This window comes from Streptosporangium sp. NBC_01755 (assembly GCF_035917995.1).
Classification (GTDB): Bacteria; Actinomycetota; Actinomycetes; order Streptosporangiales; family Streptosporangiaceae; genus Streptosporangium.
Genome location: NZ_CP109131.1, coordinates 7,240,626 through 7,355,968, shown reverse-complemented (window position 1 = coordinate 7,355,968; position 115,343 = coordinate 7,240,626). Strand labels below are relative to the sequence as shown.

Annotated in this window: 89 protein-coding genes and 3 pseudogenes (2 of these 92 cut by a window edge); 46 read left to right on the top strand and 46 right to left on the bottom strand. The window is 70.4% G+C overall.

Annotated features, from left to right (window positions below):
• From OG884_RS33895 to OG884_RS33875, 5 genes are all read left to right on the top strand, one after another.
• Window positions 1–9,124, top strand: the 3' portion of a protein-coding gene (locus OG884_RS33895) for a DUF6603 domain-containing protein (protein WP_326639692.1). The gene continues 605 nt to the left of window position 1, outside the view; 9,124 of the gene's 9,729 nt are visible here — the last part of the coding sequence; the start codon falls outside the window, past its left edge; its stop codon occupies window positions 9,122–9,124.
• Complete coding sequence (locus tag OG884_RS33890; protein ID WP_326639690.1) at window positions 9,121–10,650, top strand: hypothetical protein; 1,530 nt, start codon at window positions 9,121–9,123, stop codon at window positions 10,648–10,650. Before OG884_RS33895 ends, OG884_RS33890 begins: the two co-directional genes overlap by 4 nt.
• 151 nt (window positions 10,651–10,801) lie before the next feature.
• Window positions 10,802–11,653 carry a hypothetical protein gene (locus OG884_RS33885; RefSeq protein WP_326639689.1) on the top strand — a complete coding sequence of 284 codons (852 nt, stop codon included), beginning with the start codon at window positions 10,802–10,804 and terminating at the stop codon, window positions 11,651–11,653.
• The gene (locus OG884_RS33880) at window positions 11,650–15,156 is read left to right on the top strand and encodes a hypothetical protein (protein ID WP_326639687.1); all 3,507 of its coding nucleotides are present in this window, start codon (window positions 11,650–11,652) and stop codon (window positions 15,154–15,156) included. The genes OG884_RS33885 and OG884_RS33880 overlap by 4 nt, the downstream gene beginning before the upstream one ends.
• Window positions 15,157–15,232: 76 nt before the next feature.
• Window positions 15,233–17,383, top strand: a complete 2,151-nt coding sequence (locus OG884_RS33875) for a hypothetical protein (RefSeq protein ID WP_326639685.1) — start codon at window positions 15,233–15,235, stop codon at window positions 17,381–17,383.
• Window positions 17,384–17,440: 57 nt separating this feature from the next.
• On the opposite strand, the gene OG884_RS33870 is transcribed toward OG884_RS33875, so the two are convergent.
• Window positions 17,441–18,172, bottom strand: a complete 732-nt coding sequence (locus OG884_RS33870) for an SDR family NAD(P)-dependent oxidoreductase (RefSeq protein WP_326639683.1) — start codon at window positions 18,170–18,172, stop codon at window positions 17,441–17,443.
• Window positions 18,173–18,241: 69 nt separating this feature from the next.
• Here OG884_RS33870 and OG884_RS33865 point away from each other — a divergent pair, with 69 nt between their 5' ends.
• Both OG884_RS33865 and OG884_RS33860 read left to right on the top strand, forming a co-directional pair.
• On the top strand, window positions 18,242–18,841 hold the full coding sequence (locus OG884_RS33865; protein WP_326639681.1) for a TetR/AcrR family transcriptional regulator: 600 nt from the start codon (window positions 18,242–18,244) through the stop codon (window positions 18,839–18,841).
• A gap of 106 nt (window positions 18,842–18,947) precedes the next feature.
• A complete protein-coding gene (locus tag OG884_RS33860; protein WP_326639679.1) occupies window positions 18,948–19,679 on the top strand; it encodes a Mut7-C RNAse domain-containing protein in 732 nt (243 codons plus the stop codon).
• On the opposite strand, the gene OG884_RS33855 is transcribed toward OG884_RS33860, so the two are convergent.
• From OG884_RS33855 to OG884_RS33840, 4 genes are all read right to left on the bottom strand, one after another.
• Window positions 19,676–19,855, bottom strand: a complete 180-nt coding sequence (locus OG884_RS33855) for a hypothetical protein (protein ID WP_326639677.1) — start codon at window positions 19,853–19,855, stop codon at window positions 19,676–19,678. The two genes, OG884_RS33860 and OG884_RS33855, sit on opposite strands and share 4 nt — an antisense overlap.
• Window positions 19,856–20,084: 229 nt before the next feature.
• A complete protein-coding gene (locus OG884_RS33850) occupies window positions 20,085–20,744 on the bottom strand; it encodes a C39 family peptidase (protein ID WP_326639676.1) in 660 nt (219 codons plus the stop codon).
• 78 nt (window positions 20,745–20,822) lie between these two features.
• Window positions 20,823–21,449, bottom strand: coding sequence for a D-alanine--D-alanine ligase family protein (locus OG884_RS33845; protein WP_326639675.1), 627 nt, complete (start codon window positions 21,447–21,449; stop codon window positions 20,823–20,825).
• 700 nt (window positions 21,450–22,149) lie between these two features.
• Window positions 22,150–23,556, bottom strand: a complete 1,407-nt coding sequence (locus OG884_RS33840; RefSeq protein ID WP_326639673.1) for an IS1380 family transposase — start codon at window positions 23,554–23,556, stop codon at window positions 22,150–22,152.
• 775 nt (window positions 23,557–24,331) lie between these two features.
• Here OG884_RS33840 and OG884_RS33835 point away from each other — a divergent pair.
• The 6 genes from OG884_RS33835 (at window position 24,332) to OG884_RS33810 (ending at window position 28,579) form a co-directional block, all read left to right on the top strand.
• Window positions 24,332–24,679 carry a hypothetical protein gene (locus OG884_RS33835; protein WP_326639671.1) on the top strand — a complete coding sequence of 116 codons (348 nt, stop codon included), beginning with the start codon at window positions 24,332–24,334 and terminating at the stop codon, window positions 24,677–24,679.
• Window positions 24,680–24,852: 173 nt separating this feature from the next.
• Window positions 24,853–25,158 carry a hypothetical protein gene (locus OG884_RS33830; RefSeq protein ID WP_326639669.1) on the top strand — a complete coding sequence of 102 codons (306 nt, stop codon included), beginning with the start codon at window positions 24,853–24,855 and terminating at the stop codon, window positions 25,156–25,158.
• Entirely contained in the window at window positions 25,125–25,436 is a 312-nt protein-coding gene (locus OG884_RS33825) for an FAD-dependent monooxygenase (RefSeq protein ID WP_326639667.1), read from the top strand. The genes OG884_RS33830 and OG884_RS33825 overlap by 34 nt, the downstream gene beginning before the upstream one ends.
• A 103-nt stretch (window positions 25,437–25,539) precedes the next feature.
• Window positions 25,540–26,424: an ABC transporter ATP-binding protein gene (locus OG884_RS33820; RefSeq protein ID WP_326639666.1), complete on the top strand. Its 885-nt coding sequence runs from the start codon at window positions 25,540–25,542 to the stop codon at window positions 26,422–26,424.
• Window positions 26,421–28,010, top strand: coding sequence for an ABC transporter permease (locus OG884_RS33815; protein ID WP_326639665.1), 1,590 nt, complete (start codon window positions 26,421–26,423; stop codon window positions 28,008–28,010). The genes OG884_RS33820 and OG884_RS33815 overlap by 4 nt, the downstream gene beginning before the upstream one ends.
• A 65-nt stretch (window positions 28,011–28,075) precedes the next feature.
• Window positions 28,076–28,579: an aminopeptidase gene (locus OG884_RS33810; RefSeq protein ID WP_326639663.1), complete on the top strand. Its 504-nt coding sequence runs from the start codon at window positions 28,076–28,078 to the stop codon at window positions 28,577–28,579.
• Window positions 28,580–28,765: 186 nt separating this feature from the next.
• Here the strand turns inward: OG884_RS33810 and OG884_RS33805 are convergent, their stop codons facing one another.
• Together OG884_RS33805 and OG884_RS33800 are read right to left on the bottom strand one after the other, a co-directional pair.
• Entirely contained in the window at window positions 28,766–29,197 is a 432-nt protein-coding gene (locus OG884_RS33805) for a DUF397 domain-containing protein (protein WP_326639660.1), read from the bottom strand.
• Window positions 29,194–30,036, bottom strand: coding sequence for a helix-turn-helix domain-containing protein (locus OG884_RS33800; RefSeq protein ID WP_326639657.1), 843 nt, complete (start codon window positions 30,034–30,036; stop codon window positions 29,194–29,196). The genes OG884_RS33805 and OG884_RS33800 overlap by 4 nt, the downstream gene beginning before the upstream one ends.
• Window positions 30,037–30,209: 173 nt before the next feature.
• Between OG884_RS33800 and OG884_RS33795 the strand changes: the two genes are divergently transcribed.
• Complete coding sequence (locus OG884_RS33795; RefSeq protein WP_326639656.1) at window positions 30,210–30,524, top strand: hypothetical protein; 315 nt, start codon at window positions 30,210–30,212, stop codon at window positions 30,522–30,524.
• A 528-nt stretch (window positions 30,525–31,052) separates the two neighbouring features.
• On the opposite strand, the gene OG884_RS33790 is transcribed toward OG884_RS33795, so the two are convergent.
• Window positions 31,053–31,142 (bottom strand): hypothetical protein, encoded by a 90-nt coding sequence (locus OG884_RS33790; protein ID WP_326639655.1) that lies wholly within the window; start codon window positions 31,140–31,142, stop codon window positions 31,053–31,055.
• Window positions 31,143–31,661: 519 nt separating this feature from the next.
• On the opposite strand from OG884_RS33790, the gene OG884_RS33785 reads away from it, so the two are divergent.
• Window positions 31,662–32,900, top strand: a complete 1,239-nt coding sequence (locus OG884_RS33785; RefSeq protein WP_326639653.1) for a DNRLRE domain-containing protein — start codon at window positions 31,662–31,664, stop codon at window positions 32,898–32,900.
• Window positions 32,901–32,903: 3 nt separating this feature from the next.
• Here OG884_RS33785 and OG884_RS33780 read toward each other — a convergent pair whose 3' ends face one another.
• The 3 genes from OG884_RS33780 to OG884_RS33770 form a co-directional block, all read right to left on the bottom strand.
• Window positions 32,904–33,929, bottom strand: a complete 1,026-nt coding sequence (locus tag OG884_RS33780) for an IS3 family transposase (protein ID WP_326639651.1) — start codon at window positions 33,927–33,929, stop codon at window positions 32,904–32,906.
• Between the two features lie 111 nt (window positions 33,930–34,040).
• Window positions 34,041–35,309 (bottom strand): group II intron reverse transcriptase/maturase, encoded by a 1,269-nt coding sequence (gene ltrA, locus OG884_RS33775; protein ID WP_326639650.1) that lies wholly within the window; start codon window positions 35,307–35,309, stop codon window positions 34,041–34,043.
• A gap of 550 nt (window positions 35,310–35,859) precedes the next feature.
• Window positions 35,860–36,177, bottom strand: a complete 318-nt coding sequence (locus OG884_RS33770; protein WP_326639649.1) for a hypothetical protein — start codon at window positions 36,175–36,177, stop codon at window positions 35,860–35,862.
• A 205-nt stretch (window positions 36,178–36,382) separates the two neighbouring features.
• Between OG884_RS33770 and OG884_RS33765 the strand changes: the two genes are divergently transcribed.
• Window positions 36,383–37,396 carry an IS630 family transposase gene (locus OG884_RS33765; RefSeq protein ID WP_326635026.1) on the top strand — a complete coding sequence of 338 codons (1,014 nt, stop codon included), beginning with the start codon at window positions 36,383–36,385 and terminating at the stop codon, window positions 37,394–37,396.
• Window positions 37,397–37,584: 188 nt separating this feature from the next.
• Here the strand turns inward: OG884_RS33765 and ltrA (OG884_RS33760) are convergent, their stop codons facing one another.
• Entirely contained in the window at window positions 37,585–38,964 is a 1,380-nt protein-coding gene (gene ltrA / locus OG884_RS33760; protein WP_326636118.1) for a group II intron reverse transcriptase/maturase, read from the bottom strand.
• A 626-nt stretch (window positions 38,965–39,590) separates the two neighbouring features.
• Here ltrA (OG884_RS33760) and OG884_RS33755 point away from each other — a divergent pair.
• The 4 genes from OG884_RS33755 (at window position 39,591) to OG884_RS33740 (ending at window position 42,677) form a co-directional block, all read left to right on the top strand.
• Window positions 39,591–39,743 (top strand): hypothetical protein, encoded by a 153-nt coding sequence (locus OG884_RS33755; RefSeq protein ID WP_326639648.1) that lies wholly within the window; start codon window positions 39,591–39,593, stop codon window positions 39,741–39,743.
• Window positions 39,744–40,325: 582 nt separating this feature from the next.
• A complete protein-coding gene (locus tag OG884_RS33750; RefSeq protein ID WP_326639647.1) occupies window positions 40,326–40,643 on the top strand; it encodes a DUF1963 domain-containing protein in 318 nt (105 codons plus the stop codon).
• Entirely contained in the window at window positions 40,644–42,065 is a 1,422-nt protein-coding gene (locus OG884_RS33745) for an MFS transporter (protein ID WP_326647086.1), read from the top strand.
• Window positions 42,066–42,677 (top strand): TetR/AcrR family transcriptional regulator, encoded by a 612-nt coding sequence (locus tag OG884_RS33740; RefSeq protein WP_326639646.1) that lies wholly within the window; start codon window positions 42,066–42,068, stop codon window positions 42,675–42,677.
• A 60-nt stretch (window positions 42,678–42,737) separates the two neighbouring features.
• Here the strand turns inward: OG884_RS33740 and efeB are convergent, their stop codons facing one another.
• The 6 genes from efeB to OG884_RS33710 form a co-directional block, all read right to left on the bottom strand.
• Window positions 42,738–44,000 (bottom strand): iron uptake transporter deferrochelatase/peroxidase subunit, encoded by a 1,263-nt coding sequence (gene efeB / locus OG884_RS33735; RefSeq protein WP_326639644.1) that lies wholly within the window; start codon window positions 43,998–44,000, stop codon window positions 42,738–42,740.
• Window positions 44,001–44,028: 28 nt separating this feature from the next.
• Window positions 44,029–45,183, bottom strand: coding sequence for an iron uptake system protein EfeO (gene efeO / locus OG884_RS33730; protein ID WP_326639642.1), 1,155 nt, complete (start codon window positions 45,181–45,183; stop codon window positions 44,029–44,031).
• A 21-nt stretch (window positions 45,184–45,204) separates the two neighbouring features.
• On the bottom strand, window positions 45,205–46,056 hold the full coding sequence (efeU, locus tag OG884_RS33725) for an iron uptake transporter permease EfeU (protein ID WP_326639640.1): 852 nt from the start codon (window positions 46,054–46,056) through the stop codon (window positions 45,205–45,207).
• Window positions 46,057–46,238: 182 nt separating this feature from the next.
• The gene (locus OG884_RS33720) at window positions 46,239–46,892 is read right to left on the bottom strand and encodes a TetR/AcrR family transcriptional regulator (RefSeq protein WP_326639639.1); all 654 of its coding nucleotides are present in this window, start codon (window positions 46,890–46,892) and stop codon (window positions 46,239–46,241) included.
• Entirely contained in the window at window positions 46,882–47,667 is a 786-nt protein-coding gene (locus OG884_RS33715; protein ID WP_326639638.1) for an SDR family NAD(P)-dependent oxidoreductase, read from the bottom strand. The genes OG884_RS33720 and OG884_RS33715 overlap by 11 nt, the downstream gene beginning before the upstream one ends.
• A gap of 156 nt (window positions 47,668–47,823) precedes the next feature.
• A complete protein-coding gene (locus OG884_RS33710; RefSeq protein ID WP_326639637.1) occupies window positions 47,824–48,978 on the bottom strand; it encodes an alkaline phosphatase PhoX in 1,155 nt (384 codons plus the stop codon).
• 382 nt (window positions 48,979–49,360) lie between these two features.
• Here OG884_RS33710 and OG884_RS33705 point away from each other — a divergent pair, with 382 nt between their 5' ends.
• Window positions 49,361–49,627, top strand: a complete 267-nt coding sequence (locus tag OG884_RS33705) for an RNA polymerase sigma factor (protein WP_326639636.1) — start codon at window positions 49,361–49,363, stop codon at window positions 49,625–49,627.
• 352 nt (window positions 49,628–49,979) lie between these two features.
• Here OG884_RS33705 and OG884_RS33700 read toward each other — a convergent pair whose 3' ends face one another.
• On the bottom strand, window positions 49,980–50,723 hold the full coding sequence (locus tag OG884_RS33700) for an SDR family NAD(P)-dependent oxidoreductase (protein ID WP_326639635.1): 744 nt from the start codon (window positions 50,721–50,723) through the stop codon (window positions 49,980–49,982).
• A gap of 240 nt (window positions 50,724–50,963) precedes the next feature.
• On the opposite strand from OG884_RS33700, the gene OG884_RS33695 reads away from it, so the two are divergent.
• Window positions 50,964–51,791: an NAD-dependent epimerase/dehydratase family protein gene (locus OG884_RS33695; RefSeq protein WP_326639633.1), complete on the top strand. Its 828-nt coding sequence runs from the start codon at window positions 50,964–50,966 to the stop codon at window positions 51,789–51,791.
• The gene (locus OG884_RS33690) at window positions 51,788–52,711 is read left to right on the top strand and encodes an RNA polymerase sigma-70 factor (protein ID WP_326639632.1); all 924 of its coding nucleotides are present in this window, start codon (window positions 51,788–51,790) and stop codon (window positions 52,709–52,711) included. Before OG884_RS33695 ends, OG884_RS33690 begins: the two co-directional genes overlap by 4 nt.
• Before the next feature lie 160 nt (window positions 52,712–52,871).
• Here OG884_RS33690 and OG884_RS33685 read toward each other — a convergent pair whose 3' ends face one another.
• Together OG884_RS33685 and OG884_RS33680 are read right to left on the bottom strand one after the other, a co-directional pair.
• Window positions 52,872–54,359 (bottom strand): RtcB family protein, encoded by a 1,488-nt coding sequence (locus tag OG884_RS33685; protein ID WP_326639631.1) that lies wholly within the window; start codon window positions 54,357–54,359, stop codon window positions 52,872–52,874.
• An 88-nt stretch (window positions 54,360–54,447) separates the two neighbouring features.
• Window positions 54,448–54,774 (bottom strand): hypothetical protein, encoded by a 327-nt coding sequence (locus OG884_RS33680; protein ID WP_326639629.1) that lies wholly within the window; start codon window positions 54,772–54,774, stop codon window positions 54,448–54,450.
• A gap of 241 nt (window positions 54,775–55,015) precedes the next feature.
• Between OG884_RS33680 and OG884_RS33675 the strand changes: the two genes are divergently transcribed.
• Window positions 55,016–57,121: a hypothetical protein gene (locus OG884_RS33675; protein WP_326647085.1), complete on the top strand. Its 2,106-nt coding sequence runs from the start codon at window positions 55,016–55,018 to the stop codon at window positions 57,119–57,121.
• 178 nt (window positions 57,122–57,299) lie between these two features.
• Here the strand turns inward: OG884_RS33675 and OG884_RS33670 are convergent, their stop codons facing one another.
• The 3 genes from OG884_RS33670 to OG884_RS33660 form a co-directional block, all read right to left on the bottom strand.
• The gene (locus tag OG884_RS33670; protein WP_326639627.1) at window positions 57,300–57,488 is read right to left on the bottom strand and encodes a hypothetical protein; all 189 of its coding nucleotides are present in this window, start codon (window positions 57,486–57,488) and stop codon (window positions 57,300–57,302) included.
• Window positions 57,489–57,580: 92 nt separating this feature from the next.
• Window positions 57,581–57,742, bottom strand: a complete 162-nt coding sequence (locus OG884_RS33665) for a hypothetical protein (RefSeq protein WP_326639625.1) — start codon at window positions 57,740–57,742, stop codon at window positions 57,581–57,583.
• A gap of 147 nt (window positions 57,743–57,889) precedes the next feature.
• Window positions 57,890–58,165, bottom strand: a complete 276-nt coding sequence (locus OG884_RS33660; RefSeq protein ID WP_326639623.1) for a hypothetical protein — start codon at window positions 58,163–58,165, stop codon at window positions 57,890–57,892.
• Between the two features lie 103 nt (window positions 58,166–58,268).
• Between OG884_RS33660 and OG884_RS33655 the strand changes: the two are divergent.
• Window positions 58,269–58,728 (top strand): annotated as a pseudogene (locus OG884_RS33655) (transposase family protein); the annotation flags it as partial.
• A gap of 16 nt (window positions 58,729–58,744) precedes the next feature.
• Here OG884_RS33655 and OG884_RS33650 read toward each other — a convergent pair.
• Entirely contained in the window at window positions 58,745–59,023 is a 279-nt protein-coding gene (locus tag OG884_RS33650) for a hypothetical protein (protein ID WP_326647119.1), read from the bottom strand.
• On the opposite strand from OG884_RS33650, the gene OG884_RS37725 reads away from it, so the two are divergent.
• Window positions 58,987–59,268 (top strand): DUF2000 family protein, encoded by a 282-nt coding sequence (locus tag OG884_RS37725; RefSeq protein WP_442811586.1) that lies wholly within the window; start codon window positions 58,987–58,989, stop codon window positions 59,266–59,268. The genes OG884_RS33650 and OG884_RS37725 overlap by 37 nt on opposite strands.
• Before the next feature lie 270 nt (window positions 59,269–59,538).
• On the opposite strand, the gene OG884_RS33640 is transcribed toward OG884_RS37725, so the two are convergent.
• From OG884_RS33640 to OG884_RS33625, 4 genes are all read right to left on the bottom strand, one after another.
• Window positions 59,539–59,844: a hypothetical protein gene (locus OG884_RS33640; protein ID WP_326639621.1), complete on the bottom strand. Its 306-nt coding sequence runs from the start codon at window positions 59,842–59,844 to the stop codon at window positions 59,539–59,541.
• Between the two features lie 144 nt (window positions 59,845–59,988).
• Window positions 59,989–61,263: a lysine N(6)-hydroxylase/L-ornithine N(5)-oxygenase family protein gene (locus tag OG884_RS33635; RefSeq protein WP_326639620.1), complete on the bottom strand. Its 1,275-nt coding sequence runs from the start codon at window positions 61,261–61,263 to the stop codon at window positions 59,989–59,991.
• A 75-nt stretch (window positions 61,264–61,338) separates the two neighbouring features.
• Window positions 61,339–62,358, bottom strand: coding sequence for an iron-siderophore ABC transporter substrate-binding protein (locus OG884_RS33630; RefSeq protein ID WP_326639616.1), 1,020 nt, complete (start codon window positions 62,356–62,358; stop codon window positions 61,339–61,341).
• A gap of 147 nt (window positions 62,359–62,505) precedes the next feature.
• The gene (locus tag OG884_RS33625) at window positions 62,506–74,682 is read right to left on the bottom strand and encodes a non-ribosomal peptide synthetase (protein WP_326639614.1); all 12,177 of its coding nucleotides are present in this window, start codon (window positions 74,680–74,682) and stop codon (window positions 62,506–62,508) included.
• A 139-nt stretch (window positions 74,683–74,821) separates the two neighbouring features.
• On the opposite strand from OG884_RS33625, the gene OG884_RS33620 reads away from it, so the two are divergent.
• Entirely contained in the window at window positions 74,822–76,132 is a 1,311-nt protein-coding gene (locus OG884_RS33620; protein ID WP_326639613.1) for a salicylate synthase, read from the top strand.
• A 144-nt stretch (window positions 76,133–76,276) separates the two neighbouring features.
• Here OG884_RS33620 and panD read toward each other — a convergent pair whose 3' ends face one another.
• Window positions 76,277–76,684 (bottom strand): aspartate 1-decarboxylase, encoded by a 408-nt coding sequence (gene panD / locus OG884_RS33615; RefSeq protein WP_326639612.1) that lies wholly within the window; start codon window positions 76,682–76,684, stop codon window positions 76,277–76,279.
• 79 nt (window positions 76,685–76,763) lie between these two features.
• Between panD and entS the strand changes: the two genes are divergently transcribed.
• Window positions 76,764–78,005, top strand: coding sequence for an enterobactin transporter EntS (gene entS / locus OG884_RS33610; protein WP_326639609.1), 1,242 nt, complete (start codon window positions 76,764–76,766; stop codon window positions 78,003–78,005).
• Between the two features lie 152 nt (window positions 78,006–78,157).
• Here the strand turns inward: entS and OG884_RS33605 are convergent, their stop codons facing one another.
• The 5 genes from OG884_RS33605 to OG884_RS33585 form a co-directional block, all read right to left on the bottom strand.
• Window positions 78,158–79,165: a FecCD family ABC transporter permease gene (locus OG884_RS33605; RefSeq protein ID WP_326647084.1), complete on the bottom strand. Its 1,008-nt coding sequence runs from the start codon at window positions 79,163–79,165 to the stop codon at window positions 78,158–78,160.
• Window positions 79,166–79,167: 2 nt separating this feature from the next.
• The gene (locus OG884_RS33600) at window positions 79,168–80,184 is read right to left on the bottom strand and encodes a FecCD family ABC transporter permease (protein WP_326639607.1); all 1,017 of its coding nucleotides are present in this window, start codon (window positions 80,182–80,184) and stop codon (window positions 79,168–79,170) included.
• 333 nt (window positions 80,185–80,517) lie between these two features.
• The gene (locus OG884_RS33595) at window positions 80,518–81,909 is read right to left on the bottom strand and encodes a helix-turn-helix transcriptional regulator (RefSeq protein ID WP_326639605.1); all 1,392 of its coding nucleotides are present in this window, start codon (window positions 81,907–81,909) and stop codon (window positions 80,518–80,520) included.
• Between the two features lie 281 nt (window positions 81,910–82,190).
• Complete coding sequence (locus OG884_RS33590) at window positions 82,191–83,996, bottom strand: hypothetical protein (protein ID WP_326639603.1); 1,806 nt, start codon at window positions 83,994–83,996, stop codon at window positions 82,191–82,193.
• 1,354 nt (window positions 83,997–85,350) lie between these two features.
• The gene (locus OG884_RS33585; protein ID WP_326639601.1) at window positions 85,351–86,211 is read right to left on the bottom strand and encodes a DUF4132 domain-containing protein; all 861 of its coding nucleotides are present in this window, start codon (window positions 86,209–86,211) and stop codon (window positions 85,351–85,353) included.
• Window positions 86,212–86,406: 195 nt separating this feature from the next.
• Here OG884_RS33585 and OG884_RS33580 point away from each other — a divergent pair, with 195 nt between their 5' ends.
• Both OG884_RS33580 and OG884_RS33575 read left to right on the top strand, forming a co-directional pair.
• Complete coding sequence (locus OG884_RS33580; RefSeq protein ID WP_326639599.1) at window positions 86,407–86,964, top strand: hypothetical protein; 558 nt, start codon at window positions 86,407–86,409, stop codon at window positions 86,962–86,964.
• A gap of 269 nt (window positions 86,965–87,233) precedes the next feature.
• Complete coding sequence (locus OG884_RS33575; protein ID WP_326639598.1) at window positions 87,234–87,812, top strand: HAD-IA family hydrolase; 579 nt, start codon at window positions 87,234–87,236, stop codon at window positions 87,810–87,812.
• Window positions 87,813–87,835: 23 nt separating this feature from the next.
• On the opposite strand, the gene cydB is transcribed toward OG884_RS33575, so the two are convergent.
• Entirely contained in the window at window positions 87,836–88,831 is a 996-nt protein-coding gene (gene cydB, locus OG884_RS33570; RefSeq protein ID WP_326639596.1) for a cytochrome d ubiquinol oxidase subunit II, read from the bottom strand.
• Between the two features lie 21 nt (window positions 88,832–88,852).
• Window positions 88,853–90,238: a cytochrome ubiquinol oxidase subunit I gene (locus OG884_RS33565; protein WP_326639595.1), complete on the bottom strand. Its 1,386-nt coding sequence runs from the start codon at window positions 90,236–90,238 to the stop codon at window positions 88,853–88,855.
• Window positions 90,239–90,549: 311 nt separating this feature from the next.
• Here OG884_RS33565 and OG884_RS33560 point away from each other — a divergent pair, with 311 nt between their 5' ends.
• From OG884_RS33560 to OG884_RS33545, 4 genes and pseudogenes are all read left to right on the top strand, one after another.
• Complete coding sequence (locus tag OG884_RS33560; RefSeq protein ID WP_326639593.1) at window positions 90,550–91,224, top strand: pyridoxamine 5'-phosphate oxidase family protein; 675 nt, start codon at window positions 90,550–90,552, stop codon at window positions 91,222–91,224.
• A gap of 11 nt (window positions 91,225–91,235) precedes the next feature.
• On the top strand, window positions 91,236–92,243 hold the full coding sequence (locus OG884_RS33555; RefSeq protein WP_326639592.1) for a zinc-binding alcohol dehydrogenase family protein: 1,008 nt from the start codon (window positions 91,236–91,238) through the stop codon (window positions 92,241–92,243).
• A gap of 211 nt (window positions 92,244–92,454) precedes the next feature.
• Entirely contained in the window at window positions 92,455–93,018 is a 564-nt protein-coding gene (locus tag OG884_RS33550) for a hypothetical protein (RefSeq protein WP_326639591.1), read from the top strand.
• Between the two features lie 324 nt (window positions 93,019–93,342).
• Window positions 93,343–94,299, top strand: a pseudogene (locus OG884_RS33545) (RNA polymerase sigma factor); the annotation flags it as partial.
• Between the two features lie 120 nt (window positions 94,300–94,419).
• Here the strand turns inward: OG884_RS33545 and OG884_RS33540 are convergent.
• A complete protein-coding gene (locus tag OG884_RS33540; RefSeq protein ID WP_326639590.1) occupies window positions 94,420–95,592 on the bottom strand; it encodes a UDP-N-acetylglucosamine--N-acetylmuramyl-(pentapeptide) pyrophosphoryl-undecaprenol N-acetylglucosamine transferase in 1,173 nt (390 codons plus the stop codon).
• A 217-nt stretch (window positions 95,593–95,809) separates the two neighbouring features.
• Here OG884_RS33540 and OG884_RS33535 point away from each other — a divergent pair, with 217 nt between their 5' ends.
• The gene (locus tag OG884_RS33535) at window positions 95,810–97,024 is read left to right on the top strand and encodes a leucine-rich repeat domain-containing protein (RefSeq protein WP_326639587.1); all 1,215 of its coding nucleotides are present in this window, start codon (window positions 95,810–95,812) and stop codon (window positions 97,022–97,024) included.
• Between the two features lie 153 nt (window positions 97,025–97,177).
• Here OG884_RS33535 and OG884_RS33530 read toward each other — a convergent pair whose 3' ends face one another.
• Window positions 97,178–98,278, bottom strand: coding sequence for a winged helix DNA-binding domain-containing protein (locus OG884_RS33530; protein WP_326639585.1), 1,101 nt, complete (start codon window positions 98,276–98,278; stop codon window positions 97,178–97,180).
• A gap of 142 nt (window positions 98,279–98,420) precedes the next feature.
• Window positions 98,421–99,218 (bottom strand): GNAT family N-acetyltransferase, encoded by a 798-nt coding sequence (locus tag OG884_RS33525; protein ID WP_326639583.1) that lies wholly within the window; start codon window positions 99,216–99,218, stop codon window positions 98,421–98,423.
• A 187-nt stretch (window positions 99,219–99,405) separates the two neighbouring features.
• Between OG884_RS33525 and OG884_RS33520 the strand changes: the two genes are divergently transcribed.
• From OG884_RS33520 to OG884_RS33505, 4 genes are all read left to right on the top strand, one after another.
• Window positions 99,406–100,380, top strand: a complete 975-nt coding sequence (locus OG884_RS33520) for a tyrosine-type recombinase/integrase (protein WP_326639581.1) — start codon at window positions 99,406–99,408, stop codon at window positions 100,378–100,380.
• Between the two features lie 114 nt (window positions 100,381–100,494).
• Window positions 100,495–100,998, top strand: coding sequence for a hypothetical protein (locus OG884_RS33515; protein WP_326639579.1), 504 nt, complete (start codon window positions 100,495–100,497; stop codon window positions 100,996–100,998).
• Between the two features lie 634 nt (window positions 100,999–101,632).
• On the top strand, window positions 101,633–102,283 hold the full coding sequence (locus tag OG884_RS33510) for a lysophospholipid acyltransferase family protein (RefSeq protein WP_326639577.1): 651 nt from the start codon (window positions 101,633–101,635) through the stop codon (window positions 102,281–102,283).
• A 72-nt stretch (window positions 102,284–102,355) separates the two neighbouring features.
• A complete protein-coding gene (locus OG884_RS33505) occupies window positions 102,356–103,987 on the top strand; it encodes a penicillin-binding transpeptidase domain-containing protein (RefSeq protein WP_326639575.1) in 1,632 nt (543 codons plus the stop codon).
• A gap of 181 nt (window positions 103,988–104,168) precedes the next feature.
• On the opposite strand, the gene OG884_RS33500 is transcribed toward OG884_RS33505, so the two are convergent.
• Both OG884_RS33500 and OG884_RS33495 read right to left on the bottom strand, forming a co-directional pair.
• Entirely contained in the window at window positions 104,169–104,459 is a 291-nt protein-coding gene (locus OG884_RS33500) for a DUF3040 domain-containing protein (protein WP_326639573.1), read from the bottom strand.
• 320 nt (window positions 104,460–104,779) lie between these two features.
• On the bottom strand, window positions 104,780–104,926 hold the full coding sequence (locus OG884_RS33495; RefSeq protein WP_326639572.1) for a hypothetical protein: 147 nt from the start codon (window positions 104,924–104,926) through the stop codon (window positions 104,780–104,782).
• Window positions 104,927–105,038: 112 nt separating this feature from the next.
• On the opposite strand from OG884_RS33495, the gene OG884_RS33490 reads away from it, so the two are divergent.
• Window positions 105,039–105,218: a hypothetical protein gene (locus tag OG884_RS33490; RefSeq protein WP_326639571.1), complete on the top strand. Its 180-nt coding sequence runs from the start codon at window positions 105,039–105,041 to the stop codon at window positions 105,216–105,218.
• A gap of 70 nt (window positions 105,219–105,288) precedes the next feature.
• Window positions 105,289–108,513, top strand: coding sequence for a S41 family peptidase (locus OG884_RS33485; RefSeq protein ID WP_326639569.1), 3,225 nt, complete (start codon window positions 105,289–105,291; stop codon window positions 108,511–108,513).
• A 171-nt stretch (window positions 108,514–108,684) separates the two neighbouring features.
• Here the strand turns inward: OG884_RS33485 and OG884_RS33480 are convergent.
• From OG884_RS33480 to OG884_RS33470, 3 genes and pseudogenes are all read right to left on the bottom strand, one after another.
• Window positions 108,685–108,951: pseudogene (locus tag OG884_RS33480) on the bottom strand (VOC family protein); the annotation flags it as partial.
• A 19-nt stretch (window positions 108,952–108,970) separates the two neighbouring features.
• A complete protein-coding gene (locus tag OG884_RS33475) occupies window positions 108,971–109,108 on the bottom strand; it encodes a hypothetical protein (protein ID WP_326647118.1) in 138 nt (45 codons plus the stop codon).
• Between the two features lie 21 nt (window positions 109,109–109,129).
• Window positions 109,130–110,080, bottom strand: coding sequence for a helix-turn-helix transcriptional regulator (locus OG884_RS33470; protein ID WP_326639568.1), 951 nt, complete (start codon window positions 110,078–110,080; stop codon window positions 109,130–109,132).
• An 83-nt stretch (window positions 110,081–110,163) separates the two neighbouring features.
• Here OG884_RS33470 and OG884_RS33465 point away from each other — a divergent pair, with 83 nt between their 5' ends.
• The 5 genes from OG884_RS33465 to OG884_RS33445 all read left to right on the top strand — a co-directional run bounded on the left by OG884_RS33465 (window position 110,164) and on the right by OG884_RS33445 (window position 114,753).
• Window positions 110,164–110,910 carry an alpha/beta fold hydrolase gene (locus tag OG884_RS33465; RefSeq protein WP_326639566.1) on the top strand — a complete coding sequence of 249 codons (747 nt, stop codon included), beginning with the start codon at window positions 110,164–110,166 and terminating at the stop codon, window positions 110,908–110,910.
• 276 nt (window positions 110,911–111,186) lie between these two features.
• Window positions 111,187–112,074 carry an ABC transporter ATP-binding protein gene (locus OG884_RS33460; RefSeq protein WP_326639565.1) on the top strand — a complete coding sequence of 296 codons (888 nt, stop codon included), beginning with the start codon at window positions 111,187–111,189 and terminating at the stop codon, window positions 112,072–112,074.
• Window positions 112,074–112,799, top strand: coding sequence for an ABC transporter permease (locus tag OG884_RS33455; protein WP_326639563.1), 726 nt, complete (start codon window positions 112,074–112,076; stop codon window positions 112,797–112,799). Before OG884_RS33460 ends, OG884_RS33455 begins: the two co-directional genes overlap by 1 nt.
• 100 nt (window positions 112,800–112,899) lie before the next feature.
• Entirely contained in the window at window positions 112,900–113,982 is a 1,083-nt protein-coding gene (locus OG884_RS33450) for a sensor histidine kinase (protein WP_326639561.1), read from the top strand.
• Window positions 113,983–114,147: 165 nt separating this feature from the next.
• Complete coding sequence (locus OG884_RS33445) at window positions 114,148–114,753, top strand: response regulator transcription factor (RefSeq protein WP_326639559.1); 606 nt, start codon at window positions 114,148–114,150, stop codon at window positions 114,751–114,753.
• Between the two features lie 180 nt (window positions 114,754–114,933).
• On the opposite strand, the gene OG884_RS33440 is transcribed toward OG884_RS33445, so the two are convergent.
• On the bottom strand, window positions 114,934–115,343 hold the 3' end of the coding sequence (locus tag OG884_RS33440) for an SGNH/GDSL hydrolase family protein (protein WP_326639557.1). The gene runs 445 nt beyond the window's last position; only the last 410 of its 855 coding nucleotides appear in the window; the start codon falls outside the window, past its right edge; its stop codon occupies window positions 114,934–114,936.

Here is a 115,343-nt window from a genome sequence, read left to right as displayed (position 1 = left end):
CCTGGCCGACGAACTGCCTGAGCTGCTGTCGCTGCTGCTCGACCTGGCCTCGGCCGCCGCGGGGCTGGACCCGGCGACCGCCCGGCACCTGTCGCTGTTGCTCACCTTGATCGGGCTTGGCGACGAGGGCCGGGTGCCCCGCCTGCGGCTGGACGATGTCGCCGCCCGCGGTGGCGTGGCGCTGCGCGACTGGGCGCTGACCGTGCTGGCTGACAGCGCGACCCAGGGCGCCTGGCTCCTGGTTTTGGCCGAACTCGCCGGCGTGCCCGGCGAGGTGGCCGGTTCCGGGCCTGACGGGTTGCGCGTGCGGCTCACCGGGCCGGGCACGACCGTCGTCTACGCCACCTTGGCCGTCACGGCGGGCGAGATCGGGACGCGGGTCCTGTTCGGGATCGCGGCCGAGACCGAAGCGCCGCCACTGGGGGAGGTTCCGGTCACCGCCCGGCTGGGCTGCCAGTTGCTCCGCCTGGAGTTCACGCCGGGACCCGCCGCCCGCTGGCTGCCGTGGCTGCGAGCCGAGGTGGTCTGCGGCACACCGGGCAGGCCACTCTCCGCTCCGCTGGTGGGGGTGCTCCGGCTCGGCCTGAGCCTGACCGAGGCGCACGGACTCGTCCCGATCGCCGAGGCCGTGGACGTTCGGGTAGGCGACGGTGTCTACCCCGTGCTGGATCTCACCTCGGTCGACGCGGTCACCCAGATCGCGGGCGACGCGGCCGTGGCGGGCCTGGCCGGGCTGCTGGAACCACTGTTCGGGGACGAGGCCGCCGCCCGGGTTCGCGCCCTGATGGTGCTGCTCGGTCTGCGCGAACCCGGGGTGCGGCCGGAGGGCTGGCCGGAGTTGCCCGTGGCGGCGGCGTTCTTCGCCGACCCACTCGTCGCGGTGGCGTTCTACCACGCCGCCGCCTTGGGCGCCGGGGGCTACCGTGTCATGATCGACGCGGCGCGGACCCTGTTCGCGGTGTCCAGCGACCTCGCCGGTTCGGGGACATCCGCCGAACCCTGGGCCACCGCGTTCGGATCGCCGGTTCCCGACGCCCGCCTGGAGCTGCTGATCTGGGGGGACGGCGGGGCGGCCGCCCCCGTCCTCACGATCGCCGCGCGGGTCGTCCTCGGTCCTCGTGAACTCGTCGACGGAACCCTGGTCAGCGTGATCGGCCTGCACGAGCTGGCCCGAGTGGCGCTCCCGGTCGAACATGGACGCTCACCGGCGTTCGCCTTCTGCGAGCGGCATGAGATCAGCCTGGCGCTGGAAGCGGGCTACCCCATCGGCACCTTCCTCGATGAACCCGAACCCGACGAACCCGAATCCGAACCCGACGGACCCGAATCCGACGAACCCGAACCCGACGCGCCCGAGGAGATGGAGGAACCGGCAACGGGCGTGGAATCGCCGTTGGACGACCATCTGCCGCCGGCCAGGCTGGAGCTGCGCGCCGGACCGGTGACGGCGAGTTGCCGCTCGCTCCAGGGGCTGGTCTGGTGGCGGCGCGACACCGGTTGGGGCGGCAATGTCCACGTCCATGACGCCGCGCTGGACGTCGCGGGCGTCCACCTGGAACCGCCCACCCCCTTCAGCCTGGACTGGCCTGACGGCGACCTCGACCTGGAACTGGCCTGGCCGCTGATCCGGCCGCTGTTGGGCCTGCGGCTGGCGTTGCCCCGGCTGGACCTGCCGGAGCCACCGCACCTGTCACTGCCCGAACTGCTCGCGGCCATGCTGGGCTGGCTACCGACGCTCCGCCCGTTCGCGCTGCGCCTCCCCGAACTCGGCGACTCCGAGTTCGACTGGCCCCGGTTCGACCTGCCCGACTTCGGCGGCGACTGGCCCGTGCTGAGCCTGCCCAAACTGGTCGTGGACCCGCTCGGCGCCCTGCGCCTGTGGCTGGGCGACCTGTTCGGCGGCCCGCTCGCGCTGCCCGCCGTCAGCCTGACCGCTCTCCTCACCGGCCTACCGGAACTCACCGGATCCGGCCGGTACGACGACCCGTGGGCGATCAGGCTCGGCCCTGACGGCCCCGAGGCGCTGATCTGGCTGGACCCTGACGGCCCGACGCTCTCCGGCCTGGACGAGGTGTTCGCCGAACTCGTGCCCGCCGACCTGCGTACGGCCCACCTGGACCCGGCCGAACTGCTGGACGCCCTGGACGCGGTGTCGGGCCTGGACACCCACCTTGGTGACCTCCTCGCCGGGCGTGCGGACCTGGCCGCCTCCCTGGCCACGTTGACGGCCGCCTTCCAGGAGGGCGACGGCCTGCTCCCGGCGTCGGCGCAGGCCGGCCCGGCCGACCGCCGGTCCCCGATCACGGCCACACACCTCGACGCCCCCGCCAGGTTCCACCTGGGCGACCACAGCACCGCTCAGCAGGAGCGGACCGTCTACCTGTGCGCTCCGCTGCCCGGCGTCCGCCCTTGGCCCGGGCAGGAAGCGGGCACCATCATCGATCTGACCACCCCGACGGCCGTCGTGGCATCGGAGCGCGGGCCCTGGTTCGTCCTGATGCCGCCTCGTACGGCCGGAGGGCATGCCGAGGCGGTCGAGCGACTGCGCACCGTGATAGAGAGGGTGACCGTCGCGTCGGGCGGAGCGCCTGTCGTGGTGGCGCACTCGGTCACCGCGTACCCGGCCCGGGCGCTGCACCGCGAGCATCCGTTCGCCGAGCTGATCACCGTGTGCGGGCCGCATGCCTCGCCCCCCTTGACCGGCGGCGGGGACGCGGCCCGGTTCCTGGACGGCCTGGCCGCCCGGTTGCCGGTGATCCCCGATGCGCTGCGGCATATGCTCGCGACCCTGGACGACGGCCTCCCGCTCGCCGAGTTCACACCTCCGCCCACCGCACCCGACGGCGAACCCGCTGCACCCGACGGCGAACCTGCTGCGCCCGACGGCGAACCTGCTGCGCCCGACGGCGAACCTGCCGTGACCGCGGTCATCGCCACCCTCCCGGACGCCGGCCAGATCCTGGCGGACCTCGTCGCCGATGTCATCGCGGCCGGACCGCCGGGAGGCGCGAACCGCCGCCCGGTGACCCACCTCGGCCTCGGTCTCCGCGTGACGCTTCCCCAGGACGGGACGGTGCCGGGCGAGGTGGCCGTCACCACGTCGCTCCGCGCCGACCTGCACCAGATCCGGCTGCGGGACGGAGACGTCCGGCCCTGTCCCCGGCTGCGGACGCAAACCATCGTGGAACGCCCTGGCGGCTGGTTGCTGGAGGGCCCGGCCCGGTTCCGGCGCGCCGAGATCTGGCTGGACGCGGCCGGCCCGGCCGGAGCCGTGGAGGTGGTGCTGCATGACGCTGCCCTGCCGGGATCGCCGCTGGGCCGCCACCGCGTCACCCGCGAGACGCTCGACGCCGGTGGCCGTACCCTGCTGGGCGAGCTGGGCCGCGAACTGGCCGGGACGCCGCTGGCCGGGACGCTGCGCGCGCTCGGGCTGGCCCGCGCCGACCTGACCCTGGACGCCGACGCGATCGAGCGGCTCTTCTGGGACCCGCGCCGCTACCTGTCCGATCGGGTGGCCGATCAGATGCCGGCGGCCGATCTGGGGGGCGGGCTCCGCCTGGAGGCCGACTTCGGGGCCGGCACGGTCGTGCTGGTGATCGGCACGCCCGTCGTGCTGGCGGGTGTCGTCGGCCTGTCCGGAGCCGTCACCGTGACGCTGGCCGACCCGTCGGCGGCCACCGGCCGATTCACCCTGACCGCCGGCGACCTCGTGGTCACCTGTGACGAGGACGGCGTACGCGTCGGCGAAGCGGCGCTCCTGCCCAGCCCTGACGTGGCCGGGCTGACCGTCCAGGCGGCCGAACTCGCTCTCGGCCAGTTGCTGCGAATGCTGATACAGGCCGTCGTCGCGGAGGCGCCGCGGGTGAGCGCCGTGCTCAAGACCATCGGCCTGCTGGACGAGCACGGCGCGGCACGCGACCCCCTGGGCTTGCTCACCGCCCCCGGCCGCTGGTTCACCCGTCCGGAATCGCTGGGATCGGCCGACGGGCTCGGGGGGATCAGCCCGGCCAAGCTGACCACGCTGCTCACGGCGATCGCCGAACTGGTCACGGACGAGGATGCGGGAACCGGTCTGCCGCTGCCTATGGGTGGACGCGTGACCGCCACGGCAGACGGCGACGACGTGCTGCTGACCTTGGCGTTCCTGCGAGGTGTCGGCGCGACGATCCGGATCGGCCCCGCCCCGAAGGTCACCCTCAACGCGGTCGCCCGGGTCAGCGCTCCACCCGACCTGACCGGGATCAGCCTCGCAGCCGCCGAGGTGGAACTGAACGGCGAGCGCGTCACCCTGCGGTTGTGGCGCGACCCCGCCCTTCCGCCCACCGTCGTACGGCTGACACCCGACCCCAGCGGACTCGGCGAACTGGCCGCGCTGGCGGCCGAGGCCGCGACCGAGTACGTGCTGCCGTTGCTCCTGGACGAACTGGCCGATCTCGGCGGCGCGGCGGCCGCCCTCGGCGCGGCCATCACCGGCGTCGGCGGTGCGCTCGCCCTGGTCGACCAGGCGGGCAGGTTCGACATCGTCCAGCTCCGCACGCTGGCCGCCGATCCGGGGGCCGAGCTCGCCCGCCGGTTCCGCGCCGCGCCCGCCGCCGTCGTACGCGCGCTCGTCAACGCGGCCACGCCGGCCGGCCCGCCCGCCCCCGACGCCCCGCCCGACCAGCTCTGGGCGGGCGCGCACGTACGGCTGCTGCTGAACGCCGACCCCGACGGTGTCCCCGAACTGACAGTGGTGCTGGCCGGGATGCGCCCGTTGAACGGTGTCGCCCTGGACGGCCGGATCAGCGCGGGACCGGGCGGGCTCGGCCCTACCCGGCTGACGCTCACCGCGATCCCACCCGACCTCGCCGCCCCCGATCCGGTCGTCCTACTGCGTACCGCATGGCCGTACCTCGAACTGCGGGCCGGGGGCGACACGCCCGGCCTGCACTGCGGCCTGTGGCTGGACCGGCCCGGCACACCGGAGGCGGACGCGCTGACCGTCGTCGTGCCGCCGGGAGGCCCGCCGGGCCTGTGGCACCGGGGCGGCGAGACCTTCGACGGTGATCTCGCGGCGGCGTTCGCCGAATTCGTCCTCGACGTGATGGCGCCCCTGGTGCTCGATCCGGTCCTGGCCCTGGACGGCACGCGCGCCCTGCTGCGGGACACGACGATCGGCGGAACGGCCCTCGGCGAGATCCTCGTGAACGCGGGCCTGCTCACCCCGGCGGCGCCGGCCCACCAGCTCGACACCCGCGCGCTGGCCGACCCGCTGGACACGCTGATCCGCGCCGTGGTGGCGCTGCTGGACGTCGCGCTCGCCGAGGCGCCGACCAGCCCGCTGCGACTGCGGCTGATCGGCGAGCAGGCCGGCGACGGCCGTCGGTACCTGCTGGGCCTGGCCCTCCCCCAGCCGTTACCGCTGCCGGCGGCCGGACCTGTCACGTTCGCCCTGCGCGCGGGCGAGGAGGACGAACCCGTCATCCAGATCGGGCTGGTCGAGATCGGCACCGATGTGACGTTCACCCCGGGGTTGCGCGTACGCGGGCTCGGCTTCACCGCCACCGGCACCGACGGCCCGCTGGTGCCCGGCCCGGTCCGGGTCGAGGCCATCACCCTGTACGGCACCTACGAGCACGCCACGACCGGCTTCGTCGAAGGCGGCGCCCGCCTGGAGATCACCGGTCTGGAGCTGCCGATCGGTGAGTCGGCCGACGGCGACAACCCGGTGGCGGCGAAGGTGCTGCGGCCCGGCGAGGAGGGCGGCCCCGCTCCCGGGCTCAGCCCTTACGTGGAGATCCACAAGACCGGGGCGCAGAACGCGGAGTTCCGGCTCGGCGTGGCGGGCGACGGCTGGGTGCCGATCCGCCGCTCGTTCGGGCCCGTCTACATCGAGCAGATCGGCTACGACCTCACCGATCCGGCCGCGTTCGTCCTGCTCGTCGACGGCGGCGTGGAACTCGGCCCGCTGCACGCGCAGATCGACGAACTCGCAGTGATCATCCCGCTGGCGACCCCGGCCAACCCGCTGGCCTGGCGGCTCGACCTGGCCGGGCTGGCCGTCTCCTTCGACGGCGACGGAGTCTCGATCGCGGGCGGGCTGCGCCGGATGCGCCGTGACGGCGGCGTGGAGTACATCGGCATGCTGGAGGTGAAGGCCGGCGGCTACGGCCTGACCGCCATGGGCTCCTACGGCATGTTCCCCATCCCGAACCAGCCTGAGAAGTACGCCTCGCTGTTCGTCGTCGCGGCCCTCCTGGCACCGCTCGGCGGGCCTCCTGCCTTCTTCCTGCTCGGCCTGGGCGGCGGTATCGGCCTCAACCGGGAGCTCAGAGCACCGGACGACATGACGAAGGTCAAGGATTTCCCGCTGATCGCCGCGCTCCGTCCGGACAGCGCGCCGGCCCGTGATCCGATGGCGGTGCTGGGGCAGCTCGGCCAGACGTTCCCGCCCAGGCACGGCGCGTTCTGGCTGGCCGCCGGTGTCCGGTTCACCAGCTTCACGCTGGTCGAGTCCATCGCGGTGCTCACGGTCGCCATCGGGGACGGGCTGGAGATCATGGTGCTCGGGCTGGCCAGGGCCGGGCTGCCCAACCCCGACGCCCCGGCCGTCTATCTCGAACTCGCCCTGTGCGCGCGGTTCTCCACGTCCGAAGGCGTGTTGTCGGTGCAGGCCCAGCTCACGGACAACTCCTGGGTGATCAACCCGTCCTGCCGGGTCTTCGGCGGGTTCGCGTTCGTCATCTGGTTCAGGACGGGCGAGTTCCTGGTCTCCATCGGCGGCTATCACCCCCGGTTCAAGCGGGCGCCGCACCACCCGGCGGTTCCGCGCGTCGGGTTCGCGTGGTCGGTGTCCGAAGCGATCATGATCAAGGGCGAGGCGTACTTCACTCTCACGTCCACATGCGTCATGACCGGCGGGCGGCTGGAGGCCGCCGCCGACTTCGGCTTCGCGGGCGCGTGGTTCGCGGTGGGGCTCGACATTCTCATTTCCTGGGACCCGTTCTTCTACGACTTCTCGGTGTACGTGTCGGTCGGCGTGTGGATCCTCATCGAGGTGAAGATCTGGTTCATCCACATCTCCCTCAGGCTCAGCCTGTCGATCGGCGTCGAACTACTCATCACCGGCCCGGAGTTGCGCGGCCTCGCCAAGCTCGACCTGGGCGTCGCCGTCGTCACGGTGCCGTTCGGCGCCGCGGCCGACACCGCGCCCAAGGCGTGGCTGGGCTGGGCGGCCTTCCACGACAAGTACCTTGTGGCGGGCGACCCGTCGAAACGGCCCATGAGCATGGGCGTGACCCGGGGCGCGCACACCGACGACCCCGGAGCACCGCCGCCGGAGGCCGGTTCCCCGCCGGAAAGGACGCGCGTGCTGCCCGAGTTCTCGCTCCGGACGGCCGTACGGGCGGCGGGCGAGGTCAACGGGGCGCGGCTGCCGGGGCCCGCGCTCAGCGCCGCGCCGATGGGGCGGGCCACCGTCGTGGCGCGGCACCGCGTGACGATCCGGGACTCCGCGGGGAGTGTCACGCCGGGTACGTGGACACCCGTACGGGGTCAGGTGCCCGAGGCCGTCTGGGGCATGCCCCGGCCGAACGGCGCCGGGGGCATGCGCGAGGCGTACGTGGGCGCCGACTTCGTGGCGGACGTGACCATCACCGGCACGACACCGCAGATCTCCGTGCACCAGATCGAGGTGAGCGAACCCCTGCCGCTGCCGCTACCGCTGCCGCTGCTGGACGACCGGGATCCCGATGGCGAGCTGAGCGCGGCCGACGAAGCCGCCGCGGCCTGGGCGGCGTCAGTCGCGGGCGCGGACGCGTTCGAACTGGCCGGGTGGTTCATGGCGAACGCGACGCAGGCTCTCGCCCGCTGCCTCGGACCGCGTGCGGTGGCGGCCACCGCCGCCGGGCCGAGCGCCTTCGAGCGGGCGCTGCTCGGCGGGGAACGGTCGGCCGCGCCTCGCCCGGCCCGGATCACGGCGGGCGTGTTCACACCGGCCCGGCTGTACGAGCCCGCCGTGATCCGGGAGCTGCCGGTACGCCCGGAGCCGACGCCTCCCCCGGTGCCCGTGCCGGTGCTGCTGGCCGTGTTGCGGCCGGAGGCCCGGCCGGCGCGCCGGCAGCGACCCCGTACGAGTGTCGGCAAATGGGGCGACAGCTACCCACGTACGAGTCCGCCGACGGTGGCCTCCGTGTCGGCCCGCCACCCCGCCGTGGCGGCCGCGCTGATCACCACCGACCCCGTGGACACGAAGCTGCTCCCGCAAGGAGACCGGCGGACGCACGCCGCACCCGGCGGAGCGATCGAAGTGGTCCGCGGCCTGTTCAGCTACGAGCGGCTCGCGCACGATCCCTCCTTCGGCGTGCGGCTGCCGGCCGGGGACGTCCAGGTCTGGCACGTCCCCGGCGCCCACGACGACTGGGCGGACGCCCGTCCGTGGCTGGAGGTCGGCGGACGGCAGCTGGTCCGCGTGTGCGTGCTCGACCTGGCCGGGCGCGTGCTGGCGGACGTGACCATGAGTCACGGGACGATCCCGGTGCCGGTCGGCGCGCACCGCGTCGTGGTGGTGGGCAGCGGGTTCGAACACGACCTCGGCGGTCTGAGCGGCTGGCACAGCGGCGTCCCCGTGGCCCGCGTCGGCGAGCACGCCTGCGTGGTGGCGGGCGGAGTACTGCGCACGCCCGGGGCGACCACGCGCCGCGCCCGGCGCCCGACCGACATCGCACTGGCCGACCCGGCCGACATCGTGCGCGGTCAGGGCCTGTCCGAGACCACGCTGCCGCGCTCACGATCTGTCGTGATCACGCTGCGACCCCTCACCCCGCCCCCTGGGGAGCTCCTGATCGGCCTGGACGGCGCCAAGTGGACAGGCGCTCCCGACCGGCTGTTCACCTTCGGCGAGGAGATCGTCATGCTGCGCGAGGTCCTGCCGGGAAGCTCCGGCTGCACGGTGAGCGTCGCACACGACGGCTCCTTCGCACTCCGCGCCGTGCTGGGCAGCCCGGACCCCGCCGGCGTCCTGGCCGCCCGGCTGATGGCGGCCGAGGGAGACCCCGGGCTCGCCGGCCGGCTCCCCGGCCTGGTGACCGGCCCGGTCGCGGGCCCCGTCCAGAACTCGACGATCACCTGGAGGCCCGCCACGTGAGCGTTTCCCCCGGTCACATCCGGCTGCACAGCGCGGCCAGGCCCGCGCTCACGGCCGGCACGTACACCGTGCTCCTGGAGCACAGCATCGACGGCGACGCGGCCACCGCCGTGGCCGAGGAAATCGAGGTCCTCTCCCCCCGGTTCGCGATCGCCGGCACCGAGGTCGCCTCGGTCTTCCCGCCGCCGACCGCGCGTGGCGCGTTCGACACACGGCTGCCGGAGATCGTGCTGAAACGGCGCACGCTGCCGTGGGAGCGGCGGCTCGGCGAGGCGGTCGCGGACGCGCCCTGGCTGGCGCTGGTGCTGCTCACCGAGGACGAGGGCGAGTACCTGCCCTCCGTCCCGGTGACCGAGGTGATCCCGCCCGCCCTGCACGCGACGCTCAACGTCGGCCCTGGCTCCGGGTCGTGCGCCTGCTTGGCGACCACCGCCAACGTCGTGCACGCCGTCTTTCCCAGCGCCGCCGAACTGGGGCTGCTCTGCCACGTCCGCGAGGTCGCGCTCGACGACACCGAACTGGCCGGAGGCGATCTGGACGGCTTCTTCTCGGTGGTGCTGTCGGCCCGGCTGCCGCGGCCGGGCCTGGCGTACCAGGCCTGCCTGATCTCGCTGGAGGGACGCGCCGACGCGCTGCCGGGCCGCGCGGGCACCGCGCCGGAGCCCGGCCCGGCCGAGATCGTCCCGGCGGGGCCGCGCGACCGGCGTTTTCCCGTGCTGGCCCGGTGGACGTTCTCCGTGGCCGAGGGGGGCGACTTCCAGAGCCTCGCCGGGAACCTGGACAGCGGCTCGTTCGGGACGGCGACGGACGGCTGCCCCGGCGTGACCCCGACCGGCCATGTCGCCACCCGGCACCGTTCGCGGCGCGGCGAGGACCGCGCCGCCTGGTACCGGGGGCCGCTCGTCCCCCGCGAGACCGCGCGCCGCCCCCCGGCCCCGACCTTCGCTGCCGACCAGGCCCGCCGCATCGCCTCCGACGGCTTGGAGGACCTGTCGGAGGCGGCGGCCTTCGAGATCGGGCGGCTGCTCGCCCTGGCAGACCCCGAGTTCGTGGCCGCGCTGCGCGAATGGCGACGCGCCGACTTCGCGGCCGCCGCCACCGCTGAGACGACCCGGTTCGTGCCCGGATACACCGACCTCGGCCTCGGCGCCCCTGACTCCTACGCGCTCGGCGCCCTGCGGGACCTGAAGGACCGGCTCGGCCCGCCACGGCCCCGTGCGGAAGTGGTGATCACCGAGAAGGTGATCCAGGTCATCGCGGACGGGCTCGGCCTGGACGTCAAGGACATCCTGGTCGTCCTGGAGGGCGGGCCGCCGGCCCACCGCGAGCTGCCCGACCCGTCCGGCGCCGACCCGCTGGAGACGAGCTTCGACCGGCTGCGGGACGAGGCCCCCACGTTGCTGGCCCACCTGCGCCGGGCCCTGGCGACGCGCGTGGCGGCCACCCTCGACGAGGCCGGGGTGCGTCCCGCGGACGGCTACGATCCGGCCGCCCCGGCGGCGACCATAGACGAGGTGTTCTCATGAAAAGCCCGGAGTCAAGCCGCCTCACGGCCAGAGCCGCCTCCAGCAGGGCCGCCACGACCGGGCCGTCGCCGCGTTCGATGGCGACCTCGCATGTTCCGGCCTTGGCCAACGTGATCGGCGCCGACCCAATCGAAACGAGGATGGTGCACCGGTGAGCGACGCGGACCTGTTTCCCTCGGCCTCGGCCCTCGCGACGCTCCGCGACGCCGCCGCCCAGGTCCGGCCGGAACCGCCGCCTGGCCAGGTGGTCTCCTGGCTGGCCCGGCTGCGGCTGCTGATCGGCGTGCCATTCCCGTACCTGGTGGTGGACGACGCGCTGCTGCCGCCACCCGAGTCGATCCGGTTCTTCTTCCTGGACCGCAACTGGACCGACGCGGCCTGCGACGGCGCGCTCAGCGTCGCCGCCGACGCGCGGGAACGGGCGCACCTGCGGGGCCGGCACGCCGAGCTCCGCGACACCGTGGACCGCGCGGAACGCAACGACCGCCACAGTCGAGTCCGGCCGGGGCAGGTGCTCGACGGCGCGGCCGACATGCCGGTGACCGGCTTCCTGCTGCGCTCCCGGCTGGTGTCCGGCTGGCCGGGCCTGCAGGTCAGGGCCTCGCGCGACGGCTCGGCCGTGCCCACGGTCCGGCTGGAGCGGCTGGCGCCCGCCGTGCTGCTGGCCATGTTCGACGGGCTGCCCGACACGGTCACGCTGGAGGAACCCCACCAGGGTGTGCAGTTCGGCTTCAACGCCGCGGCCGGCGGCCGGTACGCCGTGCCCGGCCGTGACGGACAGCCCGCCGCCGGGCCCGTCCCGTTCCGTCCTGGCGGGGGCGGGGTCGTGGACATGGTGGCGCTCGCCGAGCTGCTGCACGCCACCGAGGCCGCGCCGCTGGCCCGCCGCCTCCTGCAGTTCCCGTTCCGCCAGGACTTCACCGGCCCGCCGGAACCCGGCACCGCCTTCCGGCCGTCGATCACCCTCGCCGACCTCGGCGCGGCCTTCGAGGAGGAGGCGTGACCGAGGACACCGTCTTCCATCCCGCGTACGCGCTTGGCGTCCGCGACGCCCTGGTCCGCGGCGTGGCACGCACCCGCGGCACCATCGCGCCGGCGCTCCGGCTGCTCGTCCCGGTCGACGTGCGGGCGCTCGTCGTACGGCCGGGGCACGCGGGCGGTGCCGCCGACCACGTCCCGATCGCCGATGTGACCACGCTCGCGCTGAACACGGACACGTTCAAGGGACCGGCGAGCACGCCGCCGTTCACCGATCTGGCCACCCCCCGGGCGCCGGGCGTGCACCTGCACTGGGCACTGCCTGACGGGCTCACGACGACCCGGGCCGACGGCACGTACCGGCCGCTGCCGGATCGCTGGCTGGTGACCCGGCTCAGCGAGCAGCCACCGCGCGCGGTTCGCTCCTGGGTCGTGGAGGCCGACCGGGCCAACGTCACCGACCTGGCCGCCTGGCGCGAGCCTGGACCAGGAAACCCGCCGTTCACGCACCCGCACATACCCGCCGGTCAGCTCACGGCCGTGGCGGGCGGCGAGCCCGGCTGGGCCGCCGTGTACGACAACGTGGCGAACCGGTTCGGCTTCCACGACCCCTGGCTCCCGGGGCAGACCCCGATGGGGCCGCTGACCTATGTGGTCACCGGCTGGTACTCCCAGCCCGGGCTCGACCCGCTGCGGGACGCCGAGGACCCCGAGACGTTGCTCGCGTGGTTCGGCTGGGCGCTGTCGCCGGAACGAATCGCCGCCGCCCGCGAGCGGGCCGCCCGCGCCGTGTCTGCCGCCGTACGGCTCGGCGTGCTGCCGGCGACGGCGGTCGAGCAGCACACGCCCGCCCGCCCCGACGGCCTGGCCGCCCCGGACGCGCCGATCGTCTCCGACCCGCGCCCCTGGTGGCCCCGCCAGTCGGTCTACCACGGCGTCGTCTACGGTGTGCCCCGTGACCCGGACACCACGAACCCGCTCCCCGACGACCGGCCGGACGCAGCGACCCTGGCCGTGAGCGTCGGCGCCACCTCGGTCGACGCGGCCGCCGCGCTCATCGCCGACCGCCTGGCCGACCCTGCGGCCGAGGTACGGTACGCCGCGTTCGCGTACGGCGTCACCGACGCCCTCATCGAGCCGACCGGGGTCACCCGCCTGGCCGAGGAACTGCACGCCCGGGCCTTCGACGCCGCGCCCGGCGGGGAACGCACCGAGAAGACGATCCTCGGCGACCCGTTCGAGGTCATGCGCGACCCGGAGCAGCCGACCCCGGCGACGGACGAGCTGCGCGCCAGGTTCCCGGCCGGGCAGGTGCGGCTGGCCTTCACCGGAACCGGCGCGCAGGCCGCCGACCTGCTGGCGGCGCGCACCCAGCCGGCCAGGATCAGCCCGCCGCCCGACCCTCGCCGCGTCGGCGACCGCACCATCCCGTTGCCCCGCCTGTACCAGCCGCAGGACCCGGTGGTGCTGGTGCGCGGCCTGCGCCGGTGCCTGCGGCACGGCCACGACGGCCGGTTCTCCCTCGACGACCGGCTGGCCTGCCGCCTCACCGGCGACACCGTACGCACGATCGCCGGCATCGACGGGCGGCGGCTGCTCACCGAGGTGCCCGCCCACGGGGAGATTCCCCGCGAAGCGGCCGACCTCGTCGTCGAGGCCGCGACCCAGGACCCGTTCACCTCCTTCGACGAACGCCTGCTCAACCGGATCGATGTCGACTTCGCGGCGGCGCGCACGGCGATGGAGACCCAGCACGCCCTGTTCCTCGCCTGGCTGGCCCGCCCGGCCGAAGCCGCGCCGCTCCTGCGCTACTCCCTGTACGACGGCGTCACCGGCTCCCCCGCCGGGATCACCATCTGGCAGCGGCAGCCCTGGGTCCCCCTCTACCTGGAATGGCAGGCGGAGACCACGCTCAGCCCCGAGCTGGGCGGCTGGACCCTGGACGAACTCGACTTCACCGGAGTCACCGGACCGGACGCCGTCCCCCAGGTTGTCACCAACCGGTCCCTGCTCACCCCGGCCACCGCCAGGTCCCTGGCTTCCGCCGTGTCCGCCTTCTGCGCGGCCGAGGACGTCCTGGACCGGGACGGCCAAGGCAGGCTCGGCGAACAGGACCAGGCAGCGCTGCGGCGGCTGGCCGCGGAAGCCGGGTACACCGACTTCCTGAGCGCCGCGCTCGGCGACCTGCGCGCAGCTCTGCTCGGCTACGCCGACACTGTCACCCGGGACGGGATCCCGCCGGAGCCGACCGGTCCCGCGCTGCTGCTGCGCGCCGGTCAGGCCCGCCTGCCGCGGTTGCGCGCCGTCGACGCGTTCGGCCGCTCCGTCGATCTGCTCGCCGCCGGCGCCCCCGTGACCGGCCGGGGCCTGCAAGGTCCCGGGAACGCGCTGACCCTGCGCCCGCGCCTCAACCCGCCGTCCCGGCTGATGGTGCGGCTGGTCGACGCGGCCGACGACAGCGTCGAGGCGAACACGGATCCCACCCTCGCCAAGCCACCGAATCCGGTCGCGGGCTGGCTGCTGGCCGACCACGCCGACGACGCGGTGGAGTTCTTCGACCCGGGCGGTGTCCCCCTCGGCCAGCTCCGGCACGACCCGATCGCCGACGCGGTCGTGTGGGAGGGCCCGCCGGGCGACCGGGGCCCCATCGGCCTGGCCCCCGGCTGGACGGAACCGGAACGGCGGCACCTGACGGCGCTCGCCCGCGGCCTGCTCGACGCCGACACCGCCGAACGCGCCGACGCCACGCCCCGCACCGACACCCCGCTGCGGGCGCTGCTACGGGTGATCGAGACCACCGGGCAGACCGTGGCCTGGCCGGGGCGCGGCGAGCACCTGGCCCAGCTCGTCGCCCGCCCGGTCGCGCTCGTCCGCGCCACGCTGCGGCTCGACATCGTGGGCGAATCCTTCCCCGCCATGCCCGAGGCCCGCCGCGCCGCCTGGCGCCGCCTCGCGGCGAGCACGTTCCCGGTACGGCTGGGCGCGCTCACCCGGATCGACGACGGCCTTTACGGATTCGTCGTCGACGACGACTACCGCCGGTTGTGGACACTCGACCCGTCGATCTCCGCGTCCGCCGTGGACAGCGGCGCCCGCCGCGGCGACCTGGCGGGAAAGCCCGCCGGAACCCGGCGCCTGGAGTCGCCGATGCTGCGATCCGGCACGATCTGGCTGCGCCCCGGCCAGACCGTACGGCTCACGCTGCTGCTGGACGCCGCCGCGAAAGTCCACGCCACCAGCGGGATCCTGCCGCGCAAGTCGATCGAGCTGCTCCGGGACTGGACGGCCCCCGCGCTGGCGCGGATCATGCCATCGTTCCGTGCCGGCCCCGTACTGGTGGACGCCGACCAGGTGCGCCTGCCGATCAGCTCGCTGCTCGGCGGGGCACAGAGCTGGGCACGGCGCGACGGCGAGACGTCCTGGCGCGACGACCCCATCGTCGCGGCCACCCAGCAGGCGCTGCTGCCGGTGGACGCGGCCGTGCTCGAAGAGGGCTACCTGCGCCTGCGCATGGAGGAACAGCCATGACAGGCCGTCACCCCGGCTCCCGCCGGGTTCCACCAACAAGCACCATATGGGGGCCTGTGAGAAGGATGGTGCCCTAGTGACCAGCACCGGCCTGAACCAGCTCACCGCCACCGTCCTGAGTAGACGCGGCACAAAGCCCAGACGAGCCCCCGTACGCCGTTTCGCCCGTTTCGTCATTGACACCCGGCTGGTGGACGGCGACCTGACCGTCACCGACGCGCCCTACTCCCCCACGCCCACCGTGTCCGCCCCGTACCCGCAGTCGCTGCTGCTGCGCGGGCGGGTGCGCGCCGGCGCAGGGCCGCTGCGGTGCCGGCCGCTGTTTCCCGGGCGGGTGCTCTTTCTGGCGGATCAGGGCGGGGTGGTGCCCACTCCCGGCCAGGTGACCCGGGAGGCGTACCCGAACTGGACCACGACCGGCCTGCTGCTGGTCGACTCCGGTGATCTCGCCGACCCCCGGCTCAAGCGGCAGATCAACGCGCTGACCGGCACGGACGATGAGGCCAGACCGAGCCGCATGTGGTATGGCACCGTCCGTATCCCCGCGGCGTTCCTGTTCGACGCGCTGCCGCTGCTCGCCCCGGACGAGGCGCCCCCCGGCCCCGGCTGCGCGCTCTCCGCGGAGCACCGGGCGCGGATCGTGGCGTTCCTCCGCGGCGAGTGGGGCCCGCGCCTGCGCGTGAACCGGCGTTCCCCGACGGCGTCCGGAGACGACGCGGCGGCCGGATGGATGCCGGAATTCGTCGTCGGCGCCGACAACAGGTTCCTCATCTCTGTGAGCGCGGCGGCCCTGGTCGCCCCGTACGACGGGAAGGACAGCGCGTTCGACCTGGCCGCGCCCGCCGGGGCCGGGAGGCTGCATCCGGCGCATCCGGCGAACGCCGCGATCCCCGCCCGCCGCGTCTACCAACTGGCCGGGCAGACCGGACACCTCGTCGACCCGCTCCCAGCACCCGTGACCTCCGGGCCGAGATATGGCCTGCTGAAGTTCACCCGGATCTGGCTGGCCCAGCCGGACTGCTCCATCCTCTTCCCTTTCCAGCAGGTACGGCTTCGCGACCGGGACGGCAACGTCCTCGGCCAGCGCCTGGCCGCCAACGGCCTGCTGTTCCACCCGCTGCCGCCGGGGGCACGGACCCGGTTCTCGGTGTCGCTGGCGCCGGGGGTGGCGAACGCTGTCGTCCGGGTGCGCTGGCTGTCCGGCGCGGCCGAAGAGGACGCGGAGGGAAGGAAGATCGAGTGCTGGCAGCGGCCGGGGACCGATGATCCGCTGGACGTCGATCTGGCGGGGGACCGCGTGCACATCGTCATCCGCCGCCTAATGAACCACATCATGACCGACGGGCCGTACCCGGTCACTCACGCGCTCAGGGGGGAGGGGAGGAACTGGCGATGCACCTTTGTGTCCATGCGCCGAGTGATCCGCGCTCTCGTCGACAACCGCATCGCGGGAGGCCGGCTCAACGACGTACGGTCAAATGAGATCACCGACGAGGACGAGCGGCTGCGCTTCGACGCGAGGATCCTCCAGATCGTCGACCTGGCGATGCAGCCCTACCGGAACCCCTTCGGAACGCACCTGAGGGATGCCGCCGGGTTCCTGCCGAAACCCAAGGGCGGGTGGAGCCCGGGAGCGCTTCTGATCGGCGGCCGGCCCGATCCCCAACTGCCCGGAAGCTACGCGAGGTGGTTCCTGCCTTTCCTGAACGCGTTCTTTCCCACGCTCATGCCGGCCACGAACGTGCGCGGATCCTCGTGCCATCGCACCCGGCTGTCGCTCGGCCACACCGCCTACCTCGTCTGGCAGTCCAGGGATTTCGCCAAGAACGACGTCACACGCAACTTCCCCGACCGGGTGCTGGGCCGGGGCGGGCCTGGCGCGCTCGTGCTCACCGGCCTGGCCGGCGACTTCCACCTGGACGCGAGTCCGCCACCCGGCGACGAGGCGCCCGACGACTACATCAACGCGTCCATAGCCCGATTGACCGACGGCGGGCTACTGCCCGGCGCCCTGCTGCAGTTCTGGGAGAACTCCAAGGATTTTCATCGGGTCATCAACCGGCGCGTGGCCCGCACGGCGAACGGTCACTCCCCCGTTTTCGCCGGGGTCATCGACGAGGAAAACGTAGGCATCATCGACCAGGGCGGCCGAAAGCATGCTGTTGTTTTGCCGACACCGAGCCTCAGCGGATACCGCATCCTCATCGCCGCCGACTGGATTGAATGACCACCCGAGGCAGGGGCGCAGGAAACCTGGTCTTCGAACAGGTCACGAAAGGCGGTGCTACCCGTCGCGCGTCACCCGGTAGCTCAGCCGCGGACTCACCCGGTGCAGCGCGTTGAGCAGCCTGATCCTGCCCACATAGACGTGGTCGCGATTTCGGTCGATGGCGCGGGCGATGGCCCGGGCGGCGTCCTGCGGGCTGATCTTTCCCCTGCCGCGGCCCGCGGTCATGTCGGTGTCGATGAGCGGCAGCATCGCCTCGGTGACCGCGACTCCCGATGCCGCGGCCTGTTCCTGGTAGCGCAGGCTCCGGGTGAAGGTGCGCAGGCCCGATTTCGTCGCACAGTACACCGCGGCACCGCGCTTGGGCGCGATGGCCAGCCCCGAGGTCACGTTGACGATCCGAGAGCCCGGCCGGGCCCGTAGCAACGGCAGGCAGTGCGCCGTCAACTGCAGGGGGCCGGTCAGGTTGATCGCGATCTCCCGGCTGATGCGATCGCAGCCCTGGTCCGGTGTCAGATCTCCGAGTTCGTAGACGTCCTGGACAGCGGCATTGTTGACCAGCAGCGACAGCTCGCCCAGGCGGGTCGCCGCCTCGGTGAGAAGACGCAGTTGCGTCACATCGGCGAGATCGCACGGGACTGCCGTGACCTGCGGCAGGGCGGCCGCGACACGGGCCAGGGCATCGGCGTCCCTGCCGCACAGCAGCAGCCGATATCCGCGCCGTGCCAGCTCGTGCGCCAGCGCGGCACCCACTCCGCGCGACCCTCCTGTGATCAACGCCAGGGGCATGACACGCTCCTCTCATCCCAATCCGTTACGTCTGCGTATCGTAACGTATCTAGGTGAGAAGATAAGCCCATGCGTGACATCGACCGGCCGCGCGGCGGCAGACCCCTCGACAGTGACGCCTCTCAGCGCATCCTGCGGGCCACGCTCGAAATCGTCGCGGAGAACGGGCTGGGCAAGACGACCATCGAGGCCATCGCGCGCCGCGCGGGCGTGGGCCGCCCCACCGTGTACCGACGCTGGCCCGACATCGCCCCGCTGATCTCCGACGCGGTGGACATGGCCTTCGCCCAGGTGAGCGAGACCACCGAGAAGACCGACGACGTCGCCGCCGCCCTGGAAACCCTGCTCCGCAAAAAGATCACCGTGCTGACGACCACTCTCGCCGGAGAGTTGATCAGACAACTCGCACCGCATTTCGCGGCCGACGACGCCCTGGGAAAGGCCCTGTCGCAAGCCCATCGGCACCAGCAGGCATCCTTGGCACCCATCATGGAAAGAGCCCAGCGAGAAGATCGGCTGAACCTGCCGAGCGTCGCACTGGCCACCGAGGCCGTACTGGGCATCATCTACCTGCGCCTGCTGACCGCGCTGCCCCCGCTCCACCCCGAACAGGCAGCGGAGCTGGCCGCACTGGCCATACACCCGCGTTCACCGTCGACACCGGCATAGATCACGCAAGCCTGGTCGCCACGTGAGACCCGCAGGCCCAGGTCCGGCCGTCACCCGTCCCGCACCACAGCCTCGAAGCGCCTGCGGAGGATGGCATGCTGACAGTGTGAGCGAATCTGACATCCGCCTGCGTATCGCCGCCGAGCTGCTACTGTTCCTGCCCGCGCGCCGGCGAGGCGAGTGGCAGCGGGTGGCGCCCGACGGGACATCGACGCTGGGACACGTCGTGGAGTCGCTTGGCATTCCGCTGCCGGAGGTGGGGCCCTTGACCGTCGAAGGCGCGGAGGTCGGCCCGTCCTACCAGCCCGCCGCCGGTGACGTGATCCATGTTCACGCCGTGCCCCGTCCCCAGCGAGTGCCACTCGAACCGGGACAGCACGCGCCCAGGTTCCTGCTCGACGTCCATCTGGGCACCCTCGCGCGACGGCTCCGGCTGCTGGGCGTGGACGCGACCTACCACAACGACATGGACGACCCCTCCCTGGTCGTCGAGGCGAACCGGGAACGCCGCGTGCTGCTGACCCAGGACCACGGCCTGCTCTGCCGCCGGGCGCTCTGGCTCGGCGCCTACGTACGAGGCATCAAGGCGAATGATCAGCTCCGCGACCTGCTGGAGCGATTCGCGCCACCGCTGCGGCCGTGGACCCGCTGCACGGCCTGCAACGGGGAGTTGATACCCGTCGAAAAACACGAGATCGACCGCCTGCTGGAGCCCGGGACCAAGCGTTCCTACGACGTCTACGGCCGATGCTCGGAATGCGGCCAGATCTACTGGCGCGGCGCGCACAGCGAACACCTGGAAGAGATCGTACAGTCGGCCATGCGCACGCCCTCTTAGCCGGACAGATCGGCGGCACGCAGCCGTACCTGTTCCCGCTCGGCCCGTTCTTCGGCGGTCGGTCCGCCGCCCTGGGCGCCCGAGCTTGAGGGACCGCTCCGCGTGTCGTCGCTGCAGACCGGCGTCTTCGCCGGGTCGGCGGGGAACAGGATCGGCCAGCATGGGCGCGGTTCCAAAGCCATCGTGCGTGAGGCCCAGCGCAACGTCCGGCTCTACACCTCGCAGTACGGGCTGATCGAAATGCGTGCCAGGGCGACCGACGATCCGAAATGCATGGTCGCGTTATGGATGATCGGCTATCAGGACGAGCCGGAGCGCTCCGCCGAGATATGCATATGTGAGATCTTCGGCCGTGACGCCGGATCGGACAGCGCGAAGATCGGGATGGGTGTTCACCCCGCAGCACTACCCCAGGACCAGGGTGATGCCTCGACCGCCGAAAAAGGAGCCGAACACCTCGGCGGGCAGCGTGGCCCGCCGGGCGTTCGGCGTGTGGCCGGACGGGTTGAGAAAGTGCACGGTGCCGTGGTCATAGCCGGTGACGAGCACCAGGTGCCCGCCCTGGCCGGGGGCGGGCCGGTCAGGGCGCCGGATTTCCTTGTGGACCGAGACCATCACCAGATTTCCGGCCACCAGCAGGTCGGGGACCTCCTGCATAGTCAGGTGCGGGTGAACGGTCGCGTCCAGGCCGTGCTCGGCGCGGGCGTAGTCGGCGAACGGCTGGTAGTACAGGCCCTTGATCGCGCCCTGACCGTCTTCGACGTAGCCGCCATAGGGCACACAGCCGCGTAGTAGCTCCAGCATCGGCGGCGCGTGACCATCACGGTGGTCGAGGACCATCTGGAGGCCGGCCATCCCGCAGCAGTGCCGGGCCCAGGTCCCGTACTCGGTGCGGGTGCTGGCTCCGGACTCGGCCCACCGGAGGTCGTCGGCCGGGTCAGCGCCCTGGTAGGCGATGGCCTCGATGAGGTCCGGGGTCATGTACTGGGTGTAGACGGCGACGCCGTCATGAAGCGTCTGCTCGCGACCTCCCGTCGTCGTCTGCTCGCACGCCAGGCAACCCATCGTCTCTCCTTATGTCGGTGCGGCCGATCAGCGTCCTGAACGTCGACCAGTCGACGTTCCCCCCGGACAAGACCACACCTAGATCAGTGCGCTCGTGCTCGCGGTCAGGTCCGCAGGGCAGTGGTTGGAGAACATCGCGGGGTTGTTCTTCGTCGGGTAGTCGTAGAACTCGCCGGTGGGCCGTGTCTCCAGGGCCGGTAGTGTCTGCAGGTCATCGCCGTCGGCCAGCACGCCCAGGGTGACCGAGCGGCCCGGACAGTACTGCTCGGCGAACAGGGCCTGCCCACTCGTTCGCAGCTCCTCGATCAGGCCGGTAAGATCGTGCTCGGTGTGACCCACGTGCATGTCGATGGAGCCGCCCTCCGACACCGGCTTGATCATGATCGGCAGGTTCAGGGAGTCCGCCAAAATCTTGGCAGTCAGCTCGGCGGGCTCCCTGTCGTCGATATCGCGCCCAGGCAGAACGTTCACGCCGTGAGCACTCACCGTTCTCTTAGCTGCGGTTTTGTGCATCGCCAGGGCGCTGGCCAGCACTCCGGACCCCGTGTAGGGGATGCCTCTGTGCTCCAGTAGTCCTTGGAGCTTGCCGTCTTCGGCGTACTGCCCGGCGATGGCCAGGAAGGCCACATCTACCTCGCGCAGACGGTCGAGGAAGTTGGGCACGGCCGTGTCGATCAGGACAGCGAAAAAGCCCTGCCGGGTCAACGACGCATGGGCGGCCTCCTGAAAGGAGCGACCGGGCGCGCTCGCGGGAGCTGCCGCCGGTCAGTACACCGATTCGGCCACTACCTGGAAGGTCGAGTAGGGCGGCGTCAATCGGAAACGGCACGGGAGCCTCCTGACCTGCTGTTGGGGCGCCGAATCGGCGGATGCGAAGAATGGGTACAGATCCTCGGATTTCCCTCGCTGTCCGTCCAAACGCTAGTTCCACCGCATTTGGGACATGCCGAAGACAACATGACCTCCTTCAAGTTGTCGCGCGTGAAGCCACGGCCTTCTCGCGTTTTGGTGTGGAGCCCCCGGTAGGGCAGGGTCAGGCAGGGGCTGACCGGCCGGGGAAGGCTGGCCCTACCGGGGGAGTTTCAGGGGTTACGCCGGCCCCAGCGCCATGGCCGCCAGCCGTTGCGCCAGGCCCTCATAAACGACTCGACGATGAAGGCCGCGATGGCGAGCCGGAGGGATACTGAGCCTGGATCCACGGCGTGAATTCTGGTGATCATTCTTCGGTTCGATTCCTTCACCAGGACCGTTTTGCCTGACGGGGGTCTGATTTGGGGTGTGGAGAACCCGCCGTGCGCGGGTCACGGATTGTCCAGGCGTTCACGGGCTCGGGGGCGGGGTTCGTGCGCGAGGGCGCGGGTGACCGTGGAGGTCGAGGGAAGAGTGGTGGCAGGGCGGGGACGGGTCAAGCCGCGCGGATCGGTGGCAGCCGGTGGACGGCTTGGAAGAGGTTCATCCATGCGTGCCGCCAGTGCCAATACCGGGGAAGATGCAGGGTGAGGTGGCCCCGGCCGTGCCGGGCGATGCGGGCGGGCACGCCGATGAGATGGCGGCGCAGGGTGGCGCCGCGCGCCTTGGCGTGAAAGGTTCCGGCCAGGCAGCCGGCCGCGCGCAGCAGGTTGTGGCAGATCGCCGCCAAGGTCAGCCAGGCGGCGTTGGCGGTGAACACGCCCGAGGGCAGGTGCGCTAATGGCCCGTCGATCAAGTCCGCGTTGACCTGCTCGATGACCGCGTGATCACGGTGTTGTTCCTCGGCCTGCCCGAGGGCGTACGGACTGTCGGTGAAGATCGCGTGATAGCGGTAGAGCGGGAACGGTTCCTCTGGCCGGAGCCCGGTCTGCGAGTTGAGCCGTTTGACCCGGCGCACGATCAGCCGGGCGGTGATGGCCTGGCCCTTCTTCGCGGCGAATGCCGTGTAGGCGACCTCCGCGATCTCGGCGTCGGAGATCCAGCCCCCTGCTTGTTCGTCGAAGATGGCGTTGGGGTATTTGATCGCTGTCCAGGCGGTTTCGTCGATCGCCGCGATCGCGGCTTTGATCTTGGGGTCCATTTTGGCGGTGACGGAGAAGCGCACGTCGTTCGTGTGGCAGGCGTTGATCACGCCTGCGGTGTAGAACGCCGAGTCCCCGCGCATCATCAGGGTGGCGCTCGCGCCCGCTGATCGTGCCGCGCCGATCGACTCACGCACGAACCAGGCCGCGCCGCGGGCGGAGTTCGCGCTTCCGCCGCGCAGCCGGGTGCCGGTCACCACCGGGGCGGCCAGCGGTGTGGACAGTGTGGAGGCCAGCACGTTCAGCTCGCGCACCAGCACGCCCTTGCCGCCGATCTTGGTGTGGCCGAACCCCGATCCTTGCTTCTTGTAGCCGTAGGTACGTCGTTGCATCGAGTCCACATCGAGGAAGGCGAGCACGTCCGCGCCGGGCAGCAACGGCGTATGGGCGGCCGGCCGGGCCGGCAGCAGGCGGGCCACTTTCTCGATCTGCCGGACGTTGCCCCAGGCCAGGCACCGCAGGAACGATCCCAGCGTGGACGGTGCGCGGATACCGGTAAACAACGTGTCCATGCCGCCGTGGCGCAGTGCGTCCAGATCATCGATGCTGTCGGCCCCGCAGGCCATCCCGGCTACGATCGAGCCGATCTTCGCCGCCGGGTTCACGCCGTCTCGGCCGGTGGGGGTGACGTGCTCGCCTGCCAGGTCGCTCAGGCCGCACCGCTCGGCCAGCCGCATCACCGGCCCCAGCCCGCCGTACGCGACTACACGCTCCTCATCGAAGATCGCATGGGTTTTGGCAGAGTCGTGGAACAATTGCACTTGAGAGGTGTCCTCTCGATCAAGGTGGCGGAAGCCTGAAGAACTCCCATCATCCCAGGTCGGAGGGCACCTCCTCTCATTTCAGGATCTTCAGTTCAGAATCGGCTCGGTGGATCCAGGCTCAGTCGGTCATGCCGAAAAACTCGATGAGGGCCTTCTGTTCGGCGTTCAGTTTCCTTTTCGCCGTGCTGACAAGTTCCCTCGTCGCGTCCCGTCCGGGCTGCTGATAGCGCAGCCACTCCGACGCTACATCAAGGGCTGAACACTGTGGACCGGCCCGCTCTTGGATCTGCCCAGTGAGCTGCGGCAGACCAAGAGCGGGGCCTTCCCCCCGAACTCGACGACATCCGCAAGGAAACCCGTGTCGAGATCGCCATTCTTGCCGCTGGCCACGGTTTCTGTCGCGCCTGCGGAGCCACGTCGGCGACGAAGCGGTCCACCCGGACCGAACCGAACGCTTAACCCACAGGATCTACTGCTGATATCGCGAGGACGCTCGGGTGGGACGACTCCAAGAGGTACCGGACCGGTACACCGCGCCCTGGGCGCGGACGAGGTGACCGTGGTCGGTCACGACTTGCGGCCCCGTGGCCCTCATTCTCACCGCGCAGCGCTCCTCCCGCGTCACCCGGCTCGCACTGCTGGCGACCAACACCTTCGTCGACACGCCGATACCGCCGCCGCTGTCCATGGTGACCTGGCCGCTACTCGGCCCCCTCTCGCCGCAGCGGTTTCGGCCCTGCGTAAACTGCCGAGTGGCCGTGGGACGTACCTGGTGCCGCTCACCGTCATCGCGCTGACTGCAGGAAGCCGCCGAGCCCACGTCCGTGGTGCGCTGCTCGGGGCGGCGACGGCCGCCAAGTTCCTGCCCGCGGCAACCGTACCGGGGGCGCTGTCCGGGATCCTGGCCAGGGAAGCGGTATCGGTGCGGCGCCGTGTCGGAGTCGTCGCCGTCGTCCTGCTGTCCGCCGGAGCGGTGGTGGGGCTCGCCTATCTTCCGTATTTGCTCACCTCCCGTGCCCCCGTCCTCGGTTATCTTTCCGATTACGTGGCCGAAGAGGGCTACGACGATGCCTCCGCGGCCAACCGTTATACGGTATTGCGCCTTTTCCTGCCAGAGTAACGTCAGACCATGATCGCCGATAGTCATCTTAACAATTCGCCGGAATTACATTCCGGGTACGCGGTATTCAGAGGAAATATCGTACGACTCAATGAGTTTTCCAGTGTTTTCCGTGGGAGCGGGAAAATCGCGTGATCGGCGCCTTCTATGAGGATTCTCTGAGAGGAGGAAGCGTGGACATCGAGTATGCCGACGGCCGCGTCCAGCCGCTCGCCTCTGAGCGCTGGCTGCGACCGATCGAGGGCGATGAGCACATCCTGGCCCGATGCGGCGGACCCACCCTTGATGTCGGTTCGGGACCCGGAAGGCTGACCGTGGCGCTCACCCGGATGGGGGTTCCCGTCCTGGGCATCGACGTCACTCCGCTGGCCGTCAACCTCCCGAGGCGGTCATCCATATCGACATCCACGACCTGGACCCGCTGCCCACCTACGTCCATGGCCGGGTGGCGCTGCTCGGCGACGCCGCCCACGCCATGAGCCCCGACCGCAGCCAGGGTGCCGGCCAGTCGATCGAAGACGCCGTAGTCCTGGCCGCAGCCCTGCGCCGCTACGACACCGAACGCCGCCCGCGTACCCAGGCCACCGTCCGCGGGGCCCGCAAGGACGGCGCCCGCGCCACCTCGCCTGCCGCCAACCGCCTCGTCGTGCCGATGCTCCGCTTGATGCTCGCCGCTCTCTGGCGCAAGGGCCTGTCGCCCAACGGCAACTCGATCTGGCGGTGGCAGCCGCCCCGGCTCCCTGTGCGAAAGCCGTAAGGGAGCCTCTGGTGCGCCGGATCCGGGGCTGTTAACGTCAGTGATGGAGCGCCGGGAAGCCTGGTCGGCAACGTCATATCGGATCGGCTTCAGGGAGGCGCCCATGCTGGGCAACCCTGCCGTGCTCGTCAGCGGCCTCACCAAATCCTTTGGCGCCGTCCGCGCCCTGGACGACCTCGACCTGGCCGTGGCCACCGGCGAGGTCCACGGCTTCCTCGGCCCCAACGGCGCGGGCAAGACCACCACCTTGCGCATCCTCCTCGGCCTGCTGCGTGCCGACTCCGGCCACGCCGAACTGCTTGGCGGCCACCCCTGGCACGACGCGGTCGAGCTGCACAAGCGGCTCGCCTACGTGCCCGGCGACGTCGTCCTGTGGCCGACCCTGTCCGGCGGCGAAGCCATCGACCTGCTCGGACGGCTGCGCGGCGGGCTCGACCGAGGGCGCAAACAGACTCTGCTGGAGCGCTTCGACCTGGACCCGACCAAGAAGGGCCGCGCCTACTCCAAGGGCAATCGGCAGAAGGTCGCCCTCATCGCCGCGCTCGCCTCCGACGTCGAACTGCTGCTCCTGGACGAGCCGACCGCCGGACTCGACCCACTCATGGAAGCCGCCTTCCGCGAGTGCATCACCGAGGAACGCGGCAACGGCCGCACGGTCCTGCTGTCCAGCCACATCCTGTCCGAGGTCGAAGCCCTCTGCGACCGGGTGAGCATCATCCGCGCCGGACACATCGTGGAAAGCGGCACCCTGGCCCAGCTGCGGCATCTCACCAGGACAACGGTGACCGCCGAGCTCGACCGCGTCCCAGAGTGCGTGCCCGGCGCGCACAACCTGGCCGTCGACGGCTCCCGGATCACCTTCGAGGTCGAGCCCGACCGGCTCCGCGAGGTGCTGCCACTGCTCACCGATGCGGGCGTGCGCGGCCTGACCTGCCGGCCGGCCACCCTGGAGGAGCTGTTCCTGCGGCACTACCAGGTCACCCCATGACCGGCACGCCGGCGCTGGTACGGCTGGCGCTGCGCCGTGACCGCCTCCTGCTCCCGGTGTGGATCCTCCTCATCGTCGGTGCCGTCGCGGGTACTGCCTCGGCCATCGCCGAGCTGTATCCCGGCATGGCGCAGCGGGTCGCCCTGGGCGTCACCATCGGCTCCACCCCCGCCCTGCAGGCGATCACCGGCCCGGTCTACGACTCGACCTCGGTCGGCGGGCTGACCGCCTGGCGAGCCACCACGATCACCACTGTCCTGACCGCGCTGATGAACCTGCTGCTGATCACCCGGCACACCCGCGCAGAAGAGGAGAGCGGCCGGGCCGAACTCATCGGCGCATGCGCCATCGGCCGGCACGCCCTTCCGGCCGCCGCTCTCGTCGTGGCCGCAGGCGCGAACCTGCTGATCGGCCTGCTGCTCACAGCCGCATTGGCCGGACAGGGCCTGCCCGTCTCAGGCGCGCTCGCCTTCGGGCTCGGCATCGCCTGCACCGGGTGGCTCTTCGCCGGCGTCGCCTCGGTCACGGCGCAACTGACCGAGCACGCCCGCACCGCCAACGGCCTCGCGGTCGCGGTGCTCGGTCTGGCCTTTCTGCTGCGTGCCGGGGGCGATGCCGCGCAGATCGACGCGCTGTCGTGGGCCTCGCCGCTCGGCTGGGCACAGCGGGTGCGGGCCTTCGCCGACGAGCGCTGGTGGGTACTCGGCCTCGCCACCCTCACCGGGCTGGCGCTGGTCGCCATCGCCGCGGCGCTGACCAGGCGTCGAGACCTGGGCGCCGGAGCGCTGCCACCCCGGCATGGGCCTGCCGACGCCCCGCCGTACCTGGAAAGCCCGCTAGGCCTGGCCTGGCGCCTGCACCGTGGTGGCGTGCTCGCCTGGACCGTCGGCTTCGCCGTCATGGGGACGCTGTTCGGGACACTGGCGCAAAGCGCAGGACAGATCCTGCGAGACAACCCACAGCTCGCCGCCATCCTGGACCAGCTGGGCGGGGAGGGCGCGCTGACCGACACCTTCCTGGCCACCGTGCTGGGGATGATGGGCCTGGTCGCAGGCGGCTTCGCCGTCCAGGCCATGCTGCGACTGCAGACCGAGGAGGCCGCACTGCGCACCGAGACGGTGCTTGCCACAGCCGTGTCGCGCACCCGCTGGACACTCGGCCACCTGATCATGGCCTTCGCCGGCGCTGCGGTGATCCTCACCGCCGGCGGGCTCGCCATCGGGCTGGCCCACGGGGCGCGCACCGGCGACGCGGGCGAGCAGATGCTCCGCCTGGCCGCAGCGGCGTGGGTGCAGCTGCCCGCGGTCTGGGTGGTGGCCGGACTGGCGATGCTGCTGTACGGCATGCTTCCCCGGCTGACCGCACTCGCCTGGGCGGCGCTGATCGCCTTCGCCCTGCTCGGACAGCTGGGCGAGGTCCTCCAGCTACCCGAGTGGATGCAGAGCCTGTCTCCTTACGCCCATCTGCCGCAGGCACCCCGCGAAGAGCTGGAAGCCACACCGCTGCTGTGGCTCGGCGCGCTCGCCGCAGCACTCGCCACAGCCGGGATGACCACTTTCCGCCGTCGCGACCTGATCGGAAACTGACCAGCTCCCTCTCAGCTCGTGTGCGGTCTCGGCCTGGTCGTCCCGCGCTCACCGTTGACCCCCTGATGCTCGGCCGAGCGGCTACGCGTCCGGCGCAGGGGCCTGCCAGCGGCGTAGCGGCAAAGATCGCCAACCGTCCCGATAACCCGAGTAGTGGATCTCCGGCCCGTCCCCGGCGGTCCAGCCGAGATCAGTGGCGATCAGCCGTACGCGCTGGTTCCGGTGCGGATGTGGTGCGCACCCATCAGGCCACCGACCCGGGCGCGGCCAGGCTGGGCGAGCCGGCGCTCGTGGACGGCTCCTCCCCCGTCGGGCAGTCGGGCGTCACCTACCTTGAGACGCTGCTTGACGAGAATGCCACCTGCCACCTGGCCTGGGGGGCGGGGCTGCCGCCCGGCGTGCCCGCACACCTGCGCACCCTGGACGCCGCGGCGCGCGCCGAGGCCGGGGTCAATGTCTCCAGCGTGCACGTCGACTTCATGGTGGGCGGCCCCGACGTCACCGTCACCGGGATCGGGCACGACGGCGGCACGATCGAGCTGCTGCGCGACGACGAGTGGCAGGTATGACGGCATGAAGCATGGCACGGGGACCGGCCCTCGGCGGCAGGTGTGGCTCGATCAAGGCTCACTCATCGTCGGTGAGGTCAACACGCGCCATACCCTGCGGACCGACAGGGCCGGAGGACACCACGCAGGAGAATCCGCAACCTCATGATCCGAATCCCGAACAGGCACTGGTCGTGTTCAGACAGTTCAGGTGAGGTGGTCGAATTCGCCGTCCCTGGCTCCGGACAACCACGCGTTCCACTCTCCGGGGGTGAACACGAGCGTCTCCGCCGTAGGGAGGAGACGCATCGCAATGTGATCGTCAACGAACGCGATCGACAGGCGGAGATCGCCCGGGTTGGGAGTGGGCAACCACTCGGCTGTGGCCAGGTCGAGGTCTCCGGCTACCGGTTTGGGCAGGTGAGCCCCTGTTTCGGGGAGGTGTCCGGGCAGGTCGTAGGAGCCGTTCCGTGCTTCGGTCACCAGGGATTTCCAGGCGTCGGGGGGGCACAGCAGCCTGGGACCATTCGGGTTCTTGGAGTCGCGGATGGCGATCCCGGACGAGGTTGATTTCATCTGGACGCACTGCTGACCGCTGCCGCTATAGCTGCTGGTGATCCAATCCTGCTCGTCGGTCATTGAATCGCCTTCCTCACGTCCTTGATCAGCGTCACCGACTCGTCGGGGGCGAGGGCTTTGCCGCGTGCGGTCTCGGCGGCCCGGTAATACCGGGCGACGTCATCGGGTGCTTCCACGAAGATATCTCCGCAAAAACCTTCCTGATAGGCCACGGGTGGGTCTTCTTTGTCGGGAAAGTCCAGGATGGTGAATTCACCGTCCAAGCCGGGGTGACCGCCTGCGGCGAGAGGGATGATCTGAAGGGTGACCGCCGGGTGCGCGGCGACGTCGATCAGGTGGTCGAGTTGGGTACGGGCGATCTGGGTGCCGCCGATCTGTCGCCACAGGATGGCTTCGTCGAGGATGGCGGTTATCTGAGGCGGTTCGGCACGGGTGAGAAGTCGGTGCCGGGTGATCCGCGCTTCGACTCGTCGGCGTATCTCCTGCTCGGAACCGTCCAGCAGGGTCGCTGCGATCAGGGCATGGGCGTAGTCGGGTGTTTGCAGCAGGCCAGGGATGTTGTGGACAACGAAGGTGATCACTGAGGCGTCGTCTTCCAGGACGAAGTACGACCCGCCCTTGTACATGTCGCTGTAGGCCAGCCACCAGCCGCGCTTCCATGCCTCCCGGCAGAGTTTTCCGAGCGCTTCGGCCTGTGGAGAGGGGACGCCGTAGACATTGAGAAGCAGTTCGAGATCTTCGAGGATGAGGCGGCTTTCCCCGTTTTCGACCCGGTAGATCTTCGAGCGGGACCAGCCGAGCCGCTTGGCCACCTGTTCAGGTGAAAGGCCGCATGACTCGCGAATGGCGCGTAGTTCTCGCAATAGTCGGCGGCCGCGGACCGACAGGCTGTACCGCATTTCGTCACCTCTATGTCCGTTATTGGGATGACTTCTCCAGAATTCTGGCCGACACCTCAGCCATGAATTTGGGATTTCTCATCAACGAGCGGTTACGGATTAAGGAAGTCTCGCATAACGATAGCCACACAGCACGCTCCGTAGCGATTGAGTCACGCTACGCCCCGGCAGGCTTGATCGCAGGACTGCCTCCGTTCCCACCCGTTAGGAGCAACGATGCTCATCGAGCACGTTCCCGTCCCGGACCCTACGAGCTCCGCCTCCTGCACGACCAGGGCCTGCCGGTCAGAACCGAGGTCGTCGACGCCGGAGCCGGAACCACCCTGATCGAACACCTCCTACACCGCCCCCCACCCATTCCCGAGCGCCTCGACGACCTCGAACTCGGCGGCCGGGGCCTGCGCATCGTCACCGAACTCACCCACGGCCACTGCGGCACCCAATGGACCCGGCTGTGCGGCACCGGCCAACTCGGCACCGCCGTCTGATTTGACCTGCCCGCCCGACCCCGACCTCCCCGACCTCCGGGCAGACGGGATCCCCCCGATCCCCGCTGACCCCGGAGCCGGTCCACGCCGACTCCCCCGCACCAGGCGCGGACCGTACAGGGGGCCGGCGTCCACGGACCTGATCCCATCCTCGTCCGGGACGCCGGCCTCCCCACCCCAACTACGACGGAAAGCGACGGTTCCCATGGTCACCCCGGCAAACGAGCCTCTCCGCCCCAGAGGCCGCCGCCGTCGCGGAGCGGCCCCCGTGCGTACCGCCCCCCCACGCCGCGAGCACGGACAGCGCCACCGACTTGGCCCGCGACCTGGAGGCCCGCTACCCCGGCTGGGTCATCCTCTGGCGCCGCTGGGCCCGCCGCTACTGGGCCTTCCCACTCTGGCTCGCCAGCGCCCCCTGCCCCATCGAAGCCAGAAACGCCCAGGACCTATTGGCCCAGATGAGCGAAGCCGAACTTCAGCTACCGACTGGCGGCGCAGACTCCTTCTCGCAGGCGCACCGCGAGAGCTTCACCGGCGTTGTTCAGGAAGCGAGCCGGTGCAGGTCTCGGGGAAAGAGGTGACCTCGCGGATGTTCGGCACGTTGAGCAGGCGTGCCATGAACCTCTCCAGCCTGAATGCGAAGCCACCGTGCGGCGGCAATCGCCGGGACTCTCAGTCCGTCCCAGTTCAACGTGATGACGCGGGCCCGCTGGATCCAGCTTCCGGGCACATGCCACGCCCCGACCAGCTTACGGATCTTCTTTTCCTCCGCCGCGTCCTCGGCTGGACAAGCACAAAGGATCTTCGGCACGGCAACTCGCCTCCGAGCGGTCGACAACATGGGTCACGCCCGCCCAGCTCAATCCAGGGCGATTCACAGCCGCGCTCAGCAAGCATCATGGAAAACTCACCGACCTCGGCCAGTAGCTGCTAGTAGCCACGTCGCCCCCTTACTCGCTCCACGCACCCGGTGCTCACGGAAACCACCTTTCACGTTACCGAAAAGGATCTTTACTTAGATCGTGACATATGTGATGATCACTTCGTTTTGCCACATATGTTCGAAAGACTGAAGTGAACGCATCACGAACAGCGTCGGGCTTATCCATCCGGACGCGCCGCCGCGCTGCCCTGCTCGTGGCTCTGACGCTGCCGATCTCGCTGATGAGCGTGCCCGCGATCGCCCAAGAGCCCACTCCCACCCCCACAACGCCGTCGAGCGCCCCTGCCGCACCCACCGGCAAAGCGCTGGCGCAGGCCAAGAAGGACAACCGGCGCGTCGAGATCAAGTCGATGCGCTCGGAACGCGCCACCTTCTACGCCAACCCGGACGGCAAGACGGTCCGGATGGAAATGCATACCCAGCCGATCCGCGTCAAGAACGCCGACGGTAAGGGCTTCACGCCGATCGACACCACCCTCGTCGAGGTGGACGGCGGCATGGACACCTGGATCAACCACGTCGACTACCAGGAAAGCTGGAACACCTTCAACCAGGACCAGATCGTGGTCGGCAAGTCGTACGCCAGCAACATCGCCAAGCGCTGGCGCGGCTATCTCCAGTTCCCGAACATCCCCGCCGAGTTCGCGGGCAGCACGGTGCAAAACGCCGACATGCACCTGTGGAACTACCAGTCCAACGAGTGCGGCATCTCGGTCGGCTCCGGCATCACGGCCCGGCGGATCACCTCGTTCTGGGATGACCTGGAGCTGACCTGGAACACCCAGCCGACGGTCTCCAACACGGGCGCGGACACCGAGTTCGGCGCCTACAGCGAAGACTGCACCGGCTCCATGAACTACGCCTGGGACTTGACCCACTCCCTCAATGGCATTGTTCAGGAGTGGGTCAACGGCGCCACCAACTACGGCATCCGGCTCACCGTCGGCAACGAGTCCGAGTTGCGTAACTGGCGGCGCTACCGCTCCGAGGACGCCGGCGGCTGCCGGACCACGCCGCTGGAGGAGTGCAAGGGGCAGACGCACCCGCCCATCCTCACCGTGGACTTCGAACTTCCCGAGCCACCGGTCGTCGACGGCTTCACCTTCATGTCACCCGACCCCATCACGAGCCTTCCGACGTACGAGGAAGCCCGCGCCAGGTCGATCTATGAGCCGACCGGCAGTGAGCGGACCACCATCGACAACACGTTCGCCGGTCAGATCGCTGGACAGCGCGAGGGGGAGGCATTTGAGGTAGCGGCGGATGAGCTTGATCTCGATCCCGAGGGCAGTGACGGCGACAATGGAACCGGCGAGGACACCGGCGCGCCTCAGGTGGTCAGCGTCGAGCCTGTGAACGGTGCCGTAGATGTCCCTTTGGATGCGAAGCTGAAGGCGGTATGTGTCAAGTCAAAGGGGACATCGATGCGGTAATCGCTAAGCTGCCGCCTCCCCGGTCTGGTCGTCCTGGTTTTCGTCAGGCTTGTTGATCCACGCGACGGCGGGGATCTTGGGCAGGGACGGCGTGCGGGTGAACCGATGAGGGTTGGCGGCCCGGAACCGCTCGATGGTCGTGGCGCGCTTGTCCTGGACGGCCTGAGCGGTGCCGATATGCACGCTGAACGGCGTGTGCAGGCCGATCCCGGAATGGTAGTGTTCGTGGTTGTAATACTCAAAGAAGCGTCGGCAGAAACTACGAGCGTCAGCGAATGACCCGAACCTCTCGGGAAACACCGGGCAGTAATTCATGGTCTTAAACTGCGCCTCGCTGTAGGGATTGTCGTTACTGACCTTCGGCCGGCTATGGGATTTGACGATGCCGAGGTCGGACAGCAGTTCGGTGACCGAGATCGAGGTCATCGCGGTGCCGCGATCGGAATGTATGGTGTTAGGCGCGATGCCGCCATTGGCGCGGATCGCGTTCTCGATGAACACCTGAGCCAGTTCACCGGATTCACGGGTGTGAAGCTCCCAGTGCACCACGCATCGCGAGTAAATGTCGATCATCACGTACAGGTCGAAGAACCGGCCGCGCACCGGTCCCTGGAGCTTCGTGATATCCCATGACCAGACTTCGTTGGGATTGCGGGCGATGAGCTGAGGCTTTTTCTTCGCCTCGTGACGGGCCTGGGCGCGCCGCTCCCGGACCTGCCCGCGGGTCCGCAGCTCCCGGTACATCGTGGAGGGCGACGCCAGGTAGACACCGCGGTCCAGCAGTGCCGCCCATACTTGTCGGGGCGACTTGTCCGCGAACTCCTCGCTATTGAGAACTCCGATCAGCTCATCGGCTTCTTCTTTGGACAGCGCGTTCGGTGGGGACGGCCTCACCATTTCCGATTTACCGTTCTTCGGCTCGCGCCGCCGATACAGCGTGGATCGGTTAACGCCGGTCAGCTTGCATGATCGCTGAATACCGACACGGGGTTCGAGTTGTTGCCGGGCTTCATCGCGAAGCTCGGTCACGAGTTCTCCGAGTCCGCGCTCTCGGACATCATCTCCAGTCGGGTCGCCGGGAGGAATCGCACCTCCCGGCTCCCACAGTTCCGTACGTGAGCCTCTCGGCTCATACGGCTCTTACCGTCCAGCGAACTCGATTCCTCTACCGGTGATCCAAGCCCAGTGCGCAAACAGCGTCGGCTCGTTTTCCACGAGCCTCGCCCACCACGCTTCGAGCTTCTTCCGGTTGCGGAGCCGCCGATACTTCTTACGGGCCCAGCGCATCAGGTAGGCATTGATGCGCCGCAGCAGGCCATACATATGGGACCGATGGAAATGGCCCCAGTACGTCATCCAGCCTCGAACGATCGGATTGATCGCTTCGGCGAGGCCGGCCAGATCGTGTCCGGTCCGTAGATGAAGACGCCAGGCCCGGACTTCTTCTCCCTTAGCGGTCAGCTTGTCCCGGCTGATCGCCGGGGCGAACGAGGTGAACACCACCCCGTTACGCGGGTTGATCGCCGCCCGAGGACGAAACCCGTATCCGAGGAAATCGAACGCGACGTCCGTATGACGGTTTCGCCGGTTGCTATCCGCGCAGTACACGATTTTCGTCTTGTCCGGGTGGAGTTTCAGCCCTACCTGCTCTATCCGTCTCCCGATCGCCTCTTTCACCTCAAGCGCCTGGCGCTCGCTGACGCAATGCACGACCACGTCATCCACATACCGTTCGAAGCGGACGGACGGGAACTCCCGCGCCATCCATGAATCGAACGCGTAGTGCAGGAAGAGGTTAGCCAGGCACGGAGAAACCGCAGACCCTTGCGGGGTTCCCCGGTTCCGCGCCTCCAAGGTTCCATCCCGGTGCTGCAACGGCGCGACCAGCCACCGTTTGACATACAGCACGATCCAGCGCTGATCGGTATTCGCTTCCACCGCTTTGACGATCAGGTCGTGCGGACAACTGTCGAAGAACTTCTGAATATCCAAATCGATTACCCAGTCATACTTCCAGCACCGCTCCCGGCATTTCCGTACCGCTTGAATCGCCGACCGTCTCACTCGATAGCCGTAGGAATCCTCATGGAAGATCTCTTCCATACGAGGTTCCAGCCGTCGGGCAACAACGGTCTGCGCAATCCGATCCGCGATCGTCGGAATTCCGAGAATCCTGACCCCGCCTTTCTTCGGTATCGGCACCGCCAGCACCGGAGGTGGAAAGTAAGTCCCCGAAGACATCCTGTTCCAGATCCGATACAGATTGTTCTTCAGATCCTTCTCGAACGCCTCCAGAGCCTGCCCGTCCACTCCGGGTGCCCCTTTATTGGCCGCGACTTTCTGGTACGCCTGCCACACCTCCCGCTTCGAAATCTCGAACGGTTTCTCATTCGGCATTGGCTTGCCCACTCGATCCCTCCCAGGTCTCCCCTGGTTGCCCGAACGAACTTCACCCGAACGGTCCGGCCCCTTCGCTCCACCCCCATTACAGGGATTTCATCACTACTATGAGCCGGTCCGACTGCACGCCCTGCAACGGTACTCAACGCCTCACGGTTTCTGCCGCTCGACGCTCTCCCTCTCGCTCCAACCATTCCGGAGCTGTTTCAGGGCCTGCCCTCTCACGTTCCGCATGGAAGCCGCAGATCGGACTCGTGCCACCTTCACACCGGACACCGCCTGGCCAGTAAACGGGTTTCCGCCAGGCTGATCCGAGGGCGCACTCTATACCCCCGTTTTGGTGCCAGCTTGTATTTCGATGCTTCAACAGTGGAGAGCTCAGCTCACCTTTCCGATCCCCAGCTGACGCATCGCGTGCGCCTTTTCCTCAACGCTCCCGACCGCAGTCTTCAGCTAAGGCCGCTTGAGGTGCTTTGAAGCCTCCCCCCGCAGGGCGGCTTCGGAGGGCCACAAAACCTCCATCTTCCATACGGTTACACGTCTCGCGAGCCCGCCCCACCTACCGGAACGACCCACTCAACGTTCGTGACACACAGAGCGCGTGCCATTTTCCCACGATCTCCAGGGCGGCCTCGGTTTGCGTGAGCTTCTTCTTCAGCCGGGCGTTCTCCCGTTCCAGCCTCTCCCTTTCGGCCTTCTCTTTCGCCCGCTGTCTCGCCGCTTCGTTCGACGCGACCTGCTTTTCTCCGGACACGCCCTTCAAAGCGCCTTCATCGCGCTGCTTACGCCACAGCTGGATGCTGGAGTCGTAGAGGCCCTCCCGCCGGAGAATAGCCCCCTTCTCGCCCGCCGGAGCCGCGTCGTACTCCGTGATCATTCGCAGTTTGTACTCCGCCGAGAAGTGCCGGCGCTTGGGTCGATCAGCCCGAGGCCCTCCGGCCTGCAGGTCACGCTTCGTCATTGTCACAGTCTGCTACACCACGTCTCGCCCTACTCGTGCCATGTTACTGAGCCGATCGTAAGTTTTGGTACGTGTTGGGTAGCGGTGGGAGATCGAGTTCCGGCAGGCGCATGCTGGGGGTATGGCGAGAAAAGGTCGCAGAGCGACGTTCGAGGAGAAGGTTTTCGCCCTCCGGTTGCTGGAGGAGGGCATGTCACCGGATCGGGTGGCCGAGGCGCTGGGGGTGGGCCGTGAGTCGGTGTTTCGGTGGAAACGCCAGGCCCGGGCAGGTGGTGACGAGGCGCTGCGGATCAAGAAGGCGCCGGGTCGGCCGCGGCGGCTGACGCCTGGGCAGGAGCAGAGCGTCAAGGCGGTGGTGCGTGATGTCACCCCCCGTCAGGTACTGGGGACGGCGGTGGCATTGTGGACGCGGGCGCTGGTGGCGTTGGTGATCGCGGCCTGGTTCGGGATCGGTTTGTCGGTGGCGGCGGCCGGGAGGTTGCTGCGCGGGCTGGGCCTGTCGCCGCAACGCCCGGCCTATCGGGCATGGCGGCGTGATCCGGCGGCCGTCACCCGGTGGACGACGGTGCTGTTGCCGCAGATCTGTCGCCTGGCCCGGGCACGGGGGGCGCTGGTGTTGTTCGCCGATGAGATGAGCATGCGCGTCGATCACCGCGCCGGGACCACCTGGGGACTGATCGGACAGACCCCGGTGGTGTGCGCCGGGGCGCAGCGCCGGTCGGTGAAGATGTTCTCGGCGGTCGCCGCGGACGGCACGCTGCGCTACCGGCTGTGGCACGGCTCGATGGACCGCTGGGCGTTTCTCGGGTTCTGCGCGCAGCTGCTGCGCACCGTCATCGGGCCGATCTTCCTGGTCGTCGACGGCTCCTCGATCCACACCGCCGCCGCGGTGCGTGATTTCATCGCACGTACCGGCGGCCGGTTGCGCTTGTTCTTCCTGCCCGCCTACGCCCCCGATCTCAACCCTGATGAGTGGGTCAACCAAAACATCAAGGCCCGGGTGGCTCGTGAGGCGGTCGCCGATGAACACGAACTGGCCGCGGCCATGCACAGCGGCATGCACCGGCTACAGAAACGCCCCGACATCGTCCGGGCCTTCTTCACCGACCCGCACCTGACCTACATCGGCGCATAACGCCGATAGTCCCAAAACTTGTAGGGTCGGGGGCTGGCGCGGTGGCTTCTCCTGGCGGGAGGGCCTGGGGCCTTCCTTCCGTCGGTTTCCCGGACGGGTGTGCCACCCCAGTGGCCGTGACCAGGTTCTTCGCTCCGTTTCCAACCCCCGCCACCTCGATCCGTGCATGCGGTTCTCCCGCACACGGCTCACCGACGTCGTTCACCGCCGGCATTCGGCCTTTCCCGCCAGGGCTTGCCCGCCCTGGGCGCGACGACGATTCCATACAGGCTGATCAAGCCGAGATCGCTGAGCGAGCGTTTCAGCACGCCCCGGCCGTAGCTCCGGCTGCGCCGGTGTTTTCGGCTGAGGAACAGCGCCAGGCGCATCCAGGCGAACTCTCTGATCTTGCTAAAGCGCCGGGCAGAATGCCCGTACCGGAAATAGCCAGCCCATCCCCGCAGGAACAGGTTGACCTCCTTGGTGATCGCTTCGGTGCGAAGCAGCAGCCTGCGGCCGTCCGTGAGGTCACGGATCCGGTCGCGGGCGTGTTGCATCGCCCTGTCTGAGGGCCAGCGAGCGAGGAAAACGAACGGCCGTTTCCCGTTGAACCCGCGTGAGCGCACCAGCCGGTGGTGAAAGCCCAGGAAGTCCAGGCCTTCCCCACCGACCTCCAGGTGCACGATGCGGGTCTTGGCGGCCTTCGGCTCCAAACCGAGTGCCGCCAGCAGCTCCGTCAGGCGGGCCAGGGCCCGCTCGGCTTGACCGCGGGACCAGCACATCACGATCGCGTCGTCGGCATAGCGGGCCAGCACGCCGTCCGCCTCGTCCCACGCCCGATCCAATCGGTGCAGGTAGACGTTACAGAGGACGGGTGAAACCACGCCGCCTTGTGGCGTGCCGGTGACCTCTCGCCGGATCTGTCCGTCCTCCATCACCCCGGCGCGCAGAATCACCCGCAGGAGCTTCAGGAGCGACTGATCGCAGACGCGTTCCTCGATCGCACGCATCAACTCATCGTGCGGAATCGCCGAAAAGCAGTTGGCGATGTCCGTCTCGACCACCCACCGGCGGCCCCGCGCCTGCTCCTCAATGAGCACTTGCAGAGCATCGTGTGCTGAGCGCTTCGGGCGAAACCCGAATGAGCAATCAGCCATGTCCGCCTCGAAGACCGGTTCGAACACGATCTTCACAGCGGCCTGCACGATCCGATCCCGAACAGCGGGAATCGACAACGGCCGGTACTCGTCCTTCAGCCCAGGCTTGGGGATCATCACCCGGCGCGCGGGCAATGGCCGATACCGGCCCTGCCGAAGTTCCGCGGCCAACTCCTCAAGAAGCCGGACGATCCCGTACTCCTCGATGTCGGCCAGCGTGGTCGCGTCGATGCCCGGTGCGCCGTTGTTGCTGCGCACCATGACCCACCCGCGCTCCAGAACGTCTCTGCGATAGACCTTGTCCATGAGCGCGTGGAACCGACGTCCGGGATCGGCCTTGGCCGCCCGGTAGAGCACATGCTGCAAGGCGCGGACCGGATCACGCGGAACACGCGGCCCCACGGCGGCGGGAATAGCCAAAACGGCACTCACCGAGCCCCTCCTCCACCTCAATATGCATCGACGAAGTAGCGGCCCTTCCCTCACCGCCGGTTATGTTGTCCGGTCGGCTCAAGCAGTACTACGGCCGCCTCCGACGCCCACCCGGCCAGCAATCCACTTCCCGGCGTTGACCGGTTATAGGACGCCACGCTCCGGTAACACCTTCCGCAGGTCACCGGGCCGGGGAGGGCCTCCCCAGTTCCCGCCGTCACTATCGATACGTTCCGCGCCCCATACGCCGGGGAGTTCTTCGCGGCTGCAATTTCCAGGCTCTTCGCCGCTTCCATGGCCTTCACCCCGATCACGAGGGGCTCGGCTCTCCCTTGTCCCGTCCGAAGACGGCTGAGTAACGACGCCGCAGGCTTCGCGTCATGCTACGGACCGCATCGTCGCTCCCCCTTAAGGGCTTTTGACGCTGGGCTTCGACCCCGCCCGTTTCCAGACGAAGCCGCCAGCCTGCTACCGGGCCTCCTGGCAGCTACCCGGACCGGACTTTCACCGGCAAGCGACGACGAGCTTACGAACATGCAGATCAGCCGCTATGTCACGGCTTCACCTCCAGTTCTACTGGGCGCACATGATCGGCTCAGTAGGAACTTCATCCCCGCGTGTCCCGCTTGAGCTTGGCACAGAGGGTACGGGGGAATGTCCGTTACGCCGGTAAGCGGGACAGCGACTTCTTCGCCTGGTTCGCCGACAACGTGGCGATGTGGCTACGGCTACGGCTACGGCTACGAGCGTTCACCGATTCCGATACCGAGGAATCATGAGCCATGACGCCGATCAGCACCTGATTAATTCGGGTAGGGCGGGTGAGGGCTTGGGACCGCTCATCAGCACCGGTCCGTGCACGACGGTGCGGTGGTGGCTGGTGTCAGGAGTGGACGTCGGGGATTCAGCGAGGGGTCGAAGCGGGGCATAGTGGGCGCTGAGTGGGGGCGCAGGGGTGGCGATCGGCGGTTTTCCTTGATCTGGGTGATACGGCACACCACCAGCGTGCCGTATCACCCAGATCAAGGAGGCTGTCGTTCCTGCCCCTCAGGTGAGTTGCTTTTCGTGGCGATAGGACCGATTTGTCCCCGCTCCCGATCGGAGATAACCCGTTACCGCACCGCCCTGTGGACCTCGGCAGCCGCCCACCCGGCAAGGGCCTCGCGCGGCCCGATACCGCTGAGCGGCCCCGAATCCCCCACTCGCCCTCGGCGTGCTTTTGACCTCCCGCCCCGCACGAGACCCGCACCAATGAGTGGCGCTAAGCGCTCTACTTGTCCGAGAAACTAGTTGGACGTCCGCCTCCACTACCACCTGCACCACCTTAACGAGTCCCTCTTTCCCACACGAGAATGATCGACATGCGGAACTGGTTGAGGGACTACGCGGAGCTCGTACGCGAGAAGCTCCCAGATCCCCTGCGCCGCGTGGGCGGCTACTCCGTCGCCTTCCAGAACCCGGTCGAAGCGGAGGCGGCCCACAACGCGGGCGCCGGCTGGTACGGCGACCCCACGTTCCACGCCGAGGCGAGCCAATGGGTCACCCTCCTGCAACTCGGCGAGGACACCGACGCCGACATGATCTGGGGCGACGTCGCCTTCGTGATCTGGGCCATCCGCACGGACGCACTGGCATCCCGCGACTTTACGAAGACCTACTTCTACGTACAGGGTCACTGACTGTTCGCCGCGGGCATCGCGGTCTTCCTGGTGGCAAGCCTGCTGGCGGCGATCGCGGGGAGCGGCGCGATACTGATCGGGGCCAGAGGGATCCAGGGAGTGGGCGCCGCGATGGCCATCCCCATGACGCTCGCGATCATCAACTCCACCTACTTCGGCAGGCAACGGGTGATCGGATTCGCGATCTGGGGCTCGATCGTCGGCGGCATGACCGCCATCGGGCCGCTGCTCGGTGGCTGGCTGGTCACCGACTACGGCTGGCGCGCGGCGTTCTGGATCAACCTGCCCATCGGCGCGCTGGTCCTGCTCGGCGCACTGCGCATCCCCGCCTCCCGCAAGGATCGGGCCACCGGTCACGACCCTCTGGGCATCGTGCTGATCGTGCTGGGCATGTTCTCCATCGTCTTCGGCCTCATCGAGGGTCAGAAGTACGGCTGGCTCACTCCCCTGCGGACCGCCGAACTCTTCGGACTGCGGTTCGAGGGGGTCTCCCCGGTGCCCTTCGCGTTCGGCATCGGCATCCTGGCCGTGGCCGCCTTCATTCTGCTGGAGCGGCGACGCGAGCGGGCCGGGCGCCCCGTGCTGATCGACCTGACGCTGTTCACGCTGCCCGGCTTCCGCTACGGCGCGATAGCCGCGATGATCGTGACACTGGGCGAGTTCGGCGTGATCCTGGTGCTGCCGCTGTTCCTGCAGTCGGCGCTCGGCCACAGCGCGTTCACGGCCGGCCTCATCATCGCCACCCTCGTCATCGGCGCCTTCCTGGCCGGCGGCGTGGTCCCCAGTCTGACCAAGAAGTCGAGCTCACGGACGGTCGTGCAGATCGGCCTCGCCCTGGAGGTCGTGGGCGCCATCGGCATCGGCCTCTCCCGCGAGGCCGGCATGAGCCTGTGGCGGCTCGTGCCCTGGATGCTCGTCTACGGCATAGGCATCGGCTTCGCCACGGCCCAGCTCACGAGTGTGCTGATGGCCGACGTGCCCGCCCGGCAGTCGGGTCAGGCCTCCGGGTTGCAGAGCGCGATCCGCCAGTTCGGTGCGGGGCTGGGAGTCGCCGTCCTGGGCGGGGTGCTGGTCACCGGACTCGGCTCGTCGGTCGAGAAGAACATGGCGGCCTACCCGGAGCAGGTCCGCACGAGCGTGGCGAACGCCGTGCAGGAGAGCGGTGGTGCGGCCATCCCGGGGCTGAGCGATCCAGCCGTCCACGCGGCGGCGGTCGCGGGCGCTGCGGAGGCGACCCGCAGGGTGCCGGTCATCACCGGGCTGCTCCTGCTGGCCGGGCTCGGCCTCACGTTCCTGCTCCCGCGCACTGCCGCTCCCACCCTGGACCGCGAGGACGGGGACGGGGACGGGGACGGGGACAATGACGGGGACGGAGCAGGGACGCCCGAGCCGGATACTGGAGGGCGCCACCAGGAGGTGTAGATGCCAAGGATCAGCGCGGCGACCGTCGCCGACCATCGGGCCAACCAGCATGCCGCCCTGCTGGAGGCGGCGCGCGAGATCTTGGCCGCGCAGGGTGTGCACGCGCTCACCCCGGCGGCGGTGGGCGCCAGGATCGGCCTGGCCCGATCGAGCGTCTACCGCTACTTCTCCTCCACCGCCGACATCCTCGCCCAGCTCACCGAGGAGGCCTTCCCACGCTGGGCCGGCCGCCTGCGCGCCACCGTGGCGGAGCCCACGTCCGACGGGCCCGCCATGTCGCTCGACGAGCGGGTCCGGGCGTACGGCAGGATCGCGCTGGAGTTCGTCGGCAGCCCCGACTACGCGCTGGTCCCGGCGACGCAGACGCTCGGACTGCCGCCCGAGTGCCAGGCCCGGCTGAACGAGCTGCACGAGTCGCTCATCGAGCCGCTCGGCGACGTGCTCCGCGAAGCGGGATGTGACCATCCCGCGCTGCGGGCCGAACTCGCGTGGGGCGTGCTCCGTGCGGGCACCCGGCGCCTCGTGTCGGAGTCCTCCGGCGGCCCCGGCGCGGAAGACACGACCGAGATCATCGAGATCACCCTCGACATGTTCTGCCGGACTCTGCGCTGACCTACCACCGGTCAAAATGACGGCACTTTCCGAGTCCCCGCCCCACCCCGGCCTCGGCGCTCAGGAGAACAGGGCTCGGCCCCAGTAGTCGCCCGCGTCGCGTACGCCGGGCGGGCAGGCGAACAGGGCGCTGGAGACGTGCTTGATGTACTCGTTGAGGGAGTCCTTGCCCGCCAGGGAGCGCTGCACGGTGACGAACTGGCGGTGGGGGTCTCGCTGGTAGGCCATGAAGAACAGCCCGGCGTCCAGCCGGCCCAGGCCGTCGGAGCCGTCCACGTAGTTGTAGCCGCGGCGCAGCAGGTGCGCGCCGCCGTTGTGGGACGGGTGGGCGAGCCGTACGTGCGCGTCGTCGAAGATCAGGGCCTGCCCGTCGGGGCCCTTGACCTCGAAGTCGATCGCCTCGAACTCGCCCTTCTTGCCCAGTGGCGCCCCCTCCCCCTTGTCCCGGCCGAAGATCTGCTCCTGCTCGGCCAGCGGCGCCCGGTCCCAGGTCTCGACCAGCATCCGGATCTTGCGGGTGACCAGGTAACTGCCGCCGGTCATCCAGTCGGGGCCGTCACCGGACCCCGCCCAGAGCTGCTCCTTCAGCAGCGCCACGTCCTCCAGCTTGAGGTTGGCCGTGCCGTCCTTGAACCCCATCAGGTTGCGCGGCGTCGCCTGCGCGCGCGAGGTCGACGAGGTGCGGCCGAAGCCGAGCTGGGACCAGCGCACCGAGACCCGGCCGAAGCCGATGCGCGCCAGGTTACGGATGGCGTGCACCGCCACCTGCGGGTCGTGCGCGCACGCCTGCACGCACAGGTCACCGCCGGAGATCTCCGGCAGCAGCGCGTCGCCGGGCAGGTGCGGCAGGTCGGCCAGCCCGGCCGGTCTGCGCGAGGCCAGCCCGAACCGGTCGTCGAACAGTGAGCCGCCGAAGCCGACGGTCAGCGTCAGCCCCGAGGCGGGCAGGCCGAGGGCCTCGCCGGTGTCGTCCGGCGGCGCCTCCGGCTGGCCGCCGACCGCGCCGAACGTGCCTGCCTCCTGGCCCTGCGTCATCCTGGCCGCGGCGGCGGTCCACTCCTGGAGCAGCTCGGCCAACTCCGCCTTCTTCTCGGTGATGACGTCAAAGGAGACGAAGTGCAGCCGGTCCTGCGCCGGGGTGACGATGCCCGCCTGATGCTCGCCGTAGAAGGGGATCGCGTCGGAGACGGAGGCGACCGTGGTGGGCGTCGGCTCGTCGCCGACCCCTCGCACCGCGATCACGCCCGCTCCGGCGACCGCCACGCCGGCCGCGCCGGCCGCGCCCATGCCGAACAGCTTCCTGCGGCTGATCCGCTCGCTCATCGCACCCCTCCCCTACCTGGGACGATCGTTACTTTGCCACCACCGCGGCGATCTTACTGATCGGCTCGGCGAGCGCGTTGATCGCATCTGACAGCTTCTTGAGGTCGTCCTTGGACAGCTCGGTGTGCAGCTTCCAGCCGTCGCCCTTCTGGTGCGCGCCGAGCGCGGCCTCGGCCCCGGCGAACTTCTCGTCCAGCGTCTTCACCAGTTCGGGGGCGCGCTCCTCAAGGACGGGCCGGAGCGACTGAACCGCGGCCTTGGACCCCTGCAGGTTGGCGTCGAAGTCCCACAGGTCGGTGTGCGAGTAGCGGTCCTCCTCACCGGTGATCTTCCCGGAGGCCACCTCGTCGAGCAGGCCCTTGGCACCGTTGGCCAGCAGCACCGGCGACAGCTCTGCGGAGTTGGACTGCTCCACGATGGTCTTGATGTCGGCCATCAGCTTGTCGGCGATCGGGCTGTCCTCGCTGACGTCCTTCTTGACCCAGAGGTCCTTCTCGATCCGGTGGAAACCGGTCCACTCCTCGCCCTCGGCCACGTCGTTCTCCCGGGCGTCGATGGCCGGGTCGAGGTCGCCGAAGATCTCCGCGACCGGCTCGATCCGCTCCCAGTAGGTGCGGGAGACCGGGAAGAGCGCCTTGGCCTTCTCGATGTCCTCGGCCTTGACCGCGTCGACGAACTCCTGCGCCTTGATCAGCAGCGTGTCGCTCTGCGACTTGATGTAGCGCTTGTAGCCGGCGGTCGCCTTGGCGAGCTGGGCGTCGTCGCTGAGCGGCTTGTGCTCGCCGGTGACCTTGAGCGGACCGCGGACGCCCTTGCCGACCATGCCGGGCTTGCAGGCGGTCTCGTAGGTGCCGGCCGGCAGTTCGACGATCACCTCGCGGGTCAGGCCCGGCACGATGTTCTCCACCTCGCCCATGACCCGGTCGCCGGGTGCGTAGACGTAGAACTCGGTCACCTTGGTTCCGCCGTTGGTGATCGCGAACGTCGAGGTGCCCGCGGCCACCTCGGTGACGGCGACCTTGCACTCGGTGTCGGTGGCGGCAACCGCGACGGGGCCGCCCTTGGCCGGGGCGGCGGAGGCTCCCGCACCCGCGGTCGCCGTGGTCGCGGTGGGCTCCGAGGAGCAGGCCACGAGGCCGGTGAAGGCGATTGCACCCGCGGCGATGGCAAGGGAAGTACGCATGATCGTCCTGTTCAGGCGGTTTCAGCCCGCGGGCTGCGGGTCGGTCGAAGAAGTGGCGGGTGAGGGGGTCGGGCGACTACGCCACGGCCGCAGGAAGAGAATAAGCGTGGGCACCGCGTATACGGCCCACGCCACCATCTCCAGCGCACTCGGCTGCGGGGTGATGTTGAACATTCCGGACAGCAGGGTGCCGTACCAGGAGTCGGCGGGTAGCACGCCGCTGATGTCGAAGGCGTAGGTGGACAGGCCCGGCAGGATGGCGGCCTCCTGCAGGTCGTGCACGCCGTACTTGAAGATTCCGGCGGCGACCAGGATCAGCAGGAGGCCGGTCCAGGTGAAGAACCTGGTCAGGTTGATCCGCATCGCGCTGCGGTAGATCGCCCAGCCCAGCAGGACCGCGGTGATCAGGCCCAGGCTGATTCCGATCAGCGGGACGGCGGTGGTGGTGGCGCCCTGCACCGAGGCGAAGAACAGCAGCGCGGTCTCCAGGCCCTCGCGCGCCACGGCGAGGAAGGCCATCACGACCACCGCGATCGCACCGACCTCCAGGGCCTCGCTCAGCTTGGCGCGCAGGTCGCCGGAGATCGTACGGGCGGCCCGCCGCATCCAGAAGATCATCCAGGTGACGAACACGGTGGCCAGCAGCGAGGTGACCGCCTCGAACAACTCCTGCTGCCGGTATTCCAGATGGGCGACGGTGAAGGTGAGCAGCGCGCCGAACGCGATCGACAGCACGAGAGCGGCACCGACCCCGGCCCAGACGAGGGGAAGCCGATCACGCCGATCGCTCTTGACGAGGAGGGCGACGAGCACGGAGACGACGAGCGCGGCCTCCAAGCCTTCGCGTAATCCGATGAGATAGCTGGCGAACACCGTCACTCCGTGAGTTGGAAAGCCTTACCTAAATTAGGGCAGGGCAACCTTACTCCCTATAAGGAGGTAATTCCCACAGAGGTACGAAAGATATGAACAGGGCGGCGATAATGCCGTATGCGTATGATCAAGCGATTCACGCCATCTTGGGGCGTTCCACGCTTGGCACCTCGTACCCTCTCCTACCTCGTCACCGACGCCTCGGCGGCCCGCAGGGATCGCCAGATCCTCTCGGGAAGCAGTCGGGACGCCTCGTCCAGGTCGATGCCGGGGGCCCCGGCCAGCCAGCGGCGGGCCGTCTCCGCGACCGGGCCGATGACCAGCATCTCGATCAGCTCGTCGGGCAGCTCCACGACCAGCCCCGCCTCGACGTACGGTCGCAGCCAGCCCAGGATCCCGGCCGGCCTGGGCTCTTTCTCCGCCGCGATCAGATCCGCGTGCGCGGCCAGGAAGTCGGCGTAGGCGGAGGCGTGGACGAAGCGCGCGGCGGCCCTGTGCTCGCGGGCGAAGCCGAGATATCCGGTGACCACGGCCCGGACACCGGCGGCGGCCCGCGCCTCCGTGACGTCGCGGGGACCTCCCTCCTCCCCCTGCGGCACCGCGTCGAGTGCGGCGATGACGGCGTCGAGCAGGTCGGACAGGCAGCGCGCGTAGAGGGCGGCCGCCAGCCCGTCGAAGCTGCCGAAGTGGTGGTAGAGGCTTCCGACGCTGACGCCGCTCGTAGCGGTCACCGCCGTCATGGTGAAGCCGTCGGCGCCCTTCTCCGCGTAGAGGTCCAGTGCCACCGCCAGCAGCCGCTCCCGGGTCTCCTCGCCACGCCGCTGTCTAGGCGACACCGGTCAGCTCCGCGGCCTGCGCCCACAGTTTCCCCGCCGGCTCGGGGTCGGCGGCCACGGAGGCGAGCGGCAGTTCACGGCCGACGTCGAAGTACCGTCCGGTACCGGTCTGGTCGAGCGCCAGCCGTACGACCGGAGCCGCGCCGTCGGCCGGCGCCTTCCACAGCAGCTTCGCGGTCTTCAGCAGCACCCCCACCGGGCCGCCCCGGTCGCCGAGCCCGGTCCTGATCACTCCGGGGTGGACGGCGTCGATCGTGATGCCCCGCGGCTTCCAGCGCGCGGCCCACAGCGGCATCAGCGCCAGGTTGCAGAGCTTGGTGTCGGCGTAGGTGCGCAGGGGAGAGAAGTCCGCGCCGGCCGGGGTGCGCACGAGGTCGGCACGCCCCTTGACGTACAGACCCGCGGTGACCTGGACGACCCTGGTCAGGCGATCCTCCAGCAGGTGATTGAGCAGGAAGGGCGCCAGGTGGTTGACGGCGAAGGACTCCTCGAAACCGTCCTCGGTGAGCCGCCGCGCCGATGGCCAGATCCCGGCGTTGTGGACCAGCACGTCGAGTCGCGGGCAGGTCCCGGCCAGCGCCTCGGCGACGGCCCGGATCCCCTTCAGGGTCGAAAGATCTCCGGTGACCAGTTCGGCGCCGAGCCGGGCGGCCTCACCCGCCGCGGCGGGATTCCTGGCCACGATCATCACTCGGTGATCGCGGCGGGCGAACTCCTCGGCCGTGGCCAGGCCGATCCCGCGGTTGCCCCCGGTGATGACGACAGTGGGTCTCATGTCGAAATCGTAGCCGATTCTAGAGAGACTCTCTAGAATCCGGAAGCCGTTGAGCAGCACCCCGGGCAAGAACCCGTCCCGGAGAAGGGACGGGTTCGATCAGAGGTATCCCCGGTCGGCGGACCATGCGATCGGCGCCGCACGGCCCGGCCGTCCTCAGGTACGGAACGGGCCGGTCACGCAGTAGGTGATGCCCCCGGATGAGGAACCTGACGTGCCGCGCTGGGAGGAGAAGTACAGGCGGTCGCCTGCGGGGGTGAAGGCCGGACCGGTGATCTCCGAGGACCCCTGGCCGTTGATGCGCAGGAACGGGGAGATGGTGTCGTTGGGGGTGATCAGGCAGATCTCCATGTTGCCACCGTCCTCGGCGACGTAGAGGTCGCCGAAGGTCGAGCCGGTGACGTTGTCCACGCCGGTCAGCGGCGCGGTGCCGGGGCTGACGAGGCTGTCGTCGTAGGCGAGCTCGTAGGTGCCGGCGGCGACGTTGACCTGCCAGACCCTGTTGTCGCCCTTGGTGGTGAACCACACGGTGTCGCTCGCGTAGTGACATCCCTCGCCGCCGTTGAAGGCCTTCGATCCGGAGACCTGGCTGCGGGTCGCGGTCGGGGAGCCATCGGGATCGGGAACGTTCGCCCAGGTGAAGGAGCCCGAGGTGGCCGAGCCCGCGCGCAGCACCTGCAGCGTTCCCGATGACAGGTCACCCCAGGTGGTGGGGATGAACCGGTAGAACCGCCCGTTGCTCTCGTCCTCGGTGAGGTAGATGACCTTGCGGACCGGGTCGGCGGCGGCCGCCTCGTGTTTGAAGCGACCCATGGCCGGGCGCTGTGTCGCCGCGCCGCCGAAGGGCCGGGTTTCGTAGACGTAGCCGCGGTTGACCTCCTCGCACGACAGCCAGGTGTTCCACGGTGTCGCGCCGCCCGCGCAGTTCTGCCGGGTGCCCGACAGGATCGAGGTGGCCGAGACGGCGTTGCCCGCGGAGTCGAAGCGGATCGCCGAGGCGCCGCCGCCGGGGTTGATCTCCGAGTTGGACACGTAGATCCAGCCGCCGCCGTCGGCGAAGCAGGCGCCGCCGTCGGGGGCGCTGTGCCAGGTGTAGGAGGTGCCGGGGACCACCTGGCCGGATTGGGCGATCACTTGGCTGGTGAATCCGGCGGGGAGTTGGATGCCGTTGGCGTCGGCGGCCAGCAGGGGGCCATAGGGACCTGCGGCGTTCTGGGCCGGAGCCGCGAGGGCGTCCTGCCAGAGGCTTCCGGTGAGGGCCAGGGTGCTCGTGCCGAGCACCGAAGCACGAAGGAATGTGCGGCGTTCCATCGACGAACCTCCAAAGCGAGGATCAGCAGAACCACTTCCCTGAGCAATCCCAACGGTAGGAGCGCCGGTGAACACCCGCTAGTTAATGCGGTTAACGGCATATGGACTGCATGTGCTGATTGGGCGGGAAATCGAGGGGCGGCGTCCCCCGCTCACCCTGCGACGCCCGGCCGGTCACCGAGGGTCACGCGGGGCGTCGCGCACGCCCTGACCACCTCGCGGCCCCCGGCCACCTCGGCGACACGGCCCGGGACGCCGCTCAAACCATCCGCTCAAACCATCCGCTCAAACCATCCGCTCAAAGCGCCCCCTCAAAGCGCCCCTTCAAACCGCTCGGGAAATTTTCCGGTCCGGGGTGAAACAATCCGCCGGATCCGGACACGTGCGGAGTGAAAGAGTCCCCGACAAGAAGGAGCAGCGTGGGCCCCCTGACCCCAGGCAGTGCTTCGAAGAGATCTACACCGCGCACTACCCCGACATCCTCGCCTACCTTCGGCGGCGTACCGAATCCTCCGACGACGCCGCGGACGCCCTCGCCGAGACCTTCACCATCGCCTGGCGCCGCGTGGAGGACATCCCCGGCGGCCATGCGGCCCGCCTGTGGCTGTACGGCGTGGCCCGTCGTGTCCTGGCCAACGGCCGTCGGTGAGGATGGCACGGCCCTCCTCATGCCCGGACACCACCACGCCTCGCCGCCGCTGACCAGGCGGACCTTGCTGATCGGCGCCTGCTCGCGCAGTCGCTCGTAGGCGGCAGGCGGAGCGAACGGGCAGCCACGCTCGACCGGCAGCTCCAGGCCGGCGAGTTCGCCGGCAACGCTCTTCGGCATGAATGACCTCCCAGTAATAGATCTGGCTGAGTTGTTCCGGCCGTTCAAGGTCGGCGTTCATCCGCGCGCCGCGCCGACCGCCGCCTACGTGGGGACAAAGATGGCTTCGAAACGTGTCACCTCGGCCCTTTGCGGGGTCGCCGGCAAGGTGCCGAGGGTGGTTGCGCGTCGGTCACCAGGCGATGGGGCCAAGGCGATCGATGAAGATCCCGGTCGGTCCGTCGGCGTCGATCGTCGCGAGTTTGACGATCGGGTCGGTGCCCTCGGTGACGGTCAGCTGGCCGGTGTGACGGTTCATGTCGGTGGCGGCGAACTTGCGATTGGCGACTTCTCCGGGAGTGATCATGTTGAATTTGATGTTCGGGAGCGCGTTGGCGTACCGGACGGTGATCATGTTCAGCGCCGTTTTCGACGAGCTGTAGGCGAGCTCGTGCATTTTCGAGGCGGGCTGGTCCGGATCGGTCACGACCGCGAAGGAGCCGACAGCGCTGGAGACCATCACCACCCGCGGATTGTCCGCCGCTTGCAGCAGGGGAAGGAACGCGTGCGTGACCCGGACCGGTCCGTACACATTGGTGTCGTAGACGGAATGGATCTCCTCCGCCGTCGCGTCCGCGGGCGCGACGGCCCGCCCTGACGCGCCGGCGTTGTTGATCAGCACATCGAGCTGGTCGGTGTGCTTGCGGACGAGCCGTACCGCGTCGGTCACCGACTCGTCCGAGGTCACGTCCAGCGGGACCATGACCACGTTCGCGCCGCCGTCGGTCAGCTTGTCGGCAGCCGCCTGTCCTCGCCCTTCGTCGCGCGAGCCGAGGAAGATCGTCCAGCCGAGTTCGCCGAGCCGCCGGGCCGTTTCAAGGCCGAGTCCTTTGTTGCCTCCGGTGATCAGTACCGAGGTCTGTTCCGAGTTCGTCATGCCCTCTAAGACGAGATACCCCGACCGGCTGTGACACGGCATGAGCGGCCTCACAGTCGAGACCTTCTGGGCTGGTACGACGAATGTCACTGGCGGGACCGCTGTCTCGTCTAGGAGGTGCAGGCAATTCTCGATCAAGGAGTAGCTGATGAACCTCGCGTTGTGGATCGCTGCCGGGCTGCTGGCCGCGGGGTTCTGGGGCAGCGGCTGGTGTCGCAGCTCGTGGCGCGAGGTCACCAGGTGACGGCCACGACCACGAGTGAGGCAAAGTTGGGGTTGCTGGCGGAGCTGGGCGCGGAGGGGGTGGTGATGGACAGCCTGGATGCGATGTCGGTCGGTGAGGTGGTGGCTGTGGCTCGGCCGGAGGCGATCGTGCATCAGATGACCGCGATTTCGATGGCGCACGCGGGTAAGCCCGATGTGAAGCGCCTCGACCGGTGGTTCGCCCAGACCAACCGGCTTCGCACGGAGGGGACGGACCACCTGCTGGCCGCTGCTGAGGCCACCGGGGTCTCCCACGTCGTCGCGCAGAGCAACGCCTCGTGGAACGGTATTCGGCCGGACGGATGGGTGACGGCCGAGGAAGGTATGGTGGCGCGCGCTGGGGCGGCGGCGATCAGCCATGTCGAGGGGGTGGTCGTCGCGGCCGGCGGTGCGGCCCTACGCTATGGCGGGCTGTACGGACCTGGCGCCACCGACGACCAGGTCGAGCTCATCCGCAGGCGGCAGTTCCCGCTGGTAGTGGGCGGTACCGGCTACTCTTCCTGGGTGCATCTGGACGACGCGGCGAGCGCCACAGTCCTGGCGGTGGAGCAGAAGGCCAAAGGGGTGTTCAACATCGTGGACGACGAACCGGCCACCGCCAGCGAATGGCTGCCGTATCTGGCGGAGTGCGCCGGAGCCAAGCGGCCGAAGCGGGTGCCCACATGGCTGGCCCGGCTGCTGGCCGGACAGGTGACGATGACGACCGAGGGGCGCGGCTTGTCCAACGCCAGGGCCAAGCGGGAGCTCGGCTGGCAGCTGCGCTACCCCTCGTGGAGGCAGGGCTTCAAGGAGGTGCACCAGTGAGCGGTGCTGAGGAGTTTCAGGAGCTTCGGCCGCTGTTGTTCTCGATCGCCTACCGGATTCTGGGCAGCGTGAGCGAGGCCGAAGACGTGGTCCAGGAGACCTGGCTGCGCTTCGAGGCCGCCCCGGCCCAGCCCCGGTCGGCCAAGGCGTTCCTGTCGGCGACGGTGACCCGGATCTCGATCGACGTGCTGCGCTCGGCCCGCGTCCGGCGAGAGCAGTACATCGGGCCGTGGCTCCCCGAGCCGCTGCTCGCCGACCCTTACCAGGACCCGGAGCGGTCAGCGGAGCTGGCTGACTCGTTGTCGATGGCGGCCCTGGTGTTGCTGGAACGGCTGTCCCCGCTCGAGAGGGCGGTCTTCGTCCTGCGCGAGGTGTTCGACTTCGACTTTCCCGAGGTCGCCTTGGCCGTGGCGCGCTCGGAGACGGCGTGCCGCCAACTGGCGGTGCGAGCGCGACGCCATATGGCCGCAGGCCGGCCCCGCTTCGAGGCGGACCGAAAAGAGCGGCAAGAACTGGCGTCGCGGTTCTTCGACGCCCTGCGTGAAGGCGACGTCGCCGCCCTGCAGAACCTGCTGGCTGCCGACGTATCGATGGTCGGCGACGGCGGCGGCAAGGCCCCGCAGCTGACCAACGCGGTGATCGGAGCGCAGAACGTGGCCCGGCTGCTCGCCTCCGTCTTCCCCCAGATGGCCCTGATCGGTGTGACAGGCGAGCCGCACGAGATCAACGGCCAACCGGGCGCGATCTTCCGCGACCGGGACGGCAAGGTGCTCCACACCCTGGCGCTCGATGTACTCGACGGGCAGATCCAGACGATCCGCGCGGTGATCAACCCTGACAAGCTCGGGCACGTGGGCTCAGTGGCAGACGCCTGGGCAATCGACCGCGAAGTGCGACAAGCACGCCGACCCACGCAATAACCGCAAGAGCCGACTGCGCCTCGGACTCCGGCTCCAAGGGCGTTCTCAAGTGGGCCTGAGTTGGAGGTGGGCCCTCCACGAGTACGGCTGAGCTGGATGGATACGCGGGGGCACATCGGCCACCGTAATGCCCGGCTGCTGTTCCCTCGCCCGCCCGAAGTCAGACGCTGCCCTCCGCTGGCGGCCGCCGCACGACGCCAGCCACATCACCTTCCTCGACGTTGCCGGGCGCCGATCCTGGCCGCATCCGAGGTCGACGGGTTGAGCACGTCGTAGAAATGCCAGCCTGCGACCAGCATGGCCTGCTCGATGTAGCCCGCCAGCCGTAAAGGTAGGAAGGCGCGCTGTCAAGTGACGGCATGCTCGTCTTCCACTCCACGGGCAGCCCGCTGATCACTTTCATGCCGTCGTAGGCCCGTGGCGGGTTGCCGACGCCCTCGAAGAGATGCAACAGGGCGAGATCCCTGTCGCCGCAGAAGATCGCACGGGACCTGTTGCGGGAGGTCACCGATCCATCGCCGAAAACGAAGCCCCTTGCGGCTCCATCGTTGCCCACGACCATCCCATCTGGCCTCTTGGCGAAGGTCCAAGCGAGACGGTTCCCCTGCTGCAGCTCGGCCGTGGTCACCTCGACAGGCCGCTTCTCCCAGTAGCGTGTGCCACCGCTGGAGTGCGTGCGTAGGAGCCAGCGGTGGCCAGGCGTCGCGTAGACGATCTTCTCGACACCGTTTCGGGACAGCCGCACACGCATGAGCTTCTGACGGCCGAACGACTGGACCGGGGCCTTGACCCATTCACCGTCCGTGGTGAGCAGCTCATGGACGCCCCCGGACAGCTCGGCGATGGGCCGTACACCTGAACTCGTCATCACTGGGGTCTCACCAGCGAAGCAATTGATCGTTCGAGTCCGATCGCCCTTGCCGACGACGCCGAACAGGGCTGCGCTGAGGACCCTGTCCATGCGGGCACGGGAGCCCATGGCGTACCGCTGCGACCACAGCATGTCGCGGATGTAGGCAGTGAACTGCGGGGTGCCCTGCACCAGGTAGGCAAGGTCCGGGTCATCCAGGGTGATGAAGTACTGCGCCATCAGCTTCTTCGCCTCGGCGATGTGCTTGGTGGCGAGCTGGTTGCCAATGCCGCGGGATCCGGAGTGCAGGACAGTCCACACGTGGTCACGCTCGTCGAGGCAGACCTCGACGAAGTGGTTGCCGGAGCCGAGGGTGCCGAACTGGGCGGCGACGGTCTCCTCCTGCTTCGCCGTGAGCTCAGTGTGCGGCTTGTTCAGCGCGGACAGTGCCTCATCGACGGCGGGGTCATCGTGTCCCTTGCCTACGCCGGCGGGGATCTGCTGCTCGACCAACGGCATGAGCTCGGACAGGTCGTCGGGCAGGTCGGAAGCGGTGAGGTTGGTTTCGGTTGCGATCATGCCGCAGCCGATGTCCACACCAACCGCGGACGGGATGATCGCGCCTCGGGTGGGGATGACGGAGCCGACCGTGGCACCCATGCCGACGTGGGCGTCGGGCATGAGGGCAACGTGTCCCTCGATGAACGGGAGGCGTGCGGTACGGGCGGCCTGCTTGATCGTCTCAGGCTCGATGTCACTCGCCCACGAGATGAGCCGGTTTGCTACCTGCTTCGGCATAGGGGTCTACGATCTGGAAAGGGTCGATACCGCGCCGTGCTGGCAGCGTAGGACGCTTCACGGCGCGGGTCGTACTGGTTTTCGCCGCTCAGGCGCGGCGAGCTTCGATGTCGTCGAAGGAGCCCGGTGCGGCGAGGCTGCGCCGGCGAACACCAGCTCGGCGGATCATGTCTCCGGTCGCGGCGACAAGGTCCCGGTACTCCTGCGCCGTGTACACGACACCGCACTGACGGCATTTCGCGCCGTCGAAGATGCCACGGCAGGAGTCGCAGTAGGCGCGCGGGGTGAAGGCGCCGCGGCGGACCGTCTTGCCGGCCACGACCTCGAGGCGGGCGTCGGAGCATCGTCCGGCGCGGGCGCACTCCCGCAGGCCGTCGTCGAGGTCGTCAGGTGCGGAGTGAATCCAGTAAGGCATCGTGGTCTCCCCGAGGTCGTACGCTTGCGGGAGACACGCGGGGGGTTGCGGGTCTGATGTGGCGAAAGTCTCGGGCGGTCTCCGTGGGTGCGGAGGCCGCCTTTCGCGTTTCAGCGTTCAGACACCAGAGATCATTCCAGGGATGCGTTATTAAATTGCCCCCTTTAAGCGAGATCGCGCAGGCCCAGAAAACCCACAGAACGCAGACATGTCCCGGCTATAAGGTGCATCCGTGGACACTATGGAAAGCCTCGTCATCGCCCGGCGGCTGCGCGTCCCCATCGGCGACACTCCCGCCGGCTCCCACCCGAGCTGGGGAGAGGTGGCCGCCCGCCAACTCGACGCCGCACTGCTGAGCGTCGGCTTCAAGTGCTCGGCGGCCCTGCTCGACCGCCTGGCGAGGCTGCGCGGCGAAACCGTGGTCGATCTCGGCGTGCGGGTCCTGGCCGCCGTCCGCCACCTGGTCGGCGACCACGTGCAGCACAACGCCTACTTCCTCAACTTCCCCAAGAACGTCCCCGACACCATCGAGTTCTGGGCCGGGCTCCTGCGGGAGGCGCTGCTCGACCCGGTCGCCGCCACGCGCGTCCAGCCGGCGACGCTCAACCTGCTCGTGCTGCCCGGCTACGGCCGTTACCAGCACACCTACGCCGACCTGCTGGCCGCGCACGCCGAGCTGATCCCGCTGGCCGGCGACCGGGTGACCATGCTGGAGCTGGGCGGAAGCCTGGAGTCGGAGGCGCGCGAGCTGTACTTCTCGCTGGCGGGCTCGGAAGTGCCGCTGTCCGCCGAAGACCTGGCGGCGCTCCGCATACTGGCCGCGTTCTGCGCCGACGAGCCCGAACGCATCCCGGTGCGCGAGAACCGCGCCGTCATCAACGAGGTGCGCCTGGCCGCCGGTCGCCCGCTGCTCGTGGACACGGTGACCGACGTGCTGCGTCTCGCCTGCGGCTGCTCCGGCGGAGACGTCACGCTGGCCACCCCCACCAGGTTCCGCTCGTTTCCTCGGGCTGAGCGCCGGACTCTCCTGCAGGCCCTGGACACGGTCGCCTCCCCGGCCAAGCTCGGCGACGTGCCGCGGTACCGGGAGCAGTGGAAGCGGCTCGGTGAACGGCTCCACCCCGGCGAGTATCCGAGCTTCCCGCGCGCCGCACACGTCTTCGAGGTCGCCAGAGGGGTACGCCAGGCGCGTGGTCTCGACAGCCGGGTGGAGGCGGCCCTGTCGGAGGGCCGCACCGACGACGCGGTCGACCTGCTGGAGAAGGCGCCCGGCGCGCTGCTGCGCCGTCTCGATCACCTGCTGCGGACCGGCATGTCGGCCTCGGCCGTGCTGGACGCCGCAGAGAAGGCCGCGGTGGGCGCCTCCTGCCGGGTCCTGCTGTCGTTGCGTGAGCACCTGCAGAACCGGCTCGTCCCCGTCGCAGGGCGTGTCTTCGCCAACCGGCACGGCAGAGCATGGACGGCAGCCGATGCACGCTCCCCGATCGAGGAGGATGTCGTGTCGCGGGCAGTGTCCATCTTGGACGAGGAGATCACCCGGAGGCTTCCCGACCCCGGCGAGCTGATCGTCGATCCCGACGCGCTCGACATCGCCCTGCCGCTGTCGGGCAAGGCCGTCGCGCCCGGACTTGGAATGCTGCCGCGCGGCTCGCTGTCGGCGGTGGACGGGGAGCTGCTGCGGTTCTTCGTCTACTGGCGGCAGGCCGAGCGGCGCACCGACTACGACCTGTCGGCCCTGATGCTGGACGCCTCCTACGGCAATCCCGAGCACATCTCGTGGACGAGCTACAGCAACGGCTTCGCTGAATACTCCGGTGACCTCACCGACGCCGCCGACGGCGCGACCGAGTTCGTCAACATCCGCCTCGCCCAGGCGACCAAGTCAATCATCATCCCTCAGGTCAACATCTACAGCGGCGAGGCGTTCGACGAAGCGGCTGAGGCGTTCTTCGGATACATGAGCAGGGACGCCGAGCAGGAGGGCATGCCGTTCGAGCCTCGCACCGTGCGGATGAAGTCCGACCTGCGCGGGTCAGGGCGGGTCGCCCTGCCGCTCGTCTTCCTGCGCGGCGACGACGGCGCCTGGCGGGTGAAGTGGCTGCACCTCTACCTGAAGGGGCACCCTGGCTTCAACCAGGTGGAAGGCAACCGCGTCACGGCCTCTCTCCTGGTGCGTTCGATCGTTGAACGTGACCACCTGCGCGTCCGGTACCTGGCCGACCTGCTGCGGCGGAAGGGCTCGCAGGGTGAGCACGCCACCTACATCGGCTTGCAGGCGCCGGCTGATCTACCGGAGGGTGCACGGGTGTACACGCCTGGGACGCTGCACGAGCTGATTCCCGCCTGATAGTGTGGAGATCGCGAGGCCATGGGAGGGCTTCCTTCTCACCTTCTTAAAAAAGTTCTAGCCTTCCCGCTTTCCTCGTTTTTCGGTCGTGAGGCCATTCGAGAGCTTCCTTCTATCCTGGTTCGATTCCAGGTAGACCCCAGTGGGTCTACTGGCATATCTAGCTCTCGGGCCTTCCTCACGACCGGTCGGATACACACTGCTTGCATGGCTTTTTGCCTGCTGCGCGGGCGTCCGCCTCGCTCATTTCCAGAATGTCGTGGAGCGTATATCCGGCCTGTTCGCTGCCGCGGCGACCTGCCTGGAACCCTGGACATTCGGTCAGGTGGTAGTAGTCGCTGGCTTTGGTTGTGATGAACAACGTCATTCCCGGATCCTAGAAAAGTTTGTCCGCTGCGGCGCGGGCTGTGGCGAGTCTCGCCTCCACCTCATGGCCGAGCCAGGACAGCATGTCGTCGGTCAACGGTCCTCCTGGGGGTCGGGCTTCCACCCTGCCGCCTCGCACGAATCGAGGATCGCGAGCGCCTTCTCGTATCGGTGGGCGAGGCTCTCGGCCTTCTTCGGCTCCAGCGCGGCGAGGCGCTCGGGATCGGAGTTGTGGCCGATGTCTGCCCGCTTCACGAGCCTGCCCGGTGTGGGCACGTTTGGCGAGCTTGTAGGCGTCGTCAAGAGTGAAAGGTCATTGGGTCTCCTCGGGGTTCTTCGGGATGCTTTTGATTTCCAGCGGGACGGCAGTGAAGGTGAAGCCGAACCGGGTCCATGTCAACGTCATAGCGTTAGTCCTCCGGGAGTGTCGATTGATCGCCTCCACGCGAGGTACTCGATTTCGCGTTCCTTGAGCTGGGCGAGGTCTTCATCGCTGATCAGCCCTGCTGGTATCGGCTCGTTGACGACGTTCCACCGGGTGTGGGCGTAAGCGGAACCGATGCGGGTGTGGAATGCACCTCCTTCGATCTCGTGCGTGATGATCGCCATGTGATCAAGGCCGATCAGGAGCGTGCCATCTGATTGCCGGCCGATGACGTGAGGTTCGAGCGTGGACATGCAGTGTCTCCGATCTTGTACGGGCTCACCGGGTGGGGGGAGTGTTTTTCGGCTCTGTCTCGTATCGGTGGTAGCTGTGCGTCACCTCGTGTCAGGGTGAGGGGTGCTGGAGGCTGACGTTCTTGCGAGCGTGGTGTTTGCCGGGCTGTCCGCGCTGATCATTGAGGGTGTGGCGGATGAGGGTGATCTCATCCGCGTGGTGGCACGGACGCGGGATGATCCGGTGCCGTGTCCAGGGTGTGCGACGCTGACGAAGCGGGTGCACGGCTGGTGTCGGCGGACGGTCACTGATGTGCCGATGGATGGTCGGCGGGTGGTCGTGGTGGTCAGGATACGGCGGATGGCCTGTCCGGTTTGGAGTTGCCCGCGGCGGACGTTCCGGGAGCAGGTTCCTGGGCTTCTGGAGCGTTGTCAACGGCGGACGAGGCGGCTCACCGATCAGCTGGGCGCGTTGGCCAGGGAGCCGGCGGGCCGGGCGGGCGCTCGTCTGTCTCGTGCTCTAGCTGTTGCTGGTATCGCATGCGACCGCGCTGCGAACGCCGGCACCAAGTCCACGACCTCCTGGACAAGGGCGTCGGCCTACTCGAATGCGCCCGTCGCCTCAACCTGGGCCTCAATCAGGAAGTCGGCGCTGTGGTCGGTCCGGTAGTCGTCCTCGAGCAGTTCCGCCACGCGCCCGGCGACGCCCGCCGTACCCCGGCTCCCCGCCCGGAACCGCGGGCCCCTCGCGACGGGACCACTGAGGGCCGCGCGGCGGACCAGGGCGGGGATGACCGCGTCCAGCAGCTCGTCGGCGATCAGGGCGGGGGCTCCGCCGAGGAGTGCGGCGTGCAGGCGGCCCAGCCCTCCGGCGAGCACCGGGTCGTGGACGACCGGCGCGGCGAACAGCGGCAGCCCGGCCGCGCGGCCCGCGAACCCGGCCAGCGCACGGGCTGGAGGTGGCCCTGTACACGGAGGAGCTGTTCAAGACCGACAACGACGAGGACAACCGGGCCGCGGTGCGCGCCGTGCCCTCCGATGAGCTTCGCCTGGTCGGGCTCGCGGTGCACGGGCCGCGCAACGGGGTCGACAAGGTGCTCAAGGGGCTCGCCCTCCACCCCTGAACCGGACGTCCCATCGCCCGAGCGGGGACGGAGCCGCTCGGCGGCGCGCCCTGGTGCTGTTTCTGCAACGTGCCTTAGCGTGGCCGGTTGGCGACGGTCTCGGCGCGGATGACGTCGACACGGCGGTGCGAGGTGCTGCGCTTCCCGTGGCCGCCCGAGCATCTGCCCGGACGGCCACCCGGCGCACCGCAGGAACCCTCGCGGTGCGCTTTCCCCAGCGTGGACGGCACGACCGCGCGTACCCGGTCCACGACCTCACGGCTCCGCCGGTCAGGGCCTGGTGATCTGGGCGGGAGGTGTCCCCTCGGGCTTGGGAACACGAACGGTCTCGGAAGGCTTCTCTCCCTTGTTACGCGCGGCCAGGGTTGGATAGCAGTCGTAGTAGCAGTAGTAACGGTCGCAGTACCGCAGGAAGCAGATCCAGCCGTCCGCGGCCGTGTGCGAGCAGGCAACCGCCGGTGCGGCCTGGGACGACTCGGCGTGGGCACCGGTCACGGGAAGTACGCCGAGCAGGCCGACGCCGGCCAGAACCGCCCCTGCCAGGCCGATGCGGGCACTGCGGATGAAGGTGTTCATGATCCTCCTCGGTTACCTACGGAATACAACGACACCAAAGGTAATCAAGTGAACACGTAGAGTCACGTAACCGATCGCTCCGTGTCGAGACGTCACGGGGCCGCGAGTGAGGACGGTCCGCGCCCGAGCGGGCCGAGGGTCCGGTTACGGCTCGGCCCCCTGGGGGACCCCCGCCGAGCGCCGGGCGATGGAGCGCACGATCTCTCCGGTGCGGACGGCGGTCATGGACAGCAGCGAGGAGGCGATCCCGTGGGTGTCCTCGGTGGCCCCCTGCAGGTAGACGCCCCACCTCTGCCCGGGATCGGTGACGACCCGATAGTCGCGCTCCACCAGCAGCTCGCCCATCTCACCCGTACGGCAGTGCTCGCGTGCCTCGCCGAGCAGGTCGCGCGGGTCGCGCTCGCGGTAGCCGGTCGCGCAGACGACCGCGTCGGCCTCGATCGTGCTCACCTCGCCCGTGGGCAGGAAGCACATCCGGACGCGGGCGCTGTCACCGTCGTCGTCCATGTCGAGCAGGCGGGAGACGTTCAGCATGCGCAGCCGCTCGACGCCCGCGACCTTCTCCGCGTAGGAACGCCGGTAGAGCTCGTCGATGAGGTCGAGGTCCACCACCGAGTAGTTGGTGTTTCTGGAGTAGGCGAGCAGCATGCGCTTCACCTCCCCGGGGGCGGCGAAGAAGTGGTCGACTGCCTGCGGGTCGAAGATACGGTTGGCGAACGGGCTGTCGTCGGCCGGTGAGTAGCCGTACCTGGTGAAGACGGCGCAGACCTCCGCGGACGGGTAGGTGCGGTGCAGGTGCTCGACCGCCTCGGCCGCGCTCTGCCCGGCGCCGACCACGACGAACCGTCCGGGGTCGCGCTCGCCGAGGGATTCGAGCCGGGCCAGCAGCTCCTCGGTGTGCCAGATCCGATCGCCCTGCCGCACGCCGTCGGGCAGCACGGGTTCGAGCCCGACCGCGATCACGAGGTTGCGCGTCAGGCAGGTGTGCAGCTCGTCACCGCGTTCCACGACGACTTCGAGGGTGTCGTCGTCGTACGGACGTACCGCGACGACCTCGGAGTCGTAGCGCACCAGGCCGGCGAAGGAGGAGGCGACCCATTCCAGGTAGTCGTGGAACTCCAGCCGGGTGGGGAACATGGTCTTGTGGTTGATGAAGTCGACCAGCCTCCCCCTGTCCTGGAGGTAGGACAGGAAGGAGTAGGAGCTTGCGGGATTGCGCAGAGTGACCAGGTCCTTGAGGAAGTGCACCTGCATCGTGGCGCCCTCGATGAGCATGTTGCGGTGCCAGCCGAAGGCGGGTTGCCTTTCGAAGAAGACCGCGTTCACACCGGAGCCGTACTCCTCTTCCAGGGCCACCGCGAGCGCGAGGTTGGAAGGACCAAAACCGATGCCCACGACGTCATAGACCGGGCTCGACATGTTCGCCTCTCACATGTTGAGGGGATGGTCCCCCCGCGACGGAGGCGGCGGGGGGAAGGGTGCGGGCGTGGTGTGTCAGGACGCGCCGACGGCCTTGGCCACCTCCGGCACGACCTGGTCGATCACGTAGGGGACCGCCAGCGGCGTCGGCGTGCGCAGCGGCCAGAACGCGGCGAGGTCCAGCGGCACGTAGGAGCCCCGCCTGACCACGTCGAGGCCGGCGAAGAGCTTGTTGGCCTCGATCTTCTTCTGGGTGGCGGCGTCGTCGTTGTAGTGGCTGAGCAGCAGGTCGACGTCGAGGACCTTGATCTTCTCCATGCTCAGCTCGGCCGCGAAGCCGTCACCGGGAAGCGTCCTGATCTCCTCGGGCAGTACCAGCCCGAACTGGTTGAAGAGCTGGACGCTGATGTCCGTGTCGGACTTCAGCACGCCGATGTTCCCCGAGGGGAAGACGCTGGTCAGCGCGAACTTCTTGCCGGCCAGCTCGGGGTAGGCGGTCTTGACCGAGTCGATCTTCGCTTCGACGTCGGTGACGAGCTTCTCGCCCTCGTCGGCCTTGCCGACCGCCTTGGCGACCTGGCGGGCCACCGTCTGCCACGAGTCCTCGGCGGGACCGGTCTCGTAGGCGGTGGTCGGTGCGAGCTGGGAGAGGTTGGCGTACTCCTTGTCGATGTAGTAGTCGCCGCCCGCGAGGATCAGGTCCGGCTTGAGTGCGGCGATCTGCTCCAGCGAGAAGCCCGACTCACCGGCCTTCAGCAGCGCCGGCTTGGCTCCGGAGATCCTGGGGGCGGTCCAGGGGGTGAGCCCGTCGGCCTGGATTCCGGTCAGCTCCGCCATGGCGACCGGCTGCACGCCCAGGGCGAGCAGGGTGTCCTGGTCGACCTCGCCGAGGGCGACGATGCGCTGAGGTGCGGATTCGATCGTGGTGGTGCCGAGTTTGTGCGTGATGGTGACCGGGAATCCGGAGGCGGCCTGGGTCGCCGAGGTGCTCGCGGCGGGTTGTTCGCCGTCACCGTCACCGGCGCACGCGCCCACCAGGCCGAGGCCCAGCAGCAGCGTTCCTGTCGCGGCCAGGCGGCGCATCGTGTCGCGCATAGATATGGATGTCCTCCCAGAGCCCCAAAGGGCACTAAATATTAGGTAAGCCTAACCTAACAATCTTTGCCGATTCTGTGAAGTCCCCCGTACGGGAATCCCGATCCGGGCGAGACCGGGTCCCCGGCTTCAGCCGTGGGGAGGAGGTCACTCCAGGCGGTTCACGAGTTCGGCGACGGTCTGGGCGGTCATGAGTGTCGCGATCCTCACTCCCGCACAGCCCGGTTCCCTCCGGATCCGGCGCACCAGCTCCATGGCGAGCAGCGAGTGGCCGCCCAGCTCGAAGAAGTTGTCGTGCGGCCCGACCGCGTCCACCTGGAGGACCTCGGCGAACGCCCGGCACAGCAGCGCCTCGCGATCGTCGTCGCGCCGGACGGCGTACCCGGTGCCGGCCTGAGTGACCGTACGGGCCTCAAGCGCCACCGGCAGGTCGCTCAGGCGCGTCTCCGGGTCGTCCGCGACGGTCTCCAGCACGTCCACGAGCGCGCGGAGCATCGTGTCGATCGTGGCCGGGTCGAACAGGTCCGCCGAGTAGTCGACGATGAGATGGAGCTCCTCAGCCCGCTCCCTGAAGATGAAGTCCAGGTCGAACTTCGCCGCGGGCGGGCTGAAGAGCGCCTCGCGCTGCCGCAGCCCGGGGAAGCGCACATCCCCCATGGCCTGGTTCTCGTAGCCGACCATCACCTGGAAGAGCGGGTTGCGGCCGGGCACCCGGGGTGGCCGCAGCGCCTCGACGAGCGCCTCGAACGGCAGGTCCTGGTTGGCCAGACCGGCCAGGTCGGTGTCGCGGACGCGGGCGAGCAGCTCGGCGAACGAAGGGTCACCCGAGGCGTCGGCGCGGAGCACGAGCGTGTTGACGAAGAAGCCGACCAGGTCACCGGCCGCCTCGTCGGTGCGGCCCGCGACGGGGCTGCCCAGCGGGATGTCCTCCCCCGCGCCCGCGCGGTGCAGCAGCGCGGCGACCGCGCTCTGGCAGACCATGAACATGCTCCCCTGGGCACCGCGCGCGAGCTCGCGGAGCCGTTCGGCCAGCGCCCCCGGCAGCTGCCTGGTCGCGGTCGCACCGCGCTGGCCGACGGTGGCCGGTCTGGGCCGGTCCACCGGCAGCGGGATCTCCGCCGGCATGCCCGACAGCGCCTTCGCCCAGTAGGCGAGCTGGCGGGCGTGCGGGCTGCCCGGGTCGGCGGGATCGCCGAGCAGCTCGCGCTGCCAGAGCGTGTAGTCGGCGTACTGCACCGCGGGGGGCTCGGTGGCCGGCGCCGCTCCCTCCAGCCGCGCGGCGTAGGCGCGCGCCACGTCCCTGGCGAACGGCCCGAAGGACCACTCGTCGAACGCGATGTGATGGAAGACCGCGAGCAGTAGGTGCTCGTTCTCCCCCTCGGGGATGAGCGCGACCCGCAGCGGGATCCGGGTGGCGAGGTCGAACGGGCGCGCGATCACCTCCTCGGGCGCGCAGGTCGCGATCTCCAGGACCGGGCGCGCCCGCTCCGGCGGCAGGACCCGCTGGTAGGGCACGCCCTCGTGCTCGGCGAAGACGGTCCGCAGGCTCTCGTGCCTGGCCGTCACGTCGCCGAGCGCGGCCTCCAGCGCGGCCAGGTCGATCTCACCGCTCAGGTGCACGGCCAGCGGCAGGTGGTACGCCTCGCGGGGGCCTTCGTCCTCGCGCAGGATCTGGTCGAGCAGCCAGAGCCGGCGCTGCGCGTACGACAGCGGGACGCGCTCGGGGCGCTGCCGGGGAGTCAGCGGGGGCCTGAGCGTGACACCGGCTCTGTCGTGCAGCCGGGTGGCGAGTTCGGCGACGTTCGGCGCCTCGAACAGGTCCCGGATCGCGAGCTCGACGCGCAGCACCGCGCGGACCCTGCCGACCAGCCGGGTCGCCAGCAGCGAGTGGCCGCCCAGCTCGAAGAAGTTGTCGTCGATGCCGACGCCGGCGATGTCGAGCACCTCGCCGAAGAGCGTGCACAGCAGCTGTTCCACGGCGGTCCTGGCGGCGCGGACACTGCCGCGCGGCCCCTGCCGGTCGGGGGCGGGCAGGGCCCGCCTGTCCAGCTTGCCGTTGACGGTCAGCGGGAGCGCGTCCAGCGTCATGACCGCGCTCGGCACCATGTAGCCGGGCAGCCGCCGCCTGAGCCCCTCGCGCACCCGGGCGGCGAGCACCCCGTGGTCGCGGGCGGCCGCCGGGTTGTTCGCGTACGACGCGGGCCCGCGGCCGGGGTCGGCCGGCAGGAAGGCTGCCCCGCCGCCGAATACGGCGTCGTAGTGGCCGATCTCGGCCGAGGGGGTGGTCACCACACCGGGGTCGAGCGCGTACAGCAGTTCGGGTTCGATGCCCTGCGGGGATGCCCGCAGCAGCTCGCGCGCCTCCCGCGCGGAGGCTCCGCCCTCGATCGCGCGCAGCGCGGCCAGCTCGGCCGAGAGCCTGGGGTCGGGGATGGCGCGCACCCTGAGCGGCCCGGGAAGGCGTCCGGCCAGGTCGTCGGGCCCGGCCCAGTCCACGATCGGGATCTCGGCGGCGAGCGATACGGCGGGCAGTGCTGCGAGCGATGCTGCGAGCGATACGGCGGGTGACTTCCGGAGCGTCACGTCGTAGCGGTGCCTGCTGAGCTCGTTGTGGTGGACGCCGCGCTTGGTACGGACCTCCACCCGTGCGTCCAGGTCGAGGGCGGCGAAGAACGCGGGGTCGAGGAGGAGCTCCTTCTCCATCCGCACCGCCCGGTCGATCGCCGCCGTACCGATGTCGCCGCCACCGGCGCCGCCGTCCCTGCCGAGCTGGATCGCCGTGTGCAGGCAGCGCACCGACCGCAGGTCGCGCACGTCGCCGACGAACAGCGCGCCGCCGGGGGCGAGCAGGTCCATCGCGGCGGCGATCACGCCGGCGAGGTATCCGGCACTCGGGAAGTACTGGATCACCGAGTTGATGACGACGGTGTCGAAGTAGCCGGCGGGCAGCCCGTCGGTATCGTGCGCGGGCCGGCAGCTCAGACGTACCGGCGAGTCGGGGCCGAGGTCGGCCTGGAGCTTGGCGATGACGGGGGCCGCGAAGTCGGTGCCCCAGTACTCCTCGCAACCGGGGGCCAGCCGCGACAGCAGCAGGCCGGTGCCGACGCCGATCTCCAGCACCCGCCGGGGGTTGAGGTCCCAGATCCGGGCCACCGTGGTGTCGCGCCACTCGCGCATGTGCTCCAGCGGGATGGGCAGCCCGTCGTAGCTGCTGTCCCAGCCCGCGAAGTCCTCGGTGTGGACCGCCGTGCCGATCTCGGTGTACTCGGCGTCGTAGATCTGCCGCCATTCGGCCAGGTGCTCGCGTTCGGCGTCGGGCCGCGCGGCGCCGTCGGGCACCACGTAGCCGATGAGACGCTTCACGCCGGGCACGTCGGTGCCGACCGCGATGACGGCCGCCTGCCCGACGCCGGGCTCGGCCGCCAGCGCGCTCTCGACCTCCTCCAGCTCGACCCGGTAGCCGCGGATCTTCACCTGCTCGTCGGTACGGCCCAGGAAGTCGATGTTGCCGTCCCGGCGGACCCGTACGAGGTCGCCGGTCCGGTACATCCGGCCGCCGCCGAACGGGTCGGCCACGAACCGTTCGGCGGTCAGGCCGGGCCGGTCGAGGTAGCCTCTGGCCAGGCCCGCGCCGGTGATGTAGAGCTCCCCCGGCGCGCCCGGCGGGACCGGCCGCAGCCAGCCGTCGAGCACGTAGCCCCGGGTGTTCCAGATCGGCCTGCCGACCGTGGGTGTGGCGCTGTCCTCGGTGCCGCCGCCCAGCGTGTTGATGGTGTACTCGGTCGGGCCGTAGAGGTTGTAGCCGAGCACCCCCTCGGCCTGCGCGAGCCGGTCCCAGACCGCCGCGGGGACGGCCTCGCCGCCCAGCAGCACGAGCGGCGGGCGGTGCTCCCCGTCGAGCAGCCCCTCCTCCAGGAGCTGCTGCGCGTACGTCGGCGTCACGTTGATCACGTCGATCCGGTGACGCCGCAGGTACTCGGTGAGCGCCTCGGCGTCGCGCCGCAGTTCCTCGTCGCAGACGTGCACCTCGTGGCCCTCGATGAGCCAGAGCAACTCCTCCCACGACATGTCGAAGGAGAACGACACGGTGTGCGCGATCCGCAGCCGGCGCCCGGCCGAGGCCACGACCGGGTCGAAGATGTTGGCCCGGTGGTTGAACTGCATGTTGGTCAGGCCCCGGTAGGGGGTGACCACGCCCTTGGGGCGCCCGGTGGAGCCGGAGGTGTAGATCACGTACGCCGGGTGGTCCAGCCGGCCCGGCACGTCCCTGCCGAAATCGGGCAGTTCCTCCCCCGCCAGTCCGGTGCCCGGCAGGGCTGCCAGCCTCTCCCGTACGGCCGGGTCGTCGAGCGGGATCGAGGCACCCGGGCAGGTCAGTCCGGCGGCGATGTCCCGGTGCGAGACGAGGCAGACGGGGGCGGCGTCGGCCAGCATGAAGTCGAGCCGCTCGGCCGGGTAGTCCAGCTCCAGGGGAAGGTAGGCGGCCCCCGTCTTGAGCACCGCGAACAGCGCGACGACCATCTCCGCCGACCGGGGCAATGCCAGGGCGACCACCCGCTCGGGGCCCGCTCCGTGTGCCCTGAGCAGCCTGGCCAGCCGGTTGGCCGCGGCGTCCAGCTCGGCGTAGCTGAGCCGCACGTCGGGCTGGGAGACCAGGGCGAGCTCGTGCGGAGTGCGCTCGGCCTGCTCGGCGAGCAGTTCGGCGATGGTGAGGCCGGGCACGGACCGTTCTGCCTCGGCCCAGTCGCGGCGCAGCCGGTCGTGCTCGTCCGGCAGGAGCAGGCCGAGCCGGTGGCAGGGGGTCTCGGGCACGGTGGCGAGGGTCTCCAGGACACGCACGTACCGGTCGGTGAGGCGTTCGGCCTCGGCCTCGGTGAAGGCGTCGCCCCGGTACATGACGCGCAGGCCCGCGCCGGGCTCGACGACCATGGTGATCGGGTAGTGGGTCGCGTCGCGGACCTGGCGGCCGAGCACCCGCACGTCGCCGGCGGGGCCGAAGCCTCGCTCGGTGGGCATGCCGGGGAAGTTCTGGAACACGAAGAGGGTGTCGAAGAGGGTCCCGAGGCCCGCCGCCCGCTGCACGTCGGCGAGCGCGACGTAGGAGTGGTCGAACAGCTCCGACTGGAAGGTCTGCGTCCGTTCCAGTACGGCGCGCAGCGGTTCTGCCGCACCGGCCCGCACCCGGACGGGGACCGTGTTGAACAGCAGCCCGACGACGGACTCGACGCCGTCGACGTCGGGGTGGCGGCCGGACACCGAGACGCCGAAGACCACGTCGTCGCGGCCGGTCAGGCCCGCCAGGAGCAGTCCCCAGGCGCTCTCGTACAGGGCGGCGAGGGTCAGGCCGGACTCCCGGGCGAGGGCGCCGAGCCGGTCGGCGAGGCCCTCGGGCAGCTCGCGGTGGATCTCCCCGGCACCGGCGAGGTCGGCGGGGCGGTCGGCCAGCTCGGGCCTGAGCAGGGTCGGCTCGTCGAGCCCGTCCAGAGCGCGGCCCCAGGACTTGATCGCGGCCTGCCGGTCCTGCCCGTTCACCCAGTCGAGGTAGGCGGGGAAACCGACCACGGGGCGGGCCCGCTCGGCGTCGGCGTCGGTGTAGAACTCCAGCAGCGAGGTGACCAGCAGGCCGCCCGACCAGCCGTCCAGCAGGATCAGCTCGGAGGTGAGCACCAGCCGGAAGTCGCCCTCGCCCACCCTGGCCAGCGCGAAGCGGATCAGCGGCGGGGAGTCGGGGACGAACGGCCGGGCGCGCTGGGCCTCGACGAACGCCTCCAGTGCCTCCGCCCCGCCGGTCTCGGCGTAGGTCCAGTCGACCTCGAACCGCTCCGGGACGAACTGCACGCTCCGGCCGGCGTCGGTGCGGAACCCGGCCCGCAGGTTGGGGAACTTCAGCAGCACCTGGCGCGCGGCCCCGGCGAGGCTGCCGGGGTCGACGGGCCCTGACAGGGTCACCACGGCCTGCTGGACGTAGACGTCCCGGTCCTCGCCGGCCAGCATCAGGTGGAAAAGCAGTCCTTCCTGCAGCGGCGAGAGCGGCAGCTCGGTCCGCGACTCGGATGCCCCGGCCGCCGCGACCTCGCCGGCCGGGCCGTCTGGACGGAGGCTCACGACCTCACCGGACAGCACGTCCGCGTGCTCGGCGGACAGCACGTCCGCGTGCTCGGCGGAGCCGGCCGTCTTGGCCTCGGCGGGCGGGGCCGCCGCGATCCGGGCCAGGGCCTCGACGGTACGTGACCGGAAGACGTCGCGGACCGTGAAGGAGAGGCCCGCGCGGCGGGCGCGTCCCACGAGCAGGGCCGCGCTGATGCTGTCGCCGCCGGTGCGGAAGAAGTCGTCGTCGGCGTTGACGCCGTCCCGCCCGAGGATCTCGGCGACGAGCCCGGCGAGGCCGCGCTCGGCGTCGGTCCGCGGCGCCCTGCCCTCGCGGGCGGCGGGCTCGGGCAGCGCCCTCCTGTCAAGCTTGCCGTTGGGAGTGAGCGGCAGCCGGTCGAGGCCGACCAGCACGGAGGGGACCAGATGGTCCGGCAGGATCTCGCCGAGCCGGTCGTGCAGCGCGTCGAGGTCGAGACCGATCTCACCCACGACGTAGCCGACGAGGCGCGGGCCCGAGCGAGCCGCCACGGCCGCCTGCCGCACGCCGGGCTGGGCGGCGAGCACCGCCTCGACCTCACCGGGTTCGACCCGGAAGCCACGGATCTTGATCTGGTCGTCGGCCCTGCCCAGGAAGTCCAGGGCGCCGTCGCGGCGGCGGCGCACCCGGTCGCCGGTGCGGTAGAGCCGCGATCCCGGCGGGCCGAAGGGGTTGGCGACGAACCGCTCGGCGGTGCGGCCCTGGTCGCCGAGATACCCGCGCGCCAGGCCGTCTCCGGCGAGGTAGAGCTCGCCGACCGGCACCTCGCGGAGCCCGGCGTCCAGGACGTACGCGGCGGTGTTGGCGATCGGGACCAGGCCGCCGCCCTCGGCGATCAGGCTGTCCCCGGCCGCCTCGGAGCAGCCGTACAGGTTGACCAGCCGGGCGGGTACCCGCTCGGCCAGGGCTGCGGGCAGGGCCTCGCCGCTGCTCACCCAGGTGGTCACCGAGCCGAGCTCCCCGGTCTCCAGGAGCGCGGCCAGCAGGCTCGGCACGACCGTCACCAGGTTCACCCCGTGGCCACGGATCAGCTCGGCCAGGGCGAGCGCGTCGGTGGCCGTGTCGTCGTCCGCGACGACGACGGTGTCACCGGCGATGAGACCGCCGAGCAGTTCGGTGCTGCCGTCGATGAAGGCCGGTGAGCTCTTGGCCACCCGCACGCCGACCGCGGCGAGCTCGGCACCCCAGGCGAGCCGGTTGGCCAGCGCCCGCTGGGTCCCGACGACGGCCTTGGGTGTCCCGGTGGACCCCGAGGTGAAGATCACGTACGCGGGGTGGTCGGGGTGGAGCCGGGGCCGGGCGCGGGGCGGCGCGTCCAGCGGCGGCTCGTCCACGCCGACGACCAGCAGGGGCCGGGCGACCTGCAGCATCATCTCGACGCGGGAGCGGGGGTAGGTCGTGTCGACGGGCAGGTAGGCCGCGCCGGTCTTGAGCACCGCGAGCAGGGCCACGACGAACTCGGCCGAGCGGGGCAACGCGATCGCGACGATTTTCTCGGGACCCGCTCCCGCCGCGGCGAGCCGGTCGGCGAGGGCCTCGGCGCGCTCGTCCAGTTCGGCGTAGCCGAGCGCGGTGCCGCCGCTGACGACGGCCGTGGCGTGCGGCGTGCGCGCCGCCTGTGCCTCGATGTGCTCGGCGACGGTGAGCGGGGGGAACTCGCGGGCGGTGTCGGGCCGCGCGACCGGGGCGCCGAGCGACGACAGACGCCGCGCAGGTTCCTCGGTGACCCGCTCCAGCAGCTCGCCCAGGTCGGCGAGCAGGCCGGTGACGGTTTCGGCGTCGAAGAGGTCGGTGGCGTAGGCGACGAACCCCTCGATGCGCTCCTCGCCCTCGGCGAAGTAGATGTCCAGGTCGAATTTGACGCCGCCGGTCTCGGGCAGGAACGGCTCGGCGCGCACGCCGGGCAGCCGCAGCCGCACGTCCTCCAGCCTCTGATGGACGATCATCACCTGGAACAGCGGGCTGCGGGCGAGCGAGCGCTCCGGCGCGAGCCGCTCCACGACCTGCTCGAACGGCACGTCGGAGTTGGAGAACGCGGCCAGGTCGGTGTGGCGGACCCGCTCAAGTAGTTCGGTGAAGGCCGGGTCTCCCGACAGGTCGGTGCGGAGCACGACGAGGTTGACGAACACCCCGACCAGGTCCGCGAGGTCTGCGTCCGCCCGGCCCGCGATGGGCGAGCCGAGCGCCACGTCGTCGCCCGCGCCCGCCCGGTGCAGGAGCGCGGCCACGGCGGCGTGCAGGACCATGAACACGCTGGTGCCGGTCTCCAGGGCCAGCCTGCGCGCGCCGGCCAGCGGCAGCTCGAACGACGCCGGCCCGCCCCGGTGACTCACCTCGGCGGGCCGGGGCCGGTCGGTCGGCGGCGTGCTCTCCTCGGGAAGCTTGCGGAGCGTCCGCTCCCAGAAGGCGAGCTGGTCGGCGAACTCGGCGGTCCGGCTCTGCCAGACGGCGTAGTCGGCGTACTGCACGGGCAGCGGGACCCAGTCGGGCGCGGTGCCCGCGCCGCGGGCGGTGTAGGCGCGAGACAGGTCGGCGAGCAGCGGCGTGAACGACCACTCGTCGGCGGCGGCGTGGTGCTGGAGCACGACCAGCACGGACTCCTCGGCGGAGACACGCAGCAGGGTCGCCCGGATCGGCAGGTCGGCGCCGAGGTCGAAGACGTGCGAGGCGGCCCGCGTCTCGGCGGCGCGCAGCCGCTCCCCGGTCCAGCCCCGCGCGTCCACCACGTCGAACGCGACCTCGCCAACCTCACCGACCTCCAGGACACGCTGGACCGGCAACCCGTCGGGACCCTCTACCAGCAGGGTGCGCAACGCCTCGTGCCGGGCGACGACGTCGCCGAACGCGGCGCGCAGCGCGTCGACGTCGACCGGGCCGCGCAGGCGCAGACCGAGCGGGAGCCCGTCGGCGGCCGAGGGGCCGCGCAGGCGCTCCTCGAACCAGAAGCCACGCTGGGCCGCCGAGGCGGGGACGATCTCGGGTCTGGTCACGTCGCGCACCCTCGGCCGGGTGCCCCGCACCAGCCTGGGCGCCAGCGCGGCGACGGTGGGTGCCTCGAAGACGTCGGCGATGGTGAGTTCGGCGTCGAGCGCGGCGCGTACCCGGCCGGCGAGGCGGGTGGCCAGCAGGGAGTGGCCGCCCAGCGCGAAGAAGTCGTCGTCGATTCCCACGTCGATTCCCAGCGTGTCCAGGCCGAGCGTCTCGGCGAAGACCGCGCAGAGCGCCGCCTCTCGGTCGTCGCGCGGCCCCCGGCTCGACACCTGGACCTCGGGGGCGGGCAGCGCGGCCCGGTCGAGCTTGCCGTTGACGGTCCGCGGCAGCTCCGCAAGGGTGACCATCGCGCCGGGCAGCATGTATTCGGGCAGTGCCCTGGCCGCGGCGGCCCGCAGGTCCGCCTCCAGGAAGCCGGGGCGCGGCACGACGTAGGCGACGAGTCTCCCCTCGCCCGGCGTGTCCTCGCGGACCACGACCGCGACCCGCGCGACACCGGGGTGGGCGGCGAGCACGGCCTGCACCTCATCGGGTTCGATCCGGAACCCGCGGATCTTCACCTGGTCGTCGCCGCGCCCCAGGTACTCCAGCGACCCGTCCCGACTCCAGCGGGCCAGGTCCCCGGTGCGGTACATGCGCTCGCCCGGCGTGCCGAAGGGGTCTGCGACGAAGCGTTCCGCGGTCAGACCCGGGCGGCCTGCGTAGCCTCGGGCCAGCTGCTCGCCCGCGAGATAGAGCTCCCCGGGGACGCCGATGGGCGCGAGGCGCAGTGCGGGATCCAGGACGTAGGCGCGGGTGTTGGGGAAGGGACGGCCGATCCCGGCCGCCGGCAGGTCCGCGGAGGTCGCCCAGATCGTCGCCTCGGTCGGCCCGTACACGTTGACCGCCGACGCCGCCACCGAGTGGAGGGTCTCGGCGAGTGCGGCCGGCAGGGCCTCGCCGCCGACGAGCACCCGCAGCCCGGCGAGCGCGGCCGGCTCCAGCGAACCCAGCAGCGACGGGGTGCCCTGCACGATGGTCGCGCCGCTGAGCAGCGCGCCCAGTGCCGCCGGTTCGCGTACGGTCTCGCGTCCGGCCAGCACGACGGTCGCGCCGCTGATCAGCGGTACGTACAGCTCCAGTGCCGCGATGTCGAAGGCGATCGTGGTCACCGCGACGAGCCGGTCATCGGCGCCCAGAGCGAGGCGCTCTCGCATGGTGAGGAGGAAGGCGGTGAGCGCGGTGTGCGGGATGGCCACGCCCTTGGGGCGGCCGGTCGAGCCCGAGGTGTAGATGACGTACGCCAGGTCACCGCCGCTCGCCGGGTGCGACGGCCCATGCTCGGGCAGCACCCCGGACGGCGCCCCGGGCAGCACCCCGGATGGTGCCAGCACCGCGGTGCCCTCGGGGAGGAGGGCCGCGGTCTCCGGGGTCGCGATCACGCAGAGCGGGTCCGCGTCCTGGATCATGTAGGCCAGCCGGTCGGCCGGGTGGTCTGTGTCCAGTGGCAGATAGGCGGCGCCGGACTTCAGCACGGCCAGCAGCGCGACCACCAGGTCCGGGGTACGGGGCAGGGCCAGCGCGACGAGCCGGTCGGGGCCCGCGCCGCGCTCGCGCAGCAGCCGGGCGAGATCCGAGGCCCGCCGGTCCAACTCTGCGTAGGTGAGCGTGCCGGACTCGCCGTCGACGGCGACCGCGTCCGGGGTGCGCGCGGCCTGCTCCTCGAACAGGGAGGTCACCGTCGTGTCCTGGCGGGGGCATGCGGTGTCGTTCCACTTGGCCAGCAGGGCCGGCTCGTCCGCGCCGAGCAACTCCAGGTCGGCGATCCGCAGGTCCGGGCGGCTCACCGCGCTGTCCAGCAGCGTCTCCAGATGGGCCAGCAGCGCGTCGATCCGCTCGTCGTCGAACAGCTCTCGCCGGAAGGTGGCCTCGACGGTCATGCCCCGCGGCCTGACGAACGCCTCAAGCGACAGGTCGAAGTGAGTGGTGCCGTTGTGGATGTGCGTCCAGCTCGTGGTGACGCCCGGCAGGTCCAGCTCACCGATCTCCTGGGTGAGGAAGAGCAGCATGGTGTCGAAGAACGGCGACCTGCCGCGCTGCCGGGCGGGCCGCAGCTCCCGAACGATCGTGTCGTAGGGCAGCGTCCGGTGCGCGAACCCCTCGGTGCAGGTGTCGCGGACCCGGTGCAGGACCTCGCGGAAGGTGGGCGCGCCGGACAGGTCGGTGCGGAGCACGAGGGTGTTGCCGAAGTTGCCGGCCAGCCGCTCGATCTCGGCGTGCTCGCGGTTCATGACCGCCGAGCCGACCGCGATGTCGGTGGCGCCGGTGTAGCGGTGCAGCAGCACCGCGTGGGCGGCGAGCATCACCATGTACGGGGTGACGTTCTCGGCGACGGCCAGTTCCCGCATCCCCTCGGTGACCGCGTCGTCGAAACGGCGTGCCCGGCGTCCGCCCCGCTCGGAGACGGTCGCGCCACGCGGACGGTCGGCGGGCAGGTCGAGGGGTGCGGGCGGCGGGTCGAGGCGCCGCCGCCAGTAGTCCATCTCCTCGGGAGAGTGCGGGCGGCCCTGCTCCCAGGCGGCGAAGTCCGGATACTGGACGGTCGGCGTGGGAAGGCCGTCGGGCTCGCCCAGGACGGAGGCCCGGTACAGCGCCGACAGGTCACGCGAGAGCGAACCCCAGGTCATGCCGTCCCAGGCGATGTGGTGCACGACCAGGACGAGGGCGTACCTCCGCGTGCCGAGCCGGAGCAGTTCCAGCCGGATCGGCCTCTCGGCGCGCAGGTCGAAGGGGAGCGCCGCGACGTACCCGGCGCGCGCCTCGGCGTCGGTGCAGTCGAGCACCGGCAGGTCGAGGGAGTCGTCGGCGGCGACGTGCTGCACCGGGCCGCCGTCGTCAGGGGCGTCGTCGTCAGGGCCGCCGCCGTCAGGGGCGTCGCCGTAGGTGGTGCGCAGCACCGCGTGGCGGCGGATGAGAGCCCGCAGCGCCTCGCGCAGCGCCTCCGGGTCGAGCTCACCCGACATGCGCACCAGCAGGCACACGTTGTAGGCCGGGCTGGTGGGAAACGTCCGGTGGTGCAGCCACATGCTCTGCTGCGCGTAGGACAGCGGGGCGGGGTCCCCGGATCCGCGTGGGGCGATCCGGTCCCTGCCGGGGCCGAGCCCCGCCTCGGCCATCATTCGCCGCATCAGTTCGCGCCGCCGTGTGACGTCCTGCTGTTCCCGCACGCTCAACTCTTTCTTCGTGGGTCCGGGGGCCAGGCAGTCGCCCGCCTAAAGGTTAGGTTAGCCTTGCCTATTAAATCAACACAAGGTTAGCCTTACCTAAATTGATCGGACTTTCCGGTCCCTCAGAGGGGTGGGTCTTGTGTCCTTTGGCATCAGCACAGATGAGATGCGCGCGGAGGTGGTCGTCGACAGCACGGTCGACCCGCTGCACCTGGTCGCCCGTCTGGCCGGCTCAGGACTGTTCGACGACTACACCGTGTACGAAAGACCGGGCCTGTGGACCTTCGCGGGCGGGGTGTCGGGCGAGGTGATCCTCGAATCCGGAGTCGTGCGCAGCCGCTGGCTGGACGGCCCCTCCGTGGACGAGGCGTGGTCGGGCCGGCCGGCCGCGGCGCTGAAGGCGGTGTTCGGCGCGGCCCCGTGGCCGGCCTGGAACGCCTACGGCTGGATCGCGTTCGAGTTCGCCGCGACCGGCCCCGCGGGCCGGCTCGCCCATCTGGTCGTGCCACGCACCGAGGTGCACATCGAGGCGGGACGCGCGCTGGTGGTGAGCGCCGACACCGGCGAGGCCGAGCGGGTCGCCGAACTGCTGGCCGCCCCCGGCGCGCCCCGAATCGCGGCACCGTCACCCGTCGACGTGCGCTCCGACGGCGACCACTACCGGTCGCGGGTCGCCCAGGCGATCTCCGAGATCACCGCCGGGCTCTACCAGAAGGTCATCGTCTCCCGCCGGCTGCCGATCCCGTTCCCCGTCGACGTCGTCGCGACGTACGTGTGCGGCCGGGCCGCCAACACCCCGGCCCGCTCGTTCCTCCTCGACCTGGACGGCTTCCAGGCCACCGGGTTCAGCCCCGAGGTGCTGGTGGGCGTCGACGGGCGCGGCACGGTCACGACCCAGCCGCTGGCCGGCACGCGAGCCTTCGGCCGAGGGGAGAGCACGGACTCACGGACCCGTCACGAACTGGAGAGCGACCCCAAGGAGATCTTCGAGCACGCGGTCTCGGTGCGCACCTCGCAGCAGGAGCTGTATCAGGTGTGCGCGCCCGACACGGTCAGGGTCACCGGCTTCATGGCGGTGAAGGAGCGCGGCAGCGTGCAGCACCTGGGCTCCAGCGTCAGCGGCGAACTGGCACCCGGCCGCACCTGCTGGGACGCGCTCGACGCGCTGTTTCCCGGCGTGACCGCCTCCGGCATCCCCAAGCCGGAGGCGATCGACGCGATCACCCGGCTTGAGGAGCGCCGCGGGCTCTACTCCGGAGCCGTCCTGACCGTCTCGCGGGACGGGGCGATGGACGCCGCCCTGGTTCTGCGCGCCCTCTACAGCGAGAACGGCCGGGCGTGGCTGCGGGCCGGCGCCGGCATCGTGTCCGCCTCGACGCCCGAGCGCGAGTACGAGGAGACCTGCGAGAAGCTCTCCAGCATCGCCCCGTATGTGGTCCAGCGCGCGTGAGAGGCGCGCTTGCCCTCACGCACGCCTTTCGCGCGCGTGAGGGCGCTCGGACCTAAAGCCGGGCGACCCGCTCACCCCCGAGCCGGACGAGCCGCTCGGACCTAAAGCCGGACGGCCCGCTCGACCCCGGAGTCCGTCCGCCGGTCACCTCCCCGCTGTCTGGGCCGCCGCACCGGCGACCGGCTCGGCCGGATCGGCGCCGAGCGCGACGACGCGGTTGCCGCCGTCCACGTGCACGACCTTGGGCCGGTGCGCCTCCGCCTCCGCGGCGTCGAACGCCCCGTAGGAGATGATGATGACCAGGTGCCCGGGGTGGATCAGGTGGGCCGCCGCGCCGTTGACACCGATGACCCCGCTGCCGGCCTCCCCCGTGATCGCGTAGGTGACGAGCCGGGCACCGTTGTCGATGTCGACGACGTGGACCTGCTCGCCCTCGACGATATCGGCGGCGGCCATCAGCTCGGCGTCGATCGTCAGGGAACCCACATAGTGCAGGTCCGCCTGGGTCACGGTGGCACGGTGGATTTTTCCATTCATAAGGACCCGCTGCACTGCTTCTATCCCCTTTCCTTAAGGTCAACTAAGGTTAGCCTCACCTTACTGATTCTGCCCGCTGAGGAGAACCCCGAAGATGTTGCGCCATCTGGCCATGGACATCAGCCCACTGAGAACCAGCAGGGCCTTTCGCGACGTGTTCATCGCACGTACCGTGTCGGTCTTCGGCATCGGCATGCTCCTGGTCGCGGTGCCCGTACAGGTCTACGCGATGACCGGATCGACGGTACACGTCGGCGCCGTCTCCTCCGCCGAGGGGTTCGCCCTGCTCGCCGGGTTCCTGTGGGGCGGGGTGCTGGCCGACCGGCAAGACCGGCGCCGGTTGATGCTCCTGGCACGCGGCGCGGCCGGCCTGGGCTTCGCACTGCTGGCGCTGAACGCCTTCCTGCCCTCCCCCTCGCTCGCGGCGATCTACGTGCTCGCGGCCTGGGACGGGCTGGCGACCGGGGTCAGCGTCACCGCGCTGCTGGCCGCGACTCCCGCCCTGGTCCCCCCGGACAAGCTCGTCGCGGCGGGCGCGATCAACGCGCTGACCGTACGGCTCGGCTCGATGATCTCTCCCGCGCTCGGTGGCCTGACCATCTCGGCGTTCGGCGTCGGCTGGAACTACACGGTCGCGGCCTTCGGCACCCTGGTCACCCTCGGCCTGCTGACCAGGCTCCCCACCCTGAGACCGGCCGTCGTGGCCACCGAGAACCCGTTGAGGGCGATCGGCTCGGGGCTGCGGTTCGTGGCCTCGCACCGCGTCATCGGCTCGCTCATGCTGCTCGGCCTGCTGTTCATGGTGGCGGGCGGCATCCCGGTGCTCATGCCCGCGTTCGCGACCCTGCAACTGGACGGCGGCCCGGCCACGATCGGCCTGCTCTACACCGCACCGGCCTGCGGCGCGGTGCTCGGCTCGCTCACCAGCGGATGGGTCGTGCACTCGCGCGCGCCGGGCAGGGCGCTGCTCGTCGCGTCGGTCTGCGGCTTCGTGCTCCTGGCCTGCCTGGGACTGGCCCGGCATCCCGCGCTCGCGGTCGCGATCCTCTTCGGGTACGGTCTCGTCGCGTCCATCGAGGAGATCCTCCGCTACGGCCTCATCCAGGCGCACACCCCCGACGGCTACCTCGGCCGGGTGAACGCCCTGTGGGCCGCCCAGGAGACCGGGGGCGAGGCCGTCGGCGCGCTCGGCGCGGGCGCGCTCGGCCGCTACCTGGCGCCCGGCGCCGCGATCGTCGTGTACGGAGCGGCCAGCGCCGCGCTGGCGCTGACCCTGGCCCTCACGCTCACCGGCCTGCGCGGCGCGGCCCTGGAGACCGAGCCTCAGGACGCCTAGCCGCGCCGCCACGCGGTGATGACCTGTCAGTCGCCCCCTCCCGCGGCCGGCAGCCGCGGTGGCTCCATCACGCCGGCGGCCACCATGTCGACGTCCAGGTGCGGCCGCTCGTCTCCCACCGGCCGCGCGCCCCGCTCACGCCCCCGCCCCCCTCATCTGTCACTCGACAGCAACCAGACCAGGTAGAGGCCGCCCAGCACGCCGGTGACCACGCCGACCGGCGGCGTGACCGGCAGATGCAGCGTCACCAGGTCACTGAAGACGAGCAGCGCCGCGCCCATCAGTGCGGCCGGCACGGGCTGCGTGCCCGGCCGGCGGGTGAGCCTCCGCACCAGCTGCGGCGCGGCCAGCGCGACGAACGGGACCGGTCCCACCGCCGCGGTCGCCACCGCCACCAGCCCCACGCCTGTCACCACGAGCGCGGCCCGCGTCCGCTGGACCGGCACACCGAGCGCCTGGGCCGCGTCGTCCCCGAGCTCACCCATCCGCAGCCGGCGCCCGAACGCCAGCGCGACCGGAACGAGCACGGCCATGGCGACGGCCAGCGGCCACGCGTGCTGCCAGCCCCTGCCGGTCAGGCTGCCGGTGAGCCAGAACGCCGCCTCGTACGCCTCGCGCAGCTCGGCCCGGGTGACGAGGTAGACGTTGAACGACTCGAGCATCGCGGCCGCGGCGACCCCGACCAGCACCAGCCGGTAGCCGTGCACCCCGCCGCGGTAGGCGACCAGGTAGACGGCGAGCGCGGTCAGCACCGCGCCGAGGACGGAACTGGCCGCGATGGCTGCGGTGCCGCCGCCGACGACCAGGATCTGCAGTAGCGCGCCGGTGGCCGAACCCGTGGTGAACCCGATGAGGTCGGGGCTGCCCAGCGGGTTGCGCGTGATGCTCTGGAAGATCGCACCGCTCAGGCCCAGTGCCGCTCCGGCGAGCAGGCCGGTGATGGCCCTGGGCAGGCGCAACGTGAGCACGATGAACTCCGTCGCGCGCTCCCCCCGCCCGGTCAGCGCTCCCACCACCTCGGTGACGGAGATGGGGAAGTCTCCACTGCCGACCACGAGCAGCGCCGCTCCCAGTGCGATGCCCGCCAGCGCGACGCACACCGCGACGGCCCGCGGCCGCCACCGCACCGACATGGCCCCGACGCGCAGCACACGATTCATGCTCACAGCTGAGGAACCCTTCCACGACGGACCATCAGTGCCAGGAGGGGAGCGCCCAGGAAGGCGGTGACGATGCCCGTCTCCAGCTCACCGGGCGCCGCGACCACGCGACCGACGATGTCCGCGCCGAGCAGCAGCACCGGCGCCAGCAGCAACGAGTACGGCAGCACCCAGCGCTGGTCCGGGCCGACCAGCACCCGGACCACGAAGGGCACCGCCAGCCCGATGAAGGCGATCGGCCCCACCGCCGCCGTCGCGGCACCACACAGCACCACGACCGCCAGCGCCCCGAGCGCGCGGGTCCGGCCCGCGCGTACGCCCAGCGCCTGCCCCGTGTCCTCTCCCAGGGCCAGCGCGTTGAGCGGGCGCGCCAGGCAGAGCGCCAGCACCGTCCCCACCAGCAGGAACGGGCCGAGCTGCGCGAAGACTCCGAGGTCGCGTCCGGACAGCGAGCCCACCTGCCAGAACCGGAAGCCGTTGAAGCCACGCGGGCTGAGCAGCATCACCCCCGCCGTCAGCGAGCTGAACACCGCGTTGATCCCGGCCCCGGCCAGGACCAGCCGCGCGGGGGTGGCACCGGAACGGCCGCGCGCCCCGATCGCGTAGACCAACAGCGCCGCCCCGGCGGCCCCGAGAAACGCCGCCCACACATAGACGAGAACCTCGTCCACCCGGAACAGACCGATCACCGTCACGACCGCCATCGCCGCGCCGCCGTTGACGCCGAGCAGGCCGGGCTCGGCCAGAGGATTACGGGTCAGCGCCTGCATGAGCGCGCCGGCCAGGCCCAGGGCCGCCCCGACGGCCACACCCAGCAGTGTGCGCGGCAGCCGCAACTCCTGAATGATCAGCGCGTTCTCCGAGCCGTCGGGGGTGAACACGCCCAAGAGGACCTGGTTCAACGGGATCTGCTTGGCACCGATCGCGATGCCTGCCAGCACGGTGAGCAGCAGCAGGCCGCCGAGCAGACAGAGACCGGCCAGCCGTCTTTGGACATGGCTCTTTGCGGGGGGAGGCACAGAGATTAAGTTAGCCTAACCTAACAATAATGGCGACGGGCGGCCCTGAGGGCACGCACGAATTCCACCGGCCGAATTCCGCCGCCTACATCGGCATCTTCAAAGTCGTTCAACAATCCGGCATGCCCACCGCAGGGTCTCACCGGCACCTTCGACTGTTCGCCCTCTGCCCGCCGGAGGCGCTCCAGCAGCGCCCCGACAGCGCCCCGACAGTGCTCCGACCAACCCGCCCGGTGTGGCGAATCTCGACACCGAGGGCCGGAACGGGCCGCCACGACCGGCTCCGTCCCCGCTCGTCGCGTCGAGTGGGGAGGGAGCCGGCCCCGCGGGCGATCAGCCGGCCGTCGACCTGTGCGCAGCGCCGAGGTGCGCAGGAATAGCGGGAGTCACCACCTCACGCCATGCCGAACCGGGTGGCGTTTCCATACGCGAGCAGATCCCCACGGTTTCGAGCGCCCTGCGATAGGCGTTCGTCTGCCTCTCCGGCGATCCGGCCCGCCCCCAGAGGTCACCGATCTCGCGCCAGAGCCTGGCCGACTGCCGGTCGGTGAAGGAGGCCGGCGTGGCGACCGGATCGGCGAGCGACTCCTGCGCCAGAGCCAGAGCCGGGCCGCCGTCTTTGGAGCGTGCCAAGGCGAGCTCGGCCAGGACCAGGTACGCCATGGCCGGCACCGTCCCGCGCGCACCGGCGAGCAGGCCAAGAGCGCGGTCCGACAGGTCGGCGGCGGCGTCCACGTCGCCGGAGCGCAGCCGCACGCGGGAGAGCACGATCAGGCTCCGGGCGTGCTCGACCGTCCCCGGTGACAGGCGCGTGAGGACCTCGGCCGCGGAGGCGGCGAACTCGCCCGCCCGGTCAAGGCCGGCGCCCTCGGGGCTCGCAGCGGTGATCCACGCCCAGCACATCGCGCTCCGGACGTAGTCGGAGGCCATCCGCGTGGGCCGACCGACGGCGATGGCGTCCTCCGCGAGCCGCAGGGCGAGCGCGGAGTCCTTCTCCGCCGCGGCCATACCGACCTGCCAGAGGCTGAGAACCTCCGGACCACGGTCGACGGCGTCGGGCATGCCGGACGCCGACAGCACCCGCTCGGCATATGCCAGGTCGATCTCCGTCTCGGCGAGCACCACGGCGAGGTCGAGGGCCAGAGCCCCCTGGTCGAGCCCGAGCCGGACGGCCTGGGCCAGAGCCTCCAACCCGAGATCCCGGGCGCGTAGCATGTCACCGGCTCGGTGATAGCAACGGCAGAGTGCCACGACGAGCGGTAGGTCCGCGAGACGCTCGGGATGCGCCGCGGCCTCGCGGCGAAGCCGCTCGTAGGCCTCGACCGCCTGAGCCGTGTGCCCCTGGGCCTCCAGCGTGCGAGCCTGGCCGAACCTCGCCTGCGCGGCCAGGGCGGCATTGTCGTCACCCGCGGCCCTGACCGCTTCCGCGAAACGATCGGCCGCCACGGCCGGGTCCCCGTGACACAACTCCAGCTCGGCGTGACGCAGGGCGAGCCCGATGTCGACGCGCTGGTGCGGCTCGATCCCGTGGAGCAGGAACTCGATGCCGCAGCCGAGCCGCTCGGCGAGCAGGCGTGTGACGTTCGGGGTGGGATTCCGCTTCCCTGACTCGATGAGCGAGACATAACTGTCGGACAGGTCGGGCCCGGCCAACTGCGCCTGGGACATGTGCCTGCTCAACCGCAATCCGCGGATGCGGTCACCGATGCTTGCTTGACCGGCCATCACCACACCCGTTCCACCGGCGGCACGATGAGATCCACGCCCCACTCCTTACGCACGGTTTATTGTCAATTACAGTAGATCGTACTGCCCTCTGTGGCCAGCATTGTCGCGCTCCAAATAAGATCACGAACAGTTCACGACCCCATCAGGCCCCGACGGTGAGATCGAAGCCGGGCACACGACCACGACGGCCGCGACCCGGCTCTGACAACGCCGTGAGGCCCCGGTACGGGCGAGCGGTCACGGCCACTCCTGACCACTTCCTGGCGCCACCATCGATGTCATCCGGCCGGCTCTCCAAAAGCGCGGCGGACCTGGCCGTCGTGCCAGGACGCCCGGACCAGTGCCCGTTCCGTGGCCGTGAGATGGACGGCGGCGGCGAGCCACGTCCAGGCGTACAGGTCGCCGCCGGGGTCGGCCAGGCGGCCGAACACGTCGCGGGTGCGGCGGTCGGCCTCCGCGGTGAGCACACCGACGAGGTCGGCGGCGGTCTCGAAGCCGGCGCGGCGGAGCCCGGCCCGCTGGGCGAGGGAGTCTCCGCGCGCGGACTCGGCGACCGCCCGCCGCCCGCCGGAGACGGCCAGCTCCACCAGGTGGCGCACCCGCCACAGGGGGGAGGCCGCCACCAGGTCCGTACCGGCCTCGGTCGCCTCCTCCCAGGGGCGGCACTCCTCGCGGGACGGGAGGTATGAGCCTCGCAGGCGGTCGTACCCGAGATCGGCCCGGTCCATCCACTCGGCGGGCAGGCGCAACGTCGGACCGGCTCCGGGAACCGGACCGATCGCGAGCGGGCGCAGGGTGGCGGCCCTGTCGGGGTCCAACCTGCCGACCGCCCGTACCCGCAGCCCCGGCCTGGACGCGAGCTGTCGCAGGTTGGCGACATGGGCCAGATCGGGATGGGAGTCGGCGGGCGCGAGCCGGATCAGCGGTCCCGCCTCCCCCGAGACCACCGGTCCCGGGAGAGGACACGCGGCGCCGGAAGGCCCGGCGGGCGCGGGGAACGATCCGGCTCCACCGTCCTGCTCCTCACGTGGCGGCAGCTCGCGGGCGAGCACCCGGTCTCCCTCGGCGCCGACGATCACCAGATCGCATCCGACCGGCTGTCCCGTTCCTCCGCCGTCCTGCGGATCCTCCCAGGGGTTCCCGGAGAACGTCACGTCGGCGGTCTCGGCGAGCGGCCTGGCGAACAGGGCCGCCAGCGGCGAGGCCGACCAGGACAGACCGGCGACGGGATTGGCCCGTACGCCGCGGCCCGCCCCGAGACGCCCTTCGGGGGAGATCGTCGCACCGGAGATCAGCAGCCCCCCTCTGGCCAGCCGGGCGTGGTCGAGAGCCGCGGCGCCGAGCGCGACCGTGGCGGTGGCGGCACCGCGGGCACGTGCCGATCCCCCGGGCCTGACGTCCGCGACGGAGAACCAGCGGCCGTCCTCGGCGACGAGGTGGGTGACCACCCCTCCATAGCCGGTGGCGCTGATCACCGGTTCCCGGCAGACCCCGTACACCCTCAGTCCCTCGCCCTGCCGGTAGGCACGGCGAGCGGTTCCCACCAGGGCTGGATCGGGGTCGGCCGCGGCGAGCCTGCCCGCGGTCAGCAGGAGCTCCCGGAGCGCGGAGACCAGGTCGGCGAGGCGGTGGCCGTCATGGCGTGCGCGGGCGGCACGCAGGCCCCGCACGACGCGCAGGGCGGCGGCGAGGAACCCGGGCATGCTCAGCCTGCCGTCCGCCATGCCGGACGGGTCGTGCTCGCGCCAGTGCTCGACGTCGCCGTCCCATGTCCAGAACGAGGTTCCGTCCCCGATCAGCCGGCGCCTGCGGGGCACCGCGGTGTCACCCGGGTACAGCACACCGGCGCCCGTGACCCTCCCGCCGCCGGGCAGGGGCAGGGTGACCGTGTCGGCGCCCAGCATCCACCTGTTGTCCGTCCCCTCCAGCATCAGGATCGTGCCCGCCGAGGAGTGCCAGTATCCGCGCAGCTCGTCGCCCGCGCCGTAGGTGTGCCAGTAGACGAGCAACTCGCCGTCGACGTGGTGGAAGCCGGGATCTCCCCAGGTGCCGTCCGGGGCGGGGCGCAGGTCGTGGGTAAGCACGGTCCCTTCCGGGCCGATCACCCTGGCCTGGGAGGGACCCGAGACGATCAGGTTCGGCCAGGCGCCGGCGACCTCGATCCGGTTCAGGTCGTTCGGACCGACGAGGGCGGCGACCGCCTCGTCCCAGGCGGGCCAGCCCAGCTCGTCGAGGAGCCCGCCGCGCAGCGTCCTGGCGAGCTCGGCCGTCGGCGGGACGCTCCTGCTTGGGCACCTCCTCGCCTCCCAGCAGGCCCCCGGTGGCGCCCGACGCCTCCAGCACCTCCAGCCAGAGGGCGGGCATCTCGTCGTCGCCGTTGGCGGGCATCATGGTCAGCAGCGTCCCGCGGATCGCGGGCTCCCTCCGCGCGAGGGCCACCAGGGCGGGGCGATGCGTCTTCCACCAGCCCGGCGGCGCCCCGGAGGTGGCGGGCAGGCCGAGCAGATCCGCCAGGTACGCCTGCTCCTCGGTGTCCGCGTCGCGCCCGGCGGCCCTGGCCAGGCGGCGTAGCTCGGCGGCCATCTGTGCGGACGGCGACAATCCGGCCGCCGTGCGGCGCACGCACAACCGGTGGACCCTGCGCAGGGCCTCGTCGGCCGGCACCCGGCCAGCCAGCTCCTTCGCGTACGCCGACAGGGCCTTGACCGGCAGGGCTCCCGCCAGCGCGAACTCCAGGAACACCGCGGCGAGGCGGTCCTCGTCGACGGGCAGGCCGTGCTCGGTCTCGGCCCTGCGCGCCTGGGTGAACAGCTGCGCCGCATAGGCGGTGTTCTCCACCGAGAGGAACACCCGGCCCGCCTGTTCGAGGAACGTCGGCAGGAAGTGCGGGACGGCCCCGGCCAGCTGCGTTGCGAGCCGCTGGTAGGCGTCGAGGGCGGCCTTCGGCTTGGACTTCGCCTGCCTGCCCGCGCGGTCCAGCTCCGGTACCAGGGCGAGTGCGTGGTGACCGTCCCGCGGGTGATGCACGAGCACCCACTCGGGGAACCCGAGCGAGCGCCGCAGGCCCAGCCCGACGACGACCGGCTCTCCGTCCGGCTCCAGCCCGAGGAAGCGCGCCGCGGCATCCTCCGCGGCGCCCAGTTCCTCGGCGACCAGGCGCACCACCACCCGGTCCTCCAGCCCGGGGTGCCGGTAGGCGCGCGCGGTCAGCGGCACCGCCCGCTCGCCGCCCCCGCTCGTGCCGGACGGCAGAACCGCCCCGGCCTCCAGCAGCTCCCGCGCGGCGGCCACGACTCCCACCCGCTCCGGCTCCCCGGCCCCGTTCTCCGGCCCCGTTCTCCGGCCCGGACGGCTCGAACGGTCCCGCTTCCCGCGGGTCGTGAACCTCGGAGGTACTCGCCGACGCCGCCGACGCCGACGCCGCCGACATGGTGTGACTCACGTGTTCGTTCCCTTCTCGACGTCCCGTCCGGCGTACAGCGCCGCGGCCATGCGCATTCCCTCCGACCAGGCCACCGGGCCGACCTCCCGCAGCGGCAGCCGCCTGCCCTCCCGGTCGTGCCAGGTCAGGTTGCCCGTCTTGGTCTCACCGTCCCAGTAGGGCTCTCCGATCCACACCGACGCCTCGGCGCTTCGCCCCGCGTCGCGCACCGCGCAGGTGGCGTAGCCGCCGGAAACGCGGTAGCCGAGCGAGGTCGCGCGGGCGGCGAGGCCGAACCGGGAGGCGAACCTCCCCCCGGCGAACTCCTTCACCTCGCCGGTCTTCTCCCCGGGATCGCCGGGCCTGGCCCAGGTCGCCCGGTGGATCTGCTCGACCCGCTGGATCACGCCCAGCTCCGCGGCGAACTCCCTCAGGTCCTCCAGGTCCGGCAGCAGCACCGGATGCGGCAGGGTCACCGTCTTTGAGGACAGCCGGACGGTCTCGCCGTCCAGATTCACCGACCGCAGCTCACCGGAGGCCGTGACGTCCCACAGGAAACCCACCTCGGCGTCGCCGACCACCACCAGATCGCGCAGCACCGACCGCCACGCCTCGTCCGGCCACAACCGGGCCACCAACTCGGTGGGGACCGGCAGGGATGACACCATCCAGGCGTCCACCCGTGCCACACAGGCGGCCTCGTGCCGGTCGAGCCACTCGGCCAGGCGGCGCAGCCGCTCGACCTCGGGATGCTCGCGCACCTGCTTGGGCAGCGACTTCAGCCGCCGTCCCGCCGCCCGGCCGGCGGTGGCCCTCGCCGCCACCCGGCCCTCCACAAGAGCGACCTCATACCCGTCGCCCGCCGCCAGCCAGCCCAAGGGATCCCGCCTCTCACCACGCACGGATTGCCGACGCCCGCGGGGATTTCCTCACCCGCGACCGTGATGCGCGGAACGTTGACGCCCCTGACCGACAAACCCGTACTCGGCGTCGAGTACGAGACCTGCCGGCCGCGGAGTCCAGCGGTGCGGCCGCGCGTTCCGCGGGCGGCACCCGCTCGATAGGTTGCCGAGATGGCGACGATCCCCGTGAACGGCCACGCGCCGCGGATAGCGGCTTGGCTGCGCGCCCGCCCCGCGCGGGCGGGGCGCACCCGCGTCCTGGCCGTCGAGGGGCGGTCGGGGTCGGGTAAGTCCACCCTCGCCACCGCCGTGGCCGCGGAACTGGCCGCTCCCGTCGTACGGATGGACGACCTCTACCCGGGGTGGGACGGCCTGCTGGGCGGGGTCGACGCGCTGGCCGAGTGGGTCCTGCGGCCGCTGAGCCTGGACCGGCCCGCGCGGTGGCGACGCTACGACTGGGGGGAGGGCGCCTACGCCGAGTGGCACGAGGTTCCGGGCACCGGGACCCTGGTCGTCGACGGCGCCGGCTCCGGCGCCCTCGCCGCCGCGCCGTACCTGAGCGGCCTGCTCTGGCTGGAGGCGGCGGACGAGGTGCGCAGGACCCGCGCGCTGGGGCGCGACGGCGATCTCTACGCCCCGCACTGGGAGCGCTGGGCGTCCCAGGAGGAGGATTTTCACGCCCGCGACGACGTCCGTGCCCGCGCCGATCTGACGATCGTCACCGGCTGAGGTGCCAGGCCGCCGAACGGCGGACGGGCGGGACGGTGGCGATGCCCTCGGTCTCGATGACAGGCCGGGACGGACGGTATGCACACTGATGTGATATTCCTCGGGGAAGGCCGCCCGGCAACCCCGGGCTCCAGGGCGCGCGTTCGCGACCACCCTTGAGGAGCCTGTCGAGAAATCCGATCCTGTCGGGCCTGGAGGGCCCCTCCAACCCGGCGCGGCGGGCAGGCTGTAGATGCGCGACCCATACCGCCCCATAGCAAGGAGAGCCTGTGACCACGTGGATGCTGCTTGACTACGGCGAGGTCATCTCCATGCCGCAGCCCGCCGAGGAGGTAGCGGTCATGGCGGAGCTCTCCGGCCAGGATCTCGCGACCTTCCGTGACCGCTACTGGCGCCACCGCGACGCCTACGACCTCGGCCAGGCCCCCCACTCGTACTGGAGCGAGGTCGTAGGCCGAAGGCTCGACGACGGCGATCCCCTCGTGGCCAGGCTCGACGCGGCCGACACCGCGAGCTGGTCCCACCTCGACCCCGAGACCCTGCGCGTGATCGAGGGGTTCGCCGGGAGCCACCGGCTCGCCCTGCTCTCCAACGCCCCCGAGTCGCTGGCGGCGGCCATCGACGACGCCCCGTGGTCCGCGGCGTTCGCCCATCGCTTCTACAGCTGCCGCCTGGCCCTGGCCAAGCCGGACGCCGCCATCTTCGAACGGGTCCTGCACCGGCTCGACGCCGCCCCCGGTGACGTCACCTTCCTCGACGACCGGGCGGTCAACGTCCGTGCCGCGGCGGCGCTCGGTATCAACGCCGTCCTTCACCCGGCTCGGCCGTCCTCCTGGCACGAGGGCTGACGGATCCGGGTTCGTCGCAGACGTCACGCCGCGCGGGCGTCTCCGTGGTCGGTGCGGGTCAGCCGGCGGCGGAACACCCAGTAGGTCCAGCCCTGGTAGGCGAGGACCAGCGGGGTGAAGACGACGGCGACCCACGTCATCACCGTGAGCGTGTACGGGGTGGAGGCGGCGTTGTCGACGTTCAGGCTGTTGGCCGGGTCCAGCGCGGGCATCACGTCGGGCCAGAGGTTACCGAAGAGGGTGACCGTGACGGCGATGACGGCGACCGCGTTGGCGGTGAAGGCCCAGCCGTCGCGGCCGCGCAGGGTGGCGAGCAGCGCGCCTGCGATCCCGGCGGCGGCCAGCGCCGCGCTCGCCCAGGTGGCGGGCCTGCCGTTCATGAGCTGGGTGGCGGTCAGGAAGGCTCCGCCCACGACCAGCGTGGCCACGGCGAGCCTCTTCGCCATGACGGCCGAGCGGGCGCGCAGGTCGCCATCGGTGCGCAGCGTCAGGAAGAGCGCGCCGTGCAGCACGAACAGCGAGAGCGTGGCCAGGCCGCCCAGCAGCGCGTACGGGTTGAGCAGGGTGAGCAGCGTCCCGGTGTACTCGTGGTCGGCGTCCAGCGGGACGCCCCGGACGATGTTGGCGAAGGCCACACCCCACAGGAAGGCGGGGAGCAGCGATCCGATGAACAGCGTACGGTCCCAGCCTCGGGAGCTGTCGCTCTTGTTGCGGTACTCGATGGCCACGCCGCGCAGGATGAGCGCGACGAGGATGAGGAACAGCGGCAGGTAGAAGCCGCTGAACAGGGTCGCGTACCACTCGGGGAAGGCGGCGAACGTCGCGCCTCCGGCGACCAGCAGCCAGACCTCGTTGCCGTCCCAGACCGGCCCGATGGTGGCCAGGACGGTCCTGCGGTCGGCCTCGTCCCTGCCCAGCAGCGGCAGCAGGACGCCGACCCCGAAGTCGAATCCCTCCAGGACGAAGTAGCCGGTCCACAACACGGCGATGAGCACGAACCAGACGGTGGTGAGTTCCATGGGGGTTCCTTGGTGGGTGCCTCAGTAGGAGAGCGCGGGGACGGCGTCGGCGGGTTTCTCGCCGGCTTCGTCCTCGGGACCGAGGCGGATGAACTTGAGGAGCAGCCGGACCTCGATCGCCGCGAGCACGGCGTACAGCAGGGTGAAACCGACCAGCGTGATCGCGACCTCGGTGATGTCGACGCCGGGTGAGACGGCGGCCGCGGTACGCATGAGCCCGAAGACGGTCCAGGGCTGGCGGCCCATCTCGGTGAAGATCCACCCCAGCGAGTTGGCCAGGAAGGGCAGGGCGATGCCGGCGATGGCGATCCGGTGGAACCACGGGCCGGCCGGGAGCCTGCGGCGCCGGGTGAGCCAGAGCCCGGCCAGGGCCGGCAGCGCGGCCAGCGCGCCGAAGCCGATCATCAGCCGGAAGGACCAGTAGGCGAGACCGACCACCGGCCGGTAGTCGCCGGGACCGTAGATGGCCTCGTAGCGGGCCTGGATGTCGTTGATCCCTTCCACCCGGCCGTCCAGCGTGTTGGTGGACAACAGGCTGAGCCCGTAGGGGACCTGTAGGTTGATGTGGTTTCGGCCGTTCTGGACGTCGCCGACGGCGAACAGCGAGAAGCCGGCGGAGGTCTCGTCCTCCCACAGCGCCTCGGCGGCGGCCATCTTCATCGGCTGCTGCTCGGTCATGATCTGCGCCTGCCAGTGCCCGGAGGCGGCCACCCCGACCGAGGCGACCAGGGTGACGGCCATGGCCACCCGCGCCGAGACGCGGAAGAGCTCCACGTGCCTCTTTCTGAGCAGCTGCCAGGCGCTCACCCCGGCGACGAACGTCCCGGCGGCGATGAACGCGCCGAACAGCACGTGCGGGAAGGTGACCAGGGTGGTGGAGTTGGTGAGCACCGCCCAGATATCGGTGAGCTCCGCGCGGCCGGTCTGCGGGTTGAGGCGGTAGCCGACCGGGTGCTGCATCCAGGAGTTGGCGGCGAGGATGAAGTAGGCCGACAGGTTGGTGCCGATCGCGGCGATCCAGATCGTGGCCAGGTGGACCCTGGGTGACAGCCTCTCCCAGCCGAAGATCCACAGTCCGAGGAAGGTGGACTCCAGGAAGAAGGCCATCAGTCCCTCCATCGCCAGCGGCGCGCCGAACACGTCACCGACGAAGCGAGAGTAGTCACTCCAGTTCATCCCGAACTGGAACTCCTGCACGATGCCGGTGACCACCCCCATCGCGAAGTTGATCAAGAATAGGCGTCCCCAGAACTTCGTCATCCGCAGGTAGGTGGGATTTCCCGTACGGTGCCAGGCGGTCTGGAATCCCGCAACGAGCACCGACAGGCCGATCGTCAGCGGCACGAACAGGAAGTGGTAGACCGTCGTAATCCCGAACTGCCAGCGCGACAGGTCCAAGACGTCCATTGATGCTCCGTCTCACGAGTGATATCTCGGCAAGAATCCCGATTCGGGAGGGTTACCGCGTAGGGCCGCCGGGCCCTGATCGCAAGGACCTTGGTCCCGTCGTCCCCGTACCGGTGACTTACGGCCCTCCCCGCGGAAGCTCACCGACGGCGGCGAGGTTTCCGCAGGTGATGACCACCGCTATGGCCTCGGGCCGCGACGGGTTAGGGGCGCGCGAGGGCGGGGAGGCCTCAGGTGATGCCGATCGGGGGCGCGGAGCCGGAGGAGCCCCGGACTCGCAGCGACATCGATCTTCTCAGTGGGAGAAACCCATGACCGGACGCATATCGGCGCCGGGCGACCTTGGCCGCCGGATCGCCAGACGACGCGAGGATCTCGGCCTCAGCCGGGAGGAGCTGGCGAGGCGGGCCGGAATCGATCCCGGTTATCTCGCCTACCTGGAGGAGTCCGTGGCCTCACCGAACACCGGCACTGTGAACCGCGTGGCCACCGCCCTGGACACCAGGCCCGAGGAACTGCTGGGCAGGTACACCGACCTGCCGCCCGGCCACGGCCGGGCGACAGGTCACACCGAGCTGGAGAAGCTCGACCGGGACGAGTGCCTGCGGCTCATCACCCCCGGCGGGGTGGGCAGGATCGCCTTCGAGGAGGCCGAGGGTCCGGTGATCCTGCCGGTCAACTACGCCCTGTACGGCAACTCGGTGATCTTCCGCACCGCCTTCGGCGGCCCGCTCGACGCCCCCCTGCGCACCGAGGTTCAGGGGGCCGAGTCCAAGGTCGCCTTCGAGGTCGACCGGATCGACGACGCCTGCCAGGAGGGCTGGAGCGTGCTGGTGCGCGGCGGGATCCACCGCGTCTCCTCCGAGGAGGACCGGGCCGCCCTGGCGGCGCTGGGCGTCCGGCCGTGGGCGGGAGGCGAACGGGAGCTGTACGTGCGGATCGCCGCCACCGAGGTCACCGGCCGACGCATCCGGCGCGGCGTGTGATCCCCGAGGAGATGGACGCCTGGGTCGTCGCCCACCCCGGGCCGATCCGCTCGCATCCCCTGCGGAGGGTCCGCGTTCCGGTTCCCGCCCCCGGGCCCGGTGAGGTGCTGGTCCGCGTCGAGGCCTGCGCGGTCTGCCGGACCGACCTGCACCTTGCCGAGGGCGATCTCCGGCCGCGCCGTCCGAGGATCACACCCGGTCACGAGGCTGTGGGCCGGGTGGTGGCCGCCGGCCCCGACGCCGGGCGGCTGTCGCCGGGCACCCGGGTGGGCGCGGCCTGGCTCCGCTCGACCTGCGGTCACTGCCGCTACTGCCTGCGGGGCTCGGAGAACCTCTGCCCCCACTCGGCCTACACCGGCTGGGACGCCGACGGCGGCTACGCCGAATACCTGACCGTCCCCGAGGACTTCGCCTACCCGCTTCCGCAGGAGACGCCGGCGGAGAAGCTGGCACCGCTGCTGTGCGCGGGGATCATCGGCTACCGCGCCCTGCTCCGCAGCGACCTTCCCTCCGGCGGGCGCCTGGGCATCTACGGCTTCGGCGCCTCCGCACACCTGACCGCGCAGATCGCCATCGCCCAGGGCGCGACGGTGCACGTGCTGACCCGCTCGGCCAGAGCCCGGGAACTGGCCATGACGCTTGGCGCGGCCTCGGCGGGCGACGCCGCGGACGCCCCGCCCGAGCCATTGGACTCGGCGATCCTGTTCGCCCCGGTGGGCGAGCTGGTACCGGTCGCACTGGCCGCGCTGGACCGGGGCGGAACCCTCGCGGTGGCGGGCATCCATCTCAGTGACATCCCGCCTCTGACCTACCGGCGCCACCTGTTCCAGGAGCGCACCCTGCGCAGCGTCACCGCCAACACCCGGGCCGACGGCCGGGCCTACCTGGAACTCACCGCGCTCCACCCGCCCCGGGTGACCACGCTGCCCTACCCTCTGGCCGAGGCCGACCGGGCCCTGGCCGATCTGGCCGCCGACCGCGTCGAAGGCGCCGCCGTCCTGACGCTCTCCTCCCCCTGACCGGATCCCGGCGAAGGTGAGGTCACGCCCGAATCCACCTGGAACGATCCAGGGTTTCACCTCCCCGTGACCACCGCCAGGGCATGCGGTACGGGCACCCCAAGCAGTCTCTTGCTCGCCAAAGGTTCCGACATCTTCGCAAAACCGGCGAAAAGACGCAGCAAATACGAATTATTTTGACCTGCCACCGAGGATTGGCCATATTTACGCAATGATCAATCTACGCCCCCTCGCCGGAGCGATCCTCACATCCGTTCTGCTGACCGGCTACGCCGCCGCCCCCGCGACCGCCTCGACCGCCTCGACCGCCTCGACCGCCTCGACCGCCTCGACCGCCTCGACCGCCTCGACCGCGAAGACCATCACGGTCTCCACCACTGAGGCGGCGGCACGACCGAGTAACGGAAAGATCCTCTACTCCCGCTACAGCCCCGGACAGGGCACCCTGAAGGTCAAGAACGGCAACCGGACGGATGCCGTCATCACCCTGGTCCGCGGCAGGTCCAAGGCGCTCAGCGTCTACGTCCGCGCACGGTCCACCGCCACCGTCAGGGTGGTCAGGGACGGCACCTACACCATCTTCTACACCTCCGGCTACAGGTTCAGCACCTCCAGCGGCAGGTTCACCCGCAACCCCTCCTACCAGCGCTTCGACAACCGGCTGAGGTTCGTCACGACCTCCAGCAGCTCGACCATCTGGACCCTCACCCTCACCCCCAGCAGGGGTGGCAACGCCCGCACCCGCGGCGTCTCCCCCGGCGACTTCCCGGCCTGATCCCGCGGGGCCTCGCCCCCCCGACCACCATCGCGACACCCGCAGCGTCACCGAAGGGCGGCCGGGGCGCCTTCCCACCCGGAAAGGCGGTCCGGCCGCCCACTCGGCGGCAGAACCCGACGACCGCCCCCATGAGAGCCCCGGCGGCGAAGGATCTCCGCTCCCGGCGAAGAACACGACGGCGAGCCAGGCGCCGCAGCACACCTTCGCGGGACGTACCTTGAACTGCACGGGTTGTTGTATCTGACCAGACCCGGGGAAGGTGTGAACGCCATGGAAGCCGCCACCGTGGAAGGCACCGTTGAGGAAGAAGACGAGATCGTCCTGACCGACGACGACGAGATGCCCGCAGCCCTGGAGGCGAGCGTCGGAGCGAGCACCGACCCGGTCAAGGACTATCTCAAACAGATCGGCAGGATTCCCCTGCTCAACGCCGAGCAGGAGGTCGAGCTCGCCAGGCGCATCGAGGCCGGCCTGTTCGCCACCGAACGGCTCAACGACAGCGACCGGCTCCAGCCCGACGTGCGCGCGGAGCTCGAATGGCTCGCCGAGGACGGCCACCGCGCCAAGAACCACCTTCTGGAGGCGAACCTGCGCCTGGTGGTGTCGCTGGCCAAGCGCCACACCGGCCGGGGCATGCTGTTCCTGGACCTGATCCAGGAGGGCAACCTGGGATTGATCCGCGCCGTGGAGAAGTTCGACTACACCAAGGGGTTCAAGTTCTCCACATACGCCACCTGGTGGATCAAGCAGGCGATCACCCGGGCACTCGCCGACCAGGCCCGCACCATCCGCATCCCCGTGCACATGGTCGAAGTGATCAACAAGCTGGCGCGCGTGCACCGGCAGATGACGACGGACCTGGGCCGCGAGCCCACCCCCGAGGAACTGGCCGTGGAGCTGGAGATGACCCCGGAGCGGGTCGTCGAGGTCCAGGGGTACGGTCGAGAGCCGATCTCCCTGCACAGCCCGCTGGGCACCGAGGGCGACAGCGAGTTCGGCGACCTCATCGAGGACTCCGAGGCGATCACCCCCGAGGACGCGGTGGCCGCCGCGCTGCTCCAGGAACAGCTGCACACGATCCTGGAGGCACTGTCGGAGCGTGAGGCCGGGGTGGTGGCGATGCGGTTCGGGCTCGGCGACGGACGGCCGAAGACCCTGGAGGAGATCGGCCGCGCCTACGGGGTCACCCGCGAGCGCATCCGGCAGATCGAGTCCAAGACCATGACGAAGCTGCGCCACCCCTCGCGTTCACGTGCCCTGCGCGACTACCTGACCTGACCGAACGAGCTCCACGGCCGCTCCCGCCCCTCCGAGGTCTTCGCCCGGCGCATCGCCGCTGACGGGGCCGCGCCGTGGACGGACTCGACGGGAATGTCCAGCGGCCGCGGCCCCGCCGGTTCAGCCGGCCCTGCCGTCCGCTCTCGCCTCCTCCAGAAGCACCAGGGCCAGGGCGTCGGCGGCGTCGACACGGCCGAGGGAGCCGGCGGCGCCGGCCATGGCGGCGCGGGCGCCCGGGTCCCGCAGGAGCGCGTCCAGCTCGGCCAGGAGCGCCTCGGCGGTGGGACCGTTCTCCAGGAGGGCCCGGGCGGCGCCCGCCTCGGCGAGGTAACGGGCGTTCTGACGCTGCTCGTCGGCCGCGGAGGGCACCAGAGGAATGAGGACGGACGCCTTGCCGACGGCGGTCAACTCGGCGACGGTGCCCGCGCCGCTGCGGGAGACCACGACGTCGGCGGCGGCGAACACGTCGGCCAGCTCCGCACCGACGTACGGCACGGGATGGTAACGATCGCGCAGCCGCTCGGGGAGCCCTGCGGCGGTACGGGTGAGCTGACCGATCCAGTCGGGGCCGCACTGGTGGAGCACCTGCGCCCGGGCGAGCAGCTCGGGCAGGATCGTCTCGACCATGGTGTTGATCTGGCGACTTCCCTGCGCGCCGCCGGTCACGTAGACCACGGGCAGGTCGGGTGAGAGCCCGAAGTGACGCCGCCCCGCGTCGACGTTGCCGCGCAACAGGTGGGGACGGACCGGGTTGCCGGTGACGACGGCCCGGTCGCGCACCCCGGGGGGCAGGTGCTCGATCGAGGAGGGGTGGGTCAGCGCGATCCGCCGGGCGAAGCGCGACAGGATGCGGTTGGCCAGCCCCAACGAGGTGATCTGCTCGTGCATGACCAGCGGGCGGCCGAGCACCCGGGAGGCGACGCCCAGCGGCACGCAGACGTACCCGCCGGTCGACAGCACCACGTCGGGGCGGTAGCGGGCGGCGATACCGAAGGCCTGGAGCACGCCGACGGGGATCCGGAACATGTCCGCGAGGTTGGTGGCCAGCTCACGCGGGTTGGGCGAGCGTCTGAGCTTCCCGGCCTTGATGGCCCGGAACGGGATGCCGTGCTCCGCCGCGATGCGGGCCTCCAGGCCGGTCGCCGTACCGACCCAGAGCACGTCCAGGTCGATCCCCCGCGCGCCGGCGTGGTCGCGCAGGGCCGCGACGGTGGTCAGCGCGGGGTAGGTGTGGCCACCGGTTCCGCCTCCGGTGACGAGCAACCGCAGGGTCCGGTGATTTCCGGCCTCCATATGTCTATCCATCCTTCCGATGTCACGATGATTCGTGTTCGCGAGGCGCACCGGAGTTCTCCGGGACCCCGGGCACGGTACCCGAGGTCCCGGCGAAGATCCATTTTGCCCTTCGCCGCCGGGTGGTCGCGCCCGGTGGTTTCTCCGACACGCCCGGCATCCGGGAGCGTCGCTCGAACGGCGCGCGGCATTCGTTGCGGTGAGTACCGTATGCGACATGGATTTGACGGAAGAGCATTTCTCCGAGGCGTCGGAGCGTCTTGGTGAGGCGCTGGCGGTGCTCCGACAGCGGGCCGGGGCCGGCTCGGAGGCGCTGGACTATTTCGGCGACGTCGCCGAAGAGCTGCATCCGATCGGATCCTGGCTACGGAGACCGGCCCAGGCCGGAGAGTGGCCGCACCACATCATGCCCCCCGTCTACGGCCTGCTGTTCGCTCAGGCGTGGTCGCTGACCTTTCCCGGCGAGGCACCTTCGGTCTTCCCCGACGGCACGGAGCGGACCGAGTCCGGGTGGACCGTGCACCGGGCCACCATCTGGTTCGGCGACACCTACGTTCCCGGGTGGCTGGATGTGAAGGCGCCGCTGATCGTGATCGGTTCACTGGTGGTGGAGGGACTCCTCGACGACGGCGACGTCTCGGAGAGCTACCTCGCGGTGACCGGCGACCTGCGGGCCCGCGCGATCCACAGCGCGGCGGACCACCTGGTACTCGGCACCGTCGCCGCGGGAGTGATCTTCTGTTCGGGCAACGACGGGTCCCTCGTCGCGGGCGGGGACATCGTGGCGGACCTGTTCGTGCCCGCCGAACACGCCTACGAGCACTACGGCCTGCTGCGGGCCGGGGTCGTCGGCGCCGGTGACCGCGCCGACATCGTGGCCGAGCGGCTGGCGCCGTGGCTGCCCTCGGGCTACGTCCGCCTCGGCGGGCCGGGCGAGCCGGTGGACCGCTGGCGTGTCCTGCAGGAGGCCGCCGCCGGGCGGTCACCGGTGCTCGCCCAGCCCCGGCCGGTGATACTCCCGCCTCCGGCGCTCCTGCTCTCGGCCCTCGCCGCACCGGCCGGGGTGACGGAGCTCGACCTGTCCGGCAACCGCCTGCACCGCGTCCCCGAGAACATCTCGGCCCTCACCTCGCTGACCCGCCTGGACCTGGAGCACACACCGCTGACCGGCCTGGACGGCATCGAGGGCCTGCGCACGCTGGAGCACCTGTCGATCAGGAACACACCCGTGCGATCGCTGGCCCCGCTCCAGGCGCTGAAGGGCCTCCGCCATCTCGACGTCTCCTATTGCGAGGACGTCCAGGACTGGGCCGTCCTCCTCGACCTGCCCTCGCTCGACACGCTCGTCGCACACGGCTGCGCCCTTCCCGCGCACGTACGCGCGCAGCTGGTCGCCAGGCTCGGCGACCGAATCATCGGCCAGGGGCTATGAGCTGCTGGTCGTCTCGTCAGCGTTCATCAGTTTTCCTGTGGATTCCTCTGCCCGGCGGGCTACGGCATGCCCCACAACCACTCAGAGGTTCCCCTGCCGTGCATGTCCGGGCTCCGCACCGGAGGGCGGCGAAACCTCACGGAAGCGGCGCGGTCAGGCTTCGCGAAAGCGGACGGCGCGAGATGACGCCTCAGGGGCGACGAAGTCGAGCAGGCGAGCTCCCTCCACCTCCAGCGCCGCCCGCTCCCCCTCACTCACCTGCGCGAACAGCTCCACCTCCAGGACCGCCCCGTCCCGCTTCCCCGTCACCTTCCAGATGCCCCGTACGAAGCCGTCGACCAGCACCGTCGCCTTGATGATGCCGTTGACCGTGAAGATCCGCCCCCGATACTCCTCCTCCGTGATCCGGGTCCTGGTCCGCGGGGCGAACGACAGCAGCATGTTGTCGAACTCCGACAGGTAGCGCACCGGGGCAGGGGTCTCGGCACCCGGACGCGGCGCCTCGGGCAGGTCGAACAGCTCCGCACCGTCCTCGGTCGCGAAGTTCCGCAGCCCCATCCCGCGGACGACCTCCCCCAGGCGGGTCATGCCCGACCACTGCTGGACGTCCATCACGGTGGCGGGACCGTAGGCGGCGAGGTAGCGGCGGATCACCTCCTCGGCGGAGGGCCGCTCGTCCTGAGGCCGGCCCAGCCATGCCTCCGCGGTGGTGTGGGTGGCCTGGCCGCCCACACCCCAGATGCCTCTCGGCGGGACCTGTACCAACGCCAGTGTGTTGCGCACCCCGGCGGCCAGAGCCTCGGCGGGGGAATCCGGCCACCGCTCCCGCAGCGCCGCCCCGAGCTCGCGGAAGGTCAGCGGACGTTCCTCCACCAGCTTGCGCCCGACGACGGCGAGCTCGTCCAGGTCCACACCGGCCAGACCCTTGCCGTGCGTACCCCGCAGACCCCGCGCCAGCAGCGGTCCCAGCATCGGGCGAAGCGCCAGGCAGTCGTCGGCGGTGACCAGATGGATGGTGGAGCGCATCAGCGCCAGCCTCACCACCAGGCGCTCGTTGATCAGCCGGGCGAGGTCGTCGTGGGTGAACCCGGCCAGGCGGGCCCAGAGCCCGATGTAGGGAGGGTTGGGGGCCTGTGCCTGCATGCCGTACAGGCGCCGGACCGCCTCCAGCGCGGGCAACTCGGCGCGGGCCAGCAGCAACTGCCGCCCCAGAGTGGCCCGGTTGAGCGCGCGCCGGCTGAGCACCTCGGGCATGCGTGTCCTCTCATCGCGAGTCGCGGCGTCACGGTCTCACCCTTGAGCCACGTCAAGTTACCAAAACGAAATAATTCATTCCATATTGCTCTCACTGGGAAAGACCGATGAGAGCACGGGACCGTCCGCGAGCGGTGCCAGGTCAAAGGGTCGGCGGTACCCACACGTACGGCGTCGTCGTCGTGATCGCCTCCAGGCCAAGCCTGGTCAGGATCGGGCGGCTGCCATCGGAGGCGTCCACCTGCAGCAGGCGGAAGCCCCGCGCCACCGCCAACCCCGCCCGGTACGACACCATCGCCCGGTAGACACCCCTGCCCCGCCACTCCTTCAGGGTCGAACCGCCCCACAGCGAGACGAAATCGGTGCCCTCGTGGAAACGCACCCACGCCGCGCACACCACCTGCCCGCACGCCTCGGCGATCACCACCGCGCACGGGTCCCCGGGACCGGCGAGCTCGCGCTCCAGCATGCCGGGCAGCCAGCCGTGGTCTGTGTCCCAGACCGTCTCCTCCAGCTCACGGATGCACTCCAGGTCATCCCGGCCCGCCACCTCGCGCAACCGCACCCCGGCGGGTGGCGCGTGGACACCGGCCAGCTCACCGGCCTCGCCGACGAGCACCGTCTCCCGCTCCCCCGCCTCGAACCCGGCCATCGCGAGCCGCTCGGGCAGGTCGGCGGGCAGGTCATAACCGTGGTACTTCCACTCGACCTCGCGTCCGACCCGGGTGAAGAAGTCCCGCTGGCGCACGATGAAGGCGTCCAGCTCGACTCCCTCCAAACCACCAAGGTCGCGATATGTCAGGAAACCCTGGCCATGGCCGTTCGACACGATCCTCAGCAGCGGACCGATCCTCTCGGCCGTGCGGCCCGGCATCGGCCGGGCCCGAAGCTGCTCGTCATATGCCCGAAGATAGGCGGAAGCCCGCGATGAGATGTCCATTGGAAACAGCCAACCACACACTTATCGCCTTCGGCACGGCGTTGTGGAGCCGGACACGGTCCAGGCGCCGTTGCGGGAGCGGTGGCCGCCCTTCTCTCCGGCGAGGTCGCCCTCCTTTTCGTCGGGGATGAAGCTCGCGCCCACGGCTTCACGATATAGATCCATGACACCCGATAGGGTCGGCACGGTGAGCGTGCCAGCCGTCCCCGCCTCGCCCGGCCCCTCCATCGAGCCCGCGCGAGACCCCTACCGGGTGTATCTCGACTCCCTGACCAGCGCCGAGTCCCGCCGCACCATGCGCGGCTGCCTCGACAGGCTAGCGGCGCTCGTCTCCGGCGACGAGGTCTCCAGCGGCGCGGGCCGGCCCTGGCACCTGCTGCGCTACGAGCACACGGTGCGCATCCGCGCCCTGATGACCGAGCGCGGCTGGTCCCCCTCGTACGTCAACAAGCACCTGGTCGCGCTGCGCAGGGTACTGCGCGAGGCCTGGCGGCTCGGCCTGATGACCGCCGAGGAGTACCAGCGCGCCGCCGACCTGCCGACGGTCGAGCACACCCGCCTGCCAACGGGCCAGCACGTCCCCCCGGAGGTGGTGGGTGCCGCGCTCGCCGCCTGCGACCGCGACGACTCCCCCGCGGGGGTCCGCGACGCCGCCCTGCTGGCGGCGCTCTACTCCACCGGCTGCCGCCGCGCCGAGATCGCCGGGCTCTCGCTGGGCGACTACGACCCCGGCTCCCGCTCGCTGCGGGTGCGCGGCAAGCGCGACAAGGAGCGGATGGTCTACCTCACCACCGCGGCCATGGCCAGAATGGAGCGCTGGCTGGCCGTACGGGGCCGCCCCGCAGGTGCCCTGTTCTGCCCCATCAGCAAGCTCGGCCGACTGCGGACCAGGGACGGCGGGCCCGCGCCCATGACGGGCCAGGCCGTCGCCGACATCCTGGCCAGACGCCTGGCCGAGGCCGGGGCCGGGGCACGCACCCCGCACGACTTCAGGCGCACCTTCATCGGCGAGCTGCTCGACGCCGGGGTGGACCTGGCCACCGCGCAGGCCCTCGTCGGCCACTCCTCCCCCGCGACCACGGCCCGCTACGACCGCCGCCCCGAACGACGCCGCCGCGAGGCCGTCGACAGGATCACCCTGCCCGCCCCCAGACCGCTCTGACCGCCGGCGCGGAACCGGCCACCGTCCGAGATCGATACCGGCGGCCCCCTGATCGAAGCCCGATCTCGCCACGATTCACCAGCCACACCGTAACTGTCGGTGGCGCCCCCTACTATGAGCCACCTCAAGGAGGGAGAACCGCTCATGGTCAACGCGCTGAGGGTTTCGCTGCTGGTCACGACCGACCTGCCACCGGATACCGACCTGACGGAGTTCGGGCGGTTGCTGGTTGATTCGGTGCGCACGCTCCAGCGGGACGAGGTGACATATCCCGGGTTCCTGCGTGGCGGGGTGTTCTGGCTGGACCGCCCTCTGCCGCCCTCCGACGACGGGATCGCCCGCGCGGCGGCCGAGGAGCTGCGGTTCGCGGCGCTGCTGGGCCATCTGTCGGCCGGTCATCCGCCGGGCTCCTCAAGGGAGACGGTCGCCGACGCGTGCCGGGCGATCACCGCTGCCGTCGCCGCCAGGTACGGCGACCTGGGCAGCCCACCCGCCGTGATGGCGATCCGCAGCGAGGACGTGCGCGAACGCACCCCCTCCTCGGCCGTCCTCGTCGGACCGGCCACGGCGGCGGAGCCGCTCCCCCGAGCGGTGCCGTCCCTGAGCGTTCCCGGCTGAGGCCCACGACGCCGTGGTTCTCACGGCGCTCATGCTCGCTCCCCCACCGGTCGCATGCCCTCTTTCCCGCCGATCACGAGCCCCTCCCTGTCGCCGCTGACATGACGCTCTCCTCTGTGGCCCGCTCGCGCGGGATCTCTGCCCCTGGCCCCTCGATCGTGATCCACGCCCACCGGGGGCAATCCCTTGGCAGTTCACCGAGACACTTCCGGAAGGCCGTGACCTGCGGTTCTCCTGGGTCGCGCAGCCACAGGGGACACGCCGGTGACCCCGAAGCGGAATAACCAATGACGGACGTCGGTTAGAGTGATCGTGCCGATGTGGTTTGTGTCCCCCGGGCCGCAAATTACCGCCTTCACGGAATACCGTTCGGCTGGAGCCGTGTTGTGCCTCTCGCCGAGGAGGCGACCGCCACATCGGCACCAAAACACCGCGTCCCGCGAGCCCCCCAGGCTCGCGGGACGCTTCTTTTTCGTCGGCCCCGGCCGGAGGATTTCGTCGGGCTCGCCCCGGAAAAGAGCCACGCTGTTGGAGGAGGGCTACAAACCCGGGAACTCCGCTTGTGCGGGTGCGTACAACCGTCGGCTGTCGGGCCACCACCTAGTGTGGTGAACCCGTCTCATGAGGAGAGTCCGTGCTCTATCGCCTGACCAAGACCGTCAGCGCTCCGCTCCTGCATCTGCTCTGGCCGACCACGGTCACCGGGCACGAGCACGTTCCCGTCACGGGTCCGGCCATCATGGCCTCCAACCATCTGTCGATCCTCGACTCGACCTTCCTGCCGCTGGTGCTCAAGCGTCAGGTGCGCTTCGTCGCCAAGGCCGAGTACTTCACCGGCAACCCCGTCACCGCGATGTGGATGCGCACCACCGGCCAGATCAGCATCGACCGGCAGAGCCCCACCTCGGCCCAGGACATGCTCGACGCGGCGGCGAAGGTGCTCGGAAACGGCGAGCTGTTCGGCATCTACCCCGAGGGCACCCGCTCTCCCGACGGCCGCCTCTACCGGGGCAAGGTCGGCGTCGCCTGGCTGGCCCTGGCCACCGGTGCGCCGGTGGTCCCGGTGGCGATGGCGGGCACCGACAAGGTGCTGCCGATCGGCGCCGCGAGGCCCAGACTGGGCCGGGTGAACGTCCGCATCGGCAAGCCGATGACCTTCACCGGCTCCGAGACGAGCGCGCGCGACCGACGTAGTGTGACCGACGAGATCATGGCCGCGATCCGGGAGCTGTCCGGGCAGGACTACGTGACGAGCTACGCGCCAAGCCGCACACAGGGCAAATGATCATTTATCGGGATATCTCGCGCAGGTCACGCTAGGCTGCGGCCCTGTGGCACCGAGAGCTGGGGGGATCACGTGGCACGGGGCAGAACGATCGCGATCACATCGGCCGCCGTCGTGCTGGTGGCGGGGGCCGCCGGCGGCGGCGCCTGGTGGTACCTGCACACCAGGGGCACGCCCCAGGAGACCGCACAGCGATTCGTCAGCGCCTGGCAGAGCGGCGACCTGGCGGGCATGCGCGCCGAGCTGGGAGCGCCGGACCCGGCGTTCGCCACGGTGTACGACAACATGCGCAAGGCCCTGGCCGTGGAGAACACCGTCGTACGGCTCGACGAGGTACGCGAGACCGGGGACGGCACCGGCCAGGCCTCCTACACCGCGACGCTGAGGCTGAAAGACGTCGGCGAGTGGAATTACTCCGGCAGCGTCGACCTCGCGGTCGTCGACCGGCACTGGCGGGTCAGGTGGTCGCCCGCTGCCGTCCACCCCGACCTGACCGCGACCACCGCCTTCGCACTGAGGACGAAGTGGCCGGAGCGTGCCGCGATCACCTCCGCCGACGGCGCCCGCATCGACGGCGCCGACGTGGGCGGCTCGGTGCAGCAGCTCGTCGGCTACCTGGAGAAGGCCACGGCGAAGAGCGTCGCGAAACTGGGGGTCCCCTACAAGGTGGGTGACGCGGTCGGCGCGAGCGGATTGCAGAGCACCTTCCAGAAGCGCCTGGCCGGCACCCCCGACACCGAGGTCGAACTCGTCGGCGGGGACAAGAAGACCGTCGAGACGCTCGGCAAGGTCGAGGGCGAGGCCGGCGAGAACCTGGAGACCAGCTTGGACATGCGGGTCCAGCGGGCCGCGGTCGAGGCGGTCCGCGACCTGAAGAAGACCACCGCACTGGTCGCGGTCAGGCCCTCGACGGGTGAGATCCTTTCGGTGGTGAACAACCAGGGCGGCTTCAACCGGGCGCTGGACGGCAACTACCCTCCCGGCTCGACCTTCAAGGCGGTCACCGCCATGGGCCTGCTGGCCGAGGGGATGAGGCCGGGCGATCGGGTCACCTGCCCCAAGGACGTCAAGGTCGGCGGCCTGCCGATCCGCAACTCCGACCACGCCGCCTACGGTTCGGTGTCGCTGTCCGACTCCTTCGCCCACTCCTGCAACACCACCTTCGCGCCCCTGGCCAAGGAACGGCTCGGCGCCGACAAGTTGCTGAGCACCGCGGAGCTGTTCGGCTTCAACAAGCCGCTCAGCATCGGTGTCCCGGCTGCCAAGGGCAGCTTCCCCAGGGCCGAGAGTGACGCCGAACTGGCCGCGGAGTCCTTCGGCCAAGGCCGGATCACCGCCAGCCCGCTGATGATGGCCTCGGTCGCCGCCGCGCTGGCCGACGGCACCTGGCGCCCGCCGACCCTGGTCCCCTCGATCAAGCAGAAGTCGGAGCCTCAGGCGCTCCCCGAGGCCGTCATGTCCGGCATGCACAAGATGATGTCCGCGGTGGTCACCAAGGGCACCGCCAAGGACGCGGGCCTGCCCCAGGGCACCCGGGGCAAGACGGGGACCGCCGAGTACGGCGCACAGGGCAACCTGCAGACCCACGCCTGGTTCATCGGCTTCCGCGGCGACCTGGCCTTCGCAGTGATCGTCGAGGAGGGCTCGGGCGGCGGGGCGGTCGCCGCCCCGGTGGCCGCCGACTTCCTGCGCGCCCTGGGCTGACCTCCGCGGCTCGGGGCATGAGCGCATGACCCTGCCCAGGCCATGAACGCACGACCCTGCGGCCCATGCCCACCTTCACCTCGACGGCCGCACCGACGGCAGTGGAGACGGCGGCGGTGGCAGCTGAGACGGCGGCGGCGGTCGCCGTCTCAGCCGGTGGCGACGGTGACGACGGTGACGATCACAGCGGGAACGCCGCGGCCGCCTCATGGCGCAGGACCAAGATGAGGAGCGTGGCGATCAGCGTCGCGATCAGCAACCAGCTGAACATGATGATGACCGTCGAACGTCGCAGGCGCCTGGAGGAACGCCCCCGCTCCCTCTTGGTGCCGCGTTTGCGGCCACCGCCACCCTCCTTGCGCTGGACACGCTCGTTGAACGACTCCAGCCGCGCTGCGAGCCGCGGATCCTCGTCGACGAGATGGCGCTCGATCTGCAGCAGCATGCGCTCCTCGTCTTGTGACCAGGCCATGCATCACCTCCCCGGAACGCAAGCCGTGTGCCGACGTTCTGCCCAATCGTGAAGATCATTATCCGTTCCGAGGGCTGCGATTTACCTCTTCTTTTCGTGAGCGCAATCCAAGCACGCGATCATGCCCTCGCACGGGGCCGGAAGGGCCGCGGCTCAAGTGTCGGGCGATTCCCAGCCTTCTCCGCGATCTCGACATTCCCGCACCCCGGGTCACTCCCGTCACCCGGCCCAGAAGGTTCGAGGGCGGCGCCCCCGACGGTGAGGACCGCACATGAGCGGGAGCATCCCGACCGCCGGACACCCATGGCGGAGAACGAGGCTCAGCGCCTGCTCGCCTCCATCGCTCCGGCGGGCAGCGAGGGGGCGCAGCAGCCGGAACCGCCCTCGATGACCGGCGTGCGGGGCTTCGAGATGCCGACCGGCGCCCGCTGGACCCGCCGCGCCGTGCGCCGCCACCCATTGATCACGCAACGCGTCCACATCTACACAGACTGTGGATGGTTGATGCTCGTAAAGGGTATTAAACCCCCCTGAGTGCCTAATCAAGGGCGTCGTCCATCAAGCACAACGAGGGAAACGATGACGGACACCAAGAACACCAAGGACAGTAAGAACAAGGCGGCGAAAAGCTCGGGTAAGAGCAAGAAGGCTGCCATAAAAGCGACACGCTCCGCCAAACAGGCGAAGAAACAGGCCGGACAGCCCGAGGTCAAGTTGCCCGAGACGGGGCCCGCCCACCCAGGTGGACGAGTCTCCTAGCCGGCGAGGGCGTGAAATCATGATCGGGTGACCGGCATGAAACCCGGTCGCCCGATCATGGAGTGACACGATGCCCGCCTACCTTCGATTTCCGACGATCTTCGGCAACATGGTGGTCTTCGCCGCCGAGGACGACCTGTGGATGGTCACCGCCGGCGGCGGGCGGGCCTTCCGGCTGACCGCCGGGGTGGCCGAGGCGGGATACCCGCGTTTCTCCCCCGATGGCGACCGGCTCGCCTTCGTCGGCCGCGAGGAGGGGCCCGAGGAGGTCTACGTGATGCCCGCCGACGGTGGCGCGGCCCGACGGGTGACCTACCACGGGGCCCGCTCCAGCGTCACCGGCTGGGATCCCGGCGGCGGCATCGTCTACGCCAGCGACCAGAGCCAGCCTTTCGACGGCCGCAGCCGGTTGCACCGGGTGGAACCTGATGGAATGCCCGAGCTTCTGCCGTACGGCCCGGCCAACACCATCTCCTACGGCCCGCGGATCGTGCTCGGCCGCAACACCGCCGACCCCGCCAGGTGGAAGCGCTACCGGGGCGGCACCGTGGGCGATCTGTGGATCGAGACCGGCGACGACGGGCGGTTCCGGCGGCTCACCGCGCTTCCCGGCAATCTCGCCTCACCCTGCTGGGTCGGGGACCGGGTCTACTTCATCTCCGACCACGAGGGCGTGGGCAACGTCTACTCCTGCGACGCGGACGGCGGCGACCTGCGCAGGCACTCCGACCACGCCGACTACTACGCCCGCAACCTGTCGGGCGACGGCCACAGGCTGGTCTACCACGCCGGGGCCGAGCTCTACCTGGTGGAGGACGGCGAGTCACGCCCCATCGAGGTGCGGCTACGTAGCTCGCGCACCCAGCTCAACCGCCGCTTCGCCTCGGCCGAGGACTTCCTGGACGGCGCCACGCTCAGCCCCGACGGCAGCGGCCTGGCCATCACCACCCGGGGCAAGGCGTTCTCCTTCGCCGCCTGGGAGGGTCCGGTACGCCAGCACGGGGCGCTGTACGGGGTGCGCTACCGGCTGCTGAACTGGCTCAACGACGGTGAGCGGCTCGTGGCGGCGGCCAGCGACGAGGCCGAGCGCGAGGTGCTGGTGGTGCTCACCGCCGACGGCTCCGCCGAACCCGTCAGGCTCGACCACCTCGAGGTCGGCCGCGCCACCGCGCTGGAGGTCTCCCCCACGGCCGATCTGGTCGCGGTGGCCAACCACCGCAACGAGCTGATCCTGGTCGACCTCACACCGGAGAAGTCCTCCAGAGCCTCCAGGCGGAAAAAGGGGCCGGCACGGGGCAGGACCGTCGACTCCAGCCGGTTCGGCGCGATCGAGGACCTGGCCTGGTCCCCCGACGGCCGCTGGCTCGCGTACGCCTGCCGTGACACCGCGCAGACGACGGCGGTGAAACTGTGCCGGGTCGAAACAGGCGAGACGTTCTTCGCCACCCGGCCGGTGCTGTGGGACGCCTGTCCCGCCTTCGACCCGGGCGGCGACTACCTCTACTTCATCGGCAGGCGCGTCTTCAATCCCGTCTACGACGAACTCCATTTCGATCTGGGCTTCCCGCTGGGCTCCCGCCCCTACGCGATCGCGCTCCGCGCCGACGTCGCGTCCCCCTTCGTCCCCAAGCCCCGGCCGCTCACGGACGACGACGATGACGGGGATGCCGACGACGAGAACGAGGGCGAGGAGGTGCCCGAGGTGCTCATCGATCTCGACGGCATCGAGGACCGGATCGTCGGCTTCCCCGTCCCCGAGGGCCGCTACGAGGGCATCGCCGGTATCAAGGGCAAGGCCGTCTACCTGAACTTCCCCGTCGAGGGCAGCCTCGGTGACGACTACGCCGACTCCTCCGAAGGCACCCTGCACGTCTACGACTTCGCCAAGCAGAAGCAGGAGACCCTGGTCGGGGACGTGTCGGAGTTCCGGCTGGGCCGGGACCGGAGCACGCTGCTCTACCAGGCGGGCAGGCGACTGCGGGTGGTCAAGGCGGGCGAGGAGCCCGAGAGCGACGAGACCCCGGGCCGGACGAGCGGATGGGTGGACCTGTCCCGGGTCAAGGTGTCCATCCGCCCCGAGGCCGAGTGGCGGCAGATGTTCAGGGAGGCCTGGCGGCTGCAGCGGGAGAACTTCTGGACCGAGGACATGGCCGGGCTCGACTGGGACGGCGTCTACCTGCGCTACCTGCCGCTGGTCGACCGGGTCACCACCCGAGGGGAGTTCTCCGACCTGTTGTGGGAGCTCCTCGGTGAGCTGGGCACCTCGCACGCCTACGAGAGCGGCGGCGCCTACCGGCCCCGGCCGCACTACCGGCAGGGCAAGCTGGGCGTCGACTGGGCCTTCGAGGAGGGCGTCCACCGGATCGCGAAGATCGTCGGTGGTGACCGGTGGGACCCCGAGGCGACCTCGCCGCTCAACCGCCTCGGGGTGGACGTACGGCCGGGTGACGTGGTGCTGGCCGTCAACGGCCAGCCCGTCGGCGCGGAGGTGAGCCCCGACGAGCTGCTGGTCAACCAGGCCGACCAGGAGGTGCAGCTCACCATCCAGCGCGGGGACGAAAGGCGGACCGTCACCGTCAAGGCCATCGACGACGAGCAGCCGGGCCGCTACCGCGACTGGGTGGAGGCCAACCGGGCCCGTTGCCACGAGCTCAGCGGCGGCCGGATCGGCTACCTGCACATCCCCGACATGGGCCCGGAGGGCTACGCCGAGTTCCACCGCGGCTTCCTGACCGAGTACGACCGGGAGGCCCTCGTGGTGGACGTCCGCTTCAACGGCGGCGGTCACGTGTCGTCGCTGCTGCTTGAGAAGCTGGCCCGGCGCCGCCTGGGCTACAACTTCCCCCGCTGGGGCGTGCCCGAGCCCTACCCCGAGGAGTCGCCGCGCGGCCCGATGGTGGCGATCACCAACGAGTGGGCGGGCTCCGACGGCGACATCTTCAGCCACACCTTCAAGCTGCTGGGCCTGGGCCCGCTGATCGGCAAGCGCACCTGGGGCGGGGTGATCGGCATCTGGCCCCGGCACCACCTGGCCGACGGGACGGTCACCACCCAGCCGGAGTTCTCCTTCGCCTTCGACGACGTGGGCTGGCGGGTGGAGAACTACGGCACCGACCCCGACATCGAGGTCGACATCACCCCGCAGGACTACGCCGCGGGCGTGGACACCCAGCTGGACCGGGCGATCGAGGTCGCCCTGGAACGCCTGGTCCTGCAGCCGCCGCACACCCCGAATCCGGCGGCCCGGCCCCGGCTCGTGGTGCCGCGCCTGCCACCCCGCCGGCGTTCCCGCTGACCTCGGAGCCGGATCGGCCCTCGGGCGCCGCTGAGGCCCGTGTCGCCGGCGGCCACCCGCCTTGCCCGGTTCGACCTGCGCCGCCTCCTGGTCGGTGCCCTGTTGTGGATGCCGGTCAGCGTCATCCCACTCGGCGTCGGGCTGCTGTCGCGGTGGCCCGTGATGGCGGAATCAGGCGAGGTTCAGCTGCCAGGAGACGCCGAAGCGGTCGTTGGTCCAGCCGAAGCGCTTGCTGAAGCCGTAGGAGCCGATCGGCATCAGCGGCTCGCCGTTCTCCGACAGCGTCGCGTACAGGCGCTCGATCTCCGCCTCCGACTCGCACTGCACGTACAGCGAGACCGACGGGGTGAAGGTGAACGCGTGCGACACGTTGCTGTCGATGGCCATGTACTCCTGTCCCGCCAGCGTGAACGTGGCGTGCTGCACACTGCCCTCCGCTCCGCGCCGCCTCGCGGCCCTACGCCTGCTCGGCGGCCGGGCTTGTCGCCTGAGGGCCGGTACCGGCCACCGACAGCTCGGGCCGCGAGGCCAGGTGGAACGGTCGCCTCTGGATCGGCATACTCGGCCAGCCACCCGCCTCCGTGTTGGCGGCCAAGCTGGAACGCTTACCTGGTGGTCAGGCACGCGAAGCCGAGGCGAGGAGGCGGGCGGCGAGGGCTCTGATCTCGTCGCGTAGTTCGGCGGGGGTGATGACGGTGAACGGCCAGCCGAGGCCGGCGAGCATCTGGGCCATCCCGTCCAGCCGGTCGGCCCTGGTGGCCAGCAGCACCCCGGCGGGGGTCTCGGCCAGGGTCGCCGTGGCGGCGGGGATCCGGGCGGCGGCCTCCTCCAGCGTGGCCTCCAGCAGCACCCTGACCTCGTAGCGGTAGGGCACCGCCGACAGCGATCCGACCACGTGTGCGACCGGGTCGAAGTCGTCCGGGGCCGAGAACCTCCGCTCGGTGCGCGCGGCGCTCGCCACCCGGTCCACCCGGAAGGTCCTGATCTCCCCGCTGTCGTGGTCGAGGCCCGCGACGTACCAGCGGCCGGAGTGGAAGACGATGCCGTACGGGTCCAGGTCGCGCGTCGAGGCGTCGCCGCGCCAGGAGCGGTAGGCCAGCCGGACGGTGATCCGGCGGCGGGCGGCGTCGGCGAGGGCGAGCAGCGGGCCCGCCTTCGGAGCGGGTGCCCGGGTCGCGGCGCCGGTGTGGCCCAGCGTTTCCGAGATCGCGTCGACGCGCTCACGCAGCGGCCCGGGGAGCACCCGCTGGATCTTGGCCAGGGCGCTCTCGGTGGCCGTCTCCCCCACCGCCAGCCCGGTCCGCCGGCCGGCCAGCAGCCCCAGCACCACCGCGGTGGCCTCGTCGTCGGTGAGCATCAGCGGCGGCAGCTTGTAGCCGGGCAGCAGCCGGTAGCCGCCGTGGCGGCCCCTCTCGGCCGAGACCGGCACGCCGAGCTCCGACAGCCGCACCGCGTAGCGGCGCACCGTGCGCTCGTCCACCTCCAGCCTGGCGGCGAGATCGGGGCCGGTCAGGCCGGGGGCGGCCTGCAGCAGTTCCAGCAGCGCGAGGACCCTCGCGGCGGTCATTCGAATTCTCCTCAAAAATCAGGACTGATACTGTCCGGATTCGATTCTAGGGTGAAACCAGGCGAACGAAGGAGAGCAGAAATATGAGCACTTACCTGCTGGTTCCCGGTTTCTGGCTGGGCGCGTGGGCCTGGGAGAAGGTCACCCGGCCGCTGCGCGAGGCCGGGCACGAGGTCCACCCGGTCACGCTCACCGGGCTCGGCGACAGAGCGCACCTGGCAGGTCCCGGGGTCGATCTGGAGACCCACATCCAGGACATCGTGAACACGGTCGTCTTCGCGGACCTGAACGAGGTGATCCTCGTCGCCCACAGCGGGGCCGGCGCGCCGGTCACCGGCGCGGCCGACCGGATTCCCGAGCGCGTCGCCCGGATCGTCTACCTCGACAGCGGTCCGCTGGCCGATGGCATGACCCAGTTGGACACCAACGAGCCCGAGTGGCGGGCGTTCATCGAGAAGCGGGTCGCCGAGCAGGGCGACGGGGTGGGCTACCCACTCCCCTCCTGGGAGGAGCAGGAGCGGGCCGGGGCCGGCCTGGAGGGGCTGGGAGAGACCGAGCGTGAGTGGTTCGCCTCCCGCGCGACCCCGCAGCCGTACGGGACGATGACTCAGCCCCTGGCGCTCAAGGGCGGCACGGACGCGCTGCCCAAGACTCTCATCGCGTGCTCGTTCCCGCTGGAGCAGGTGCACACCATGATCGCCGCCGGTCACCCGTTCTTCGCGGCGCTCGCCGGGCCCGAGTGGAGCTTCGCCTCGGTGCCCACCGGCCACTGGCCGATGTTCTCCAAGCCGGAGGAGACCGCGGCCGCGCTCGCCGCACTGGCGGTCTGAGACGAAAGCCTGACGGGGCGGGGCGGGAAGAGAAACGGGCGGGTGAGGTTGAGGGCGGTTCGCACGCTCCCGCCCCGATGGCCCCCACGACAGGTCCACCGGAGGCGCCGGCCCTGGCAGGGCCGGCGGAGGCCTGCCGTGAACATCGGGGCCTCCACGCTGCGGTTCCGGTGACGAGCCCGGAATTCCGCGAGCACCGAGAGGTGACATTTGTCCCGGGCAGCCCTGGATCGATGGATCTACCGGGGATCCCGCGCCCTCCGTAGCGTCTTTCGCATGACGAATGACGCGGTGTCACTCAAGAACGTGACCAAACGTTTCGGGGCGGTACGCGCCGTGGACGACCTCAGCCTCGACATCCCCGCCGGGCAGACCGTCGCCCTGCTCGGCCCCAACGGCGCGGGCAAGTCGACCGGTATCGGGCTGCTGCTCGGGCTGCTGGCCCCCGACTCCGGGACGGTACGCGTGTTCGGGGGCGCCCCGGAGGCCGCGATCCGGGGCGGGCGGCTGGCGGCGATGCCCCAGGAGGGCGGCCTCGTCTCCCGGACCACGGTCGGCGAGTTGCTCGGTTTCGTCTCCGGGACCTACCGGGCGCCGCTCCCGCTACGGGAGGTGCTGGCCGTCGCGGGGCTGGAGGAACTGGCCGGCCGCAGGGTGGAACGGCTGTCGGGCGGCCAGGCGCAGCGCCTCCGCTTCGCGCTGGCGCTGGCCGGGGACCCTGAGCTGATCCTGCTGGACGAGCCGACCGCGGCGCTGGACGTCCGGGCCAGGCGGGAGTTCTGGGAGAGCATGCGCGCCTTCGCCGCGCGCGGCAGGACCGTGCTGTTCTCCACCCACTACCTGGAGGAGGCCGACGAGTACGCCGACCGGGTAGTGGTGATCGACAGGGGCCGGATCGTGGCCGACGGCACCAGCCGGGAGATCAAGCGCCTGGTGTCGCTGACCACGGTCAGCGTCACCGCCCCCGCCGAGGACGTCGCACTGCTGGAACGCCTTCCCGGGGTCACCTCCGTGGAGATCCGCGGGAACCGCGCCCACCTGCGCACCCGCGACGCCGACGCCACGGTCCTGGCGCTGGCCGAGGCCGGAGCCGTACGAGACCTTGAGGTGGCTCCCGCCGCGCTCGAGGACGCCTTCATCGCACTGACGGGAGTGGACGCCTGATGCTCGGCTACATCCGCCTGGAGATCGCCAGAAGCCGCCGAGACACGGGATACGTGATCCTGGGTTTCACAATGCCCGTGGTGATGTACCTGATCTTCACCAACCTCGGCATAGCGGGCGACGACCGTACCTGGGCCGCCCTGCACGTGATGGTCAGCATGGCCGCCTTCGGCGCGATCGGCTCGGCTTTCAACAACGGCACCGGCATCGCCGAGGACAGGACGGCGGGCTGGCTGCGGCAGCTGCGCATCACTCCCCTGGCGCCGGTACGGGTGATCGCCGGCAAGGCGGGCACCGGCATGCTCGTGGTGCTGCCCGCGATCGCCGGCGTGTGCCTGTCGGCGGCGTTGCTCAACGGGGTGCGGCTGGAGATCTGGCAGTGGGCCTCGATCGTGCTCCTGCTCTGGGCGGGTTCCCTGCCCTTCACCCTGCTCGGCCTGGCCATCGGCTACCGGTTCAGCGGCCAGACCGCCGCCGTGCTCAACATCGCGGCCAACATGGCGCTGGCGATCGTCGGAGGTCTGTGGCTGCCCACCGAGGGCTTCCCCTCCTGGCTGAAGACGCTCGCGGAGTGGACACCGAGCTTCACCTACGCCGACCTGGCACGAAAGGTCGCCTTCGGCCAGGCACCCGAGGCCGGCGTGGCACTGATCCTGACCGGCTGGCTGGTCGCCTTCGGGATCCTGGCGGTGTACGGCTACCGCCGGGCCGGGCGCGTGGTGTGAGTCGCGTGATAGGAGTGGCCGGATGAGCGGAGAGCCGGAGGGAGCGGGGGTGACGGAGCGAGAGAGGCCGGAAGGGCCGAGAAAGGCGAAACCAAAACGGATGGAAGCGGCCAGACGGAAATGGTCGGGGAGGGGGAGAAGGCAGGAGCCTGGGGAGCTCGCCTTCTATCCGTGGCTGCTGATCGCCTATCCCCCGATCAGCGACCTCGTGGCAGGGCACGTACGGCCGGCGGCGCCGGCCGCACTGGGCGTCGTCGCCTTCGCCGCCCTGTACATGCTCTGCATCCGGCTGTCCTTCCACGGCCGGCGACGAGCGGCGACCGTGGCCCTGGCCGGGCTGCTGGTGGTGATCTTCCTGCTGCTGGCGGGGCCGGCGCAGAACTGGTTCTACCTCGCACCGCTGATGACGATCGCCTGCGGGGTCGTGCTGCGTGGCAGGTCCGTCTACCTCCTGCTCACCGTACTGACGCTCGCGCTGACCGTGGTGATGTGGCGCGCGGGAGCGAGCTGGGAGAGCATCTCCCTGGCCACCTGGGGAACGACCACCGGCGGCCTGGTGGTCAGCGTCGTGCTGAAGCTGTTCTCCGTGATCACCGAGCTCCAGGAGACCCGTGAGGAACTGGCCCGGGTCGCGGTGGCCGAGGAGCGGCTGCGCTTCTCCCGCGACCTGCACGACCTGCTCGGGCACACCCTGTCGGTGATGGTGGTCAAGGCCGAGGCCGTACGGCGGCTGGCCCCCCGCGACGCGGAGGCGGCGGTGCGGCAGGCGGTGGACATCGAGGCGGTCGGCCGGGAGGCGCTGACCGAGGTGAGGGCCGCGGTCAGCGGCTACCGGGGGCGCGGGCTGGCCGCCGAGCTGGCCTCGGCGCGCACGGTACTGGCCGACGCGGGCATCGCCGCCACGGTCACCGTCTCCGAGGGCCGCCCCGCGCCGGAGGCCGACGCCCTGCTGGGCTGGGCCGTACGGGAGGGCGTGACCAATGTCGTCCGCCACAGCGCCGCCCGCACCTGCGCGATCACCCTGGAGGGCACGGTGCTGGAGATCCGCGACGACGGCCGGGGAGCCGAAGCGGACGCCTCCGGCAACGGCCTGCGCGGCCTGGCCGAGCGGGTCGTCGCGCTCGGCGGCACGCTGGAGACCGTCGGCCGCGACGGCTTCCTGCTGCGGGTGACGCTCCCGTGATCGGCGACTTCCGGCTCAGAGACGCTCCCACTGCCGACGGTCTCCCTGGGAACGCTCCGATGATCGGCGGTTTCCCACCGGGGAGGAGTCTTCCATGATCACCTGCTTGCCGCCGAGGTCGGCGCTCATGCGATCGCTGGTTTTCCGTCGAGGAGGAACACTTCCATGATCAGGGTGCTGCTGGCGGAGGATCAGGGCATGATGCGCAGCGCGCTGGCCCTGCTTCTCGGCCTGGAGGACGACATCGAGGTCGTCGCCACGGTCACCGGGGGCGACGAGGTCGTGGCCGCCGCGCTCGACACGCGTCCCGACATCGCCCTGCTGGACGTCGAGATGCCGGGGATCAGCGGCCTGGAGGCCGCGGCAGGGCTCCGGGACCACCTGCCCGGCTGCCGGGTGCTGATCCTGACCACGTTCGGCAGGCCCGGCTACCTGCGCCGGGCGATGGAGGCGGGCGCCGCCGGATTCCTCGTCAAGGACAGCCCTGTCGAGGATCTCGCCGCGGCGATCCGCCGGGTCCTGGCGGGCGAGAAGGTGATCGACCCCGCGCTGGCCGCCGCCGCGCTGAGCACCGGCGCCAGCCCGCTGACCGACCGTGAGCGGGACGTGCTGGCCGCGGGGGCCGACGGCGCGACAATCGCCGACATCTCGCGGCGGCTGCACCTGTCGGAGAGCACCGTCCGCAACTACCTGTCCGCCGCGATCGGCAAGACCGGCACCCGCAACCGCATCGAGGCCGCCCGCACCGCCCGGCACAACGGCTGGCTATGAAAATCCGAAAAGGGGACAGATGCCCGGTTCGTCCCGCCCGCGGCGGGCGGGCACGCGGGACTTGAGGGAGGCCGGTCTCCCACGCGCCGTCACCGGCCACTCCGGGGAGTGGCCGGTCTCCCGCGCGCCGTCACCGGCCACTCTGGGCGGTACGGAACGCGGAAGCGCGCGCCGTCCGGCTCAGGGGGCGAGGACGGGTTCCCGGTCGTCCTCGGCGAGCCAGTCGCGCATCGCGCCGTAGGTCTTCTCCGCGATCAGCCGCTGGCCCGCGGCGTTGGGATGGAAGAAGTCCCACATGCTGATGTGGCTCAGCGTGAACGCCTGCCTGAACACCTCGTTGCCGTCGAACCGGCAGTTCGGGCCGTACACCGCGCAGACCCTGGCGAGTGCGGCGTTGAACCCGATCACCCGGGCGCGCACACGGTCACGGCGGGCCTGGTCGGCCGCCGAGGTCGAGGTGGGGTGCGCCAGCACGGTGGGACAGATCCGGCCCACCGCCCAGAACCCGCGTGCCACCAGGTTGTTCCTGCCGGCCTGCCAGAGCCGTCTGAGGTCGGGGATGCTCGCCACGAACACCCGGGCGTCGGGCC

Excerpts from the sequence above, each read along its gene's own strand:
- OG884_RS33870 (WP_326639683.1), bottom strand. The coding sequence starts at position 18,172 with ATGCCCCTGGCGTTGATCACAGGAGGGTCGCGCGGAGTGGGTGCCGCG.
- OG884_RS33865 (WP_326639681.1), top strand. The coding sequence starts at position 18,242 with ATGCGTGACATCGACCGGCCGCGCGGCGGCAGACCCCTCGACAGTGAC.
- OG884_RS33850 (WP_326639676.1), bottom strand. The coding sequence starts at position 20,744 with ATGGGTTGCCTGGCGTGCGAGCAGACGACGACGGGAGGTCGCGAGCAG.
- OG884_RS33820 (WP_326639666.1), top strand. The coding sequence starts at position 25,540 with ATGCTGGGCAACCCTGCCGTGCTCGTCAGCGGCCTCACCAAATCCTTT.
- OG884_RS33815 (WP_326639665.1), top strand. The coding sequence starts at position 26,421 with ATGACCGGCACGCCGGCGCTGGTACGGCTGGCGCTGCGCCGTGACCGC.
- OG884_RS33810 (WP_326639663.1), top strand. The coding sequence starts at position 28,076 with ATGCTCGGCCGAGCGGCTACGCGTCCGGCGCAGGGGCCTGCCAGCGGC.
- OG884_RS33805 (WP_326639660.1), bottom strand. The coding sequence starts at position 29,197 with ATGACCGACGAGCAGGATTGGATCACCAGCAGCTATAGCGGCAGCGGT.
- OG884_RS33800 (WP_326639657.1), bottom strand. The coding sequence starts at position 30,036 with ATGCGGTACAGCCTGTCGGTCCGCGGCCGCCGACTATTGCGAGAACTA.
- OG884_RS33790 (WP_326639655.1), bottom strand. The coding sequence starts at position 31,142 with ATGGCACGCCTGCTCAACGTGCCGAACATCCGCGAGGTCACCTCTTTC.
- OG884_RS33770 (WP_326639649.1), bottom strand. The coding sequence starts at position 36,177 with ATGATCACGGAGTACGACGCGGCTCCGGCGGGCGAGAAGGGGGCTATT.
- OG884_RS33765 (WP_326635026.1), top strand. The coding sequence starts at position 36,383 with ATGGCGAGAAAAGGTCGCAGAGCGACGTTCGAGGAGAAGGTTTTCGCC.
- OG884_RS33750 (WP_326639647.1), top strand. The coding sequence starts at position 40,326 with ATGCGGAACTGGTTGAGGGACTACGCGGAGCTCGTACGCGAGAAGCTC.
- OG884_RS33740 (WP_326639646.1), top strand. The coding sequence starts at position 42,066 with ATGCCAAGGATCAGCGCGGCGACCGTCGCCGACCATCGGGCCAACCAG.
- efeB (WP_326639644.1), bottom strand. The coding sequence starts at position 44,000 with ATGAGCGAGCGGATCAGCCGCAGGAAGCTGTTCGGCATGGGCGCGGCC.
- efeO (WP_326639642.1), bottom strand. The coding sequence starts at position 45,183 with ATGCGTACTTCCCTTGCCATCGCCGCGGGTGCAATCGCCTTCACCGGC.
- OG884_RS33715 (WP_326639638.1), bottom strand. The coding sequence starts at position 47,667 with ATGAGACCCACTGTCGTCATCACCGGGGGCAACCGCGGGATCGGCCTG.
- OG884_RS33710 (WP_326639637.1), bottom strand. The coding sequence starts at position 48,978 with ATGGAACGCCGCACATTCCTTCGTGCTTCGGTGCTCGGCACGAGCACC.
- OG884_RS33700 (WP_326639635.1), bottom strand. The coding sequence starts at position 50,723 with ATGACGAACTCGGAACAGACCTCGGTACTGATCACCGGAGGCAACAAA.
- OG884_RS33685 (WP_326639631.1), bottom strand. The coding sequence starts at position 54,359 with ATGCCGAAGCAGGTAGCAAACCGGCTCATCTCGTGGGCGAGTGACATC.
- OG884_RS33680 (WP_326639629.1), bottom strand. The coding sequence starts at position 54,774 with ATGCCTTACTGGATTCACTCCGCACCTGACGACCTCGACGACGGCCTG.
- OG884_RS33675 (WP_326647085.1), top strand. The coding sequence starts at position 55,016 with ATGGAAAGCCTCGTCATCGCCCGGCGGCTGCGCGTCCCCATCGGCGAC.
- OG884_RS33670 (WP_326639627.1), bottom strand. The coding sequence starts at position 57,488 with ATGACGTTGTTCATCACAACCAAAGCCAGCGACTACTACCACCTGACC.
- OG884_RS33660 (WP_326639623.1), bottom strand. The coding sequence starts at position 58,165 with ATGTCCACGCTCGAACCTCACGTCATCGGCCGGCAATCAGATGGCACG.
- OG884_RS33640 (WP_326639621.1), bottom strand. The coding sequence starts at position 59,844 with ATGAACACCTTCATCCGCAGTGCCCGCATCGGCCTGGCAGGGGCGGTT.
- OG884_RS33635 (WP_326639620.1), bottom strand. The coding sequence starts at position 61,263 with ATGTCGAGCCCGGTCTATGACGTCGTGGGCATCGGTTTTGGTCCTTCC.
- OG884_RS33630 (WP_326639616.1), bottom strand. The coding sequence starts at position 62,358 with ATGCGCGACACGATGCGCCGCCTGGCCGCGACAGGAACGCTGCTGCTG.
- entS (WP_326639609.1), top strand. The coding sequence starts at position 76,764 with ATGTTGCGCCATCTGGCCATGGACATCAGCCCACTGAGAACCAGCAGG.
- OG884_RS33605 (WP_326647084.1), bottom strand. The coding sequence starts at position 79,165 with ATGAATCGTGTGCTGCGCGTCGGGGCCATGTCGGTGCGGTGGCGGCCG.
- OG884_RS33595 (WP_326639605.1), bottom strand. The coding sequence starts at position 81,909 with ATGGCCGGTCAAGCAAGCATCGGTGACCGCATCCGCGGATTGCGGTTG.
- OG884_RS33580 (WP_326639599.1), top strand. The coding sequence starts at position 86,407 with ATGGCGACGATCCCCGTGAACGGCCACGCGCCGCGGATAGCGGCTTGG.
- cydB (WP_326639596.1), bottom strand. The coding sequence starts at position 88,831 with ATGGAACTCACCACCGTCTGGTTCGTGCTCATCGCCGTGTTGTGGACC.
- OG884_RS33565 (WP_326639595.1), bottom strand. The coding sequence starts at position 90,238 with ATGGACGTCTTGGACCTGTCGCGCTGGCAGTTCGGGATTACGACGGTC.
- OG884_RS33560 (WP_326639593.1), top strand. The coding sequence starts at position 90,550 with ATGACCGGACGCATATCGGCGCCGGGCGACCTTGGCCGCCGGATCGCC.
- OG884_RS33555 (WP_326639592.1), top strand. The coding sequence starts at position 91,236 with ATGGACGCCTGGGTCGTCGCCCACCCCGGGCCGATCCGCTCGCATCCC.
- OG884_RS33550 (WP_326639591.1), top strand. The coding sequence starts at position 92,455 with ATGATCAATCTACGCCCCCTCGCCGGAGCGATCCTCACATCCGTTCTG.
- OG884_RS33540 (WP_326639590.1), bottom strand. The coding sequence starts at position 95,592 with ATGGAGGCCGGAAATCACCGGACCCTGCGGTTGCTCGTCACCGGAGGC.
- OG884_RS33535 (WP_326639587.1), top strand. The coding sequence starts at position 95,810 with ATGGATTTGACGGAAGAGCATTTCTCCGAGGCGTCGGAGCGTCTTGGT.
- OG884_RS33530 (WP_326639585.1), bottom strand. The coding sequence starts at position 98,278 with ATGCCCGAGGTGCTCAGCCGGCGCGCGCTCAACCGGGCCACTCTGGGG.
- OG884_RS33525 (WP_326639583.1), bottom strand. The coding sequence starts at position 99,218 with ATGGACATCTCATCGCGGGCTTCCGCCTATCTTCGGGCATATGACGAG.
- OG884_RS33515 (WP_326639579.1), top strand. The coding sequence starts at position 100,495 with ATGAGCCACCTCAAGGAGGGAGAACCGCTCATGGTCAACGCGCTGAGG.
- OG884_RS33500 (WP_326639573.1), bottom strand. The coding sequence starts at position 104,459 with ATGGCCTGGTCACAAGACGAGGAGCGCATGCTGCTGCAGATCGAGCGC.
- OG884_RS33490 (WP_326639571.1), top strand. The coding sequence starts at position 105,039 with ATGACGGACACCAAGAACACCAAGGACAGTAAGAACAAGGCGGCGAAA.
- OG884_RS33485 (WP_326639569.1), top strand. The coding sequence starts at position 105,289 with ATGCCCGCCTACCTTCGATTTCCGACGATCTTCGGCAACATGGTGGTC.
- OG884_RS33470 (WP_326639568.1), bottom strand. The coding sequence starts at position 110,080 with ATGACCGCCGCGAGGGTCCTCGCGCTGCTGGAACTGCTGCAGGCCGCC.
- OG884_RS33465 (WP_326639566.1), top strand. The coding sequence starts at position 110,164 with ATGAGCACTTACCTGCTGGTTCCCGGTTTCTGGCTGGGCGCGTGGGCC.
- OG884_RS33460 (WP_326639565.1), top strand. The coding sequence starts at position 111,187 with ATGACGAATGACGCGGTGTCACTCAAGAACGTGACCAAACGTTTCGGG.
- OG884_RS33455 (WP_326639563.1), top strand. The coding sequence starts at position 112,074 with ATGCTCGGCTACATCCGCCTGGAGATCGCCAGAAGCCGCCGAGACACG.
- OG884_RS33450 (WP_326639561.1), top strand. The coding sequence starts at position 112,900 with ATGGAAGCGGCCAGACGGAAATGGTCGGGGAGGGGGAGAAGGCAGGAG.
- OG884_RS33445 (WP_326639559.1), top strand. The coding sequence starts at position 114,148 with ATGATCAGGGTGCTGCTGGCGGAGGATCAGGGCATGATGCGCAGCGCG.